The sequence below is a fragment of the Pseudarthrobacter sp. 05T312 genome, assembly GCF_056396685.1.
The window spans coordinates 1-90,529 of sequence record NZ_JBFTLY010000019.1 but is presented as its reverse complement, the minus strand read 5'-3'; the positions used below and the strand labels follow the sequence as shown (position 1 = coordinate 90,529).

The window sequence follows — 90,529 nt, the reverse complement described above, 5'->3', positions numbered from 1 at the left end:
ACCCCCTACCCGGCCAACAGGCACCAAAAGCCCGGAACCACCCAAAATACTTCAACCCCAGAAACCCCAACCCACAAAAGGAAGGGCTGGCCCGACAGCGAACGCCACGGACCAGCCCTACAAAGCACTTAGTTCAGCAGTCTCCTAGGGCGTCAGCCGCCCAGCTTCCAGTTGCGGATCTCCTCCGGGTCCTCGCCGTGGGTGCGGGTGTGCTCCCGGGCGCGGTTCCGCCGGTCCTGCAGGTCCTGGCGCAGGAGCGCCTGCGTCCCGGCGAGCCCGGGCACCCGGTCAATCGCGTCGATGGCCAGGGTGAAGCGGTCGATTCCATTGAGCATGGCCATGTCAAACGGGGTGGTGGTGGTCCCCTCTTCCTTGTAGCCGTGCACGTGCAGGCCCTGCTGGTTGGTGCGCCGGTATGCCAGCCGGTGGATCAGCGCCGGGTAGCCGTGGTACGCGAAGATGACGGGTTTGTCGGCGGTGAAGATTCCGTCGAAGTCATGGGCCGGCAGGCCGTGCGGGTGCTCGCTGTCGTCCTGCAGCCGCATCAGGTCAACCACGTTCACCACGCGCACTTTGAGCCCGGGGGCCCCTTCGCGGAGCAGTTCGGCGGCTGCCACCGTTTCCACCGTGGGGACGTCGCCCGCGCAGGCCAGAACGACGTCGGGCTCCTCGCCGGGGACTTCCGAGCCGGCAAACGTCCAGATCCCCAAGCCGCGGCGGCAGTGGTTGGCGGCATCGGCCGGGCCCAGCCAGGTGGGCGAGGGCTGCTTGCCGCTGACCACGATGTTCACATAGTCCGTCGACGCCAGGCAATGCTCCATGACGGACAGCAGCGTATTGGCATCCGGCGGCAGGTATACCCGGATGACCTCGGCCTTCTTGTTCACCGCATGGTCGATGAACCCCGGGTCCTGGTGCGAGAACCCATTGTGGTCCTGCTGCCACACATGCGAGGACAGCAGGTAGTTCAGCGACGGAACCGGCTGGCGCCACTGCAGTGTGCGGTGCACCTTGAGCCACTTGGCATGCTGGTTGAACATCGAGTCGACAATGTGGACGAACGCCTCGTAGCAGTTGAACACCCCATGCCGGCCCGTGAGGAGGTAGCCCTCAAGCCAGCCCTGGCACAGGTGCTCGCTCAGCACCTCCATCACCCGGCCGGACCGCGCAAGGTGTTCGTCGACGTCGTCAATCCGGTACTGCCACACCTTGTCGGTGACCTCATAGACGTTCTGCAGCCGGTTGGACGCCGTCTCATCGGGGCCGAAGAGCCGGAAATTCTCCATGTTCTGCGCGATAACGTCCCGCATCCAGGAACCAAGCGTGATCATGGGGCTCACGCGGTCGGTGCCCGGGCTGGGCACTTCGACGGCGTGGTCCTGGTACGCGGGCAGTTTGAGTGCGCGCCGCAGCAGTCCGCCGTTGGCGTGCGGTGTTGCGCTCATGCGGAAATCGCCGGGGGGTGCGCCCTTGGCGACGTCGGGCCGGAGCCTTCCCTCGGCGTCGAACAGCTCGTTGGGACGATAGGACTCCAGCCACTCTTCCAGCTGCTTCAGGTGTTCGCCGTTGGTGCGGACCTCGGACAGCGGCACCTGGTGGGCACGCCACGTCCCTTCCACCTGGAGGCCGTCCACGGTGCGCGGCCCGGTCCAGCCCTTCGGCGAACGCAGGACGATCATGGGCCAGCGATGCCCGCCCTCCCCCTCCTCTTCGGCGTCCGGATGCTGCCGGTGGGCGTCCTGGATGGCCCTGATATCGGCCAGGCACCGGTCCAGCACGGCGGCGAAGTCGCGGTGCGCCTGCTCCGTGTTGTCCGGATCCTGCACGGTGACGAAGTAGGGCTCGTGGCCGTAGCCGCGCAGCAGCTGCTCCAGCTGGTCCTGCGGCATCCGGGCCAGGACCGTGGGGTTGGCGATCTTGTAGCCGTTCAGGTGCAGGATGGGCAGCACCGCGCCGTCCGCGGCGGGGTCCAGGAAGTTGTGCGAATGCCAGCTGGCGGCCAGCGGACCAGTCTCCGCCTCGCCGTCACCGATGACGACGGCGGTCACCAACTGGGGGTTGTCAAAGACAGATCCGTAGGCGTGGGCCAGGGAGTACCCCAGCTCACCGCCCTCGCTGATGGAACCGGGGCTTTCCGGAGCCGCGTGACTGGGAATGCCGCCCGGGTAGGAGAACTGCCGGAACAATTCGGCCAGGCCGGCCTCGTCGTTGCCCACGTGGGCATAGATTTCCGAGTAGGTGCCCTCCAGCCAGGCGTTGGCGACGACAGCGGGGCCGCCATGGCCGGGACCGGCAACGAAGAGCATCTCCAGGTTGTCGCGGCGGATGACGCGGTTCAGGTGCGCGTAGACGAAGTTGAGTCCGGGGGTGGTGCCCCAGTGGCCCAGCAGGCGGGATTTGGTGTCCTCAGCCTGCAGGGGTTCGCGCAGCAACGGGTTGGAGCGGAGGTAGATCTGGCCTACCGAGAGGTAGTTGGCGGCACGCCACCAGCGGTCAACGAGCTCCAGTTCCCCCTGCTCGATGCCTTCCTGCTGCACGTCGTCCTGCTGCATGGTGTCCTGCATTCCATCGTGCCCAGCGCTGCCGGCCATAACCATCCTCACCTCGGGTGTGCCGCTGCAGGCGGCTGTTTCCCCATCGCAACAGATGGAGGGGCCGGGTGGCAACCCCCGCCGCCGGACCTTGCCTTTGGCGCCTTGGGCACCTGTAGGGTACTAAGCAAGCTTAGCTTTCGCTGAGGCGGGAGCTGGGACCATCAATTGTGGGGAGATCGAGACATGCCAGCCGAAGACGACGTTGTAATTCCCGGGGTTCCGTCCAGCGAGCCGCCGGCGCTCGAGGAGCCCACCAGCCCGCGGGAGCCGTTGCCGCCCAAACCGGACCAGCGCGGGCCCGAGGCCGTGTCCCCCACGGGCAGCCCAACCGGCGCGCCGGCCACCGCCCGCGCCCAGTCCGGCCAGTACCTGACCACGGCCCAGGGCCTGCGGCTGCAGGATACGGACCATTCCCTGAAGGCCGGTGCGCGCGGCCCCATCCTGCTGCAGGACCACCACCTGCGCGAGAAGATCACCCACTTTGACCACGAACGGATCCCGGAGCGCGTTGTCCACGCACGCGGCGCGGGCGCGCACGGGGTGTTCCGGTCCTACGGCACGGCGTCGAAGGTAACGCGCGCCGGTTTCCTTGCCGCGGACGTCGAAACGCCCGTGTTTGTTCGGTTCTCCACGGTGCTTGGCTCCCGTGGGTCAGCCGACGCCGTCAGGGACACCCGCGGGTTCTCCACCAAGTTCTACACCGACGAGGGCACCTACGACCTGGTGGGCAACAACATTCCGGTGTTCTTCATCCAGGACGGCATCAAGTTCCCGGACGTGGTGCACGCGGCCAAGCCGCACCCGGACCGCGAGATTCCCCAGGCCCAGAGCGCGCACGACACCTTCTGGGACTTCGTGTCGCTCCACACCGAGGCGCAGGCCCACACCCTGTGGAACATGTCGGACCGCGGCATCCCCCGCTCCTACCGGACCATGGAGGGCTTCGGCGTCCACACGTTCAGGCTCATCAACGCGGCCGGCGACACCACCCTGGTCAAGTTCCACTGGAAGCCCAAGCAAGGCGTGCACTCGCTGGTCTGGGAGGAAGCCCAGATCATCAACGGCATGGACCCGGACTTCCACCGGCGGGACCTGGCGGACGCCATCGAGGCCGGCGCCTACCCGGAGTGGGAACTGGGAATCCAGACCTTCCCGGACGCAGAAGACCAGATGTTCGAAGGCATCGACCTCCTGGACCCCACGAAGTTCGTTCCCGAGGAACTCGCGCCGGTCCAGCCCATCGGCCTCATGACCCTCAACGCGAACCCGACGAACTACTTCGCCGAGACCGAGCAGGTGGCCTTCCATCCGGGGCATCTGGTGCCGGGCATCGACGTCACCAATGACCCGCTGCTGCAGGTCCGCCTGTTTTCCTACCTGGACACCCAGATCTCGCGGCTGGGCGGGCCCAATTTCGCGCAGATCCCGATCAACCGGCCGCACGCCCCCGTCAACGACATGCTGCGTGACGGCATGCGCCAGACGGCGGTCCATGGCGGTGCCGCGCCGTACCGGCCCAATTCGCTGGACGGCGGCTGCCCGTTCCTGGCGGGACAGGACATGGGAGCGTTCGTGGACGTGCCCGAGGCGGTGGCGGAATCCATCAAGGAGCGGCGTAACCCGGCCTCCTTCGATGACCACTACAGCCAGGCCCGGCTGTTCTTCCGCAGCCTGAGCTCCGTGGAGCAGGACCACGTGATCCAGGCCTACACGTTCGAGCTCGGCAAGTGCTACGAAAGCGCCGTCCGCGAACGCCAGCTCCAGGCCCTGGCCAACATTGACGCCGCGCTGTGCGCCGCCGTCGCCGCGGGCCTCGGCATGCCGGCCCCGGAGGCCACCGAGCAGGTGCCGGACCGGGATCCCAGCCCTTCCGTGTCCCAGGTGGGTGGGACCTGGCCGGTTGCCGGGCGCGTGGTGGGCATCGTCGCCGACGCTTCCAGCGACCTTGCGGAGGTGGAGGCCGCCCGCAAGGCGCTCGACGCCGAAGGCATGGTCCCGCTGGTCATCGCACCCAACGGGGGCGTGCTTTCCTCCGACGGGTTGTCGGTGACGGTGCAGCGGACCTTCCTCACGGCACGGTCCACCGAGTTTGACGCCCTCATCGTGTCCGGGGGCAAGCAGCCCGCGCCCGATGCGTCCGCGGGGCGTGATGCTAAGGCGGGAGAGCCGGCTGACGGACTGGATCCGCGGGTGGCTCTAATGCTGTCCGAGGCCTACCGCCATGCCAAGGCCATCGCCGCCTGGGGCTCCGGCTCGGCCGTCCTGGAAGCGGCCGGCATCCAGGAAGGGGCGGCAGGTGTCGTGGCCGGCAGCGATGCGGCTTCGGTGACCGCCACGGTTTCCGGGCTCGTCGCCGCGCACCGCGCCTGGGACCGTTTCCCGGCCGCCGGCGCCGCAGCAGTACAGGACGGCTGATCAAGCCGCGTTAACCTGCAGGTCCGTTTGCAGGTCCACCGTTGGGGGTCCGCGTCAACGCGATGCGGACCCGCAGCCGGGCGGGGCCCGGAACCGGGACGGCCGGTACCGGGCAGGCGGTCCGGGCAAAACCACCGGTTTCGCAATTACTACTTCCGGGTAGTGTGGACCCAGAATGTTCACCCTCACCATCAACCAGACGGACAGCCGGCGCGACGGCGACCAGGTGCCGCAGCTGCTCAAGGCGCTGCGGCATATCCCCGCGCGCCTGGATTTCGACCGGTCAGTGGAGGACGAGGTCCAGGGCATTGTCGACTGCCCGCACCAGGCCGTGGAGGCCGCACTGATCGCCCTGCGGAGCGGGCACTGGTTCGTGGGGATCGGCGCAGGGCCGGTGAACGAGCCGTTGCCCAACCAGATCAAGGACGCCTCCGGCCACGGGCTGGTCTATGCCCGCCAAGCGGTGGACCGGCTCCGCAGCAGCAAGGAACGGGTACCGGTTGCCGTGGAGGGTCCGCTGGCGGATGTTGCCCACGACGCCGAAGCGATCCTGCGGCTGCTGGGCCATATCGTGCGGGAGCGGTCCGGCGCGGAATGGCGCGTGCTGGACCTGCTGACCCCGGGAGTCCGCGGCCAGCAGAAGGCCGTGGCGCAGGAACTCGGGATCACCACCCAGGCGGTCAGCAAAGCCGTCGCGCGGGCGCAGTGGAACGAAGAACATGCCGCCCGGCCCGCAGCTGCCCGGTTACTTGCGCTGGTCCTCGCGGTGGACTGACTGCCGGCGGGTTGACCGCCTGGGCCGCGTCCCGCCGTCGTAATGACTGCCAGGGCTCTTCCGGGCCTTAGCTGGCCGTGGCGGCCAGGACCGGCTCGCCGTTGAAGTACTCCAGCTTCCAGCCGTCCACCGCGTGGTGGTGGGCCAGATTGAGGGCCGCGTTGTCCACGCTGGCCAGGGTCTGGCCGATGGCGCGGCTGAGGCTGACGCGCAGCAAGGTGCCGTGGGTGACCACCAGGACGCGCTGGCCGCGGTACTCCTCCGCCAGCGCTTCCAGGGCTGCGAGGCCGCGGTCCGCGGCTTCATCTTCGCTCTCGGCGCCCTTGAACCCGCCGGGTACGCGCAGCGCCTCCAGTTCGGGACCGGCCTGCATTCCCTCGGCCGGCCCGAAGCTGCGTTCGGTGAGCTCAGGGACGCGCCGGGAAACCGTCAGCCCGAGCCCTTCTGCGATCAGGTCCGCGGTCTCGGCGGCGCGGCTCAGCGGCGAGGAGACGATGGCGTCCCATTCGTATGGAGCAAGGATGGCGACGGCGTCCCGCGCCTGGCCGCGTCCGACGTCGTTCAGGGGGATGTCGGTCGCCCCCTGCAGCCGGCGCTCGGCATTCCAGTCGGTCTGGCCATGGCGGACGAGGGCGAACGTCGTAAGGGTCATGCCTCTATTCTGCCTTGGCTCCAGGCCCGCACCGGAATCGCGGCAGCGGACAGTGCCTTCAGCGCCTTAGAGGAGGCTGCGCAGCACGTGGGCGGCACCGTCGTCGTGCACTGAGTGGGTGACTTCGTCCGCCGCAGCGACCACTTCCGCCGGGGCCTGCCCCATGGCAACGCCGCGGCCGGCCCACGTGAGCATTTCGATGTCGTTCCGGCCGTCACCCACCGCAACCGTCAGGTGCTCTTCAAAGCCAAGCCGGAGCCGGAGGTTTTCCAGGGCGCTGGCCTTGGTGACTCCCGCTGCGGCGATGTCCAGCCAGGCCGTCCAGCCCACCGAGTAGGTCACCCCCGCGAGGCCTACGTGGTTGATGGCCTCGTTGAACTCTTCGGGCGTGTTCTCGGTGCTGAACACCACCACGCGGACGGCGGTAGCCTCCAGCATGGTCTGGAAGTCAACGCCCACCGCCTCAACCCCGAAGCTGGCATCCTGGAACCGCTCGGTGGAGAGGAACCTGCCGTCGGCGTCCTCAAGCGCATACTTTGCGGAGGGAAGCCGTTTGCGCAGGGCACGCAAGGCAGGTCCCGGATCAAACGTGGCCTTGTGGATCACCTCGTAGCCGTTTTCCAGTTCGGGGTGCAGCCGAAGGGTCACCCCGCCGTTGCAGCACACGGCGTACCCGCGCTCGATCCCGATCTTTTCGATGATGGGAAGCGTGGCGTTCAGTGACCGGCCGGTGGCGATCATCACCTCGTGCCCGGCGGCCACCACGGCCTGCGCCGCTTCCCGTACGCCAGGGGACATGTGGCCGTCGTGGTTTACCAGCGTGCCGTCCACGTCCAGGGCGACCATGAACTTCTGGTCCACCGCAGCGAAGCCGATGCTGTTGGGGTTGTGCTCTCGATTGTTGTCTCGCCGGTCATCGTTGCCGGCGACTGAGGTTTCAGTCAGCGTTGTCATTCACACAGTGAAGCAGACGCAACTGACACGCGCTAGGACGCGGACCACAGGTTTATTGAACTGTTGGTTAACACGGCGGATTTCCACACTCACGGTGCACCGGCTCACGGTGCACCGGCCAACGGACACTGCACCTCCGCACACGCGGGTGTACCGTCCGCCTCGCGGTGCGAACTCCCGACGCCGGTTATCCACATGCACCCGCCGGGCCCTTCAGCCACCAATCACGCTCCAGCGACGATGAATAGCATGCAGCTGATTTCCGCCCTGGACCTGCGCCGCACCACCGGGGACACCCGGTCACTCAGCAGGCGCTATGCGAAGGGTGAACTTGTCCGTGTTCGCAAGGGTGTTTACGCCGCGAAGGATGAATGGGTGTCGCTGGCTCCTTGGGAAAGGTACCTCCAAACGGTCCGGGCCGTGCACCTGGAACTGCCACAATCCACGTTCTGCCTGAATACGGCCGCCGTCCTGTGGGACTTGGAACTCCTTGCTGTGCCCGGATATGTTCACTTGTCCGGGGCATCCAGGGGCCACACCGGCCGCAGCCAGCCAACAACCTCCGCGGCCCCCGACAGATCCGGGCGAACCGGAATTACCCACCTCACCGCTTACGGCATCCACAGGCATCGCGGGGATGCCGCGTCAGTCCGGCGCGGTGGTCTGCTGGTCACTCCGCTGCCCGATACCGTCATAAGTGTCCTGGCTAGGGAAAGCTTCGCGGCAGGAGTCGTCCTGGCGGACCACGTAATCGGCACCCGCCGCCATTCCGGACCTCCGGTCAGCGAGGACGAACTGTTGCAGGCGGCTTTCGAGCTTCCGTCGGCCGCGCGCCGAAACTGGGTGGCACAGGTGCTTAGCTTCGCCTCGCCCCATTCAGAGTCAGCCGGGGAATCCCTCAGCCGCGCACAGATGCATCTTCTCGGCTTCCCGGCCCCCATGCTCCAGGCAAAGTTCCGGCAGGGAGGTTTGCTGCTCGCCCGGACTGATTTCTACTGGCCGCGGTACCGGTTGATCGGCGAGTTCGACGGCGACTCGAAGTACCTGAGCGACGACTACCTGGGCACCCGGACGGCGCGGCAAGCGGTGTTGGCGGAGAAGAAACGCGAGGACAGGCTCCGGGCGGCGGGTTTCCGGGTTGTCAGGTGGGACTGGGCCACGGCCTCCGACCCTTCCCGCCTTACGGCGTGCCTCCGCCAGGCGGGCCTGCCGAATATCCGCACCAAACCGTCCAGCACCCGCTAACGGAAAGTGCACCCCCGCGCTAGGGGGTGCAATGTCCGTTTGAGGGTGCGTTGTCCAGGTGCGGGTGCACCAGAGGGCAAGAACCCCTAGAGGACCGGGAGGACCTCGAGGCCGCCCAGGTACTTCTGCAGGGCCTTCGGCACGTTCACGGAGCCGTCCGCGTTCTGGTGGTGCTCCAGCAGCGCCACGATCCAGCGGGTGGTGGCCAGGGTGCCGTTCAGGGTGGCCACGGCACGGGTGCCCTTGGCTGCGCCCTCCGAATTCACCACCCGCTCGCGGATGTTCAGGCGCCGGGCCTGGAACGTGGTGCAGTTGGAGGTGGAGGTCAGCTCGCGGTAGGCGTTCTGCGTGGGGACCCAGGCTTCGCAGTCATACTTGCGGGCCGCGGAGGTCCCGAGGTCGCCGGCGGCGGTGTCGATCACCCGGTAGGGAAGCTCGCACTTGGCCAGCATTTCCTCTTCCCAGGCAAGGAGGCGCTGGTGTTCGGCGGCGGCCTCTTCAACGGTGGTGTAGATGAACATCTCCACCTTGTTGAACTGGTGCACGCGGATGATGCCGCGGGTGTCCTTGCCGTGGGATCCGGCCTCGCGGCGGTAGCAGGAGCTCTGGCCCGCGTAGCGGATGGGACCGGCGGAGAAGTCCAGGATCTCGTCAGCGTGGTACCCGGCCAGTGCCACCTCAGAGGTGCCCACCAGGTAAAGGTCGTCTTCGGCAAGACGGTAGATCTCGGCGTCGTGCTTTACATCGAAGCCGGTGCCCTGCATCGTCTCGGGGCGCACCAGGGTGGGGGTGATCATGGGGACGAAGCCGGCCTGGATGGCCTGGTCCATGGCCATCTGCAGCAGTGCCATCTCCAGCCGGGCACCCACGCCGCGCAGGAAGTAGAAGCGCGCGCCGGAGACCTTGGCGCCGCGTTCCATGTCGATGGCGCCGATCAGCTCGCCGATCTCCAGGTGGTCCTTCGGCTCGAAGTCGGGGAATTCGCGCGGGGTGCCAACGGTCTTGACCACCACGTAGTCGTCCTCGCCGCCTTCGGGAACGCCGTCCTCCACCAGGTTGGGGATGGTGCGCAGCAGTTCTTCCTGCTTGGTCTGGGCGGCGTCGGCCTCCGCGGAAGCGGCCTTGACCGAATTGGCCAGTTCCTTGACCTCGGCCAGCAGGGCCTGCTTCTCCTCGCCCTTGGCCTTCGCCACCTTCTTGCCGAACACGTTCTGCTCCGCGCGGAGGTTCTCGAAGCGGAGCAGGGCGGCACGGCGGGCGGAATCCGCGGAGATGATCGCGTCCACCACTGATTCGTCCGCGCCGCGGGCGCGCTGGCTGGCACGGAACTTGTCCGGGTTTTCGCTGAGGTCTTTTACGTCGATCACCAGACAAGGGTATCCAATTCACTGCACGACGGCGGGCGCGCGGCTACGTGCCGCGGCCCGCCTTGCGCCGGGCTACTGTTGAAGCACCATGAGCGACTGGATTCTCTACCTGCTGATTGCGGTGGCGCTTGCCTTCGCCACCTCCAGCTGGTGGGGGGTGCGCCGCCTCAAGGCGCTGCATGTGCGCAGCGCGGTGGCCGGGGAAGCCTACGACTCAGGACTGGCGCGGCAGCGGGTTGCGGTGGTCCTGAACCCCATCAAGGCGCGGGCCGACGAAGCCAGGGGAATGATCCACAGGGCATGCCTGGCGGCGGGGTGGGAGGAGCCCGTCTTTTTTGAGACGACGGCGGAGGATCCCGGATTTTCGCAGATGCAGGCCGCGTTGGCGGGAAAGCCCGACGTCGTCCTGGTGGGCGGCGGCGACGGCACCGTCCGCGTGGTGGCTGAGGCCCTCGCGAACACCGGCGTTGCCATGGGCCTGATTCCGCTGGGCACAGGAAATCTCCTGGCCCGGAACGTGGACCTGGACGTGAACGATCTCCACGCCAATGTCCAGACCGCGCTTTTCGGGCGGCAGCGGTACATTGACACTGCCCGTATGGCCATCGAGAACTCCCGCACAGGCCACTATTCGGAGCACGTCTTCCTGGTGATCGCCGGTATCGGCATGGACGCCGAAGTCCTGGCCGATACCAACGCCGGCCTGAAGAAAGCCGTGGGCTGGCTGGCCTACACGGAGGCGGGGGTGCGCCACCTGCCGGGCCGGCGGAAGAAGGTCTCGATCGCCCTGGATGACAGCCCGGAGCAGGTAAGGAACATCCGCAGCGTGCTGTTCGCCAACTGCGGCCTGGTCCCCGGCGGCATTGACTTCATCCCACAGGCCATGATCGACGACGGGAAGCTGGACGTCGTTGTGATGAGCCCCCGCAGCGCCCTGGGGTGGCTGCTGATGTACGTGAAGATCATGTTCAAGCACAGTGGAAAGTTGCCCATCATGACCGTGTACCGGTCAGTCAAGGTGGTCATTAAGTGCCCCGAACCGATGCCCACGCAGCTCGATGGCGACACCGCGGGGGAAGCCACTCAGCTTACGGTCGGGGTGGAGCCCCGGTCACTCCTGGTCAGGGTCAGGGGGCTGGAGCAGGGCGGCGGCCCGGTGCACGGCAGCACGCGCGTGGCGCGCTAACGGGCATCAGGATCCGGACTTTTTCCCTGTCTCAGCAGCAGCTTTCGCGTCCGCGTGAGCTTGTTTGGCAGCAGCGTGGGCTTCGGATTGCTCGCGGATCATGGCCTGCTCCTCTTCGAAGCGCAGGCGGTCAGCGCGGTCAGCGTCGTCCCCGTCCCAGTCCTGGTTGTCTCCGGTCGGCTTGGGGTTGACGATCATCCCCTGGCCGTCATTGTCAGTGCTGCTGGTCATGACCCGCTCCCTTCGTCAGGGGCCATACCCCGTGTGGATCAAGCAAGCATACGCACAGTCCACAGTCCGCGGAAGTATTTCCATGGGCATTTGCCTACGCTTTGGGCGAAGCCCCGGAACCGCTTTCACCTGCGGCGGATTCCTCGGCGAGGACGGATTCCACCCATGTGCGGGCGGCGGCGAAGGCCGCGTCGGAGGTGTGGGCCGGAACCGGCGTGGCGTGCCGGTCGGCCCTGGCGTAGGAGCCCAGGAAGCGGGTGCCGGGACTGATGCGGTGCAGCCCCGCCAGTGCATCGGCCACCCTGGCCTCGCGGGCATGGCCGTCGGCGTCGATGCTGAAGAAGTAGTGGCCCAGATACTGTCCGGTGGGCCGTGATTCGATCCTGCTGAGGTTGACGCCGCGGCTGGCGAACTGGTCAAGGATCTCCATCAGGGCGCCGGGCCGGTCCTCCGGCAGCGGAACCACAACGGTGGTCTTGTCCGCTCCGGTGCATTCCGGCAGCGGAGCCGGCCGGCTGACCAGGATGAAGCGCGTCACTGCGCCGGGGTTGTCGCCAATGTCTTCCGCCAGGACAGACAACCCTCCATGCTCCCTGGCCACGAGCGGCGCGCAGATGGCCGCATCGTACGGGCAGTCCGCATCCAGCAGCCCCAGGGCAGCAGCGGCCGTCGACGATCCGGGGACGTATTCCGCACCAGGTATGTTCCTGTCCATCCACAACCGGCACTGCGCCCACGCGTGGCCGTGCGTGGAGACACGGCGAACGTCCTCCAGCCGTACGCCGGGGCGGGCAGCCAGGACGAAGCTGATGGGAACCAGGACCTCGCGGATGATCCGCAGTTCCGGGCCGGTGGCAATGGCATCCAGAGTGGCAGTCACGCCTCCCTCCACCGAGTTTTCGATGGGGACCATGGCAGCGTCAGCGGTTCCCCCGCGTACTTTGTCCAGGGCGGCATTGACGTTCGAAGCCGGCATCCGGACCGCCTCGCGGGCGCCGGGAACCTGCAACAGGGCAGCCTCGGTGAAGGTGCCTTCCGGGCCGAGGAAGGTATAGGTATAGGGCACTAAAGCACCAAGGGCTTGAGTCCGTTGTCCGAGACCAGGGGCTTACCGGATTCCAGCCACTGGTCCATGCCGCCGGAAACGTTGATTGCGGTATACCCCTGGCCGGTGAGCCACTGGGCCACGCGGAAGGAGCGGCCACCCGTGCGGCAAATGACGTAGACGTCCTCGTCCGGGTCGAGTTCACCCAGCCGGGCCGGGATCTGGTCCATGGGAATGTGGACTGCACCCTCGGCGTGGCCGGCAACCCACTCGTAGTCCTCCCGGACGTCCAGGATCACGGCGTCGGCGGGGACGTCATGGACGGGGACGGTATCGAAATCGCTCATCGGAGTCCTGTCTTGGCGGATCTGGTGGATCAAAGTCAGGTTTAAGCCTAGCCCTTCCGGCTCCCTGCACCCGGAACACATCCAGAAATAGGGCGGGTTAGGCTGGTCAAGGCCCAGGAGGTTTCCATGTCCCAGCAGTTGACCGCCCTTCCCGCACCACCCGGTGGTGCCCGCGCGAACGCCGGGCCCCAGCCGGCAGGCCGCCGTGCCTGAACTCCACGAACTTTCAGCGCTGGCGCTGCGGGACCTCCTGCACAGTGGAGCCGTGTCCGCCGCCGAGGCCACCACCCACTTCCTGGAACGGATTGGACGGGAAAACCCACTGCTGGGTGCCTTCATCACCGTGACGGCGGACCAAGCCCTGGAGCAGGCCGCGGCGGCGGACACCTGCCGCCTTCATTCCGACGCCGGTGACCTGTCGCTGCTGCACGGCATGCCGCTTGCCTTCAAGGACCTCACGGACGTGGCGGGGGTAGTGACCACGCACGGCAGCGCCGCCCTGGACCACAAACCAGCCCCCGCCGACGCTCCCCTGGTGTCCCTTTTCAAGGACGCCGGCGTGGTTTCGCTGGGCAAGACCCAGGTGCCCGAATTCGGACTGACGGCCTACAGCGAAAACCGCATCGCACCGCCGTCGCGCAATCCGTACGCACCCGGCCGGAGCTCGGGCGGTTCGTCCGGCGGCAGCGCAGCCGCCGTGGCGGCAGGGCTGCTGCCCTTCGGTCCCGGGACCGACGGCGGCGGATCGGTCCGCATCCCGGCCGCCGCGTGCGGGCTGGTGGGGCTCAAGCCGGGCCGGGGCCTGGTGGCGGCGGGGGAAAGCGCCGGTGACCCTGCACGGTTGGTGACACCGGGACCCCTGGCCCGGAGCGCAGAGGATGCCGCACTGATGATGGACGTCCTGGCCCCGGGGAACCAATACCTCGAGGCAGTCCGGCAGGAGCCGCCGCGGCTAAGGATCGGCATCACGCTGGACAGTCCCTGGTCCGGCACCTTTCCGTTCACGCCCGACCCGGAAGCCCTGGACGCGCTCCGGGCCGGCGAATCCCTCCTGGAACATGCCGGCCATACGCTTGGTGACGCGGGCGTCCGCTACGACAACCGGTACCCGGACGCCTTCACCACAGCCTGGACCGCCGGAGTGGGCGCCGCCCGGATCAGCCCATTCCGGGAAGCGCTGCTGGCGCCCCTGACCCGAACCTTCCGCCGGCGCGCGCAGCAGCGCAGCCCCGCCAAACTTGCCGAGGCGCTGGCGTTCCTGCGGCAGTTCCAGCACGACACCGAGGCGCAGTACCTGCAGTGGGACCTGATGTTGATGCCCGCGCTGGCGCAGACGCCCCGGCCGGTGGGCTGGTTCACCGGCACCGCGCACGGCAGCGACCGCTGGCCGTCGGCACATTGGCCCGGGGACGCCGACGGCGACTACCGCAAGCAGTGCGAATACGCACCCTGGTCCTCGATGGTGAATGTGTGCGGGCTGCCGGCCATCACCATCCCCGTGCATTGGACCGGTGGCGCCCACGGGAGCGGACTTCCGATGGGAATCCAGCTGGTGGGCCCCATGGGTTCCGAGGCCCTTCTCCTCCAGGTGGCCCGCCAGGTGGGGTACTGAGGCAGGGCACTTTGCTGTTGACCTTAACCTAACGGCGGCTTAACCCAGCTGTAACCTGGGCTACCCAGACTGGTAAAGCGCCATTCCGTTTCCTCCACCTACCAAAGCTCCACGAGGAGTTGTCCCGCATGAATGCTGAACACAGCGCAACCGACTCCGAAACTTACACAGCGCCCCCCGATGGCCGGCCCGACCTGAGCAACACCAACGTCCGGGAGGACCTCGCCATGGCCGGCCGCTGCGCTCTGGTCCACCTGCCGACGGGCCGGACCTGCCTTCTGCCCCTCCGGCACCAGGGGCCCTGCGAGTTCCACCGTCCGCAGGAGGCACAGGACATCGTAAACGGCGGCTGACACCCCCGCATGGCCTGCCCTGCGGGCTGTAGACCGGGGCCATGGGGCCCATGTTGACTTTCCCTGCGTATCGACTGCCGCGCCATTCAGGAGGACGATTAAAGGACAGTCACCAAGGAGGTCTGTATGTGCTACGCATCGAACAAGGACTTCGGATGGGGCGCCAGGAAAGAACCGACGCGCCGGCCCGAAGCCGAGGCGAAACCGGAAACCCCCGCGGAAACGCCCGGGAAGCCGGCCAAGGAACAGGAATTCACGTTCTGGGCCTTCCCCAACTGGCGCAGGACGCCTGCGCCGCACACGCCCTCCGCCGAGCGGAACAAGGAGAGGGTCTAACGCCCCGGCAGTAATGACCGGGCTGGAGTAGAAGGAGGGGTTCCCGGACGGGTGCCCCTCCGCCGGCAAAACACCCCGGCACCGGCTCTGGCTGCAAGCCTTGGCCGCGCACCCCGTTACACGCGTTGTACTATCGCGACCCCGACGTCTATGGTTGCACAATAAGCATGCTTATTATTCTGCGAAAGGAAACGAGCATGAGCGCAGGACAGTACACGCCAGGACCGGACCGCCTGCCGGAACGCGACGTCACCACGCCGCCATCAAGCCCGGCCCAGCCGTCAGGGGACGGCGCCGCAACCCACGGTGGTGCCCCGTCCTACCCAACGCGGGAGCCCGGAACGCCGGCCGCAGGAACCTCGCCCCCGACAGCCCCGGGCGGCGCCCAGGAGCGAAAAGTCACTCGCGCCGGCGTCATCTGGGCAGCGGTAGTGGCTGCCTTGGTGCTCCTGATCCTGCTGATAGTTTTCATCCTGCAGAACCAAGAACAGGCCTCGGTGAAATTCCTGGGCTTCGAGGGCTCTGTCCCGCTGGGCATGGCACTGTTCATCGCCGCCGTGACGGGCGGAGTGCTCGTAGCCGTCGCCGGCGGCGCGCGGATTCTGCAGCTTCGCTCCAACGCCCACCGGGCACGGGTCCGGCAGCGCAGGTAACCGCGGCTGCCAGGCCGGCGCGGGAGAGGCTGGCATTAATGGGCAAGGTTGTGGTGGCCAACCACGTGACGCTCGACGGCGTGATGCAGGGACCCGGCCGGCCGGACGAGGATACCCGCGGCGGCTTCAGCCGCGGCGGTTGGGCCGTTCCCTACGCAGACCAGGCCACCGTCCACAAGATGGGCGAACGGATGGGCCCCGACCACGCCTTCCTGTTCGGACACCGCAGTTACCGGCAGTTGCTGGAGTCCTGGAACCGGCAGGGCGGCCCCTTCAAGGACGCCCTCCTCAATACGCCCAAGTACGTCGCGTCGAGGAATCCGGAAACCCAGCTCGAGTGGCCCCATTCGACCCTCCTGCACGGTGACGTTGCCGCCGCCGTGCAGGAACTGCGGGCAGGCACCAGCTCAAACCTGGTGGTCATGGGCAGCGGGGAGCTGATCCGCTCCCTCATGGCCGCCGGCCAGATCGACGAGTACCTGCTCATGATCCATCCCGTCGTCCTGGGCACGGGCCACCAACTTTTCGCCGGCGGCAGCCGCACTGCGCTGCGGCTGGTGGAAGCAGAACCTACTGCCACCGGCGTCATCGTGGCCCTCTACACCCCCGACCGCCGGTAAGGAACGGCGCGCGGCCCAAACCGCCGTCGAGCGCTGTTGCCCCACCCCGTACCGCGCCCGTGCCGCGGTGCGCCCCGGCCAGGCGGGACCTGTCAGCGGGCTCCCAGGGTAGCGAACTTGCGGGCCCGTGCGGCCACGAGATCAGGTACCGGAGTGGAGGCCACAGTGCCCAGCTCATACTCAATCGCCTGTGCCATCCGGACGCAGAAGTCGCGCGGCTCCAGGGAAGCATCCCCGCGCTCATCAACGATATGGTCCACCAGCCCGTTCGCGTACAGCGCGGCGACGTTCACACCCTGCGCCTGGGCCATGGCGGGCGCAAATTCGGTGGTCCGGTGGACGATGGCACTGGCCCCTTCCGGCGGCAGCGGCGATAGCCAGCTGTGCTGTGCGGCGATGGTCCTGTCCGCCGGCAGCAGCGCCAGCGCCCCTCCCCCGGCCCCCTGGCCAAGCAGCACGGAAACCGACGGTGAACCCAGTCCAATCAGTTCGTGCAGCGAGCGCGCAATCTCGCCGGCAAGCCCGCCTTCCTCCGCTTCCTGCGAAAGGGCGGCACCGGCGGTGTCGATGACGGTCAGCAGGGGCAGCCGCAGTTCTTCTGCCAGCTTCATCCCCCGCCGCGCTTCCCGCAATGACCCGGGACCCATGCCGGCGGCGTCTTTCCGCAGCGGGCGCGCGTGCCCCAGCACGATGCAGGACTGGGTGCCGAAGCGTGCCAGTGCCAGCAGCAACCCGGGATCCTTCTCCCCCTGCCCGGTTCCGTTGAGGGGCAGCGCGTCCGTGGCGCCGAACTTCAGCAGCTGGCGCAGGTCGGGGCGCCGCGGCCGCCGGGAGAGCTCAATTGACGTCCAGGCGTCCACGGACGATGGCCGGACGTTCACAGTGTCAGGCGCCGCGGGACGCGCCGGCAGCGGGTCCGCCGGAGCGAGGATATCCAGGGCCCGGCCCACCAGATCGGCGAGATCGCCGGGCTCCACCACACCGTCGATCAGCCCCTTGTTGAAGAGGTTTTCCGCAACCTGGACATTCTCCGGGAACGCTTCGCCATACAGGGCCTGGTACACGCGCGGGCCTAGAAATCCCAGCAGCGCCCCGGGTTCGGCCACGTTAATATGCCCCAGAGATCCCCAGGAGGCCATGACGCCGCCGGTGGTGGGGTGGCGCAGGTAGACCAGGTAGGGAAGCCCGGCCTGGCGGTGGGCCCGGACTGCCCCGGTGATTTTCACCATGGAGAGGAACGCGAGCGTCCCCTCCTGCATCCGGGTGCCGCCGGAGGCAGGGCCGGCCAGCAGCGGCAGGCCCTCCGCCGTGGCGCGTTCGATGGCGGCAACAATCCTTTGCGCCGCCGCGTGGCCGATCGATCCGGCGAGGAAGGAAAATTCGCTGACGATGAGTGCGACCCTGCGGCCGCGGATCAGCCCGGCTCCGGTGATCACTGATTCGTCGGCGCCGCTGCGCTCCCGCGCCTTGGCCAGGTCCCGGGCATACTCTTCGGACAGCCCGGGCTGCTCCGGTTCCGTGTCCCAGGAAACGAAGGAACCGGGGTCCACCACGGCTTCCAGCAACTCGGTGGCGTTCAGGTGCCGCATCTTCTCTGCCGTCGCCACGCTACTTGGCACCCGGAGCCGCGGGGGCCAGGCCCAGCCATTCCCGGATGGCGGCGCCGTCCTCATTAAGCAGCGGCGGCGCGTCGTGCTGTGTCGGGGTGGTTTCCGCGGCGTCGCCGGGTGCGAAGAACCGCAGCGGCGGCCCCGGCAGGCTCACCTTTCCCAGCAGGGGATGGTCCACGTCCACCACCAGGCCCTGGGACGCCACCTGCTCCCAGGCGTACACCTCATCCAGTGAGCGGACCTTGCCGGCCGGGATCCCGGCGTCGTTCAGTTTCTGCAGCAGTTCCGCAGCCCCGTACGCCGAGAAGGCGCGTTCGACGGCGGCAATCACGTCGCCACGGTTCCGCACCCTTTCGGCGTTGCTGGCGAAACCTGGGGCGGACGCGTCCAGGCCGAAGGCTGCCGCGAAGGACTGCCACAGCTTCTCACTGCCGACGCTGATCTGGACGCTGCCGTCCTTGCAGTTGAACAGGCCGTAGGGGGCGATGGACGGGTGGTGGTTTCCCTGGGCCTGCGGAACTTCGCCGGCAACGGTGGTCCGGGTACCCTGGAAGGCGTGGACCCCAATCAGGGAGGCGAGCAGCGACGTGCGCACCACCTGGCCCTGGCCGGTCCGGTTCCGCTCCACCAGGGCCGCCAGGACGCCGAACGCCCCGTTCATGCCGGAGAGCAGGTCGGCGATGGGAACGCCCACGCGCTGCGGATCATCAGGGCCTGAGCCGGTGAGGGACATGAGGCCTGCTTCGCCCTGCAGGATCTGGTCGTAGCCGCTGCGCTGGGATTCGGGGCCATCGTGGCCAAAGCCCGTGATGGACAGGATCACCAGGCGCGGGTTGAGATCATGCATCGCGGCCGTCGAGAAACCCAGCCGGTCCATGACGCCGGGCCGGAAGTTCTCGATCACCACATCGGCCCGCTCCAGCAGTCCGCGCAGCACCGCCTGGCCGTCACCGCTTTTCAGGTCCAAACTGATGGATTCCTTGTTGCGGTTGCAGGACATGAAGTAGGTGGACTGCAGGTCGTCTTCGGGTCCCACAAAGGGCGGGCCCCAGCCCCGGGTGTCGTCCCCCGTGCCGGGGTTCTCCACCTTGATGACGCGGGCACCGAGGTCCGCCAGCATCATGCCGGCGTGCGGTCCGGCCAGTGCCCGGCTGAGGTCGACGACGGTGTGCCCGGCCAGGGGCCCTTGGCGGTTCTCGGTGCTCATGTTCTGGTTTCCTTTCTAAAAACAGGCTGGGCGGGGGCGGTGGCCGTCAGAGCCAGCCGGGAACCACCAGTGCCAGCCATGCCAGGATGGGTCCGGCCACGATGACGATGCCGCTGTAGCCGAGGATCCGCTTGTAGAACTGGTCCTTGTCCACGCCCTCCGGGGCGTTGGCGAGCACCAGTGCGCCGTTGGTGGAAAACGGCGAGACGTCCACGATCGTTGCTGAGACGGCGAGGGCGCAGATGACGCCCACGGCGCCGATTTCACCGGTGGACAGGAACGGGACGGCGAGCGGGATGAGCGCTGCGAGGATGGCGGTGGAGGAGGCGAAGGCGGACACCACGGCGCCGATGAAGCAGATGATGAGGGCTGCAAGCAGCGGCATTCCCAGGCCGGCCACGCCGCTGGAGACGAATTTGATGGTGCCGGCTTCCTCCAGCACGCCGACGAAGGTCAGCATGCCGCAAATGAGCAGCACAGTGGACCAGCTGATCTTGTTGATGGCGCCCTTCTGCGCGGCGGGCGAGACCAGCGCCAGCACGATGGCGATGGTGATGGACACAAAGCCGACATCCATCTTGAAGCCGAGGGCCACAACGGCCAGCACGATCAGTCCGGCAATGGTGACCAGCTGGGGGATCCGTTCGGAACGTTCCTTGGTGGCGGCAATGCCGTCGCCTGCGGGGTCGCGGGGGCCGTACATGCCGGAGCCGAAGCCCTTGAAGGGGACGTCGCCGCCGGCTGCCTTGGCGCCGACGCTTACGGACATGCGGGCTTCGGCTGCCTGCTCCACGAAGTGCCCCACCTTGGAGGACAGGAGGGTCTTGCCGCCAAGGACCACGAACAGCACCAGCGCGATGACCAGGTTGAAGATGAAGCTTGAGAGGAACAGCGCCGTCGGGCTGAAGGCGAGGTCGGTCTTGGCCAGGATGCCGTTGACGGTGACGCCGTAGACCGCGATGGGCGAGAAGCCGCCGGCCTGCGCGCCGTGGATCACCATCATGCCCATCAGCAGCGGGCTGATTTTGTACTTGCCGGCGAAGCTCAGGGCGATGGGGGCAATGATGGCGACGGCGGCGGGAGACAGTGCGCCCACGGCCGTGATCACGGCGGTGATGGCGAACATGACCCAGGGGATGAGGGCAACGCGGCTGCCCACGAGTTTGACGGCGCCCCGGACCAGGAGGTCGATGGTGCCGTTGTTTTGCGCGATGGCAAAGAGGTAGGTGACGCCCACTATGGTCAGGAAGAGGCCGCCGGGGAAGTTGGCCAGGATCTCATTGGTGGACATGCCCAGCACCACGGCGCCGAGCAGGAAGGCGCCCACGAAGGCGAGCGCGCCCATATTGAGGGGCAGGACGGTGGCGAGCAGGAACATCGCCGCCAGGATGATGATCGATAAGACAGGAGCGGACATCGTTGGTCCTCCATTGGGGGTGCGAGAGTGTGACGTGAGTTACTGGCTCACTGGACTAGCCTCTTAGACAGTGAGTCTATCTGTCAATAGACGGTGCCGGTATTCTGGACAAGTACACCCAAGGGAGGGTTTTGTGGAGAAGACGGCACGGATGGGCCTGGAACGCGTGACGCGGCCCCGGCTCTATGAGCAGCTGGTGGAGCAGATCCTGGCGTATATAGAGTCCGCGCAGCTCAAGCCGGGCGACCTCCTTCCGGCCGAGCGCGACCTCGCCGAGAGGCTGGGCGTTTCCCGGGCCACCCTGGCCCAGGCGCTGGTTGCCCTCGAGGTACTCGGCGTTATCGACGTGCAGCACGGCACCGGCGCCGTCCTGGCCAGGCGCCCCAGCGTGGCCTCGGTGGTCAAGGGCCTGCGTGAACACCAAAGCCGGCTGCCGGAAATCGTGGAGGCCCGGAGCACCCTTGAAGTGAAGCTGGCGGCCCTTGCTGCCGAACGCCGGACGGACCAGGACCTTGCCGCCATCGACAACGCCCTGGACGTCATGGCTGGCGAGATCGGCGACGGCGACCGCGGAACCCATGGCGACGAATTGTTCCACCAGGCCATCACCGCCGCGGCGCATTCCTCGGTCCTGGCGCAGCTGATGGCTTTCATTGCGGAAATGATCCTGGAGACCCGGATGGAGTCGCTGGGCCAGCCCGGCCGCCCGGAACAGTCCCTGGCATCACACCGGAAGATCGCCGATGCCGTGCGCGCGCAGGACGGGGAGGCAGCAGCGAAGGCGATGCTGGCGCATATCGAGCTTGTCTCGGACGTGGAGCTTCTCCGCTAGCAGCCACGGGCCGGGCCGCCCCACGGCGACACGCCGGGCTGGCTGGGTTCCCGGACAGCCGGCGCGGGATGGCGGTGTCGCGGCGCCCGGAAACCCGATGTGATGGACCCTACGTTTTCATCACTGAGGAGTTTGGCCATGGCCGCAGGCAGTACCGCCGTAGAGGCACGATCAATCGACATGATTCCGCCGGGCGAGCGCCACGGCCACCCGCGGGGCCAGTTCACCCTGTGGTTCGGCGCCAACGCGCAGATCACCGCCATCGTGGACGGCGCCCTCGCCGTGGTGTTCGGGGCGGATGCTTTCTGGGCCATCGTGGGCCTGCTGGTGGGGAACGTGCTGGGCGGCGCCGTCATGGCCCTCCACTCTGCCCAGGGCCCCAAGCTGGGGCTGCCCCAGATGATTTCCAGCCGGGCCCAGTTCGGCGTCTACGGCGCTGTGATCCCGCTGGCACTGGTCATCCTGATGTACGTCGGATTCGCCTCCACCGGCACCGTCCTCTCGGGGCAGGCCATCAACCTCATGCTGGGAGTGGATACGCCCGCCGTCGGAATCCTCATCTTCGGCGCGGCCACCGCGCTGCTGGCCATCCTGGGCTACAAATACATCCACGCGCTGGGCCGCATCGCCACCGTGCTGGGCCTGGCCGGCTTCCTCTACCTGACGGTCGCCGTCGCCACCAAGTTCGACGTCACCCAGGTGATGATGGTCAAGGGCTTCGAGTGGCCCACCTTCCTTACCGCCGTCGCCCTCGGCGCCGGCTGGCAGCTGACGTTCGGCCCGTACGTCGCCGACTACTCCCGCTACCTCCCGGTGCACACCTCGGAGCGCAAGACGTTCTGGTACACCTTCGCCGGCTCGGTGGGCGGCGCCCAGTGGGCCATGACCCTGGGCGCCCTGGCCGGCGGACTGTCAGCCGCCAAGCTGGGCGGGGATTTCCTGAAGAACCAGGTGGGGTACATGGGAGACCTCGCCGGCGGCGGGCTGCTCGCCATCTTTATCTACCTGATGATTGTCACGGGCAAGCTGACGGTGAACTGCCTGAACGCCTACGGCGCCTTCATGTGCGGCGTGACCATCAGCACCGCGATCAACCGGCGGGACACCGTCTCCAAAGCCGTCCGGATCGCCTTCATCGTTGCGGTCATCGGCGCCAGCGTCCTCATCGCGCTGTTCGCCAGCAAGGACTTCCTGAACCTGTTCAAGAACTTCGTGCTCCTGCTGCTGATGGTGTTCACGCCATGGTCCGTGATCAACCTGGTGGACTATTACAAGATCTCCCGGGACCGGCTGGACATCCCCGCCCTGTACAACCCGGACGGACGTTACGGCCGCTGGAACGCCGCCGCCCTGGTCTCCTATGGAATCGGCGTCGTCATCCAGGTCCCGTTCCTGGCGCAGTCGCTGTACACCGGCCCGGTCACCAAGCTGCTGGGCGGCGCGGACATCTCCTGGCTCGTGGGGATCGCGGCCACCCTCGCCGTCTACTACCCGTGGGCCAAGGCCACCAACCGCGCCCCGGCGGAATCGATCTACCCGGCGGGCACGGTTGCGGAGCCGGCGGCCGCCGCAGCGAAGGGGTAGGCAGCCGGGGAAAGCGCGACGGCGGCCTGGGCATCAGGTGCCCGGGCCGCCTTTCGTGCCGGACCGGAGCGCCCGGCACCTGCCGGTTAGAACGTGCCGGTGTTTGACCCGGCAGTGCCGGCGACGGCCACGCCAATGATGAACAACAGCCAGAGCGCCCCGTAGCCCAGCAGGCAGAGGTAGCCCAGCACCAGGCCGGTGATGGACATCCCCTTGCCCGAGGGTTCGCGGCGCAGGGCCAGGTGGCCGGTGATGATGGCGGCGAACTGGGGGAGCAACAGCCAGCCCATGAGTACCGAGGCGATGCCGCAGACCATGCTGGCGATGCTCAGCGTCTTGGGTTCCACCTGCTGGCCGTAGTAGGACGGCTGGCCGAAATACTGAGGCTGGCCATATTGGGCCTGGTTATATGGTCCCTGGCCGTACTGCGGCTGGTTGTACTGCGGCTGGTTGTACTGGGCCTGCCCATGCTGGGACTGGCCGTAGCCGGCTCCCTGCCCGTACTGGGCCGGCGGCTGGTACCCGGGCCACGGCGAGCCGCCGGGCTGGTTTTCGGGACGCTGGTAGTCCGGTCCCTGGGACGGCTGGTTGCTCATGGTTTCTCCCCTGTAAATCTGGCTACAGCCTACTTCAGTGCAGGAGCAGCCGGACGGCCAGGACCACCATCAGGACGCCAATGGCGGCGTCGATCCACCGCCAGGTCCGGGGGCTGGAGAGCACCCGGGCCAGTGCCCTGGCCCCGTAGCCGAGGGCCGTGAACCACAGGACGCTTCCGGCCACGGCGCCGGCGGCAAAGGTCCAGCGCAGCCCGGGGCCCTGCTGGTTGGCGAGGCTGCCCAACAGCACCACGGTGTCCAGATAAACATGTGGGTTGAGGAAGGTCAGGGCGGCCGTGGTGGCGACAACCGAACTCCTGGACCTAGGCGCCTGCTCCGTCAGGGCGGAAGGCCTCGCGGCTGCCAGGAAGGACCGCACCGCGAACCACAGCAAATACGCGGCACCGGCCCAGCGCAGGACTTCAAGGACTCCGGGGAATTGGGTAACCAGCGCTCCGATCCCCGCAGTTCCGCCCACGATCAGCAGGGCATCGCCGGCCATGCAGACAGCCACGACCGCCCCGATATGTTCCCGGCGGATGCCTTGCCGCAGCACGAAAGCGTTCTGGGCGCCGATCGCCACGATCAGAGCCAGCCCGGTCAGCATTCCCGTTATTCCCGCGGTCCACATCCCACGACCATAGGATTGCGCGGCGGCTGTAGACAAATAACGGATTCTTTCCTGTCCTTAGAATGTCTTCATGAACCTTGAGCACCTGAAGGCCCTCGTCGCGGTAGTCGACGAAGGAACGTTTGAGGCCGCGGCAGACCTGCTCCGCGTCACTCCGTCAGCCGTGAGCCAGCGCATCAAGGCGCTGGAAACATCCGTGGGGCAGGTCCTGGTGCGCCGCCGGCTGCCTTGCACCGCCACCGACGCCGGCGCGTTGCTGCTGCGGATGGGCCGCCAGGTGCAGGTCCTGGAGGCCGAGACCGCAGCAGCATTGGGAGCGGGGTCAAGCTCACGGGCCCATCTGCCGGTAGCGGTCAACGCGGATTCCCTGGCCACCTGGTTCCTCCCCGTCCTGCACCGGGCCGCCGCGTGGGAGGACTCCGCCCTCGACCTGCACGTTGAAGACCAGGGCCACAGCAGCCAACTGCTCCGCGACGGCGCGGTGATGGGCGCGGTGACCTCCGACCCCCTGCCGGTGAGCGGGTGCCGCGTGGAACTGCTGGGGTCCATGCGCTACATCCCGGTGGCCACTCCTGGCCTGCGCCGGCGCTTCTCCGGCCCGGACGGCACGGACTGGGCGGCCATGCCGGTCCTGAAATTCAACGCAAAGGACACCCTGCAGCAGCAACTGCTCGCCATGAAGGGCGTGCTGCACGCTCCGCCCACGCATACCGTGCCTTCATCCCAAGGATTCCTCGCAGCCGTCAGGGCCGGCCTGGGCTGGGGAATGATCCCGGAGCTCCAGCTCTCAAACGAACTGGCAGACGGCACCCTGGTCCGGCTGGACGAGCCGGCCCACCAGGACGTTGCCCTCTACTGGCAGGCCTGGTCCCTCGATTCAAACCGGCTCGCGCGGCTCGGCGCGGCGGTCCGCGGGGCAGCCATGGACCAGCTGCGGCCCGGGACCCGGCAGGAGCCTAGCGGGCCAAGTAGGGCAGGAAATAGACGGCAAAAATAACGAAGGCAGCCAGCAGCGCCAGCTTGGCTCCGCTGGTCCCGCCGTGCTGCTGCGCCCTGGTGTTCCGGCCATGGCGCCAATGGCCGCCCGGCGCAGCCGCATGCTGACCGGCCTGGACATCCCGTGGCGGCAGGGCACGGCCGGCGGGGTGCCGGGATACGCTGCGGGCCCTGGCTGCGTCCTTGGCTCCGGCCTTGCCTCCCGGGCTTGCGGCGGGACCGGCCGGGGGCAGGGCTCCCGCCGGGCGCACCACGGTTCCCGGGCGCACGTTGCGCAGGGCGGTGATTCCGGGCTCCTGCTCGTGCGTGAGCTGCCGGCCCAGGTCCTCGTACAGGCCCACCACGGCCTGCTGGTTCAGCACCGCCGGCAGCGACTCGATCGCCGGGACCACCCGCTGCGAACCGGCCACGGCCACGTCCGAGTCGGTGATACCAAAAAGGTCAGGCTGCGCAGCCATGCAGATCAGTGGGCGCACCAGCCTGCGGTGCGGCGGAGCCAGCACCGAGGCGACGGCAGCGCACTGGGCCAAGGCGCCCTCAACGGCCTGGGTACGTGCATAACGGCCCTGCCACAGCACACCGGAAGCCACCTGCACCTCGCCGGTCCAGTTCTTCGAATCCACCACCACCACACCGCCCGGCCCCACCAGGACGTGGTCCAGGGTGGCCTTGGGCCTGCCCGGCCAGTGGACATCGTGGAGCACGTACCAGCCGCGGGGAACCAGCTCGCTGAGCTTGTCGGCAACCGTCCGCTCCCCCACCGCGCCGGTATCCCATGCCCTGGTGGAGTGTTCGGCCTCGTCCAACCGGCGTTTCAGCCGTGCCACGCGCTCGGCAGCAAGCCTGGACTGCTCCGCTGCCCCGTCTCCTGCCCCCATTGGACGTCCCCGTTTCCTTGCCGGAACCGACCAAGGCGGCGGGCCGCCGTCGTCCGTTCCTTCCGCGTGTTTTCGTGGAATTTCCTTGAAATTAGCAGGGCACCGAAGGCCCGGTATATAGGTACTTTTGCGGCCGTGTACTCAGGTTGACTACTTGGTTTGCGTCCGTCACAGCAGGTCACAGCGTCCGGATTCTGGGCGGATCGTTTTGACTCCTGCCAGCTTCTGGCATGCTGGAGCCATGGCTAGCCGCGCGGGTACAGTTGCCCAACCCCAGGACCTTGTTGACATCACTGCGCTCCTTGACGCGTATTACGACATCGCGCCGGACCTCAGTGATCCCGGCCAGCGCGTGGTGTTCGGGACATCCGGGCACCGGGGATCCAGCCTGAAGGCCTCCTTCAACGAGCAGCACATCGTGGCCATCACCCAGGCCATCGTGGAATACCGGGCCGCCCAGGGTGTCACCGGTCCGCTGTTCCTGGCCAAGGACACCCACGCACTGAGCGAGCCGGCACAGAACTCGGCCCTCGAGGTCCTCGCCGCCAACGGCGTCCAGGTACTGGTCGATGCCCGGCACGGCTACACCCCCACCCCGGCCCTGAGCCACGCCATCCTCACGTACAACCGAAAGGCCGCGCCCGGCGCACCGCAGGCTGACGGCATCGTGGTGACGCCCAGCCACAACCCGCCCGCCGACGGCGGCTTCAAGTACAACCCCCCGCACGGCGGCCCGGCCGACTCGGACGCCACAGGCTGGATCGCTAACCGCGCCAATGAGCTGCTGGAAAACGGCCTGCGGGGCGTAAAGCGTATTCCGCTGGCCGACGCGCAAGCCGCGGACACCACCGGCAAGTTCGATTTCCTCTCCAGCTACGTGGACGACCTTCCGTCCGTCCTGAACCTGGACGCCATCCGCGAGGCCGGCGTACGAATCGGTGCCGACCCCATGGGTGGAGCCTCCGTTGACTACTGGGGCGAGATCGCCGAGCGCCACCACCTGGACCTCACCGTGGTGAACCCCACCGTGGACCCGCAGTGGGCGTTCATGACGCTGGACTGGGACGAGAAGATCCGCATGGATTGCTCCTCGCCGTCCGCCATGGCCTCACTGATCCAGCGGATGTCCGCAGGCGGATCCTCCTTCGATATCGCCACGGGCAACGACGCCGATGCAGACCGCCACGGCATCGTCACCCCGGACGGCGGGCTGATGAACCCCAACCACTACCTCGCCGTCGCCATCGATTACCTGTACCGCAACCGCAGCGGCTGGAACCCGGCCTCCGTGGTGGGCAAGACCCTGGTGTCCTCTTCCATCATCGACCGCGTGGCGCAGAGCCTGGGCCGCAAGCTCGTGGAGGTCCCGGTGGGCTTCAAGTGGTTCGTGCCCGGCCTGCTCTCGGGTGAAGGCGCGTTCGGCGGCGAGGAATCCGCCGGCGCCTCCTTCAACAAGCTGGACGGCAGCGTATGGACCACGGACAAGGACGGCATCCTGCTGGCCCTGCTGGCCTCCGAGATCACCGCGGTCACGGGCAAGTCCCCGTCGCAGCTGTACAAGGGCCTGACCGACCAGTTCGGCGCCCCGGTCTACGCCCGGATCGACGCCGCCGCGACGCGTGAGCAGAAGGCCAAGCTAGGCAAGTTGTCCGCCGCTGACGTGACTGCCACGTCGCTGGCGGGCGAGGAAATCACCGCCAAGCTCACCGAGGCCCCCGGTAACGGCGCCGCCATCGGCGGCCTGAAGGTGGTCACCGAGAACGCCTGGTTCGCCGCCCGGCCGTCCGGTACCGAGGACGTGTACAAGATTTACGCCGAGTCCTTCAAGGGCGAGGACCACCTGAAGCAGGTCCAGGCCGAGGCCAAAGCCCTGGTGGACAGCGTCATCGCCTAGCTTTCACCTTCGCGGCTCCACAGCCTGAGGACGCGCCTGATGGCGTGGTCGCCACCGGGAGCCATGTCCACCAGGGCGACGCGGTCAAGCACGACGGCGTCGCCCCGGTGGAGGCGCTTGCCACCGTGGTGTGAGACGTGGGGACGGTACCCGGCGAGGGTGTGGGCGGGCGTGAGTATTCTTCCGTCCATGCTGCCGACGGCGGCAACCAGTTGCGCGTGCAGCCCCTGCAGGTCCTGCTGGGGCTCGATGAGGCTGACCGGCACCGAACCGTTGCGCCCGAACGCGGCGTCCTCCCCCACGGCGAGCGCGGTGCCAAGCGCTGCGGCTGCCGGTGCGTCAGCGAGCCCGGCGATGCGTTCCGCGACGTCCGCGCTTCCTGTCGTGGCGGCGTCGAACCTCACGTCAAACCGCACCAGCGTGATGTGCAGCGGCCAGTCCGTGCGCGGGAAGACCTGGCCTTCGGCCACGGGCTCCACGAAGGCCACAAAGATCAGGTTCCGCACCGCCATGGCCCCAGTCTCCCACCTGGCCCGGTCCAGACGCCCCATCACCTCCCGCCCTTAAAAGCCAAACGCCCCATCAGTAGGTGATAGGGCGTTGGGAAAAAGGGGGCCGGAAGTGATGGCGCGTCGGGAAGTGTTAGACGGTGCGGACGGCGTCGTCGTAGGAGTACTTGGGCTTTGCTTCGCCCCAGGCCTCCTCGCCGGGCTCGCCAATGTTGACCACCAGGAAGCTCTTCTGGTCGCCGGCCGGGAAGAAGGCGGCATCGATAGCGGCGAAGTCGGCGCCGGTCATGGGACCTGCGGCGAAGCCGAGCGAGCGGACGGCCAGTATGAAGTAGCCCGCCTGCAGGTGGGCGTTGTTGTTGCCCGTGGCAGCCGCGAGCGCGGGATCGGCGTCGTACATGGCCTTGGGGGCGTTATAGCCGGGGAGGAAGTTGTCCCACTTGCCGGCCCAGTCGGTGTCGTAGCTGAGGATGGCCACGAGCGGGGCGGAGGCGGTCTTGGCCTGGTTGCCGCGGGACAAAGCGTCCACCAGGGTGGCCCGCGCCTCGGCCGAACGGACGTAAGTGACGCGCAGCGGCTGGGAGTTGAAGGCGGTGGGGCCGAACTTGGTGAGCTCATAGATGGCCTGGGCCTGCTCCTCGGTCACCTCGCCGGTGAAGGAGTTGGCGGTGCGGGCCTGGGCGAAGATGGCGTCCACGGCTGCCGAATCGATAACCGCTTCTTCATGGGCAATGGTCATTGGCGTACCTTTCGCTGCGGGTCATCCGCCTGCCGCGGTGGCCCCTGGTTGCTTTCCATAGTTGCAACTTCAAGTGAACGCTGGCTCTTCCCACATCGGGGGTGACCTTGGCCACAGCGGGTGCGCGCGAAAACTTGGCGGTATTCTGGACCGAGTTGATCTTCGCCCCCTCGCGGCACCCCCTGAAAGGCATTCCTTCCCATGAGCATGCTCGGAATCAAATGGAAGCTGCACGGCACCGGCAAAACCATCAAGCCCGGCCAGGTGGTGGCCCCGGATGAGCGGCTGGCGTGGCCCCTGACCATCGGCGTGGGCATGCAGCACGTGGTGGCCATGTTCGGCGCCACCTTCCTGGTCCCCATCATCACCGGCATGCCGCCCGCCACCACGCTGTTCTTCTCGGGCATCGGCACGCTGCTGTTCCTGGTAATCACCAAGGGGCGGGTACCCAGCTACCTGGGCTCGAGTTTTGCGTTTATCGCCCCCATTACCGCCTCACAGGCCCAGTTCGGGATTCCCGGTGCCCTGGGCGGGGTGGTGCTGGCCGGCGCCACGCTGGCCCTGGTGGGCGCCGTGGTGCAGAAATTCGGCGCTGGCTGGATCAACCGGCTGATGCCTCCCATTGTCACCGGAGCCATCGTGGCGCTGATTGGCCTGAACCTGGCCCCAGCGGCAAAACAGAACTTCGACGCCGCCCCCATCACTGCCCTGGTCACGCTGGTTACCATCATCCTGGTCAGCGTCCTGTTCCGCGGGATCCTGGGCCGGCTCAGCATCCTGGTGGGCGTGGTGGTCGGGTACCTGGTGGCCATGCTCCGCGGCGAAGTGAAGTACGACAAAATGGACGCCGCAGCCTGGGTCGGCCTGCCGCACTTCCAGACTCCCGAGTTCCACATCGGCGTCCTGGGCCTGTTCGTCCCGGTGGTTTTGGTGCTGGTGGCGGAGAACATCGGCCACGTGAAGTCCGTGGCCGCCATGACGGGGCAAAACCTCGACGGCGTCTCCGGACGGGCGCTGATGGCAGACGGTGCCGCCACCGTCCTGGCCGGCTTTGGCGGCGGCTCGGGCACCACCACCTACGCGGAGAACATCGGCGTCATGGCAGCCACCAAGGTGTATTCGACGGCGGCCTACTGGGTGGCGGGGATGTTCGCCATCCTGCTCAGCTTCTCGCCGAAGTTCGGCGAACTGATTGCCACCGTCCCGGCGGGTGTGCTGGGCGGCGCGGCCACCATGCTCTACGGCATGATCGGCATCCTGGGCGTCAAGATCTGGGTGCAGAGCAAGGTGAACTTCTCCAACCCCATCAACCTGACCACCGCCGCCGTCGCCCTGATCATCGGCATCGCTGACTACACCTGGACCATCGGGGACCTGAAGTTCACCGGTATCGCCCTTGGTTCCGCTGCCGCGCTGGTGATCTACCACGGCATGAAAGCCATCGCGAAGGCGCGTGGAACGGTGGCGGAGCCCGAAACGGAACAGGGCATCCTGCCTCCCGCCGTGAAGTCGGCGCTGAACGCAGCCTCCAAGCGGGCACCGAAGAAGCGTTGAGGCTGAATACAGCGGGGCAGCTCTGAGGGCCCGGTGTAGGTTGGAAGGACGTCAAGCACTACGTTCGGGGGATCCATGCTTGAGAGTTTCATGCGGCTGCCGCGGCCAACACCGCCGGCAAACCACCGCCACGTCCAGCAGTCCGACCTTCCGCCGGAGCAGATCCACACCCTGGACCCGGTGCCCAGAGGCCGCCTGGCGGCCTGTGTAACCGCATTCCTTCTGGGCAGCTGGATGCTTGCAGTACCCGTGGCGCTCATTGACCAGCTCAAGGACGCACCCGGGGCCGGGGCGGCCATTGTTTTCGGGATCGTCGTCGCCCTTGGCGTGGCCACAGCCGCCCTCGGGGGCTTCCTGTTCTTCAACGCCAGGGACCGCCGGAGGCCCTGGTCCGTGGCGCTCATCGGCGCCCTGGCCGGATCTTTCATTGCCGCGGTGCTGTCAGTGTTCCAGCCGGGATACGGCCTGCTGTTGGCCGTCCCGGCCATCGTGGCAGGGGTCCCCGCGGTGATCGTGCTCGCCAGGGACGCCCGCAGGTCCTGAAACGGGTTTGCCCGCGGCTAGGCTGCCTGCCCTTCCGGCGCGGTCCCGTCAGGGGCGCCAAGGTTCCCGCCCGCAACCGGGTGGCCCGGCGGGAACGGGCCAGGGAGGCCACGGCCAAACACGGGTCCCGGCTGCGGCCGCTTCGCCGCCAGTCCGTCAGCATGCCGGGGAAGCAACTGCTTCAGTACCCATGGCATGAAGTACTGGCGCGCCCACACCAGGTCCTCGGCCCGGGCCTGCGTCCACCCGTGGGCCGGAAGCGGCCGCGGCTGGAGCGGCTTCAGCGGGTGGGCCACCTTCAGGGCGTTGAGGGTGGCCACGGCCACGGAGTGGTGGCCCAGCGGGGACAGGTGAAGGCGGTCCGGGTCCCACATCACTGCGTGCTGGAGCTCCGGCAGGCACCACAGGTCCACCATGATGGCGTGGTGCCGCGCACCGATCCTGTGCAGGTGCTCGTTGTAGATCGCCACCCGTCCGCGGATCTTGCCAAAGACGGGGGTGTCGCCCCAGTCGGGACCCGCGTACAGGAGGACGGTGGCTCCGGTGGCTGACAGGATGCCGACGGCTTCGTCGATCTTTTCCGCCAGCTTGTCCGGATCCCCATGCCGGAACACAATGTCGTTGCCGCCGCCGGACATGGCGATCAGGTCAGGCTTCAGCGCCAGCGCCGGCTCCAGCTGCACGTCGAGGATCTGCCGCAGGAGCATCCCCCGGATCGCAAGGTTGGCATACGCGAAGTCCGGCTGGCCTTCGGCGAGTTCTTCCGCCACCCGGTCCGCCCATCCCCGGAGGCCGCCCAGGCTGTTCGGTTCGGGGTCGCCGATTCCTTCGGTGTAGGAGTCCCCCAGGGCAACGAACCGGTGCCAGGGGTGCTTCTCCGGTCCGTCCGCGACGGGGCGCAGGTCCTGCTTCTCTATGGTCATGCTGTCCTCCCTTCAGGCCGCGGGCGGGGGTTCCCTCCCCGCCGCAGCATCCTTGCGGGGCGACGTTCCGGTTGGAAAGTCCCGCCCCGCCGACGACGGCCGCGGAAGTTCCGCCACGCCGTCGTACGTTTCCTGCCGCAGCCCCGAAGGCTGCCCGGCCCCGCGGTCCACACCGACGGGGGCCACGACGTTCAGCGCCGCATCCCGCAGGTCCATTTCGTGGTGCAGCGCCTGCGTCTGCAGGAACCGCAGCGCGCCCTCGCGGGTGAGGCCGTATTCGTTCATGAGGCTGCGCACCGCCAGGTCCACCAGGACGAGGGAGCTTTGGACGACGGCGAGACCCGCCGTTGCTTCCGCGCGCTCGGCGGTGCGGACCACCACCCGCAGGGCGCGCGATACCTGGCGGGCATAGCTTTGGCTCAGCACCAGGTCATCGCTGGTGAAGGCGTGCGGGGAGGCTGCGTAAAGGGTGATGGCAGCGCTGGTGGCACCTTCGCTGAGGATGGGGACGGAAAGCAGCGACTGCACGCCATGGACGGCGGCGGCACTGGAGTAGCCGGGCCACCGGCGGTCGCGGCCCAGGTCCGAGAGCAGGACGAACGCCCCGGTACGCAGGGATTCCATGACCGGTCCGTCGGCGAACGAGCACTGTTCCCGGTCAGCCTCGCGCGCCTGCTCGGAACTGGCAGCCAGGGTGCGCGCTTTTCCCAAGCGAAAGAGGGTGGCCGCCCAGCCGATGCTGCGGCGCTCACCTTTGATGCCCGCCATGAAGTCGCGGGTGACTTCCCGGAGGTAGTCTTCGACGTCTTTGCTGTCGAAGACCGGCTCCGGCGTAACTGGAAGCGGTCCCCAGCCAACCTGCCCCGAGGGATCAGCGGCCATGTTCCAGCCCTGCTATCAGCGCTTCGGCCCACTGCAAAACCTTTGCTCTAAGAATACGACCCCTTGGCGCGTTGGTGGGGGAATCCGGCAAAACAATGGGGATTCCCCCATTGGGCAGAGAACCGGCGCGCCGGTGTCCCTCCCGCTGGCTCCGCCGGGCAGTAGCATCGGGAGGGGGAACACCGAATACTCCCTGCTCGCTTGGGTACCTGACCTTGGGCAAGGGGTCTTGGAGCATCCATGCCAGCACGGAAACGAGCAATGGAAAGAGGAGCTTATGCGGGAGCCGGGCACCAGCGAGCGTACTTCGGAAGCGGATGAGGCCGCGCAGGCCAGCGTGGAAGTGGAAGAGGACGCGGCGGAGCCGTCACCGGACCTTGAGGTCACGTTCGACGAGCAGTTCTTCGCGGCCCGCCCCAAGGCACTGCGTCCCATCGCGCGCCGGCGGCAGTTCGTGGGCAGCCGGCCGTCCTTCGAATTCGACGGGCGTAACGCGGCATACGTGGAGTGGCTGCGGAACCAGGCCATGCTCGGGGACGCGAACACGCTGGCACGGCAGCTGTCCGGCCAGGCCAGCATGTGGCAGAACTCGTACGCGCATCCCAACCCGCGGGCCGCCGTCGAACGCGCCTCCGTATGGTTCACCGCCTACCCGCTGTCCTTCATCACCCGGACCGGGCAGTCATTCCTGTCCGCCCTCGGCGACCCCGAAATGTGGAAGGCGTTCCGCGAGATCGGGATCCGCGGAATCCATACCGGACCCGTGAAGCTCGCCGGCGGCATCAGCGGCTGGTCCCACACGCCCAGCGTGGACGGGCACTTCGACCGCATCAGCATGGCGATCGACCCCGTCTTCGGCACCGAAGAAGAGTTCCGCAGCATGTGCGAGGTGGCCGCCGAGCATGACGGCACCGTGATTGACGACATCGTCCCCGGCCACACCGGCAAGGGCGCGGACTTCCGCCTTGCCGAGATGAACTTCCGCGACTACCCGGGGATCTACCACATGGTGGACATTCCGGAAGAGGACTGGAACCTGCTCCCGGACGTCCCGGAAGGCGCAGACTCGGTCAACCTCAGCCCCGACTCGGAGCAGGCGCTGCAAAAGGCCGGCTACATCATCGGCCGGCTGCAGCGGGTCATCTTCTACGAGCCCGGTGTCAAGGAAACCAACTGGAGTGCCACGCGGCCCATCGTGGACACCACCGGCAAGACCCGCCGCTGGGTCTACCTGCACTACTTCAAGGCCGGCCAGCCCTCCATCAACTGGCTTGACCCCACATTCGCGGGCATGCGCCTGGTGGTGGGCGACGCCCTGCACTCGCTGGTGGACCTGGGCACGGGGGCACTCCGCCTCGATGCCAACGGCTTCCTGGGCGTTGAGAAGAGCGCGGAAGAGCAGCCCGGCTGGTCCGAAGGGCACCCGCTGTCCGAAGCCGCCAACCAGCTCATCGGCTCCATGATCCGCAAGGTGGGCGGGTTCTCCTTCCAGGAACTGAACCTGACCATTGACGACATCAAGGCGACCTCGGAGTCCGGCCCCGACCTCTCCTACGACTTCATCACCCGCCCGGCGTACCACTACGCCCTGGTCACCGCCGATACCGAGTTCCTGCGGCTGACCCTCCGGCTATCCATGGAGATCGGGGTGGACCAGGCCTCACTGGTGCACGCTTTGCAGAACCATGACGAACTCACCTACGAGCTGCTGCACTTCGCCGCCGGCCACCGGGACGAGATGTTCGAGCTCAACGGCGAGGAACTCACGGGCGCCCAGCTGGCCGAGAACGTGCAGCAGACCCTGCGGGACCGTCTCACCGGCGAGAATGCGCCCTACAACGCCGTGTTCACCACCAACGGCATTGCCTGCACCACGGTCAGCTTCATCATGGCCGCCCTGGGGATCAAGGACCCGGCCGCCGTCACCCCGGAGCAGGAGGCGCAGATCCGGGACGTGCACCTGCTCCTGGCCATGTACAACGCGCTGCAGCCCGGAGTCTTTGCCCTGTCCGGCTGGGACCTCACCGGTATCCTGGCACTGGACCGCAGCAGCGTCGGCGAGCTCACGTCACAGGGTGATACGCGGTGGATCAACCGCGGTGCCCACGACCTCATGGGGACCAGCCCGGACGCCACCAACTCATCGGCAGGAATGCCGAGGGCCCGCAGCCTGTACGGTTCCCTGCCGGACCAGCTGCAGGACCAGGACTCCTTCGCGCGGCGGCTGCAGCGGATCCTCGCCGTGCGCGAGGAAAACGGGATCGCCACCGGTACCCTCCTGGACGTGCCCGAGGTCTCCAACCGCGCAGCGCTGGTGCTGGTCAACCGGCTGAAGGACGGGGCCCTGCAGGTCACTGCCCTGAACTTCTCCGGCCAGGACATTACCGGCAGCATCCAGTCCAACGAACTGCCGTCCGGCGCCAACGTCCAGGACCTGTTCAGCGGGGAGACCGTGGCGCAGGTGGACGACCTGCACAGCTTCTTCCTGGAGCTGCCCGCCTACGGCGGAACGGCCCTGCTGTTGACCGAGGCGCCGGAACCCGAGGCGGAGGCGTAAGAAGCCGCCGGGTAGCGCCGGAGCACTGCCCGGCGCTACCCGGCGATGGCGCTGGCCAGGGTGGCTTCAATGATGGCCGGCGACAGAATGTACTGGGTGACCAGCTGGCTTGCCCCCAGCACGGCAGCCTGGCTTCCGGCGCGGGAGACGCTGATGCGCAGGTGCGAGGTGGCGAGCGGGGGCGAGCGCCGGTACACCACTTCGCGGATGCCGGCCACCACGTGCTCCCCCGTCTCACCAAAGCTGCCGCCCACCACAATCACGGACGGATTGAGCAGGTTGACCACGGTGGCCAGCACCTCACCGATGTCCCGGCCTGCCTGGCGCAGCGCCTGGATGGCCTGCAGGTTGCCGTCTGCGGCGAGCCGGATCACGTCGGCGCCCCTCCCGACGTCCAGTCCGTGCTCCCGCAGCGAACGGGCGACGGCGGGACCTGACGCGAGTGCCTCCAGGCACCCGAAGTTTCCACAGGCGCAGAGGACATCCGCGCCTCGGGCCACCTGCACGTGCCCCAGGTCGCCCGCCGTGCCGTTGGCGCCACGCTGCAGTTCGCCGTTGCTGATGATGCCGGAGCCGATGCCGGTGGCCACCTTGACGAAGAAAAAGTTGTTGTGCTCCGGCCAGTGGGCGGACTGCTCCCCCAGAGCCATGATGTTCACGTCGTTGTCCACCAGCACGTGGACGGGCAGGGACCGCTGGACGTAGCTGACCACGTCGAACCCGTCCCAGCCCGGCATGATGGGCGGCTTCACCGGCTTGCCGGTGTCATGTTCCACGGGTCCGGGCAATCCAATGCCGATCCCGGCAAGTTCTGCGACGCTGCGTCCCGCCGAGGCCAGCAGCTCCCTGCCCTGGGCCACCACCTGGTCCAGCACGGCCTCCGGACCGTCGGCCACCTGCTGCTCGAGCCGGTGTTCGGCGAGGATTTTGCCCCCGAGGTCGGTAACCGCCACCACCAGGTGCGTGGCACCAACATCCACGGCCAGGACCAGGCGGGCTGCGGGGTTGAAAGCAAAGCGCGACGGCGGCCTGCCGCCGCTGGAGAGGGCTTCCCCTGCCGGGCCCACCAGTCCGGACAGCATGAGCGCATCGATCCGGGAGGCCACCGTGGAGCGGGCCAGCCCGGTGCTCAGGGCAAGTTCGGCGCGGGTGCGGGCCCTACCGTCGCGGAGCAGCTGGAACAGGTCCCCAGCACGCGACAGGCTGCCGACGTCGGAGTCTTTTCCGGCCTGCCTGCCCGTCGTTGAAGTCATGTCTAAGTCATAACACTGTTACTTACTGCTGTCACCACGTCAGAAGAATGACGCGAAACAAACAACTTTTGCTTGACGCGCATCAAAAGTAGTTCTACGTTGTGATTCAGGGCACATTCGCGGTTCCGATGGCAACCATCCGCCGCACTGATCCCTCCGGCACTCCAGAGTCCGCCTTACAAAGAGGTAATAGAACTTGTCCCATATCGAAGCGCCAGCAGAACGGCCCCTGGGCGTCGGCATCCTCGGCGCCGGGCCCGTCACCCAGGCCATCCACCTTCCGGCACTGGCCCGGCTCCAGGACATCCTGGAAGTACGGCACATCATGGACGTGGACCCTGCTGTTGCCTCGTCGGTGGCAGCGCGCGTCGGCGCCACCTCCAGCACCGGCATGGATGCCCTGCTGGGAGACCCTGACGTGGACATCGTGGCCATTTGCAGCCCCCACCAGTTCCATGCGGACCAGGTCATCGCCGCCTGCCGGGCAGGAAAGAAAGCGGTCCTCTGCGAGAAGCCCTTCGCCATGAACGGTGGGGAGGCAGCCAGGATCGCGGACGTCAGCGCCGAAACGGGCGTGCCGATCGTGGTGGGAGCCATGCACACCTTCGATCCCGGCTGGCTGGCGGCGGAACAGAACTGGGGTGACCTTCCGGAGCGCGTGCACACCATTCGTTCCTCCATCGTCCTGCCGCCGAATGCCCGCTTCGAAGACTTCGCCACCGAAATCATCACCCGCCCCGCCGCAGGCAACCCCGATTACTCGGACGTCGAGGTCATCAAGGCGATGATGCAGGGCGGGATCATGGGCCTGGCTATCCACGACCTCCCCCTGGTGCGCCGCTTCACGCCGGACTTCGGCGACATCGAGGTGCTCCAGGCCCGGCACGTGCGGCCCTTCGGCTACGCCGTTTCGCTCCGGACCCCCACCCGCGTGATCGAACTGCGCGCAGTTATGAACAGCACCTGGAAGCCGGAATGGACCTTCGAGGCCATCAGCGACGACTCTGCGCTCCACATCGACTTCACGCCGTCCTACGTCCAGGCCGGATCCGCCGTGGCCACCTTCTCCCGCGGCAGCCAGGTCACCAGTTACGGCCCCTACGGCCACAACGGCTACGAAGGCGAGTGGCGGCACCTGGCCGAACTGGCCCGCGGAACCCGACAGGCACCCTCCGCCCAGGATTTGATCGATGACCTGACGTTTGCCCTGGCCATCTCGGAGGCCACCGTGCAGAACGTTGCCGCCGCCGAAAAGGCAGGAGTGAACGCATGAGCGCCTACACAGTGGCAGCAACGCCCCGGGCCGAGGAAGCAGGGGCCGTAGCTTCGGCGGTTGCGTCCCTGCCGGCAACCTTCGGCCCCGCCGCACAGGACCGGATCGCCGACGTTGCGGTAATCGCCGGCGAAGCAGGCTGGACCACGGAGGCCGCCCGGGCCATCGAATCCGGGTCGCGCGGCATCCTGGTGGTGGATCCCGTCCCGGAGGAGACCACGCAGCTGGCGGACGCTGCCCGGGCCACCGGTGCCGCCGTCGTCCTCGATCTCCACTGGGCCTCCAACCCCGCGCTGATCAACGAAAGCGGCAATCCCGACGGCCGTGACGCCGTACGGGGCGGCCTGGGCACGGCGTCCCTGATGGACAGCGTGGCGACGGCGGCCCCGGGCACTGACGTCCGGCGCCTCCTGGCGCGGCACTTTGCCGCCGTGCTGGCCGTCAGCGGACCGCTGTACAGCGCCGAAGTCCTCCGCAGCGATGCCGGCGGATACACGGTCAGCGCACGCCTGGCCAACGGCGCGCCGTTCACCGCCCAGGGCGTACTCACCGCCGCCCGCCCGGCCGGCGTCGACATCCACCTCTACACGGCCGACGGCGGGGTGGCCGTCCGGGTGCCGGAACCGGACGCCGCGTGGCCCGCCGAAGTCAGGGCCACCGGGGCCCACGGCGAACTTTTGCTTCCAACCCTGTACGAATCCGCCCACCGTGCGGCGTGGCGGCGGCTGAAGAACCATCTCAGCGCCGGCACCCTCCCGGCCGACCTGGCCGGGTTCGCCCGGCTGACCGACCTCTACGCAACCCTCGCTGCAACGTAACCAGCCCACCGATACGCAACCGAACAGCAGTCCAGTCCCACCTCCACTCTCAACGATGAGCAGGACCGCACCAACGGCGCACAGCGCAAGACGGTCCCGAAAGGACACACATCATGAACGCAACTCCCGAACAGCGCCGCTCCTTCTCACGGCGCGGTTTCCTGGGCCTGACGGCTGCTGCAGCCTCCGTACCACTGCTCGCTGCCTGCGGCGGCGGCTCAGCGTCACAGGGCGGCGGAGGCGGTGCGGGCGGGACCGTCAAGTTCTGGGACATGCCGTGGGCCACGCCCGCCTACAACGACGCTGCCAAGGGCATCGCCGAGGGCTTCAGCGGAGCGAACGGCAGCAAGGCGTCCTACCAGATCATCCAGTGGGCCAACTTCTACCAGACCTTCTCCTCCGCCATTGCCTCCAAGACAGGCCCGGCGGTTTCCACGGGCGGCGGCTTCCAGGCCTTCCAGTTCGAGCAGCAGGGCCAGATCGCCTACGCGGACAAGGTGATCGACAAGCTGAAGGCCAATGGCCAGTTCGACGACTTCCTGCCCGGCGTCCTGGACCCGTTCAAGTCCAGCAAGGGCTACGTGGCGGTCCCGTGGCAGCTGGACATGCGCGTCTTCTGGTACCGCAAGTCGCTGTTCGAGAAGGCGAACGTTGCCCTGCCCACCGACTGGCCTTCCCTGCTGGAGGCCGGCAAGGCGCTGAAGAAGATCGGCGCCTTCGGCTTCACCACCGGCGCCGGCACGGGCAACAACTACGCCAACCACTCCATGATCATGATGATGGTCAACAACGGCGGCGGTGTCTGGAACAAGAACGGCGAGCTGGACCTGCTGAACGACCGCAACGTAGAAGCCATGGAGTTCGTCCTCGAACTCGTCTCCAACGGCATCGTCGATCCCGCCGCCGTCAGCTACACCACGGACAACATGTCGGCCCAGTGGAAGGACGGCAAGGCAGGATACGGCCTGTTCCAGGTGAACGTCCCGCAGCGTGTCGGCGACACTTCAGGCGACCTGCTGGTGGCTGACCCCATCAAGGGCCCGCACGGCGACAAGGCCACCATCGTGTTCCCCAACAACATCATGATGTACACCAACACACCGTCGCAGGACGCCTCGGAAGAGTTCCTGGTGTACTACCTGGGCCAGCTCAAGCAGCTGTGGCAGAAGAAGCTCATGTCCGCCCTCCCGGTCTTCAAGTCGATCACCGAAATTCCGGAATTCGCCGACGACCCCAACAACGTCAAGATCGTCAAGGACTGGCAGCCCATCGCCAAGACCTTCGCCGCCCAGGGCAGCACCCTGAATGCCAACCTGGCCGCCCTCGACGGCGGACAGGCGCTGAACCAGTTCAGCCAGACCATCATCACCGGGAAGTCGGACGCCAAAACTGCCCTGCAGGCCTTCCAGTCCGGCCTCGAATCCGTCCTGAAGAAGTAGAACGGCACCGGCCATGTCCAGTACCACCGCACAGTCCGGCCTGTCACGGGCCCGCCGGGGACTCGCCCCCGGCGGGCCCGGGTCCGCCCCCGGCAAACGCAGGAGCAAGCTCTCCGCGCAGGCCACCAAAACGTTCTTCTGGCTCCTGCTTCCCTCCGTGGTCCTGCTTGTCCTGATCCACGGCTACCCGCTGATCTACGCGGCCGTCCAGGCCACGCATGACGGAAACCTGCTCCAGACCGGCAACTTCGTGGGCGTTGAGAACTTCGCCACCGTCCTCAGCTCGCCCGCGTTCTGGAAGGCCGCCCAGTTCACGCTCTGGTTCACCATCGTAGGCGTCTTCGGATCCTGGCTTGTAGGACTGGGCCTCGCCCTGCTCCTGCGGACCAAGATTCCGGGCGGCAACACCTTCAAGGTCCTGCTCCTGCTGCCCTGGGTGGTGCCCATCGTGGTGTCCTCCACTGCCTGGAACTGGCTGGTGGCCACCCCGGACAGCCTGATCCCGTCCCTGTTCCGCAACCTGGGCATGGGCACACCGCTCTTCCTGGCGGATCCCACCCTGGCCTCGGTCACGGTGATGGTGTTCAAGGTCTGGGTCAGCTTCCCCTTCATGATGATGATGATCTCCGCAGCCCTGGCCTCCGTGGACAGCACCGTCTACGAAGCGGCCAGCATGGACGGGGCCAGCCGCTGGCAGCAGTTCAGCCAGATCACCCTGCCGCTGATTGCCCGCTCCACTTACATCAGCTGGATCCTGATGACCATTTTCTGCGTCAACGACTTCCCCACCATCTACCTGCTCACCGGCGGCGGCCCCGTCAGCGCCACCACCTCCCTGGTGGTCCTGGCCTACCGGACCGTGTTCCAGGACTTCGCCACCGGCCCCGGCGTGGCCATCGCCTTCCTCATGACCATGACCCTGGTGGTCATCTCGGTCATCCTGTACCGCCAGATCCGAAAGTCGAGCGTCGAATAATGAGCGCAGTCCTTCACGCCCACGCAGATTCCGGCCCCACGCTTGGCGTCGACACCGGCAAGCGCCGCAGGGTCCTCTCCGAAGCGGGCCAGCGAGGCCGCTGGTGGCGCTTCACCGCGATCCTCATCATCACGGCAGTTGTCCTGGTACCCATCATGGTCACCGTGGTGCTCGCCTTCACCCCCGGGCCCAACAGCAACGCCACCGGACTGACGTTCGAGAACCTCAGCGGCGTCTTCTCCAAGACCCTGGCCGCCACCTGGCTGAAGAACAGCCTGGTCACCACCCTCTCCACCGTGGTGGTCTCCGTGGCCGTGGCCGCCCCGGCCGGCTACGTCCTCTCCCGCGGCCGCAGCAAGGCAGTCTCCGGTTACTCCCTGCTGCTGTTCGTCATGCAGTCCCTGCCCATCATCACCTCCGTGGTGCCGCTGTTCATCCTGTTCGCCGGCATGGGCCTGGTGGACAACCTCCTGGGCCTGACCATCATCTACGTGGGCTCCACGATGACTGTGGCCACCTGGATGATGGCCGCGTACTTCGACTCCATCCCCATCAGCCTCGAGGAGGCGTCCTGGATCGACGGGTGCTCGGTCTTCGGATCCTTCACCAAGGTGGTCCTCCGGAATTCCCTGCCCGGCGTGCTCTCCACCGCCATCTTCGCCTTCCTCCTGGCCTGGAACGACTACCTCGTAGCCATCGTGTTCCTGCGCTCGAACGAAATCTTCACGCTTCCCATGGGCGTGCAGTCCTTCTTCCAGCAGAATGCCACGGACTGGACCTCCGTCATGGCCCTGGCCGTGATCATGATGCTCCCGCCCGTCATCGTCTTCGCCACGCTGAACAAATACTTCAGCGTCGGCGGCATCGGCGGCTCGCTCGCCGGCCGCTGACCCGTCAACTTCGATCCACTACAGAACGCTAAGGAAACCCATGTCCTACTCACTTCAGCTGTACACCCTGCGCAACGCGATCGCGGAGGACCTTCCGGGCACCATCAGGAAGGTTGCCGGGATCGGCTACACCCAGGTTGAGCCCTACAACTTCGTGGCCACCGCAAAGGAGCTCGGCGCCGCACTGAAGGAAAACGGCCTTACCGCGCCGTCCGGCCACGCGCCCCTGCTGAGCCAGGACCAGGACGAAATCTTCGCCGCCGCCAAGGAACTGGGAATCAGCACGGTGATTGATCCGTTCCTGCCCGCCGAGCACTGGCAGAAAGCCGAGGACATCCAGGCCACCGCAGCGAAGCTCAACTCCGCCGCGAAGAAGGGCGCCGAGTACGGGATCCGGGCTGGCTACCACAACCACGCCTGGGAACTGGAGTCCACCATCGAGGGCCGCACCGCCCTGGAGTACTTCGAGTCCCTGCTGGACCCGGCACTGGTCCTTGAAGTGGACACCTACTGGGTGGCCGTTGGCGGCCAGGACCCCATCGATATCCTCACCAAGCTTGGTGACCGCGTGAAGTTCATCCACATCAAGGACGGCCCCCTTAACCGGGACAACAAGGCACAGCAGCCGGCCGGCCAGGGCAAGGTCCCCGTGATGGACGTCATCGCCGCTGCGAAGTCCCTTGAGGTAGGCGTGGTGGAGTTTGACGACTACGACGGCGACATCTTCGAGGGCATCGCCCAGAGCCTGGCCTTCCTGGACAGCAACACCGCAGCCGAAGGAGCCAACGCGTGAGCACCCCGGCAGGCACCCCGGCCCGCAGCGGCCCGGTGGGAGTCGGCGTCATTGGCGCCGGCGTCATCAGCAAGCAGTACCTGGATAACCTCACGGCGTTCCCGGACCTGAAGGTCTATGTCATCGCCGACCTCTTCGAGGACGCCGCCGAGGCCCGCGCCAAGGAGTACGGCATCCCTGAGTGGGGAGGCGTGGACAAGGCCCTGAACCACCCCGACGTCGAGATCATCGTCAACCTCACCATCCCCGCCGCGCACGTGGAAGTGGCCACCGCGGCAGTCAATGCAGGCAAGCACGTCTGGACCGAAAAGCCGTTCTCCCTGGATCGCGAATCCGGGCTGGGGCTGCTCAAGACCGCCGACGCCGCAGGCATCCGCCTGGGCTGCGCGCCGGACACCTTCCTCGGCGCCGGCATCCAGACCGCCCTGCGCCTGATCCAGCGCGGCGACATCGGCACCCCGCTGACCGCCATGACCACGTTCCAGACCCCCGGCCCGGAATCCTGGCACCCCAACCCTGCCTTCCTCTTCCAGCACGGTGCCGGCCCGCTGTTCGACATGGGACCGTACTACCTCACCGCCCTGGTGCAGGCCTTCGGCTCCATCCGCAAGGTGGCCGCCGTCGGCTCCAAAGCCAAGGACGTGCGCGTGATCGGTTCCGGACCCAAGGCCGGCGAGGAGTTCACCGTCGAGGTGCCCACCCACGTCTCCGCCATGGCACAGTTCGAATCCGGCGCCTCCTCGCACAGCGTCTTCTCCTTCGAATCCCCCCGGACCCGGATGGGGTTCGTGGAGATCACCGGAACCGAAGCCACCCTCTCGCTGCCGGACCCCAACTACTTCACCGGCGACATCAAGCTTTGGCGCGCCGGTGATGAGGACTGGACCACCGTTCCCGCTACCGGGCCGGCCAACGGCCGCGGCATGGGCGTCCTGGACATGGCCCGCTCCCTCCGCGCCGGTGTGAGGCATCGGGCCACGGGTGAGCTGGCGTACCACGTCCTGGACACGATGGTCTCCATCAGCGAGTCCGTGGATTCCGGCACGTTCGTCGACGTCGAAAGTTCAGCCCCGGCATCCGCCGCCCTCCCCGAGGACTGGGCACCGGAAACCGCAACCCTCTAATCCGGCAAAACCAGTCCAGCCAGCAGGAAGCACGCAGGAACGCATCATGACCGAACCCGAACACCCGTCCACTCCCCCGGCCTCCCGTCCGGGTTCCCGCCCGTTGGGTGTGGCAGCCATCGGTTACGCCTTCATGGGCAAGGCCCATTCCAACGCGTGGCGGAACGTGGCCAGCTTCTTCGACGTCCCGGCCTTCGAGCAGAAGGTCCTCGTGGGCCGGGACGCCGGCGCCGTGGCGCAGGCCGCTGCCAGGTACGGGTGGGCCGAATCGGCAACGGACTGGCGCACCGTGATCGAACGGGACGACATCGACATCGTGGACATCTGCGCCCCCGGCTGGATGCACGCAGAAATCGCGGTCGCTGCCCTGGCAGCGGGCAAGCACGTCCTGGTGGAAAAGCCCCTGGCCAATACCCTGGCCGAGGCCGAACTCATGACCGCCGCAGCGGCCAAGGCCAGGGCCCGGGGTGTGCAGTCGATGATCGGCTTCAACTACCGCCGGGTCCCTGCCCTGGCCCTGGCAAGGGAGCTCATCGCAGAAGGCCGGCTGGGCACGGTCCGGCATGTCCGCGCGGCGTACCTGCAGGACTGGCTGGCCGATGCCGAGGCACCCATGACGTGGCGGCTGCGGAAGGAAACCGCCGGGTCAGGCGCACTCGGGGACATCGCCTCCCACGCCATCGACCAGGTCCTCTTCCTCCTGGGCGGCGAGGTCAACGAGGTCACCGGCCGGCTCAACACCTTCGTGGACCGCCGCCCAGGCGAGAACGGCTTAGAGGACGTCACGGTCGACGACGCCGCCTGGGCCACGCTGTCCCTGGCCTCGGGCGCCATCGCCTCAGTGGAGGTTTCCCGGGTGGCCACGGGCAGGAAGAACAGCCTCCAGATCGAGGTCTACGGGGACAAGGGCAGCCTGCTCTTCGACCTCGAAAACCTCAACGAGCTGGGCTTCCTGGACGCCACCCTCCCCGTCCGGGAGCAGGGCTTCCGCCGGATCCTGGTCAACGAACCCGAACACCCCTACCTCGAAGCCTGGTGGCCCCAAGGCCACATCATCGGCTGGGAACATACCTTCACCCACCAGGTCCGTGACTTCCTGTTGGCCATCAAGGACGGAACCCAGCCCTCGCCGTCGTTCGAGGAAGGACTGAATGTCCAGCACATCCTCAACGCCGTTGAGGAATCCGCAGCCAACAAGAGCACCCTCACCGTCGTCCGCCGATAAGGCCCCACCAGGCGCCAGCACGCCACCAGCCAAGGAGATCCATGTCCCGCCCGTTCACCCTGTTCACCGGCCAGTGGGCCGATTTGCCCTTCGAGGAAGTCGCGAAACTGGCCTCCGGCTGGGGCTACGACGGCCTCGAAATCGCCGTCTCCGGCGACCACCTGGACGCCTGGCGCTGGGACGAACCCGGCTACGTCGACTCCAAGCTGGAAATCCTGGACAAATACGACCTCAAGGTCTGGGCCATCTCCAACCACCTCAAAGGCCAGGCCGTCTGTGATGACCCCATCGACTTCCGGCACCAGGCCATCGTCGGGTCCAAGGTCTGGGGCGATGGCGACCCCGAAGGCGTCCGCCAGCGCGCCGCCGAGGAAATGAAGCACACCGCCCGGCTCGCCAAAGCCCTCGGCGTGGACACGGTCGTCGGGTTCACCGGCTCCTCCATCTGGCAATACGTCGCCATGTTCCCGCCCGTCCCGGAAAAGGTCATCGACGCCGGCTACCAGGACTTCGCCGACCGCTGGAACCCCATCCTGGACGTCTTCGACGAAAACGGCGTCCGCTTCGCCCACGAGGTCCACCCCTCCGAAATCGCCTACGACTACTGGACCACCGTCCGCACCCTCGAAGCCATCGGCCACCGCGAAGCGTTCGGCCTGAACTGGGACCCCTCCCACATGATGTGGCAGGGCATCGACCCCGTCTCCTTCATCTGGGACTTCAAGGACCGGATCTACCACGTGGACTGCAAGGACACCAAGATCCGCCAAACCGGACGCAACACCGTCCTGGGCTCCCACCTGCCCTGGGGCGACCCTCGGCGGGGCTGGGACTTCGTCTCCGCCGGCCGCGGCGACGTCCCCTGGGAAGCCTCCTTCCGGGCGCTGGCCGCCATCGGCTACAACGGCCCCATCAGCATCGAATGGGAAGACGCCGGGATGGACCGGCTCCACGGCGCCCCCGAAGCCCTAGCCGCGCTCAAGAAATACGACTTCCCCGCGTCCCAAACCAGCTTCGACGCCGCCTTCAGCAGCAAGGACTGAACCGGTGCGCAGGCTGTCGCCGGGCCAGCGCTGCGAGGTGTGGACCGCCGCGGCCACGGGATCCCTGGAACTTGCATACTCCACGGGGAATATGCTCCTGGAGGCACCCAATTGGACGCCTGACGGCCAGGCACTCATCCTCAACGGGGACGGCAAATTATGGCGCCTGGGCCTGGCAGATGGATGCCTCGCCGAGGTCCCCCTGACCGGCGTTCCCGCCTTGAACAACGACCATGTCCTGGCCCCCGACGGGGAAACAATCTACCTATCCGCGAATGACGGGCACATCTACCGTGCACCCCTTGCGGGCGGGCCGGGCACAAGGGTGACGGGCGACGACGGGTCCTTCCATTTCCTGCACGGCGTCAGCCCGGACGGCAGTGAGCTCGCTTATGTCGGGATCGAGGACGGGGACTTCTCGCGCCCGGGGCGCCTCATGACCATGCCGTCCCACGGGGGCGCCGGCGCGGCCGTCGATGTCGGGCCGGGCCACTGCGACGGGCCGGAATACTCGCCCGACGGGAAATGGCTGTACCTGAACACCGAATCCTTCAGCACGGCTCCCGGACACGCCCAGCTGGCCCGCGTCCGGCCGGACGGCAGCCAGTTCGAGCAGCTCCTGGCGAGCGGCACCGTGGACTGGTTCCCGCACCTCTCCCCGGACGGCAGCCTGGCCAGCTACGTCCGCTTTCCTGCCGGAACGGAAGGACACCCAGCGGACCTGGGGGTCGACGTCGTCCTTGTGTCCACGAGTGACTGGGCCACGGCGCTGCAGACCTGGCCGGTGTTCGGCGGCCAGGGCACCCTCAACGTCAACAGCTGGTCGCCGGCCTCCGACCGCTTCGCCTACGTGGCGTACCCGCTGCAGGCGCCGCCAGTACCCGCCACGGGCTGAAGCTCGCCGCCACCCCGGGCCACCAAGGCGCCTGGGCGGCTTCCCGGTCCAGGACAACGTCGTACGCCTCCACCTGCCGGTCCGCAACCGTCGTGGGCGATTCAAGGTGCACTGCCCCGGAGGGCAGGATGCCCGCGCCGCCATAGCGCTCCATCACCTGCCATTGCGCCACCACGTCCTCGCCGGCGTGCCCGGCGGGAAGGCTGCTCCAAAAGCGGAACCCACCGGAGTCAACCAGCAACTGCCTGCGGTACAGGACGCAGCCGCCCAGCCACGCCACGTGGTACGGCACCCACTCGCCCGGCTCCAGGGACAGGTCGGCGCTGAGGTGGCTCAGGTTCGCGGCGCTATGCAGCGGCCATCGGTCGAATCCCGGGCCATCCGGGCGGATCCGCTCGGGAGTCACCGGCCCGTCCCACGCCTCGAAAGGTGCCGTCTCGTCGGGCCTGCGGTCAGCCAAGAAGGACAGCCCCTGCGGTGCCATGCCCACGAAACCGCATCCAAGCTCATTCAGGGCGCGGCTCAGCAGGTCCAGTGCGCCCGGTTCCAGCCAGATGTCATCGTCCAGGAAGAGGCACTGGCCGGCGGTGGAACGGTCCAGGAGGAACTGCCGGTGTTCGGCGAGCCCCCGGCGCGGCAGGTGGCGCAGCAGGGTGACGGGCCGGCCTTGCGCTTCGAGGACCCGCACCATCGCGGCGGCCGCCGGATGTTGCCACGCGGGCTCGCCCGCTGACTGGTCGCTCACCACGACGGCGAACGCGGGGTCCTGCTGGCCGGCAAGTCCGGCGAGGGTCACGGCGAGCTCGGCCGGCCGGTTGCAGGTGGGCACCAGGACATCCACTGCCGCCTCACCCTGCCGGTCCGCGGGCTGCGCCCACTGCCCTGAAGACCTCCTGCCCACGGTCCACCCTCCTGGCGTCGATATCGGTTCCGGCGTCCAGCACGGGCGTCCCCGCTCCCTGCCGGCGTGGTTTCCCGTGTTCCGTACCCAGCCGAACCCGATGTATGCGGTCACGGAAAAGCCCCGGTCCCGCTGCCGGCAGGGCAGCAGGAACCGGGGCCTGCGGGGAAAGCTGGCTTATCCGGCGTCGAAGCTTTCGTCGTCGTCATTGGGCGATTCCTCCTGCGGAAGGTCGTTTCCGCTGCCGTCCGGGATGCCTGTGGCTTCCTGGCCGGGCTCCGAGGAGTTCGGCGCCGACCCCTGGGAATCGTCATTGGACTCATCAATCTCCGCGGCACTGGACGGGAGGTCCATGTCGTGCGGAACCGGGTCCTGGCCCGTCCCGGACTGCGGCTCGTTGGTGTCCGCGCCCGCCGACGAAGCGCCGCCGGACTGCTGGGCGCCGCTGCCGGACTGCTGGCCGCCCTGCGTGCCCGCCGCTTCCTGCTCGGCGGTGGGGGTGCCGTAGCCGCCCGGGGCCGACTCGGGTTCGTCCTGCTGGTTTTCCTGCGTCATGCTTCCTCCTGTTGTGCGTTGCCGATGGTGCACGGGTGATAATCAGCAAACTTATCAAATGTGGGGGCAGGCGCAACGGGCAGCCTCCTTTCTGGGTACGGGAGGAGTAGAAAGAAGACGTAAACCCCCGCCGGAGAGGAAGGAGCGCCGATGTCCGATGTTGAGGACTACACCGGCCGCACGGGCCGGAACGAGACCCGTGAGGAGCAGCTGGACCGCAACTGGGCCGAGCTCCTCCAGGAGCTGCGCGTACTCCAGACCGGCGTGCAGATCCTTGCCGGCTTCCTGCTGACACTGCCGTTCCAGCAGCGGTTCGAAAAGCTGGACGACTGGGAGGTTGGCCTCTACCTCGCCAATGTGGTGATTGCCGCCCTGACCACTGCCTTCATCCTCCTCCCGGTCAGCGTGCACCGGCGGCTCTTCCGGAAGCGGCTCAAGGAAACGCTGGTTTCCAGTGCCGACACCATCACCAAGATCGCCCTGGGCGGCATCGCCCTGCTGAGCGCCGGGACCGCCGCCCTGGTCTTCGATGTCGCGGCAGGAAGGTCTGCCGGCGTCACGGCCGGTGGCGCACTGCTGGGCGTCATGGTGGTGATGCTGGTGTTCGTTCCCCTCCGCCTGAACAAGCGCGCCACCGGGAGGATCCTTCCGCCGGCAGAAAGCAAGGAGTTATGAATGCGCAAGTGGGCTAAAGAGCATGGGCTGCTGGTGGCCAACCTTGGCCTGTTCCTCGTGTTTTTCGTGGGAATGGTCCTGTCCGGCGCAGCGTCCTACAGCGAAGACCAGCAGGCCCACGGCGAACCCGCCGTGTCCGTGCTCCAGTTCCTGGGCACGGGCGCGTTCGTTGAGGCCACCTTCGAGAACTGGGAATCGGAGTTCCTGCAGATGGCCATGTACGTGGTCCTCACGGTGTTCCTGTTCCAGAAGGGCTCATCCGAGTCCAAGCCAATGGGCAGGAGGGCACCCCAGGACCAAGACCCGCGGGATGCGCAGATCAGCAGTGCCACGCCGTGGCCCATCCGGCGCGGCGGGCTAGTGCTCAAATTGTATGAGCACTCTTTGTCGATCCTGTTTTTCGTCCTGTTCCTGGCCTCATTCCTCCTGCACGCCGCCGGCGGCGTGGACGAGTACAACCAGGATCAGCAAAGCCACGGGCAGCCCGACGTCACCTTCCTGCAGTACCTGGGAACCAGCCGCTTCTGGTTCGAATCCTTCCAGAACTGGCAAAGCGAGTTCCTGGCCGTCGGGGTCCTGGTGGGCGCATCGGTGTACCTCCGGGAAAAGGGGTCCCCGGAATCAAAACCGGTTGCCGAACCGAATTATGAAACCGGCGCCTGAGGCTCCACTGCACGCCCGCCGGTCAGGCGCCCTCAAGTACCTGGCTTGTTGCCCAGGCCAGGTACTTGCCGGCGTTTGCCACGGCGTCCTCGGGGCTGGACGCCACGTCCAGCAGCTGCGCCGCGGCGACCACACCGTGCCCGGCCAGGTCCTCGATCGTCACCAGGATCCGCCCGGCCACCACAATGACAGGGATGCCACGCTCCCGTGCCGCGTCCGCGAGCGCGATCGGCGCCTTGCCGGTCAGCGACTGGGAGTCCATGGACCCCTCGCCGGTAATCACCAGGTCCGCCTGGTCCAGCTGGCCGGCCAGGCCGGTCAGCCCGGCCACCAGAGCAAAACCGCCTTCCAGCGAGGCATCGGTGAAGGCAAGGAACGACGCCGGGAAGCCGCCGGCGGCGCCCGCGCCGGGGACGTTCACGTCCCGGCCCGTTGCTTCCCGCAGCACTGACGCCCAGTTGCGCAGCCCGGCGTCGAGCATTTCCACCGCGTCCTGGTCCGCACCCTTTTGCGGGGCGAAGACATGGGCAGCGCCGGATGGCCCGTACAGCGGGTTGCGGACATCGACGGCGATGCGGAACGTGGTGGCGGCCAGGCGCGGGTCCAGTCCCGCCGTGTCCAGCGTTGCAACGTCGCCGAGCGAGCCGCCACCCAGGGGCACCACATTTCCGGCCGCATCCAGGGGTTTCAGGCCCAGGGCGCGGAGGGCGCCGCTGCCGCCGTCCGTCATGGCGGATCCGCCCAGGCCCAGGACGATCTCGGTGGCACCGGCATCGAGGGCCGCTGCGATGAGCTGGCCGCAACCGTAGCTGTGGGCACGCAGGGCATTTGGCGGGGTTGGTTCCATGTCCGCCAGGCCGGATGCCTGGGCAGTCTCGATCACTGCGGTGACCTTGCCGTCACCACCCTTGTGGATGGCCCACGCAGCCCCGAGAGGGGCGAGGATGGGGCCTACCACGGCGTTCAGCCGCTCTTCGTAGCCGGCCGCCACCGCAGCCTCCAGGGTGCCCTCGCCGCCGTCGGCGATGGGGAACTGGGTGGCGACGGCGTCCGGGTACACCCGGAGCGCTCCCTCGGCGATGGACGCGGCCGCCTCGGCCGCCGTCAGGGACCCCTTGAACTTGTCCGGAGCAATCAGAATGCGCATGGGCTCCATCATGCCAGCAAGCTTCGGGAAAGCGTTTGCCAAATCCGGGATGCGGACTTCCCAAGCGCAGGAGGCGCTTACCCTTCGCGCCACTCGTTGCTTGTGAGATGCGAGCCCGCCTGCGGACCCATCTGCAGCATCCCGCCATCGACCACCCAGGCCGCGCCCGTTACATAGCTGGAGGCCGGCGAGGCGAGGAAGGCGATGACGTCGGCGATTTCCCGGGCGTGGCCGGGACGGCCGAGTGGCACCCCCGGGCGCTCCGTCGTCGTCGGATCCTGGTCCTCCTGCCCCGTCATGGGCGTGGCGATCTCGCCGGGGGCCACCGTGTTGGCTGTGATGCCATACTGCCCCAGCTCAAGGGCCAGGGTCTTCATGAGCCCGCCCAGGCCGTGCTTGGACGCATCGTAGGCGGAGGAGCCAACGCGGGGCTGGAACTCGTGGACGCTGGACACGGCCACCAGCCGCCCTCCCCCTCCTGCCTTGACCATGAGGCGCGCCGCGGCCTGCAGGCAGACGAAGGCCCCGTTGAGGTTCGTATCCAGTATCCGCATCCAGTCGTCGATTCCCATGTCCAGGAACCTGGTGCTGGCACCCGTGCCCGCGTTGTTCACAAAGACGTCCAGGCCGCCCAGTTCGCCGGCGAGATCATCAACGACGGCCGCCGCGGCACGGAATTCCGTCGTGTCCAACTGCCGCACCACGGCCTTGCGGCCCAAAAGGCGGACCTCTTCGGCGGTTTCCTCGGCGCCCGCCTTGTCCGTATGCCAGGTGACGCCCACGTCCATCCCGGCGCGGGCCAGCGCCACGGCCGTGGCCTTGCCGATCCCCGAGTCGGAGGCGGTGACGATTGCGGTGGTGGGTGCGAAGTTGCTGGTGTCCGGCATGGCGGGGCCTCTCAGAGGGTCAGGCAGGGCGGCGGAGGTCGGGCTCGTAGGACTCGTGGTCACCGTCAGCGGATGCTCCGGCCTCCCGGGGTGCCGGCGCCAGGTCCGGCCGTTCTTCACGGACTGCCATGAGGGGCACCGCGAAGGTCACCACGGGCCGGCTGTCGGCGTCGTCAGCCGCCCTGATGGTCAGGCTCCTGGTGCCGGGCGGTACCGAGGGGGCGAAAACCTGCAGGTTGCGTGCGCCGACAGTGGCGGATTCCTGCAGCGTGTATTCGGTGCCAAAGTGGTCCTGGAGCACCAGCCGGGGTTCCGGGGAATCCGCTGAGGGAAGGTGGATGTTTACCACCAGGCCCGAGGCCCAGACTTCCACGGACAGGACGGTGAATTCGGTGGCTGGCGTGACGTGCCGCCCGTAGGTGGGAGGCAGCAGCATCCGGCGAAGGTCTCCGGACGGGATGATATTGCTCATGATGGTTCCTGTGGGTCTTGCGTCGGCGGCCGGCCGGGGCACCGGCGGGTTATCCGGCGCCGCCCGAACGCTGGGGCGCGGTTGCGGCTCGGGCGCTTTTCCGGGCTGGGGTCTTCCAGTCCGGAAAAAGTTGGAAAGGCGCCGTCGCTGCGTTGTTCCTGGTCGATGAAGTTCAGTTCCGGGAGCCGAAGGTGTCCAACCATTCCTCCCAGCCGGCGTGGCCATCCTTTCACCTGGGGTAACTAGTAAGTCTACTGACTATGGAGCCTCCGGATCGGGTCCCTGTCAAGGGGAGTGGCGGGATCTTTGCGGCCGGCTGGGGGCATTGCGGCATTTGCGTACCCGACGGCCCAGGGACGTTGGGTGGCCGGGCTACCGGCGGGGGCGGACCACTGCGTAGTACCCCGGCACCCGGTCCTGGCCGGGTACGCCGGTCACGGGGTTGGTTTCGATGGCCGTATGGCCGTCTTCAAGGAGTTCCCAGGCCGACGCCGGAAAGGCACGTTCACGCTCTTCGGGACCGAAGTGCCCGGGCATGGGCAGTCCCCGGATGGCCAGTTCCAGCGGCGCCGGGATGCCGCGGGTGGTAGCCCCGAGGTGGGATACGTACTCCACCGGGTTCCCCTGGAAGTTCGTCTCCGCCATGAAGACGGTGCCACGGCGCCCCGCCAGGAGCCGGAGGTTCTCGACGAGCGCCACCTGGTGGGCTGGAGCCAGGACGTGCAGGACGCCGCGGATGAAGGCGTTGGCGCCGTCACCACCCGCGTTGATGGACTCCGCCAGGGCAGCCCCGGCGCCTTCCGCCGTCATGTCGCGTGCTTCAAAGGCCGTGTTGCCATGTCCAGCCGACTCCGCCCGGGCCTTGGCAACGGCGTGCGGCGAGACGTCCACCCCCACCACGCGCGGAAAGACGTCCGCGAGCGCACGGGTGAAGCTGCCATGGCCGCAGCCGGTGTCCACGACGGGAAGGGCGGGGTCCAGGTACTGCAGGAGACTGTCCTTATAGCCTAGGAACTCATGGTCGCTCCCCGAATCCCACAGGACCTCGCCGCCCCGACCGGTGGCCGTGATGCCTGCCCAGTACGCGTCCCACGCTTTATGCCGGTCCTTCGGCGCACCCCTGGACAGCCTGACCAGCTTGGGGATCATCAGGTACTTCTGCAGTATGGACCGCGGCGACTTCGTTGGGGAGGACACGGATCAAATATATGTTCCCTGCCTGGGAGCCGGCGTTGCTTCGGCCACATTACGGCGCGCCTACTCCACCGCGGCACGGTATGCGGGGTGCAACGCCGGGGCCCGGCGCTCTGGACCGGCGCGGCCCGCGTCCCCCTAGAATGTACTCAACTGGGAGGAAGGGATCACTGTGACGGCTGTGCCGAGTGGCGTGCGCCTGGCCCGTACCGCCGTCGTCGCTGATCCCGACGCCGGCCGGCTGGCCCGCAATGCCAAGGCGCTGCGGGATGCCGGGTTCGGCGTCCTGGAGGCCTCGGACGCCGCCGGCCTGGCCGCCCTGCTGGACGCCGGCCAGCCCTCCGTCGTCGTGGCCGACGCGCTTCTGGCCTCCGTCGAGTCCGCGGCGCCCGTCCTGGTCATGGTGGATCTGGACAATCCGCAGGAGATCGCCGCGGCCACCCCGCCCGGCGTCCACGACTGCATTACCAAACCGCCGGAACCTAAGGAGCTGGTCCACCGGGCGTCCGTCCTCATCGAGCAGGTCTCCCTGCGGCGTTCCTCCCGGCAGGTGGCAGAGGGGCTCCGCGAGCAGCTGCGCGAAGTTTCTGCCGCAGTACGCGCCACCAACGATCCGCAGGAGATCGCCAACCACGTCGTCTCCGGCTTCGGCCGGACCTTCAAGGCCGACCATGTGGTCCTTTCCACTTTCGAGGACCACCGCGTCCCGGTGATCACTGCCAAGTGGCACAAGGAGGGACTGGCGGAGCTGCCCCCAGGCGCACTTCCCGGCGAGGACGAGGCGCGCGCCACGGCGGATGCCTTATGGGCCGGGACAGAGACACCCTCCGCGGACGGAACGGAAACCGAGGCGCGTGCCGAGGAGAAGCCGGCCCGGGCCATTGCAGGAGCGGCCTCGACGCTGGCGGTGCCCATCGGCGAAGGCAACTCCTCCCTGGGCATCATCTGGATCGCCATGATGGACCGGCCACGGACCTGGTCCAGCGCCGAGCTGGGCCTGATCCAGCACGTGGCCGGCAACGCCGCCTACGGGCTCATCCAAAGCCACCTGATCAGCAGCCAGCAGCAGGTGGTGAAGCAGTTGCGGGAACTCGACAAGGCGAAGACGGATTTCCTGGCCACAGTGAACCACGAGCTTCGCACCCCGCTGACCTCGATCATGGCGTACCTGGACATGATCCAGGAGAGCACCGAACACCCGGTGTCCAGGGAAGTCCACCAGATGCTGGACATCGTGGTCCGCAACACCGAACGGCTCCGGACACTCATCGAGGACATGCTCAGCGTCTCCCGCGGCGGCCTGGACACCACCGAAATGCAGCTGGCGCCGGTGCGCCTGGGACGCACCCTGGACCTGGTGGCCGCGGCGCTCCGGCCCCTGGCAACCCTGCAGAACGTCACCATCGACGTGGACCCCGTTCCTGAAGACCCGGAAATCCTGGCCGACGAGGTGCAGCTGCAGCAGGTATTCACCAACCTCGTGTCCAATGCCATTAAATTCACGCCCAGCGGCGGCCGGATCGAGGTGGGCAGCGAATCCCACGCCGCGGCGGACGGCTCCAAGTGGGCCACCGTGCGGATCGCCGATACCGGCATCGGCATCTCGGGTGACGAAATCGACCATGTGTTCACCAGGTTCTACCGGGCTTCGAACGCAATGAACGGCGCCATCCCGGGAACAGGGCTGGGCCTTGCCATCTCCAAGGACATCGTGGACCGCCACGGCGGCCGGATCGACGTCGCCTCCACCCTGGGCACCGGGACCACCGTAACCGTCAGCCTCCCCCTCGGCACTGACCGCGCCCAGGCCAATTAGGCGCCGAAGGAGGACTGGCCATGTTTGCCAATGACGACCCCCGGCTCTCCCATCTGCTGGAAGGCATCGTCAAGCTTGCCTCCGGCGACCTCACGTCCCGGATAGAGGTCTCACCGGCCCGGGACGAGCTCGATGCGATCATCATGGGCACCAACCTGCTGGCCGAGGACCTGCAGGTCATCTACGAGGAACTCGAGCAGCGGGTCCAGGTCCGGACCCAGCTCCTGCACGAGGCGCACCTTGAGATGCAGAAGATGGCCATGCAGGACCCGCTGACCGGACTGGCCAACAGGTCGGCCCTCCTTGAGTCCCTTCGCACCGCCCTCGAAGCCCGGGCGACGGCGAACGCCGAACGGGTGCAGGATGGGCCGGCCATCCTGCTGATGGACCTGGACGCGTTCAAGTCCATCAACGACAGCCTGGGGCACACCGCCGGCGACCAGGTCCTGGTGACCGTGGGCGAAAGGCTCCGGACCGCAGTGCGGGCATCCGACGTCGTCGCCCGCCTGGGCGGTGACGAATTCGCCATCGTCATGCCGTCGGCGTCGGCAGACCAGGCAGCCATCGTGGCGCACCGCATCCTGGCGTCCCTGAACGAACCCATTGAGCTCCCCGGCCGGAGCGTGCGCTGCGGTGCCAGCATCGGCCTCAGCCTCGGCAGCGGGGGCCAAACCCCGGAGGACATGCTGATGGAGGCGGACGTCGCCATGTACGCCTCCAAGGCCGAAGGCCAGAACAAGCTGCACCGGTTCGAGCCGGCGCTGCTGCTGATGCGCAGGCTCCGCAGCCAGCTGGTGGACGACCTGCGGGCCGCCATAAAGAACGATGCCCTGACGCTGTACTACCAGCCTGTGGTGGAGCTTGGCAGCGGCCGGATCGAGGGCGTGGAGGCGCTGGTCCGGTGGAACCACCCCACCCGCGGCTTCATCATGCCGGACGAATTCATCCCCCTCGCCGAGGAGGCGGGGCTGATCTCGGAACTGGGCCTCTGGGTCCTCAAGACCGCCGTGAAGCAGCTGCGGGCCTGGATTGATGCCTCCCTGGTGGACAGCAGGTTCTCCGTGCGCATCAACATCTCCGCCACCGACCTGCAAAGCCTGCAGTTCATCGAGGACGTGCGCAACACACTCCAGGAGACCGGCGTCAGGCCCGAACAGGTTGTCCTGGAGCTGACGGAAGTGGCAATCGTCAAAGGCAACGAGCTGGACCGGTATTCGCTGGGCGGACTCCGCGGCTTGGGCGTGGGCATCGAAATCGACGATTTCGGGACCGGCTACTCCTCCATCAGTTACCTTCGCCGGCTGCCGGTGGACCGGGTCAAGGTGGACCGGTCGCTGATCACCGGGCTGGAAAGCGATCCCAACCAGCCCGCCCTGGTGGCGGCAGTCCTGCAACTGGTGCGGGCGTGCGGGCTGGAAGCGGTGTGGGAGGGCGTGGAAACGGCGGAGCAGGCCGACATATTGCGCGGCCTGGGCTGCCGGAGCGCCCAGGGCTACTACTTCAGCCGCCCCGTTCCCCCGGAACAGATTCCGGAACTGCTGGCTGACCAGCAGGAAAGCGCTAACCAGTAACGCAAAAACTACTGCGCTTTTCCGGCCGCCGTTATACGATCAGCGTGCGGTGTCTGCTTATTCGCCGCCCTGGAAATCAGGTTGACAGCACCGTTCTTTTATAAGGCGTTTGGACATTTGAACATTTTTGGACCATCAGGTCATTACTTCGTCAACTGGGGGCGTTGCTAATGTCGGTTCGGGTACAGGCATGGGGAATTATCGCCGCCGTGCTGGCGGATACGGATCCTGCGGGAGCCGCCGTCCGGCAGCGGCTGAGCAACAGCCTCGATGAGAATCCCGGCGTGCCCGAACGGGCCCTCCTGGAGTATCTCCTCGAGACCCGGCGCAGCGACGCCAATATGGTGGAAACCCTGGAGGCTGCCAGGGAGATGCGACTGACGCCGCCCGCGCTTCCGCCGCAGTTTGCGGAGCAGCTGGATGCAATCCGCAGCACCTCCCGGATCAGTGCGCTGCTCGAAAACCAGATGCTGATGACCGCCTTCCAGCCGATCTACGGGCTGGAAGGGAAAGCGGTGGTGGGCGCCGAAGCGCTCTCCCGCTTCGTCAGCGACGACGGCGCGGCCGCCGAGCTGTGGTTTGCCGAGGCCGCCGCCGTGGGCCTGGGTGCCAACCTTGAGTTCTCTGCCCTGGGATCCGCGGCAGCGGCCGCACGGGACCTGCCCGCGAACCTGTACGTGTCGCTCAACATTTCGCCCACGTCCTGCATGGACCCGCGGCTGCCGGAACTGTTCGACCACATTGAACTTCCCATCCACCGGGTGGTGCTGGAACTGACCGAGGACATTCCGGAAGAGGAATACCTGCAGTTCCTGTCCGCCATCAATCCGCTCCGGGAAAAAGGGCTGCGCATCGCGGTCGATGACACCCACACGGGAGCCGGCGCGCTGTCCCGCATGATCCACCTGCGGCCCGACTTCCTCAAAGTGGGCCGGAACGTGATCGGCGACGTCGACAAGGACGGACTGCAGCGGGCACTGGCTGCCTGCCTGGTGGACTTCACGGACCAGATCGGCATCACCCTGGTGGCCGAGGGCATCGAAACCGTGGGTGAGCTCAAGGTCCTCACCGAGCTCGGCATCAGCGCCGGCCAAGGGTACCTGCTGGGCCGGCCCTCGGTGCGGCCCAAGGACTGGGCCAGCTGGAATACGCGCCTCGACGTGGACGGACTGGAGCGGCAGCTGGCGGGCCAGCCGGAATCACGAGCCGTCCGCCGGCGCGCAGAATCTTCCTGAAACAACGTGGGGGCAGGCCGCGGGGCGGCGCGCTTTATGCCCACCGCGCCGCTGACCGTCCAGGCGCTATTCGGAGTGGCCCTGGTCCCTGCTCATCTGGCCCTCCGCCGGCGGCGTCTCCCCCGGCGGGACTCCCCCGCCAGGCTCCAGGCCGGTGATATTGCCTTCCAGCGGATCCGGGTTCGGTGAGCCGGCAGATTCCCTGCTGCGCTCCTCGGCCAGGCCGGGCTGGGCGGCGCCCGCCTGGTCCTTCCCCGGGCGGTCGGGGTTGGCGGGGTCATTTTCCGGATGGTAAGTGCTCATTGCTTTCCTTCCTCTCCGGCTGCGGTTCGTTTCCCCAGCACTGGACTAATTGTAAGCATGCTGATAATTCTGGAGGAGTAGGGCCGGAACGCCGCGGGGCGGGCGGCACGCAATGTCGGAAGGAGCAGTCACATGGGAATCGGCGACAGCATCGGCAAGGCAGCAGAAAACGCCATGGAGGACCTGGCCGGGACATCCAAACCGACGGAGAAGACGGATGTGCCCGACCCGGCAGACCCGAACGATGACGTGGAAGTCCACTCATCGCTGAGCGAAGGCTCAAATGCGATGGAGGCGGAGAAGCAGAAGGCGCCCGGCCCCGATACGGCAGCCTCCCCGGACCCGGTCTCCAGCAGCCCGCTGGGTGGGGACGCCGAGGAGGCAGGCGGCAGCGCTGCGCACAGTGACGGGGAGCAGGACAGGGCAGCGGACGACGACGGCCTCGCTGGGGACGCCACGGCGCCCACCGAAGAGGACCGCGCCTAGCCGGCGGCACCCGGGGTGCCATCGCCCCCCGGGCCGGTGGGCCACAGGCCGCGGGTGCGCAGCACATCGCGGAGCAGGTCCGCCCGGTCCGTGACGAGGCCGTCCACGCCCAGCTGGAGGAGGCGGTGCATTTCGCCCGCATCGTTGATGGTCCACACGTGCACCACCAGGTCCAGGTCATGCGCGCGCTGGATGAAGCCCGGGGTGACAACGGGAACCCGCCCGTAGCGGACGGGCACCTGCAGGGCATCCACGTCCCTGAGGACCCTGCGCATCAGCAGGCGGAATACCGGCCCGGGAAGGATGGGTCCCAGCAGCGTGAACAAGGCGTTGGAGGCTACCCCGGCCGACGAGGCCACCGGGCGGCTGAGCAGCTTGAGTACAGCCCGCCGCCGCCGGTCCGAGAAACTGGTGACCAGCACGCGGTGATGTACCTGGTGCCGCTCGATCGCGGCAGCAGTGCTGTGGACTGAGCGCCAGTCCTTCACGTCCAGGTTCAGGCGCGCGTCGGGAAGCTGGGCAACCAGTTCGTCGAACGTGGGGATGGGTTCCCGGCCGTTGATCCGGGCTTTTGCCACCTCCGTAGCGGGCAGTTCAGCCACCCTGCCCCTGCCGTCCGTGACGCGGTCCAGGGTTTCGTCATGGAACAGCAGCAGCACGCCGTCCGCGGTGGTGTGCACGTCCGTTTCGAGGTACTGGAAACCGAGCTCGACGCCGGCCCGGAATGCGGCCATGGAGTTTTCCAGGCCCTCAGCCGAGAATCCCCGGTGGGCCATCCCGATGGGAAGCTGCCGCCCGGCGTCGTCAGGGTGCTCAAAGAAAGGCAGGCTCACACTGCGAGCCTACCGCCAGCGTCCGCGGGTGGAACCCGCCGTCAGTCCAGGCAGCCGGTCTCGCCGCAGGGAACGATGTCCACGCCATCGCCGCAGTGCAGCAGGGTGCGCCCGCGGCCGGCGTCCAGGTGGACCCAGACCGCGGTGTGGTCCGCCGTAATGGTGTCCACCACGCCGCCCGCCTCAAACCCGGGCGCGAACTGGACCCGGACCCGGTCCCCCTGGCGCAGCTGCTTCCAGTGCGGAGCGGGCGTTGCTTTGCGCAGCGGCGCGTCGGCCGCGTGCTGCCTGACGTTTCTTGCCATGGTTGCCCCCTTATCGAGCCGGCGGGAGGGTGCCTGCTCTCCACGCTTCACGCTACGGCGGGAAGGTAAACGCCAGGTGAGCGCAAGCTGTGAAGTTGGGGGTGCCGGACCCGCACGGCAGGGTCAGGAGAACTGGACGCCCAGCGCGGCGAGCCGCGCCTCCAGAACCTGAGCGACGCCGTCGTCGTCAAAATGCGGCGCCTGCTGCCCCGCAGCCCGGATGGCATCCGGATGGCCGCTGGCCATCGCGTAGCCGTGGCCGGCCCAGCGGAGCATCTCAATGTCGTTGGGCATGTCGCCGAAGGCCACGACGTCGGCGGCGTCGATGCCCAGTGCGCCCGCGTATTCAGCGAGGGTGACGGCCTTGTTCACGCCGGGCAGGGACAGTTCCAGCATGGCAACGCCCGGTGATGAGTGGGTGGTGGCGGCCAGGTGTTCGACGGCGGGCGCCACCTCGGCGAGGAAGTCGTCCGGGGTGCCCTCGCGGACGATGGCGAGGAATTTGACTACGGCGTCCTCGTCCGTGAGCGTGTCCCGCAGCGGGGCGGGGGTGAACTCGGCGAGGAGTTCGCTGGATTCGTTTTCGATGAAGCCCGGTTCCAGATGGAAGCCGGCGAGCGTTTCGGCGGCAAACAGCGCAGCCGGGCGGAGTGCCTTGATGATGCGGCGGGCTTCCAGGACGGTGTCGATGGCCAGGGTGCGCGCGGAGACCAGGCGGTCCGCCTCGAGGTCCCAGACCACGGCACCGTTGGAGCAGATCACGCGGCCGGTGTGGCCCAACTGCTCTTCGAGCGGGTGCAGCCAGCGGGGCGGGCGGCCGGTCACAAACACCAGTTCGACGCCGGCGTCGCGGCAGGCGTGGAAGGCCCTGATGGTGCGGTCGCTGATTTTTCCGTCGTGTCCGAGGATCGTTCCGTCAATATCGCTTGCCACCAACCGCATCCTGCAAGTCTACGTGGGGGTTGGGCCGGCGTCGTCCGCGCAGCGGCCCAAGGCTGGAGGCGCCCGCCCTGGTTCAGGCGCCTCCGCCTGGGTGCCCGATGTCAGTCGCCGGGGCTACACTGAACCTATCGAACATATATTCGAATAAAGGTGTGTTGTGGGCGTTATTATCGGTCCCCGCGTGGTAGATGCGGGCGCCTCATTGTTTTCGGTGCTGATCTCGCCCGTGGCGGTCGCAGCTGGCTTCCCGTCGCCCGCCCAGGACTATTTCGACGGACGGATCGACCTCAATGCGCACCTGATCAAGGACATCACCAGCACCTTCGTGGTGCGGGTGACCGGGGATTCCATGGAAGGAGCAGGCATCAGCGACGGCGACGAGCTGATCGTCAACCGCGCCCTTGAACCCAAGGACGGGTCCGTGGTGATCGCGGTGCTGGACGGGGAACTGACGGTCAAACGCCTGCGCATCACCGGCACCGGCGTGGTGCTGCAGGCGGAGAACCGAAAGTACCCGGACATCCGCGTACCCGCACTGTCCGAGCTCACCATCTGGGGCGTGGCCACCAGGTGCCTGCATCATGTCTAGGGAGCGCAGTGCCTAAGCCGGTCCCCATGCGGCAGATGCCCCAGATCGCGCACGTGGACGTCAACTGCTTCTATGCCTCCGCCGAACGCGCCTTCGACCCCTCGCTGGAAGGCCGCCCGCTGGTGGTGCTGTCCAACAACGACGGTTGCGCGGTGACCCGCTCCCCCGAGGCGAAGGCCCTTGGCATCGCCACGGGCGAGCCGTGGTTCAAGCTTGCGCCGAGGGCCAAGGAGTGGGGCCTGGTGGCTAAGTCCAGCAACTATGAGCTGTATGGCGACATCAGCTCACGGGTCATGGAGCTGCTGGGCAGGTACTCGGCGTGGCTGGAGGTCTACAGCATCGACGAGGCCTTCCTGGGCGTAAAGGGCAGCCCGGACGACCTCCTGGTGCTGGGCCGCCGGATGAAAGAGGCGGTGCGGCGGCATGTCGGGGTGCCGGTCTGCGTGGGCATCGCCCCCACCAAGACCCTGGCCAAGCTCTGCAACAAGTGGGCCAAGAACAATCCCGCTTTCGGCGGTGTCTGCCTCTGGGAGGCGGTACCGGCTGACGTCCGGGAACTGCTAATGGCCCGGTTGCCTGTGGACGAGATCTGGGGCATTGCCGGCCGGCTCACCAAACGGCTCAACGTGCTGGGAATCTTCACGGTCCAGGACCTGGTCGGCGCGGATCCAGTCGTGATCAGGGACAAGTTCTCGGTGGTGCTGATGCGCACCGTCCTGGAACTGCGGGGCACGCCCTGTATCCCCATGGAGGAAGAGCGCATCGGCCGGGACCAGCTGATTTTTTCCCGCTCCTTTGCCACTCCGGTAACAACAGCCGCCGGACTTCGGGAGGTGTTCAGCGTTTACGGGCAGCAGGCCAGTGCCAGGCTGTCCAAGCACGGGCTGCAGGCCAAGGTCCTGACAGCCTTCGCTGCCACTTCGCCCTTCCGGGACAACGAGCAGGCTTATCCGTCCGTCTGCGTCCCGCTGCCCATGCCCACCGCGGACCCGCTGCTGCTCACCCGGGCCGCGCACGCGCTGCTGCCAAACATCAAAGAAGGATTGAAGTACGCCAAGGCGGGCCTGATGCTCACCGACCTTCGGCCCACGGGCAACCAGCCACCGCTGGCGCCGTTCGAGAACCGGCACGAGGAACGCGGCATCGGCCCCCTGCTGGAGAATGTGAGCCATCGCTTCGGGCGCGGCTCAATAGGGCTGGGACACGCCGGCATCAAATCCGGCCTGGACTGGACCATGAAACGGGGCATGCGCTCGCCCCGGTACACCACGCATTGGGACGAACTCCCCGTGGTCAAGGCGGCCTGAGGCCCCGGTTTCCGCCGCCGGCCGGAGGGCGGGCGGCGGAAACCTGTTGGCGCTAGGCCCGGGACCTGTTTTGGATGAAGTGGAAGATCAGCACCACCACGGCGATCACCAACAGGATGTGGATCAGGCCCCCGCCAATATTTGCGAGCAGTCCGAGGAGCCAGAGAACGGCGATGATAATAGCGATCCAAAGCAACATGAGAATCTCCTACATTGTTTTTTGTTCGAATTGCTGATTGTTCAAACCGGCGCTGCACAAAAAGCCGGCCGTAAGGAATCCACCCCTGCCTCTCGCTCCGGGCCCCCATGCCACATCTGTTATTCACGCCCACGTGACGTGATGGTTATCACCATATTTCAGGAAGTGCCAACTGGAAACGGCCTATCAAATGGAAATAGGAACGTGTCTTATTACCTGGCATCCGCGGGGCCGCGGATAAGACGTTCCGGGACGTTTCTTGACCCTCTGCGACGCCGCGTTGAGCGTTCGCGTCGTCCCGTGAACGCCCGCTACGGGATTGATTGTGGGGCCGCCGGGCCGTCCGTAACCTCGTCTCAGCATCCGCCCCCAGCAGAGGAGTTCCCATGGCCAACCCGCAGGACAAGAATCCGCAGACGCAGCAAGGTTCAACCCGGATCGTTGCCGGGCAGCCCGCTAAATACGCCCGCCCGCGTGGCCTAAAAATCGGAATCGCGGCAGCCGTCCTGGCCCTCATCGGCGGGGGTGCCGCCGTCGCTTCCTCGGTTAACAGCAGCGCCCCTGCGGCCACGCAGGAGGGCGCGCCTGCCGGCAACCCAGCGGCCGAGCTGAAGCTTGGCTACTTTGGGAACGTCACCCACGCGCCGGCCCTCGTGGGCGTCAGCAAAGGCTTCATCAAGGATGAGCTCGGCGGCACCAAGCTCAGCACCCAGGTATTCAACGCCGGTCCCGCAGCCATCGAGGCCCTGAATGCCGGCGCCATCGATGCCACCTACATCGGACCCAACCCGGCGATCAATTCCTTCGTGAAGAGCCAGGGCCAGTCGGTCAACATCATCGCCGGCGCCGCCGCCGGTGGAGCGCAACTGGTGGTCAAGCCGGACATCACCTCCGCCGCCGACCTCAAGGGCAAGACCCTCGCCTCCCCGCAGCTCGGCGGAACCCAGGACGTGGCCCTGCGCGCGTGGCTTTCATCCCAGCGATACAAAACAAACGTGGACGGCAGCGGTGACGTGGCCATCAACCCCACGGAGAACGCCCAGACCCTCAAGCTGTTCCAGGACGGAAAGCTCGACGGCGCGTGGCTGCCTGAGCCGTGGGCGTCACGGCTGGTGCTGAACGCCGGAGCCAGGGTGCTGGTGGATGAAAAGGACCTGTGGGATGGTTCGCTGTCCGGCAAGCCCGGCGAATTCCCCACCACCATCCTGATCGTGAACCGGCAGTTCGCCGCCGACCATCCCGACACCGTGAAGGCGCTCCTGAAGGGCCACGCGAAATCGGTCGAGTGGCTGAACAGCGCATCAGCCTCCGACAAGGCCACCGTGATCAATTCAGCCCTCAAGGAAGCCGCCGGCGCCGAACTGACGGCGGACGTCATTGACCGCTCGTTGAAGAACATTGTGTTCACGGTGGACCCGCTCGCCGGCACCTACCAGAAGCTCCTGGCCGACGGCGTCACCGCTGGCACCACCAAGCAGGCCGACATCAACGGGATCTTCGACCTGCGGGCCCTCAACAGTGTCTCCACCGTGAAGACCTCCGCCGCCGGGCTCGGGCAGGAGTAAAAGCGCATCGATTGCTCCGTCAACGCCCTTTTGAGCCCCCATAACGGCATCTACGGAGCAATCGATGGGGCCGTCGGGTGCGCTTCGGCCCGGAAGCGGCGCGGCCGTCTTTCTTGCTTGAATCCTGCGCCTTTCCCGCGGCAGGACCGGGCAACCCGCCTTTAGGCTGGGAGGGTTGGCCGGCGGCAGGCGGCCGGGACTAGGGGGATGCCGGTGCACGGTTACGGAAATGGCAGGGATTCGCAACAGGACGGGCCGGACGGCTACGCCCCGCCAAACGTCCGGCGTTCCCCCAGCGGACGCATCCCGCAATGGGCCATCGACGAAGCGTACGGCAGGGCGGAGGCTGCTTCACCCTGGCGGGCCCCCACCCCCTCTCAACGGCGCCGGAAGAAGTTCCGGGGACGGCCCGGGACGCGGAGCTGGTCCAGGCGGTCCATCCGGGTGCGGACGGTCCTGGGGATCGCCCTGGTTGCCTGCTTGTACTTTTCACCGGCGCTCTTCGACCGCTTGGTCCTTCCTGCCGTGGCCCCGTACCTGCCGGGGGCGAAAATGCCGCCGCCGGGATATGAAGCCGCTTCCGCGCCCTTGGGCACGCCGCCGGCCAGCACAGGCTCCACCGCCTTTGTGCTGCAGGAGTCGCCGAGGGCAAGCCAGCCGGTCATTGCGTACGACCCGTGCCGCCCGGTCCATTATGTTGTCCGTCCGGACAACGCGCTGCCTGGTGGCGACGTCCTGATCCGGGAGGCTGTGGCAGCAGTCTCCCAGGCCTCCGGGCTCCAGTTTGTCGATGACGGACCGACGACGGAAGCGCCGTCAGATGACCGGTCGGCGTTCCAGCCGGACCGCTACGGAAAGCGGTGGGTGCCGCTTCTCATTGCCTGGTCAACGCCTGTTGAGACCCCCGGCCTTGCAGGGAACGTCGCCAGCCTCGGCGGGAGCGCCTACGTGGAGGTCCCCGGCCAGCCGCTGGTCCTCGAAGCAGGGCAGGTGCGCCTTGATGCCCCCGACCTTGCCGGGATCATCGCCGGCAGGCCGGACGGCGCCGCCGAGGTCCGCGCCATCATCATGCACGAGCTCGGACACGTGCTGGGCCTGGACCACGTCAACGATCCGGCCCAACTGATGTATGCCGAAAACATGGGCGTCCGGGACTTCGCTGCCGGTGACCGCGCCGGGCTGGCCCTGCTGGGCAGCGGCCCCTGCGTCCCGCAGCTCTAGCGCCCCACTAAGCCCCTTCCCCTTCTGCCCCGTGGAGCTCCTCCCGGGTCGGCGGGTTGGCGCCCGGGCGGGACACCGTGACGGCGGCCGCGCGGGCGGCGTGTGCCAGGAGTTCGGAGAGTCCCTCGACGGGAAGGTCGCGCAGGTCCTGCCGGTTCTGGGCGCCGTCCAGCTCCCGGTCCACCAGGCCGGACAGCAGGGCCGCCATGAAAGAATCCCCGGCCCCCACGGTATCCGCCACCTCCACCTGTGGGGCGGGAATGGCGGCTTCGCCGGCCCGGCACACACCCCACGGCCCGTCAGCACCGCGGGTGACCACCACCATCGCCGGGCCTTCCTCCCCGCCGAGTGCCAGCCACTTGCGGGCCGAATCCAGCACGTCCTGTCCCGGGTAAAGCCAGGCCAGGTCCTCGTCCGAGGCCTTGACCACGTCGGACAACGTGACGAACTTTTCGGCCTGGCGCCGGGCAAAGTCCACGTCCGTGATGATGCTGGGCCGGCAGTTGGGATCGAAACTGATGGTGGCGGACGGGTGGGCGTATTCGACGGCGGCCAGCACGTCGGTGGCCCCGGGCGCCAGCATGGTGGCAATGGAGCCGGTGTGCAGCAGGGTGGTTCCCTGCAGCATGAAGCCAAGCCGGTCTGCCAGGTGCGGCAGCTCCCAGGCGAGGTCAAAGGTGTAGGTGGCGGCGCCGTCGTCGTCAATCAGTGCGGTGGCCACGCTGGTGGGCAGCTCGTCCGGGGCCACCGGCAGCATGACGGAGCTGGCGCGCAGGTGCGCCGCCACCGAGTCGCCGTACGCGTCCCGGCCGTAACGGCCAATGAACTGCACCGGGTGGTCCAGCCGGGCCAGGCCCACCGCGACATTCAGGGGGCTTCCGCCCACGTGGGCCTCGATTCCGGAAGCGCGCTGGACAACGTCAACAAGGCCTTCGCCGATCACTGTGAGCATGGTCATACTCTGCCAGAAAGCGGCCGCCGTCAGCAGTTCGTGTCAGCCGAGCAGCTTTCCAACCAGTTCCCGGCACGTCACATAGGCCTCCGCGGCGGGATCGATGAGCGCGAAGTGGTCCCCCGGCACCGTGACCAGCCGCGCCGGGACGGCTCCGGAACGGCTGGCCTCCACGTAGGTTGTGGACATGCCCAGGGGCACATCATCGTCTTCCGTCGCGTGGACGGCGTAGACCGGAACATCCAGCGGCAGCGCTGCCATGGGGTCGGCCACGCGGTGGCGCCCGGGGAAGTCCGACGACGGTCCGCCCAGCAGGTTGCCCACGGCGCCGTTGCTGAGGCCCAGCCTTTCGGCGTCGGCCAGATTCAGCACGCCGGACTGGCTGACCACCCCGGTGAGGCGGACGCCGTCGTTCGTGTTCTCAAGTTGGCGGGCCTCCGGCCCCAGCCCATCCAGCCGGTCCCTGCCTGCCGCCCACACCGCCAGGTGGCCGCCGGCCGAATGTCCCAGCGCCACCACCTTGCCCAGGTCCAGCGAGTGCGGCCCTGCGAGCGCCGTAAGCTTGTCGATGCCCGCGAGGATGTCCCGAAAGGTCTCCGGCCAGCCTCCGCCGTTCCCGGCACGGCGGTACTCCAGGTTCCAGGCGACCATGCCGTGTTCCGCGAGGTCCATGGCCAGCGGCTCCCCCAGTTCGGCGCCGTACGTGGAACGCCAGTAGCCGCCGTGGATCACCACCACAACGCCCCGGTGTATCCCGCCGGCCAGAAGTTCCGGCAGGAAAAGCTCGCCCCACAGGCTGGGATCCTGGCCGTACTGGTATCTATGCCGCTGCACCCTGCCGAGACTACATGCGCCTGCCGGCGGGTGGGTGTCACGGTGGCCCACTTTTGGGGCGGCGTCAGCGGCAACGCCGCGGGCATCCGCCGCCGGGGCCTCGAAAACTGGGCCAGTCTGGGCGTCCTGGCAGGTGTCCGTTTAGGCCGCCATATTTATGGGCACCATTCATGGCATGGAAAAGGCTGAAGCAACAACCCAGGAATCCACCGTCGAGGAGTGGACACGTGCGCTGGCAGAGTCCACGGGCTCACCGGGCGGGGGCGCGGGGACCGGCCTGATGCTGGCGGTGGCAGCATCGCTGACGTCGATGGTGGCCGGCTACAGCGGTGGGGAGGACGACGGCGGGGAGCCGGCGGAGATAAGGACCCGCGCGCAGGCGCTGCGCCGGGAAGCCCTGCAACTGGCTGATGACGATGCGTCCGCCTCCAAAGCCTTCGGTGCTGCCTTCCGGCTGGAACCGGGGCCGGAACGGGACGAGGCAATCCGCCGCGCGTCGCTGGAAGCTGCAGCATCTTCAGCCGTCCTTGGCGAGCGCGCCATCCAGGCGATCGACGACCTCGCCTGGCTGGCCACCAACGGCAACCGGGCACTGGTTGCGGACGTCGTTGTTGCGTTCGGCGCCCTCCGGGCCGCCGTGGCAGGCGCCCGCACGAATATCAGCTTCGACCTTGGCTCCCTCCGCTCCACCGGAGACAGCCTTGATACGGTGCGTCAACAGCAGCCGGACCTGTGGGCAGCGGTCCAGAAACTCAATGGAGCCATGGACCGCATCGACGCCCTCACCGCAGACATCGATCACCGCGCCGCCCCAACCGACTCAGCCTGAGCTGTTGGACTCTGCCGCAGGGCTGTGCTTATGGTGGGCAGCATTGTTTGCAGGTGAGTCCGGGGGGAGGCGTACAACATGGAGCCAAGATTCGCTGCGTGGAGCTTCCTCCGCCCCCTTTTACTCGCCGTGGCGGCAGCAGCGGCATGGATCGCCCTGTCCGCTGCGGGCGCTTCCGCTGATTCCGCCACTCACAACGATCCGCTCCTGGCTGCCGCCCCGCCCGCCATGGGAGCGGTCACCACCACAGTGACCCAGCAGGCCCGGGAAGCCTTGCCGGCCGGAACTGTCAGCAACCCTGCCCCAGCGCCTACAGCAGTGCCTTCGATCCAGGCGGCGGCCAAGGAAGCCACCGCCCTGGCCGACCACGTTGCGGAGACTGTTCCGGTGGTCACCACCGTAGTACCGGAAGGAACCGTCGCCGCAACGGTGGATCCGGCCCTGGGTACCGTGGACCACGTTGTTGGCGGAACGGTACGGACCATTACTCCCGTGGCCGGCGCGGTCCTCGAACCGGTCCTTGACCCTGTCCTCAATGCCGTACCACTGACTGCGCCCGTGGCCTCCGGAGAGCCGAAGGCACCGGCCCTCCCGCCTGTTGCCGACGTGCCGCAGGCCGGAGACGGACCACGCGCGGGGGCAGCCGCACCGGTGGTTGCGCCCACCAGCATTGCGCCGGGTTCCGCCCTGCCCGGCCCAGGACCCCTCCACCTCCACGACCGGCTGTCCTGCAACGGCCTGCCGCACCATCAGCAGACCATGCACGCCACCGGTACTCTCCAGCTCCCGGGGACGGATCCGCACAACACGCCGTTCCAAGGACCCTTTGATGCGCTGCCCGGCACCGCTGCAGGCGGAAGCGGTTCATCCAGCGGCAATGGTTCGGGCATGCCCGCATGGCTCGCGTCCCATAACCTGCGGATCCCCGGGGACTGCCAATCCAGCATCGAAGGCAGTTTGCCCGAGGCTACGCCACCGGTGTCCTTCGACCCCGGATCATCTCCCGACTAGTTGCGGCCCTCCGCGTCCCGGCGCGAATGAGCCAGTCCCGGGCTAAGCAGTAGGCCCGACCCAAACTTTCAGGAGAACCCCAAATGATGCACCGCACTATCCGTGGATGCCTGCTCAGCGCCGTCATCGCAGGCGGCCTGCTTGGCGCCAACGGCGCAGCCGCCAACGCCTCTGCCACCCCGGCGGCAGCACCGATCACCATGTCCATTGGCCACACCTCAACCCCACCGGGCCAGGCGCAGGCCGGTGAGGCAGTTGCTAATGCAGCACCCGGCGCACCGGACCCCGGGACCGCGCCGACCACTGGCGTCAATTCCGGACTCCTGGGCGTGGGCGTGCTGCTTGTGGTCTTCGGCGGTGTGCTGGCCCTGATCCTGGGCCGAAAGCGCGGCTGACCCGGCGCGGGTAGCGTAGGAAACCACCACCTATCAGGAAGGCCCCCGCATGGCACGCGTCTTCATCACCGGTTCCACCGATGGGCTTGGCCTGGCAACGGCGGACACGCTGCTGCGGGACGGACACGAGGTGATCGTGCATGCGCGGTCCCCGCAGCGCGTCCCCGCGGTGCAGCACCTGCTGGACCGCGGGGCACACTGCCTCGTCGGGGACCTCGCGGCGCAGGCCGAGGTCCGGCAGATCGCGGCCGACGCCAACAGAATCGGCCGGCTGGACGCCGTCATCCACAATGCCGGCGTCCTCAGCGGCGCGGCACTGCTGCCGGTGAACGTTGTGGCCCCGTACCTGCTGACAGCGCTGATCCCCGGACCCCGGCGCCTTATCTACCTGAGCAGCGGCATGCACCGCGGCGGCGACACCGGCCTGGACGGCCTGGACTGGGCAGGACGTACGACGACGGCCTCCTACTCCACCACCAAGCTATACGTCACGGCGCTGTCGGCAGCGGTGGCCAGGCTGGTGCCGGGCGTCGCCAGCAACGCCGTGGATCCCGGCTGGGTGCCCACCCGGATGGGCGGCCGGTCAGCACCGGACAGCCTGGAACTGGGCCACCGCACCCAGGAATGGCTCGCCACCAGCGACGACCCGGCCGCCTTGTCCAGCGGCGGCTATTGGTACCACCAGCACCTGCAGGCCCCGCACCCGGCCGCCAGTGATCCGACATTCCAGGACGCCCTGCTGGCCCGGCTCGCCGAACACACAGGTGCCACCCTGGAGGGCCGGTGAGCTCAACGGAGAATGGCGCGGAGGCATCCGAGCGGGAAACAGGGCACCCCACGCTAAAAGCGCCTGACCGGCCGCATCCCGTGACCCTCCGCGAGGTGGCCGAAGCGGCCGGCGTTTCCACGGCCACGGTCTCTCTGGTGGTCAATAAGAAAAAGGATGCCCGGATCGCCGCGGACACCCGCCAGCGCGTCACGGACGCCATCCGTTCCCTGGGCTACCGGCCCAACGCCATGGCCAAAACCCTTGTCAGCGGAACGTCCAAGTTCATTGGGCTGGTAGCCGACGGCGTGGCCACCACGCCATTTGCCGGCCAGATCATCCACGGGGCGCAGGACGAGGCGCGGAAGCACGGGTACGCGCTGCTCATCGCCAACACCGAGGGCAACGGCGAGCTGGAGCAGGACGCCATCGCCATGATGCTGGAGTACAAGGTGCGCGGCATCCTGTATTCCACCTGGTTCCACCGGCAGGCCGACATTCCGTCGCCGCTGCGGGAAGCGGACTTCGTCCTGGTGAACTGCTTCTCCAACGAACAGGGTGCCCGGGCCGTGGTTCCGGACGAGGTCCAGGGCGGCCGCTCCGCGACGGAACTCCTGTTGGCGCACGGCCATCGGCGGATCGCATTCATCAACGCCACCATCCCGGCACCGGCCAAGGATGGGCGGCTGGCCGGTTACCGGCAGGCCTTGGAGAACGCCGGTATTCCGTTCGATCCGGACCTGGTGCTGGAGGCCTGTCCGGACCAGGAGGGCGGCTACCTGGCCACGGCCGGGCTGCTTAAGCGGGGCGCCCCTGCCGTTTTCTGCTACAACGACCGCATGGCCATGGGCCTCTACGACGGCCTGCGCGAACACGGGCTGTCCATCCCCGGGGACGTCGCCGTGGTGGGCTTCGACAACCAGGAAGTCATCGCCGCACACCTCCGGCCGCCGCTGTCCACCGTGGCCTTGCCGCACTATGAACTCGGCGCCGCCGGGGTCCGGGTGCTGCTGGGAATCGACCCGGCCCCCGGCGGCCTGGCAAAGATCCACTGCCCTGCCGTGGAACGCGCGTCGGTGCAGGTCCAGGCCCACGCATAGCCCGTCGATTGCTCCGTAAACGCCGTTTTGACGCACGAAAAGGGCGTTTACGGAGCAATCGATGGGTTTGTAGGGGTCAGGCGGTACCGAGGCGGCGTTCGACGTCGGCCGCTTCCGGATACGCCGCCTGCGTCCCCTTGCGGGTGGTGGCCAGCGCCGCGGCAACGGAGGCGAACGCTGCGGCTTCCGGGAGTGCATCGCCCGCGGCCAGCCGCACCGCCACGGCACCGGTGAAGGCGTCCCCGGCTCCGGTGGTGTCCACGGCGGACACCGTGGTGGGCCGGATCCGGGTCACGCGGGCACCGGGCGCTGCGAGTGAGTCCAGCACCACGGACCCCTGCGAGCCCAGGGTCACCAGGGCCTGCTGGATCCCGTGGCCGGCAAACCGCTCCCGCACCGCGTCCCACTCCTCAGCAGGAGCGTCCGCCCCCGGAACTTCAGAAGCCAGGAACAGCGCGGCCTCGTGCGCGTTGACCAGGAGGACATCTGCCAACCCAGCCAGGGCTGGCGGGATCTCTGCATACGGCGACAGGTTCAGCAACACTGTTGCGCCGGCGTCGTGCCCTGCCTGTGCGGCGGCCAGCACGGTCTCCATGCCGACTTCCAGGCAGAGGCTCACCACGGCGGCCCCCTCCAGGACCTCCGCGGCGCCGGCCACGTCCGCCGGGGACAGGGTGCCGTTGGCGCCGGCCGAGATGATGATGTTGTTCTCGCCGCGGGCGTCCACGGCGATGACGGCGACACCCGTGGGCTCGCTGGAGGTGCGCACACGGCTGACGTCCACGCCTGCGCCGGCCACCGAGGCCTCAAGCATGTTGCCGTTGGCGTCCTCCCCCACGGCGCCGACCAGGCTGACGTGGCCGCCCAGCCGGGCTGCGGCCACGGCCTGGTTGGCGCTCTTGCCGCCGGGGTTCACGGCGAAGCCGTTGCCCTGCACGGTTTCGCCGGGCTGCGGGAGCCGCTCGCAGTAGATGGTGAGGTCCGCGTTCAGGGAGCCGACGACGACGATCCGGCCTGGAGCGGCAGCGGCAGCACTCATGCGGCCACCTCGGCCTCAACCGGCTTGGGGATCAGCAGCGACGCCGCGAACGCTGCCACGGTCAGGGCCAGGCCCACCACCACGACCGTCAGGTACGACGCGGTCGCATCACCGAGGGCGGAGGTGGCCACCAGCACGGCGGGCAGGATGAGGAAGCTCAGGCCCGCGCCCAGGTTGAAGGCGCCGGCGTTCATGCCGGGGAGAAAGCCGGGGTTGCCGGCGGGTGAAAGGACAACGCCGAGTCCGTTGAGCATGATGTTGACCGTACCGGCGTACATGATGCCCAGCAAGACCGTGCCGGCAATCATCATGGGCAGGCTGTGCAGGCCCAGGAAGGCGATGACGGCGAGCGCGGCGATGCTGCCCAGCAGTCCGATCCGCAGCACCCTGGTGTACCCGAGCACCGGCGCGAGGCGTCCGCTGAGCGGGCCCACCAGCCAGCCCAGCAGGGCGTAGGGGGTGAGGATGATCAGCGACATTTCGGTGGGACCCACCCCGAAGCCGGGGTCCGCGGCCTGGACGTAGGCGGGCACGATGCCGTTGATCACCGCGAAGATGCCGGTCATGGTCAGGGTGGTGGTGAGCAGCGGGGCCCAAGTGGCGCGCTGGCGCAGGTGCACCGTTTCCACCATCGGCTGGGCGGCGCGCTGTTCGGTGCGCCAGAAGGCGAAGAACGCGGCGGCGGCGACCAGCACCAGGGCCAGGCTCAGCATGAGCGTGCCGGAGTCGAAGCCGGCCACAAGCTTGGCGGCCTCGTTGAGCGCGGTGAGCAGGGCGCCCACGGCGACGACGATGAAGAACACGCCGCGCCAGTCCATCCGGGTGCCGGCGCCGGGCTTGCTCTCAGTGGCGAGGAACATGATGAGGGCGGTGGCCGCGAGTGCCAGGACCACCATCAGCCAGAAGATGCTGCGGAAGCCGAAGTGCTCGGCGAAGTAGCCGCCCACGAAGGAGTCCACGCCGGCCACGCCGCCGTTGACGGCGGTGATGAGGCCCATGAGGGTGCCGTACTTGCGCGGGTTGCTGACGGCGGAGCGCAGCATGATCAGGCAGAGCGGAACGGTGGGGCCGCTGACGCCCTGGATGATGCGGCCCACGAAGAGCCAGGTGATGTCCGGGGCCAGTGCGGCGATGACGGAGCCCACCGCCATGAGCAGCATCATGCCCACCAGGACCCTTTTGCGGCCGATGATGTCGCTCAGGCGCGGGAGGAACAGGGAGAACAGGGCGGCGGCGGTGAAGAACCAGGTCTGCGAAAGGCCGATCAGGGCCTGGTCCGCCTTGAGTTCCTGGCCCATGGTCACCAGGGCGGGGCTGAGCATGGAGGCATTGAGCTGGAACGCCACGCAGGCGGCCAGCAGGGCGGTCATGAGGGCGGCGATGTTGCCGCGGCCGGTCTTGGTTTCAGTCATGGTTGCGGTGGCCATCTACTTGACGCCTCCGGCGGTGAGCCGGGCATCTTCGTTAAGTTCGACGTCGGACGCACCGGCGGCGGTGCGGTCTGCACCTTGGTGCCTGCCGGCGTCGTCCGCTGTGGCGTTGGCGCCGGGCTCGCCGATGCGGACCAGTGCGTCGGTGACCAAGTCCCAGAACCGTGCGTGGTCCAGGTCCACGGCCACGCTGGTGTGGCAGTCGGCGGGGGCGGGGGCGCGGAAATCGGCGACCGTCATGCCCAGGGTGAGGGTGCCCTGGAGTTCGATGTTGACCGGGACCTTGCGGGTGCTGACGATGCTGGGGTCGATGACGTACGCGACGGCGCAGGGATCGTGGACCGGCGGGTAGTCGAAGCCCTGGGCGTCCTTGTAGGTGTGGGCGAAGAAGTCCATCAGCTCGGTGACGAATTTCGCCGGGCCGGTGCCGATGGCGGCGATCTTCTCCACCACGTCCGGGGTGGCCAGCGCCTGGTGGGTGAGGTCCAGGCCCACCATCACCACGGGCCACTTTTCGTTGAAGACGATATGCGCGGCTTCGGGGTCGATGATGATGTTGAACTCGGCCACGGCGCTCCAGTTGCCCACGTGGTAGCCGCCGCCCATGAGGACCACTTCCTTGACGCGTTCCACGATGCGCGGTTCCTTGCGGGCAGCCAGGGCGATGTTGGTCAGGCCGGCGGTGGGGACCAGGGTGACGGTGCCGGGCTCGTGCGCCATGACGGTGTCGATGATGAGGTCGACGGCGTGGCGCGGGTCCAGCTCGATGGTGGACTCAGGGAGGGCGGGGCCGTCCATGCCGGACTCGCCGTGGATGTCCGGCGCGGTTTCGATGCTGCGGACCAGCGGGCGGGGGCAGCCGGCGGCGAAGGGGACGCCGGTGATGCCGGCGATGGTGCCGACGGCCAGGGCGTTGCGGGTGACTTTTTCGAGGGTCTGGTTGCCCACCACCGTGGTGACGGCCAGCAGTTCGATGTTGGGGTTGCCGTGTGCCAGCAGCAGGGCCACGGCGTCATCGTGGCCGGGGTCGCAGTCCAGGATGATCTTCCGGGGTTCTGTTGAACCCGTCCGGTGCTGGCTGGCTTGGGGATTTGGTTCCACGATGGTGCTCCACGTCATTGGGGCCTGCCTTGGGGGCAGGGGTCTTGAGTATTCCGCGAGTGATCATGGCAGGGTTTTGCGGTCTACGTCAAGCGCTTAACGTGCGGTGGGGCATTGTCGCACGTCAAACGCTTGATGCCATGTGGGACAAGGAACCCTGCCGACCTTGCCGTGGCGGCCTGCAGGGCTCGCAATCCGTGCGCGCCGGGGCCTACTACGATCAAAGTATGGATTCCGGGGAACAGGTACAGCAGCAACGGCCACGGCCGCGGCGGGTGACGGCGGCGATGGTCGCTGCGCGGGCCGGCGTTTCGGTGGCCACGGTGTCGCTGGTGGCCAACGGCAAGACAGCCGGCCGTGTGGCCGAGGACAACATTTCCCGGGTCCGGGAGGCCATTGCGGAGCTGGGATACGTGGTGGACGGGATCGGCAGTTCCCTGGCCAAGGGCGTCAGCTCGATTGTGATCCTGGTGGCGCCTGACATCTCCAACCCGTTCTTCGCCAAGGTGATTGCCGGGGTGCGGGAATCGCTGGGCCCGCAGTACCAGCTGCTGCTGTCCGTCACCGAAGCCGGCGAATTTCCCGAGGCCGACGACGTCCGGCGGCTGATGTCGCTCCGCCCGGCGGGGCTGCTGGTGGACGCACCCAACGCGGGGTTCCTCGAAGACCTCGCGTCGCCGTCGCCCCTTGTCCTGCTTGATGCGCCGGGACTCGAGTCCTACGCGCCCTCCGTGAACCTGGATGTGGCCAGCGGGGCACGCCAGCTGGCGGCGCACCTGGCCGACGCCGGGCACAGGGAAGCTGCCTACGTGGACAGCGTGACCGGCACCGAAACGTTCGCGGTCCGGCGCGCGGCGTTCCTGGAAGAGGCCGCCTCGCGCGGCATCACCGTCAGCCCGGAACGCATTATCAGCACCACCATCGACGTCGGTGCGGCCGCGGGCGCGTTCGCCGAGGCGTGGCCAGACTGGCAGCGCGCGGGGGTGACCGCCGTCGCCTGCGCCACCGACACCCACGCGTACGGCGTGCTGCAGGAAGCACGGGTGGCAGGGATCCGGATCCCGGAGGAGCTGGCCGTGGCCGGGTTCGACGACCTGCCCTACTCGGCCACCAGCAATCCGGGCCTCACCAGCGTGCACCTGCCCGCCACGGCCCTGGGCCAGAAAGCCGGGGAGCAGCTGCGCGGCCTCATGGAGGGGAAGTCGCTGGGGCACGTCGGCGTCACCCTGGAGACCTCGCTGGTGGTGCGCGGGTCCACTACGGCATCGCCGGCCGGTTCCCCTCCCGCAGCCAGTCATTGAAGAACGCGTCAAGCTCCATGCCGGATGCCGCCTCCATCACCTGTTCAAAGTCGTCCGTTGTTGCCGAGGAGTTGCTGTAGCGGTCCAGCCAATCCCTGGCTCCTGCAAAGAACGCCTTGTCCCCCACCTTGGTCCGCAGGGCATGGAGGGCGGCGGCACCCCGGTTGTAAACCTCCGCCGCAAAGAGGTTGTCCCGGCCGGGATCGGCAATGTTCAGCGCCCAAAGGTCCTTGCTGTCCAGTTCCGCCACGGTGTCCGCGAATTGCTGGGCCACGGTTGCCTGGCCCGTGTGCTCGGCCCACAGCCACTCAATGTAGGTTGCCCAGCCCTCGTTTAGCCAGATGTCCTTCCAATCTGCCGGGCTGACGTCGTTGCCGAACCACTGGTGTCCCAGTTCGTGGACGACGGTGGCCTCATCCGCAGCCCCTGAGTAGACCGGCCGGGTTTGGGTTTCCAGGGCGTAATCCACGGAATCATCGTCCACAACCGCGCCGAAAGCCTCGAAGGGGTACCGTCCGAACAGGCCGGACAGGAACGTGATCATCTGGGGCTGCTGTGCGAGGGCGGCGGTGGTTTTCTCCAGGTCGGCTCCGGCCACGCCGTCATCCACCGCATTGATGATCGGAAGGCCGTGGGGTCCTTTGGCGCAGGTGAGGGTGTAGTCACCGACGCTCGCCGTTGCAAGGTAGCTGGCCATTGGATCCGCCGCTTCCCAGGTCCATGTTGTCCAGCCGGCCTTGGTTTTGGGTTTGCCGTCGGGCAGGCCATTGGCCACCGCTGTTTTCCCTTCCGGGACCGTGATGTGGAAGGAGTAGGTGGCTTTGTCTTCCGGGTCATCATTTACGGGAAACCAGGTGGGCGCGCCATCGGGCTCGTTGACCACCATCGCCCCGTCAGCGGTGGTCACCCAGCCGTAGAGAGCCCCCGTGGTGTCTTCCGGACGCCCCGTGGCCCCGCCGTAGTCGACAGTGATGGTGGTTTTCTGGCCTGCCTTCAGTTTTGTCCGGAGGCCCACGGTGAGCTCCCAGGTGCGGTTGGCGTCATCCTGCTCCTGCGTCCAGCCGGAAGGGCCCGCGCCGTGGTTGAGGTCCTTGCCGTCCACCTCCACCGCCGTCACCGCCAGGCCGCGCAGGTCGAAGTTGAGGCTGTCCAGGTCCTGGGTGGCGCGGAGGGTAATGGTTGCCTCCCCTGCGAGCTTCCCGGCCAGTGCGGCCGTATCCGCCGGCGGAGTGTATTGCAGGGCCAGGTCATAGTGCAGGACGTCGTACCCGCCGTTGCCCGCGTAGGGAAAGTAGGGGTCGCCACTCCCCGCGGCACCGTGCCCATACCGGCCCGGGCTGTCCTGGGGTGCTGCCTGCGCCGCGTTGATCCCGGCCGCACCGGCCGCCATAAGTGCCACTGCTGCCGCGCCGATGCGGCGGGTCTTCGTTTGCTTGGTCATGGTTGCAGTCCTGGAAAGTGCGGGCGGCGGGGAGCCCTGCTCACCGCAACGACGCTCACGCCGCCGGAGGGGAATTCTTGTGTGCCTTCGCGGCGACCAGACCGATGCCGGCGGCTCATCGGCCGCTGCCCCCAGTTGGGAAGGAATCTAGGCCCGCCCGCGCGGCGGGTCAACACTTTGGCCTCCCCCCGCCCCCCCTTTCGTATCCCGGGTCCCACCCGGTCGGGAGGCCCGGCGGTAGGGGCATCGCGCGGGGCACCCCCGGGAGACCAGCCGGCTCCGCGCCGCCGTCGTTCTGTCATACCCCGGCCGTAAGCTGGGACGATGCCGAGTAACTGGGAAAGTCTGGACGCACCGCTGCGTGAGTCGGTGCAGCACAACGTGGAAATCTATGAGCGCGTCCGGCCTGCCCTGAAGCTGGTTACCCGTGATGTCCTGCTGGTTTTGCGGGACATGCTGAAGGACAGCGAGGTCACGCCGCTCTTCGTTACCGGCCGCACCAAGACCGTGGAATCCTTCAAGGAAAAGATCTCGCGCACCGAGGAGCCACTGGAGCCGGGTGGGCGGAGGCTCCTGAAGTTCCCGGACCCGTTCCGCACGCTCAATGACATGGTGGGCATCCGGGTGATCACCAAGCTGCCGGCGGAAAACGCCGCGGTGGCCAACATCATCAAGCGCCAGCGGCAGCTTTTCGACTGCCGCGGCGACCGGGAAAAGGACATTGGTTCCATTGAATCCGGCACCTACGGGTATTCCAGCCGGCACCTGATCCTGCGCACCATCCAGAATGAAGCCGTCAAGGAGTACCAGCAGGTCTTCAACCCGGACCTGCAGCCCAACGGCAGCTACTTTTTCGAGTGCCAGATCCGCACCATTTTCGCGCACGCGTGGAGCGAGATTGAGCACGATATCCGATTCAAGGCCGAGGACCCCCGCGCCTGGACGCCGCACTTCGACCGGCAGTTCACTGCCACCGCGGCCATGCTGGAAACCGTGGAAACGGCGTTCTCCGACCTTCACGAAAGCTACGAGGAAGTCCGCGGCTACTGGGACATGGACGGCGAGGGCGCGGCCCCGCTGACGCCCAACCGCATCCGGGACGTCTGGCGGACCCTGCTCCCGCACGTGGACCGCAAGGTGGACGACGACTGGGGCTGGGCGGCCGAGCTCCTCGCAGCGCACGGGCTCAACCAGACCATGCAGCTGGCCGGACTGCTCAGCGCCAACCAGATCACGGAGGTCCGCAAGGCCCTGGACCACCGCTACTCCCCCGGCCCGGACCGGCTCCTGGATGACCTTCTCCTGTGGCAGTACGGCACCAAGCACATCGACCTCACTGCAGAAGATCCCGACGCCGTCCCGCACCCGCGGCGCGACAGCCTCCTGCGGCGGTTGCGACAGATTGAGCGGTACAGGATGACGAAGAAGTAGGGGCGGTTGGTGGAACCCGTGCGGCTGGTCCTGTCCGGCTTCGGTGCCGTGGGCCGCTCTTTTGCCGATGTTGTCCTGGAGCAGGGTTCCGTGTTGCAGATTGCTGCCGTCCGGGGTAATGGGACGGAAGTCTTCCTCACGCCCGGTTCGCCGGTTCCGGATCGCTCCTCTTGGGGGCCGATTCGGTCCATCGAAGAGACACTGGCCCGGGCCGGCTCCTCCGTCCTGGTTCAGGCCCTGCCATCCTCGCCTTCGGCTCACGCACATGTACTGCAGGAGGCGCTTGCCGCCCTGAGGGGTGGAGTCGATGTGGTGACAGCAACCAAAAGCCACATTCTCAGCCACTGGCGGGACCTTGAACGTGCGGCCGAGGAAGGTGGGAGCCGGATCCGCATTTCCGGGGCCACGGGCGCGGCGCTTCCCACGGCGGACATGGCCCGCGTTGCGCTGCGGGGCATGGGCTGCAGCGCCGTCCGGGCCTGCCCCAACGGCACCTCCACGTTCATCCTCGATGAGCTGTCCCGCGATGCCGGGCTGGAGTCCGCGGTCCGGGAGGCGCAGCGCCGCGGCATCGCGGAGGCAGACCCGTCCGCGGACCTGTCCGGGAAGGATGCGGCCACGAAGGTGCGGCTTATCGCCGGGCTTCTCTGGAACTGGGACGTTTCCCGCATTGCGGTGGAGACGGAACCAATTGACTCCTCCACGTCTGCCAGAGCGCTGGAGGCCTCCCGGCAAGGCCTGCGTTTGCGCGCTGTGGCGTCGGCCTCCCTGGAGCGACCCATGGTGGTCACGGTTCGTTTGGAAGCCGTGCCCCCAGGAGACCCGCTTTTCGCTATCGCTGGGCCGGAGAAGGCCATGGTTTTCAGGTGCCCGGACGCCGGGGACGTCACCGTGCAAGGCGGCCGCTCCAGCCCCAAGGGGGCGGCGCTGGCGATGCTGAAGGACGTACTTAACTTGGTCGGACTAAATAACTCGGGTTTTCACTAACGACAGAGCCAGCAACGACCTGTGTCGGTGATGCCTTCGATTGTGCTTCAAACCGAAGCTTCTTCTCATATATGGAAAACATTGTCAGGAGCGGCACTGCCGGGTGCGCAAACAAGACTGCAGGAGGGGCCGCAACCCGACACGGCCGGTTGTCGCAATACCTAGCCTTTGCGTCGTTGAAACAGATGCTGAGCGTTCGTTTGCGCAGCCAGACGATGAATGAGTGTCAGAGTTCTCTTCCTTGCCGATACTGCGCCATCATCCAGCCCAGCAGACGGACGGCCTGGAACGAGAGGTGCCCCAGGCCGCCCGACTCCACTTCGGCGAAGCTCAATCGGCGGCGACGGGTGCCGCCTTGGTCGCACGACTTGCCTTTGTTCCGTCAGAGTCAACTCTGAACACCCGAAGCTGCAAGGCCAAGGTTGAGTAGTAGCCCACCAAGGTCAACAGCTCAAAGACCGTGCGCTGACCGAGCAGTTCCTCTGCCGCATACCAGGCGCAATCATTAAGGTCTCCGTCGAGCAGGGCCAGGACTGTCCGGCCGACCAGTGATTCGACGCCGTCGAAGGGCGTTATATCTTCCCGCCGGATAGCGTCCAGCTCATCCTGGCTGAATCCGAGAGCCCGCGCTATCGCCTCGTGCGACTCACGTTCGAAGGTGGAACGTTGACGGGCGGCGACAGTGAGGATGGCGAGCTCGCGCGCCCGGTCGGGCAGTCCGGTTTCGTAGCGCAGCGCGGCGCCAAGCGCTTGAAGTGCCATCCCGACCGACGGTGACAACAGAAAGTCACCGAACGGCCCATTGAGGCGACCCTGCTCATCCGTCAGGGCGAAATGCTGCGGGCCTTGGGCCCGGGTGCCCTGCGTGATGGCTTCGTACAGCTTCTTCTGGTCCGGCTCCATCTGATCCGGCCGCAGGCTATCCGTGCGTCGCAGCATCTTAGGCATTGACTCCGTGGATGGGGCTTTCCACCCGGTCCTCCGTTTCTGCACCCAGGTTCACGCCTGTACGGTCGCGGACCAGGAGGGTGGCGATGATGGACACCACGACCATCAGTTCCAGGTAAACCGTCACGGCGCCGGTGGACCCCGTGGCTTGCACCAGTGCCTGGGCGATGGTGGGAGCGAACGCGCCGCCAACGATGGCCCCCAATGCGTAGGCGATGGAAACACCGGAAAAGCGCACCGTCGCGGGGAAGATTTCGGTGTAGTGCGCTGACAACGGGCCGATGACCAGGCCCAGGCCAACAGTCACCAAGGTCAGTCCGGCGAAAAGCCCTACGGTGGACGCGGTGTTCACCAGCGGGAAAAGGAAAAGCAGCGCTGCGGCGAGCAGGAGCCATCCGAGGAGCATCGTCTTACGGCGTCCGAGCTTGTCGGAGAGCCCTCCGCCAATGAGGGTGAAAATCAGCCAGGAAACGGCGGACGCCGTCACCACCCAGAGGACCTCCCCCGGGTTCAAACCAACAGGGCCCGCAGGATCGGTGGCATACCGCTGGATGTAGCCGCCGGTAGTCATGTAGCCAGCAGCCTGGCTTGCGGAAGGAATCAAGGCTGCCAGCAGGACCAGGCGCCAGTGCTTCCTGAAGAGCTCGACAATCGGCGCACGAGCCTCCTTCTTGCGTTCGGCCAGTTCGCTGAACACCGGGCTCTCGTCCACCCGACGTCGAATGTAGTAACCGATAACGATCAGCGCCACGGAAAGGATGAACGGTACGCGCCAACCCCACTCCAGGAAAGCCTCACCGGGCGCGATCAGGGTCATCGTGGCCAGCATGCCGGACGCCAGCAGCAGCCCAAGGGGGGTTCCGATCTGCGGTGATGCGCCGAAGATTCCACGCCGGTTCGTTGGGGCATGCTCGACGGCCAGGAGTGCGGCGCCTCCCCACTCGCCTCCCGCCGAAATGCCCTGCAGAATCCTCAGCAGGACCAGCAATATTGGAGCCGTCAACCCGATGGAATCGAAGGTGGGCAACAAGCCGATCAGTGCGGTCGAAGCACCCATCAGGACCAGGGTGGCCATCAAGACGACACGGCGACCGTAGCGGTCACCGAAGTGCCCGGCCAGGAAGGCACCGAGCGGCCGGAACAGGAAGCTGATGCCAACCGTCAGGAATGCCAGAAGCGGTGCCGCGGCCGCTCCCGCAGGTTCGAAGTAGACCTTCGTGAAGATCAGGCCCGCGGCGGTGGCGTAAAGGAAGAAGTCGTACCACTCGATCGTGGTACCGGCAACGGTTGCAAAGACCACGCGTCGGCGATCCCGGGAGCTGCTGCCCAGCTCCGGGCTCCGCGTAGACGTCCGTTCTGTCATGTCATGTCCTTTCCCAAGTCACACCTTTGTAGAGGGGAAATTATAAAGTTTCGCACAGCAGAACACGTTCTGCTTGATGGATTACCACACGCTACTTGAGTGTGAGTTGCCGCACAAGCCCCAAATATTCCAAACTCACCGGGGTTGTCTTCGTCAACCAACAACTGCTAGCGTCCTCACAAGATCTGCATAACAGAACATGTTCTACTGAACGGAACACCAATCAAGTGATTCATCCAGAGATGGGGTACCTAATGTCTTGGGGCGCAATTTCCGAAATGGGGCCGGTATCGATCCGGACCTCCAACCTTGAACAGTCCGTCTTCGACGCCACCCAGATCCTTGGCCTGCGCGAGACCAAGCAAACCGACGGCGTCTCCTACCTGGCTGCCGCCGATGTGCACCACGAGCTGACGTACGTCGAGTCCGACGTCGACGGCCTGGAAGCCTTGGGACTCATCGCCGCTAACGGCGATGCGCTCAGGGATGTACGACGGCGGATCGAGGACGAAGGTTTTCTGGTCGTCTCAGAGAAGCCCACCGGAGAGGGCGTAGAGGACGGCTTCACGTTCATCGGTCCGGAGGGCTTTGCCTTCGAAATTTCCCTGGGCCTGCAAAAGGCCGGCATCGCGTCCAAGGGTTTCGGCCCGAACCGGTACGGCCACTTCAACTTCCATCCGCAGGATCACTACGGAATGGTGCAATTCCTGACCAAGGTCCTCGATTTCCGGATTTCCGATGTGATCGGCACCGGAGGTTCGAGGGGCTACTTCCTGCGCTGCAACACCGAACACCACGGCATCGCCGTCCTGCAAGGGCGGGGCACGTTCCACCACCACGCCTGGGAGGTTCAAGGCGTCAGCGACCTCACCAAAGCCGGAGATCGTCTCCACGCCTTGGGACGGGAGCTGCTTTGGGGTCCGGTCCGGCACGGTGCGGGCAACAACATTGCCTGCTACTACAAGGAACACTCGGGAAACGTGGTGGAGCTGTACACCGACATCGAACAAATTTATGACGACAACCGCGAACCAGTGGTGTGGGAAGACGGCGAAGTGTGGTGGAACCAGTGGAACGACTACCTCCCGGAAGGATTCCGCGCCTTGGGGCTGGCCCCAACCCCTTCCAAGTACCGCCAAAACACCCAGCTGGTGGGAGGACGCTAAGCCATGAAGTTCGTTCGATTCAGCAGTGAAGGCGCACTGCCCCGAATTGGCGTCGTCGTGGACGATTCATATCGGGTCATCGAGGGCCACCATGACCTGCTCGACTTGATCCGACAGGGTGAAGAAGCCCTGCGGAAGGCCGGCGAACAAGCAATCCTGGCAGGCGCCGTCGTCGATCCTTCAACGGTCAGCAACCTCTCCCCGATTGCCACTCCGCCCACCTTCCGCGACTTCTATGCCTTCGAACAGCACGTCAAGGCCGGCCGGGAGTCGCGTGGCCTGGAGATGAACCCACTCTGGTACAAAATCCCGGTCTTCTACTTCTCCAACCCCTACAACTTCAGGGGCGAAGGCGAAATCCCCATGACCCCGGGATCCGAACGCTTCGACTTCGAGGTCGAGGTCGCCGCAGTTGTCGGCAAAGCCGGGCAGGACCTCACGGCCGAGGAAGGCGAAGCCGCCATCATTGGTTACAGCATCCTCTGCGACTGGAGCGGCCGCGACGTCCAGCACGAGGAAATGCTCCTTTCGATGGGGCCCGTGAAAGGCAAGGACACAGCCACGTCGCTCGGCCCCTGGCTGGTCACCAAGGACGAGCTGGAGCCGCACCGGACTGCAACGGGTTTTGACCGGGCCATGTCCCTCACAGTCAATGGCGTCGAATATTCCCGGGCCAACTGGGCTGACGTCCACTACTCGTTCGGCGAGATGGTTTCCTACGCGAGCCGCGGCACCGAGGTTCGCCCCGGTGACGTCTTCGGCTCAGGCACCTGCGGCACGCGCTGCATCCTTGAACTGAGCCGCACGCACGGCGAGGGTGAATTTCCGTGGCTGGAGGCCGGTGACGAGGTGCTCATCGAAATCGAGGGCCTTGGTACCCAGCGCACTACGATCGCCAAGACTCCGGAGCCGGCGTCGTTCCGCCGTCAGGGAGTGGAGTAGGAGATGGAAGCAGACACGAACTATGACGTCGCGATCGTAGGCTATGGCCCTGTAGGCCAGACCCTGGCAACGCTGCTGGGACGGCAGGGGTGGTCGGTCCTGGTTCTGGACAAGCAAGCCGGCCTGTACCCTCTGCCGCGGGCGTGCCACCTGGACCACGAGGCCATGCGGATCCTGCAGGCGATGGGCATCTCAGAGAAGATCAACGCAGCGATCGTTCCTGCCCGCGAGTACCTGCTCCTCCGCGCCGACCTGAGTGTCCTGTCCAACCTGCCACGTGGCTGGGAAACTCCAAGCGGCTGGGAATCCTCCTACCACTTCTATCAGCCGGACATCGAGGACATCTTCGACGCGACGGCCAAGTCGACCCCGGGCGTCACAGTGCGCCAGTCGACTAACGTGCAGACAGTATCCGATCTCGGAGACCGCGTTGCGTTGACGGTCGACGGCGGCGCGGAACCTATCTTTGCCCGTTTCGTTGTGGGGGCGGACGGCGCCAACAGCCTTGTCCGGGAGCAGGCGACGATCGCGAGGGACGACTTTGGGTTCGAAGCGACGTGGGTGGTTATCGACGTGGAAATGAAGGAGGGGGCCACGGCCCCTGATGTTCCAGATACCGGCCAGGTCCTCGATCCCGCGCAGCCTTCGCACATGGCCTGGTTGGGGGGTGACCATTACCGCTGGGAGTTCATGATCGTCGATGGAGCCGATCCTGTGGAAGCGGCAAAGCCGGAAAACGTCTGGCCCAAGCTTCGTCGATGGATTAAGGAGGACACAGCAACCCTTCTACGGTCCACCACTTATACGTTCCATTCCCTGGTGGCCTCCACCTTCAACCAGGGCCGCATCTTGTTGGCAGGAGATGCAGCGCACCTGATGCCGCCTTTCATGGGCCAAGGGATGATCAGCGGAATGCGGGATGCAATGACGCTGTCGTGGATGCTCAACAAGGTGCTTAACGGCACCGCTCCGGTCGATTTCATGGACGCCTACACCGATAGCCGCCGGCCGCACGTCACGGAGTACATCGCCGAATCGGTCCGTGTGGGCCAGATGGTCTGCGAGACGGATCCCGCCAAAGCAGCGGAACGGGACCGCAAGCTGGAAGCCCAAACGGAAGCCAACCCGCCGTTCCAGCCGCAGCTGGGAGCCGGGTTCGTGGACGGCGCCTTGGGTGGCCGGCTGGCCGTTCAGCCGCGCATTGCCTGTCACAAAGGCGCCCTTTTGGACAATGTCCTCGGCTCCTCGTTGACGCTGCTGACGGCCCACCCGGACGTGCTGGATGGCTTGTCCGGATCCGCGAAGCGTCATCTGGAATTGCTGGACGTCTCAGTAGCCACCATCAGCGCGCATTCTACTGAAGCCTCCCCCGGGGCCGGCAGCCTTGTGGAACAAGGGAGCCGCTTCACTGACTGGCTGGGTGCCGCTGACGCCGATTGGGTGGTGGTCAGGCCGGACGCGTACGTGTTCGACGCCGGAAAGGGCACCGGGGCTTTGGAGGAATCCATCGACAAACTTCTGGCTTACGTCACCCGGCGTTCGCCCCTGTTGGGCGGAAATGAAGAGTCCGGCGAGCTTGTGGGAGGCACTGTTCATGCGTAATGCCAGCGGGGTCCGCGGTCTGTCTATGCTGGCTACAGACGACCCACACACGAAGAGGCTAAGTCCCATGAACGTCACCCTCCCCGAGGAGTCCTCCACCGATCCGGCATACCGGTATCCGATCGAGTCGGTCGAGAATGCCGCCCGCACCCTCCTCATGCTGCGTTCGAAGTCCAGCATCCGCATCGTCGACGTCGCTGAGGAACTTGGTGCGGCTCGGTCGACGGCGCACCGGATGGTCTCCACGCTGGCCCAGGCCGGATTGCTGGAACGCCACCCGACGGACAAGTCCTTCGTCGCGGGTCCGGCATTGATGCAACTGGCGCAAGCGCTGACAAACAAGGGCGACATCCGGACCGAGATCGAGCCGACCCTCGCCTGGCTGGCCAGACAGACCGGGGAGACTGCCCACTATCTGATACTCAAGGAAGACCAGGCGTTGTTCCTTGCGTGCGTGGAAAGCCCGCACATTATCCGCGCCGTCTCCAGGGTGGGACATCGCCTTCCGGCCCATATAACTTCGGCTGGAAAGTGCCTTCTGGCAAACCTTCCCCCGGAAGAAGTGGATCGCCTGTTTTCCGGGGAACGGAGCTGGACCACCGGAACCGACCTGGCGATCCACGACCGCGATCACTTGCTTGCCGAACTCGCCCAAATCTCCAACCGCGGTTGGGCCCTGAACAATGAAGAAAGCGAACCGGGCGTCATTGGTGTCAGTGCCGTGGTCCGCGACGACCAAGGGGATGTCCTCGGCGCGGTGACGGTCTCGGGGCCGGCGGAGCGTATGCGGCCCCGCATCACAGAAATCGTTGCAGCAGTCCGCACTGCCACGGACGATTTCCGACTTCACAGGGGCTGACAGGACCCACTTCAGCTCGCGAGTAACCGCGCGGACACCGCGCTAATTCCTGACCAAGACAACGTCGTCACATAAACCGCGCCATAAAGGCGCGCAGGAGGAAACTCATGAATGCCTTGATCACGCCGGCAGCCACCACCGAACGGACCTCGCCCGTCCATAGCGGGGACCTTTACGGCCGGGACGAATACGCACAGGTTACGGAGACCGACCAGGAGCTGTGGGCCTACGTTAAAGGTGCTGAGCTGCCCGTCCTCATGGCCGCGCTTGCCGCAGCACTGAAGGACATGTCACTGCTGGAGCCGGATCTCTCCCCACCTTTGCCGCCCATGGGTGCCACTACACAGCCCTACGGCGGCCTGGACGAGGACCAGATCGCCCGTGGCCGGGACATCGCCTTCGAAGGGCTGCGGCGCCTGCGCGATAACAAAGTTCGGACAGTGGGTGAACTTACCGCGGCTCAGGCGGACCACATCCTGGACTGGTTTACCGGCGGGCGCACCAGCTCTGATCCGAATTGGGCTGGAGAGATGCAGCATGAATTGCTCATTAGCCCCCAGCGGAACGGCTCGCCCAACTGGTCCTTTGACGAGCTTTCCCAGGGACGAACCTTCGAAACACTGATTGTGGGCGCCGGCGTTTCCGGCATCGCTGCAGCGTACAGACTCAAGGAAGCTGGACTCCCCTACACCTGGATTGAATCCTCCCACCGGATGGGAGGAACGTGGTGGAAGAACCACTACCCTGGCGTCCGCCTGGACACCCCGACCTACGGGTACAGCTTTTCCTTCGCCCAGCGCGATGACTGGCCACACCAGTTCGCCAAGGGCGAGGAAGTCCTTGAATACCTGGAAACAGTGGTGGCCCGCGCAGAGCTTGCCGACGAACTCGAACTCCATACGTGGCTGGAGAAAGCCGAGTTCGATGAGGGAACCAGGACCTGGAAAGCCACCACCGGATCCGCGGACGGAACCCGGCAGACCCGCCGGTTCAACGCCATTATCACCTGCGTAGGCCAGCTCGATCATCCCCACATTCCAACTTGGCCCGGGCAGGAGGAATTCACCGGGGCGCAGATGCACTCGCAGGAGTGGGACCACTCCGTGGACCTGCGCGGCAAGAAGGTGGCCGTGATCGGTACCGGTGCCAGCGCCTACCAAATTATCCCGGCAATTGTCGATCAGGTTCAGAGCCTTCACGTCTTCCAGCGCAGCGCGCCATGGATGCTGCCCGCCGAGAGCTATCACGAGCCGATGTCAGGGACCGCTCATTGGTTGCATTCAAAGGTTCCCCATTACGGCAAGTGGTTCCGCCTCTGGGTCACGGCGCTTGGCGTCGAAGGTCGCATCAACGTCGCCACGGTCCAGGAGGGATGGGACAAAGCCCCGTTGAGTGTCAGCCCCAGGAACGAGGACTTCCGCCAAGAGGTCATCCGACGCATGGAGCTCCAGTACGAAGGCCGTCCGGACTTGCTCGAAAAAGCAATCCCCAACTACCCGCCGTCGGCCAAGCGCCTGCTGCGCGACAACGGCGTCTGGGCTGCGGCGCTCATGGCCCCCGCCACCACGGTGGTGTCATCAGGTTTGGAATCGTTCGCCCCCACCGGGCTGGTTACCGGCGCCGGAGAACACATCGATGTGGACGTGGTGATCTACGCGACCGGGTTCCGTCCCTCCGACTACCTTGACCCCATCGAGATCGTTGGGCGTGGCGGCCTGGAAATCCACGACTACTGGCAGGGAGATGCTAAGGGGTTCGCCGGAATTACTGTGCCCAATTTTCCGAACCTGTTCATGATGCTGGGACCCAACACCACCGGCGTGGCCGCGGGGGGTCTGCACATCATGATGGAGCGCGCCGCCGAGTATGCGGTTGAGGCGATCCACCAGCTCCTCCTGCGGGACAAGGCTGCGCTCGACCTGAAGCAGGAAGCACTCGACCGTCATATCGAGTGGGTGGACGCCGAGAACCGCCGCATGACGTGGGGCCAGCCCTACGTCACCAACTGGTACAAGAACCGTTTCAACAGGGTCTCCCAGGTGTGGCCTTTCAAGACCACCGAATACTGGCGGATCACCGAGAAGGTTGAGGCGGACGACTACGAGTTCCTTCCGTAAGGCCGGGAAGGTGTTGGGCAGGGAGGGAACCCCTAGGAGACTGCTGAACTAAGTGCTTTGTAGGGCTGGTCCGTGGCGTTCGCTGTCGGGCCAGCCCTTCCTTTTGTGGGTTGGGGTTTCTGGGGTTGAAGTATTTTGGGTGGTTCCGGGCTTTTGGTGCCTGTGGCCGGGTAGTGGGTGTTGTTTTGGCTGGCTGTGAGAGGCCTGGTCCTGGTTTCCGGGTTCAAGCGATGGCCCAGGATCCCTGTTCCGCGGTGAGTCCGAGCTTCAGGAGGCGGCGGAGGTTCAGTCCCGCGATCCGTAGCTGGAGCCAGGCGTTGTTCCGGTTGATGCCGCGATGGGGAACGCGTCGGTTGCCGCGGGTGAGCCATGCGATGGACCGCTCGACCATGGGCCGGTGGGTGCGGTAGTCGTCCTGGAAGGCCGGGTTCTTGGCGCGTTGGCGGTGTTGCCGTTGCAGCGCGTCATGTTCGTGGAGAACGATTTTGCGTCCTCGCGGTGAGGYGGTGCATCGGTGCCGGAGGGGGCAGCCTGTGCAGGCGGCGCCGAACGTGACCCGTCGTTTGGTGGTGATGTTGCGGGT

88 protein-coding genes are annotated in these 90,529 nt (G+C 66.9%); 49 read left to right on the top strand and 39 right to left on the bottom strand.

Going from position 1 to position 90,529, the window contains the following annotated elements:
• Window positions 1-152: 152 nt before the first annotated feature.
• Entirely contained in the window at window positions 153-2,591 is a 2,439-nt protein-coding gene (locus tag AC1DIP_RS18670) for a phosphoketolase family protein (protein ID WP_477734648.1), read from the bottom strand.
• 186 nt (window positions 2,592-2,777) lie between these two features.
• On the opposite strand from AC1DIP_RS18670, the gene AC1DIP_RS18665 reads away from it, so the two are divergent.
• A complete protein-coding gene (locus tag AC1DIP_RS18665) occupies window positions 2,778-5,009 on the top strand; it encodes a catalase (protein WP_477734647.1) in 2,232 nt (743 codons plus the stop codon).
• Window positions 5,010-5,184: 175 nt separating this feature from the next.
• Window positions 5,185-5,784, top strand: coding sequence for a hypothetical protein (locus AC1DIP_RS18660; RefSeq protein ID WP_476208510.1), 600 nt, complete (start codon window positions 5,185-5,187; stop codon window positions 5,782-5,784).
• 67 nt (window positions 5,785-5,851) lie between these two features.
• Here AC1DIP_RS18660 and AC1DIP_RS18655 read toward each other — a convergent pair whose 3' ends face one another.
• On the bottom strand, window positions 5,852-6,436 hold the full coding sequence (locus AC1DIP_RS18655) for a histidine phosphatase family protein (protein WP_477734646.1): 585 nt from the start codon (window positions 6,434-6,436) through the stop codon (window positions 5,852-5,854).
• A 66-nt stretch (window positions 6,437-6,502) separates the two neighbouring features.
• Window positions 6,503-7,390: an HAD family hydrolase gene (locus tag AC1DIP_RS18650; protein ID WP_477734645.1), complete on the bottom strand. Its 888-nt coding sequence runs from the start codon at window positions 7,388-7,390 to the stop codon at window positions 6,503-6,505.
• Window positions 7,391-7,639: 249 nt separating this feature from the next.
• On the opposite strand from AC1DIP_RS18650, the gene AC1DIP_RS18645 reads away from it, so the two are divergent.
• Complete coding sequence (locus tag AC1DIP_RS18645; protein ID WP_477734644.1) at window positions 7,640-8,635, top strand: hypothetical protein; 996 nt, start codon at window positions 7,640-7,642, stop codon at window positions 8,633-8,635.
• A gap of 86 nt (window positions 8,636-8,721) precedes the next feature.
• On the opposite strand, the gene serS is transcribed toward AC1DIP_RS18645, so the two are convergent.
• Window positions 8,722-10,002, bottom strand: coding sequence for a serine--tRNA ligase (gene serS / locus AC1DIP_RS18640; protein ID WP_476208503.1), 1,281 nt, complete (start codon window positions 10,000-10,002; stop codon window positions 8,722-8,724).
• Window positions 10,003-10,090: 88 nt separating this feature from the next.
• Here serS and AC1DIP_RS18635 point away from each other — a divergent pair, with 88 nt between their 5' ends.
• Window positions 10,091-11,188 (top strand): diacylglycerol/lipid kinase family protein, encoded by a 1,098-nt coding sequence (locus tag AC1DIP_RS18635; RefSeq protein WP_477734643.1) that lies wholly within the window; start codon window positions 10,091-10,093, stop codon window positions 11,186-11,188.
• A gap of 6 nt (window positions 11,189-11,194) precedes the next feature.
• On the opposite strand, the gene AC1DIP_RS18630 is transcribed toward AC1DIP_RS18635, so the two are convergent.
• The 3 genes from AC1DIP_RS18630 to AC1DIP_RS18620 all read right to left on the bottom strand — a co-directional run bounded on the left by AC1DIP_RS18630 (window position 11,195) and on the right by AC1DIP_RS18620 (window position 12,811).
• A complete protein-coding gene (locus AC1DIP_RS18630) occupies window positions 11,195-11,419 on the bottom strand; it encodes a hypothetical protein (protein WP_477734642.1) in 225 nt (74 codons plus the stop codon).
• Between the two features lie 94 nt (window positions 11,420-11,513).
• Window positions 11,514-12,485, bottom strand: a complete 972-nt coding sequence (gene pheA / locus AC1DIP_RS18625) for a prephenate dehydratase (protein ID WP_477734641.1) — start codon at window positions 12,483-12,485, stop codon at window positions 11,514-11,516.
• Window positions 12,485-12,811 (bottom strand): rhodanese-like domain-containing protein, encoded by a 327-nt coding sequence (locus AC1DIP_RS18620; RefSeq protein ID WP_224024197.1) that lies wholly within the window; start codon window positions 12,809-12,811, stop codon window positions 12,485-12,487. Before AC1DIP_RS18620 ends, pheA begins: the two co-directional genes overlap by 1 nt.
• A 205-nt stretch (window positions 12,812-13,016) precedes the next feature.
• Between AC1DIP_RS18620 and AC1DIP_RS18615 the strand changes: the two genes are divergently transcribed.
• The 5 genes from AC1DIP_RS18615 (at window position 13,017) to AC1DIP_RS18595 (ending at window position 16,385) form a co-directional block, all read left to right on the top strand.
• The gene (locus AC1DIP_RS18615) at window positions 13,017-14,423 is read left to right on the top strand and encodes an amidase (RefSeq protein ID WP_477734640.1); all 1,407 of its coding nucleotides are present in this window, start codon (window positions 13,017-13,019) and stop codon (window positions 14,421-14,423) included.
• Between the two features lie 128 nt (window positions 14,424-14,551).
• A complete protein-coding gene (locus tag AC1DIP_RS18610) occupies window positions 14,552-14,776 on the top strand; it encodes a hypothetical protein (protein WP_476208494.1) in 225 nt (74 codons plus the stop codon).
• A gap of 126 nt (window positions 14,777-14,902) precedes the next feature.
• Window positions 14,903-15,112, top strand: coding sequence for a hypothetical protein (locus AC1DIP_RS18605; protein ID WP_476208492.1), 210 nt, complete (start codon window positions 14,903-14,905; stop codon window positions 15,110-15,112).
• 197 nt (window positions 15,113-15,309) lie between these two features.
• Complete coding sequence (locus tag AC1DIP_RS18600; protein WP_476208490.1) at window positions 15,310-15,765, top strand: lipopolysaccharide assembly protein LapA domain-containing protein; 456 nt, start codon at window positions 15,310-15,312, stop codon at window positions 15,763-15,765.
• 38 nt (window positions 15,766-15,803) lie between these two features.
• Window positions 15,804-16,385: a dihydrofolate reductase family protein gene (locus AC1DIP_RS18595; RefSeq protein WP_477734639.1), complete on the top strand. Its 582-nt coding sequence runs from the start codon at window positions 15,804-15,806 to the stop codon at window positions 16,383-16,385.
• Between the two features lie 92 nt (window positions 16,386-16,477).
• Here the strand turns inward: AC1DIP_RS18595 and AC1DIP_RS18590 are convergent, their stop codons facing one another.
• From AC1DIP_RS18590 to AC1DIP_RS18580, 3 genes are read right to left on the bottom strand one after another with little or no spacing between them, the layout of a single operon-like run.
• Window positions 16,478-17,974: a carboxyl transferase domain-containing protein gene (locus AC1DIP_RS18590; RefSeq protein ID WP_477734651.1), complete on the bottom strand. Its 1,497-nt coding sequence runs from the start codon at window positions 17,972-17,974 to the stop codon at window positions 16,478-16,480.
• Between the two features lie 19 nt (window positions 17,975-17,993).
• Window positions 17,994-19,202, bottom strand: coding sequence for a CaiB/BaiF CoA transferase family protein (locus AC1DIP_RS18585; RefSeq protein WP_477734638.1), 1,209 nt, complete (start codon window positions 19,200-19,202; stop codon window positions 17,994-17,996).
• Between the two features lie 46 nt (window positions 19,203-19,248).
• The gene (locus tag AC1DIP_RS18580; RefSeq protein ID WP_476208484.1) at window positions 19,249-20,619 is read right to left on the bottom strand and encodes an SLC13 family permease; all 1,371 of its coding nucleotides are present in this window, start codon (window positions 20,617-20,619) and stop codon (window positions 19,249-19,251) included.
• Window positions 20,620-20,752: 133 nt separating this feature from the next.
• Between AC1DIP_RS18580 and AC1DIP_RS18575 the strand changes: the two genes are divergently transcribed.
• A complete protein-coding gene (locus AC1DIP_RS18575) occupies window positions 20,753-21,451 on the top strand; it encodes a FadR/GntR family transcriptional regulator (RefSeq protein ID WP_477734637.1) in 699 nt (232 codons plus the stop codon).
• 138 nt (window positions 21,452-21,589) lie between these two features.
• Window positions 21,590-23,035: a purine-cytosine permease family protein gene (locus AC1DIP_RS18570; RefSeq protein WP_477734636.1), complete on the top strand. Its 1,446-nt coding sequence runs from the start codon at window positions 21,590-21,592 to the stop codon at window positions 23,033-23,035.
• Between the two features lie 86 nt (window positions 23,036-23,121).
• Here AC1DIP_RS18570 and AC1DIP_RS18565 read toward each other — a convergent pair whose 3' ends face one another.
• Window positions 23,122-23,631: a DUF4190 domain-containing protein gene (locus tag AC1DIP_RS18565; RefSeq protein ID WP_477734635.1), complete on the bottom strand. Its 510-nt coding sequence runs from the start codon at window positions 23,629-23,631 to the stop codon at window positions 23,122-23,124.
• A 34-nt stretch (window positions 23,632-23,665) separates the two neighbouring features.
• A complete protein-coding gene (locus tag AC1DIP_RS18560; protein WP_477734634.1) occupies window positions 23,666-24,262 on the bottom strand; it encodes a LysE/ArgO family amino acid transporter in 597 nt (198 codons plus the stop codon).
• Between the two features lie 70 nt (window positions 24,263-24,332).
• On the opposite strand from AC1DIP_RS18560, the gene AC1DIP_RS18555 reads away from it, so the two are divergent.
• Window positions 24,333-25,259, top strand: a complete 927-nt coding sequence (locus AC1DIP_RS18555; RefSeq protein ID WP_477734633.1) for a LysR family transcriptional regulator ArgP — start codon at window positions 24,333-24,335, stop codon at window positions 25,257-25,259.
• Here the strand turns inward: AC1DIP_RS18555 and AC1DIP_RS18550 are convergent.
• On the bottom strand, window positions 25,219-26,136 hold the full coding sequence (locus AC1DIP_RS18550; protein ID WP_477734632.1) for a nuclease-related domain-containing protein: 918 nt from the start codon (window positions 26,134-26,136) through the stop codon (window positions 25,219-25,221). The genes AC1DIP_RS18555 and AC1DIP_RS18550 overlap by 41 nt on opposite strands.
• Before the next feature lie 241 nt (window positions 26,137-26,377).
• Here AC1DIP_RS18550 and pgm point away from each other — a divergent pair, with 241 nt between their 5' ends.
• Complete coding sequence (pgm, locus tag AC1DIP_RS18545; protein ID WP_477734631.1) at window positions 26,378-28,030, top strand: phosphoglucomutase (alpha-D-glucose-1,6-bisphosphate-dependent); 1,653 nt, start codon at window positions 26,378-26,380, stop codon at window positions 28,028-28,030.
• On the opposite strand, the gene AC1DIP_RS18540 is transcribed toward pgm, so the two are convergent.
• Complete coding sequence (locus AC1DIP_RS18540) at window positions 28,027-28,542, bottom strand: 2'-5' RNA ligase family protein (protein ID WP_477734630.1); 516 nt, start codon at window positions 28,540-28,542, stop codon at window positions 28,027-28,029. The two genes, pgm and AC1DIP_RS18540, sit on opposite strands and share 4 nt — an antisense overlap.
• A 130-nt stretch (window positions 28,543-28,672) precedes the next feature.
• Window positions 28,673-29,278, bottom strand: a complete 606-nt coding sequence (locus AC1DIP_RS18535; RefSeq protein WP_477734629.1) for a malonic semialdehyde reductase — start codon at window positions 29,276-29,278, stop codon at window positions 28,673-28,675.
• Between the two features lie 201 nt (window positions 29,279-29,479).
• On the opposite strand from AC1DIP_RS18535, the gene AC1DIP_RS18530 reads away from it, so the two are divergent.
• Window positions 29,480-30,832: a solute carrier family 23 protein gene (locus tag AC1DIP_RS18530; protein ID WP_476208467.1), complete on the top strand. Its 1,353-nt coding sequence runs from the start codon at window positions 29,480-29,482 to the stop codon at window positions 30,830-30,832.
• Between the two features lie 75 nt (window positions 30,833-30,907).
• Entirely contained in the window at window positions 30,908-31,375 is a 468-nt protein-coding gene (locus AC1DIP_RS18525) for a hypothetical protein (protein WP_476208465.1), read from the top strand.
• Window positions 31,376-31,392: 17 nt separating this feature from the next.
• On the opposite strand, the gene AC1DIP_RS18520 is transcribed toward AC1DIP_RS18525, so the two are convergent.
• Both AC1DIP_RS18520 and AC1DIP_RS18515 read right to left on the bottom strand, forming a co-directional pair.
• Window positions 31,393-32,298 (bottom strand): GDSL-type esterase/lipase family protein, encoded by a 906-nt coding sequence (locus tag AC1DIP_RS18520; protein WP_476208463.1) that lies wholly within the window; start codon window positions 32,296-32,298, stop codon window positions 31,393-31,395.
• 12 nt (window positions 32,299-32,310) lie between these two features.
• On the bottom strand, window positions 32,311-33,180 hold the full coding sequence (locus AC1DIP_RS18515; RefSeq protein WP_477734628.1) for a GAF domain-containing protein: 870 nt from the start codon (window positions 33,178-33,180) through the stop codon (window positions 32,311-32,313).
• A gap of 277 nt (window positions 33,181-33,457) precedes the next feature.
• On the opposite strand from AC1DIP_RS18515, the gene treS reads away from it, so the two are divergent.
• Complete coding sequence (gene treS / locus AC1DIP_RS18510) at window positions 33,458-35,737, top strand: maltose alpha-D-glucosyltransferase (protein WP_477734627.1); 2,280 nt, start codon at window positions 33,458-33,460, stop codon at window positions 35,735-35,737.
• Window positions 35,738-35,772: 35 nt separating this feature from the next.
• Here the strand turns inward: treS and AC1DIP_RS18505 are convergent, their stop codons facing one another.
• Window positions 35,773-36,990: an ROK family transcriptional regulator gene (locus AC1DIP_RS18505; RefSeq protein WP_477734626.1), complete on the bottom strand. Its 1,218-nt coding sequence runs from the start codon at window positions 36,988-36,990 to the stop codon at window positions 35,773-35,775.
• Window positions 36,991-37,186: 196 nt separating this feature from the next.
• Between AC1DIP_RS18505 and AC1DIP_RS18500 the strand changes: the two genes are divergently transcribed.
• The 10 genes from AC1DIP_RS18500 to AC1DIP_RS18455 all read left to right on the top strand — a co-directional run bounded on the left by AC1DIP_RS18500 (window position 37,187) and on the right by AC1DIP_RS18455 (window position 47,466).
• Window positions 37,187-38,263, top strand: coding sequence for a Gfo/Idh/MocA family oxidoreductase (locus tag AC1DIP_RS18500; protein WP_476208455.1), 1,077 nt, complete (start codon window positions 37,187-37,189; stop codon window positions 38,261-38,263).
• Window positions 38,260-39,081: a hypothetical protein gene (locus tag AC1DIP_RS18495; protein WP_477734625.1), complete on the top strand. Its 822-nt coding sequence runs from the start codon at window positions 38,260-38,262 to the stop codon at window positions 39,079-39,081. The genes AC1DIP_RS18500 and AC1DIP_RS18495 overlap by 4 nt, the downstream gene beginning before the upstream one ends.
• A gap of 113 nt (window positions 39,082-39,194) precedes the next feature.
• Window positions 39,195-40,520, top strand: a complete 1,326-nt coding sequence (locus AC1DIP_RS18490; RefSeq protein WP_477734624.1) for an ABC transporter substrate-binding protein — start codon at window positions 39,195-39,197, stop codon at window positions 40,518-40,520.
• Between the two features lie 13 nt (window positions 40,521-40,533).
• Window positions 40,534-41,496 (top strand): carbohydrate ABC transporter permease, encoded by a 963-nt coding sequence (locus AC1DIP_RS18485; protein WP_477734623.1) that lies wholly within the window; start codon window positions 40,534-40,536, stop codon window positions 41,494-41,496.
• Window positions 41,496-42,386: a carbohydrate ABC transporter permease gene (locus AC1DIP_RS18480; protein WP_477734622.1), complete on the top strand. Its 891-nt coding sequence runs from the start codon at window positions 41,496-41,498 to the stop codon at window positions 42,384-42,386. Before AC1DIP_RS18485 ends, AC1DIP_RS18480 begins: the two co-directional genes overlap by 1 nt.
• Before the next feature lie 40 nt (window positions 42,387-42,426).
• Window positions 42,427-43,179, top strand: coding sequence for a sugar phosphate isomerase/epimerase family protein (locus AC1DIP_RS18475; RefSeq protein ID WP_477734621.1), 753 nt, complete (start codon window positions 42,427-42,429; stop codon window positions 43,177-43,179).
• The gene (locus AC1DIP_RS18470; RefSeq protein WP_476208443.1) at window positions 43,176-44,303 is read left to right on the top strand and encodes a Gfo/Idh/MocA family protein; all 1,128 of its coding nucleotides are present in this window, start codon (window positions 43,176-43,178) and stop codon (window positions 44,301-44,303) included. Before AC1DIP_RS18475 ends, AC1DIP_RS18470 begins: the two co-directional genes overlap by 4 nt.
• Window positions 44,304-44,349: 46 nt before the next feature.
• Complete coding sequence (locus AC1DIP_RS18465) at window positions 44,350-45,528, top strand: Gfo/Idh/MocA family protein (RefSeq protein ID WP_476208442.1); 1,179 nt, start codon at window positions 44,350-44,352, stop codon at window positions 45,526-45,528.
• Window positions 45,529-45,569: 41 nt separating this feature from the next.
• Window positions 45,570-46,571, top strand: coding sequence for a TIM barrel protein (locus tag AC1DIP_RS18460; protein ID WP_476208441.1), 1,002 nt, complete (start codon window positions 45,570-45,572; stop codon window positions 46,569-46,571).
• Between the two features lie 4 nt (window positions 46,572-46,575).
• Window positions 46,576-47,466, top strand: coding sequence for a TolB family protein (locus tag AC1DIP_RS18455; protein WP_477734620.1), 891 nt, complete (start codon window positions 46,576-46,578; stop codon window positions 47,464-47,466).
• On the opposite strand, the gene AC1DIP_RS18450 is transcribed toward AC1DIP_RS18455, so the two are convergent.
• Together AC1DIP_RS18450 and AC1DIP_RS18445 are read right to left on the bottom strand one after the other, a co-directional pair.
• Window positions 47,384-48,367, bottom strand: coding sequence for a glycosyltransferase family 2 protein (locus AC1DIP_RS18450; protein WP_477734619.1), 984 nt, complete (start codon window positions 48,365-48,367; stop codon window positions 47,384-47,386). The two genes, AC1DIP_RS18455 and AC1DIP_RS18450, sit on opposite strands and share 83 nt — an antisense overlap.
• A gap of 177 nt (window positions 48,368-48,544) precedes the next feature.
• The gene (locus AC1DIP_RS18445; protein ID WP_477734618.1) at window positions 48,545-48,922 is read right to left on the bottom strand and encodes a hypothetical protein; all 378 of its coding nucleotides are present in this window, start codon (window positions 48,920-48,922) and stop codon (window positions 48,545-48,547) included.
• A 150-nt stretch (window positions 48,923-49,072) separates the two neighbouring features.
• On the opposite strand from AC1DIP_RS18445, the gene AC1DIP_RS18440 reads away from it, so the two are divergent.
• Both AC1DIP_RS18440 and AC1DIP_RS18435 read left to right on the top strand, forming a co-directional pair.
• Window positions 49,073-49,597, top strand: coding sequence for a DUF6328 family protein (locus tag AC1DIP_RS18440; protein WP_477734617.1), 525 nt, complete (start codon window positions 49,073-49,075; stop codon window positions 49,595-49,597).
• The gene (locus AC1DIP_RS18435; protein WP_476208429.1) at window positions 49,598-50,260 is read left to right on the top strand and encodes a DUF6766 family protein; all 663 of its coding nucleotides are present in this window, start codon (window positions 49,598-49,600) and stop codon (window positions 50,258-50,260) included.
• Window positions 50,261-50,282: 22 nt separating this feature from the next.
• Here the strand turns inward: AC1DIP_RS18435 and AC1DIP_RS18430 are convergent, their stop codons facing one another.
• The 4 genes from AC1DIP_RS18430 to AC1DIP_RS18415 form a co-directional block, all read right to left on the bottom strand.
• Window positions 50,283-51,407 carry a glycerate kinase gene (locus AC1DIP_RS18430; RefSeq protein ID WP_477734616.1) on the bottom strand — a complete coding sequence of 375 codons (1,125 nt, stop codon included), beginning with the start codon at window positions 51,405-51,407 and terminating at the stop codon, window positions 50,283-50,285.
• A gap of 77 nt (window positions 51,408-51,484) precedes the next feature.
• Window positions 51,485-52,294, bottom strand: a complete 810-nt coding sequence (locus tag AC1DIP_RS18425) for an SDR family oxidoreductase (protein WP_477734615.1) — start codon at window positions 52,292-52,294, stop codon at window positions 51,485-51,487.
• Window positions 52,295-52,313: 19 nt separating this feature from the next.
• Window positions 52,314-52,766 (bottom strand): hypothetical protein, encoded by a 453-nt coding sequence (locus AC1DIP_RS18420; RefSeq protein WP_476208424.1) that lies wholly within the window; start codon window positions 52,764-52,766, stop codon window positions 52,314-52,316.
• Between the two features lie 372 nt (window positions 52,767-53,138).
• Window positions 53,139-53,915: a methyltransferase domain-containing protein gene (locus AC1DIP_RS18415; RefSeq protein ID WP_476211818.1), complete on the bottom strand. Its 777-nt coding sequence runs from the start codon at window positions 53,913-53,915 to the stop codon at window positions 53,139-53,141.
• Window positions 53,916-54,132: 217 nt separating this feature from the next.
• On the opposite strand from AC1DIP_RS18415, the gene AC1DIP_RS18410 reads away from it, so the two are divergent.
• From AC1DIP_RS18410 to AC1DIP_RS18400, 3 genes are all read left to right on the top strand, one after another.
• Window positions 54,133-55,776 carry an ATP-binding protein gene (locus AC1DIP_RS18410; RefSeq protein WP_477734614.1) on the top strand — a complete coding sequence of 548 codons (1,644 nt, stop codon included), beginning with the start codon at window positions 54,133-54,135 and terminating at the stop codon, window positions 55,774-55,776.
• 20 nt (window positions 55,777-55,796) lie between these two features.
• Window positions 55,797-57,347 (top strand): putative bifunctional diguanylate cyclase/phosphodiesterase, encoded by a 1,551-nt coding sequence (locus tag AC1DIP_RS18405; RefSeq protein ID WP_477734613.1) that lies wholly within the window; start codon window positions 55,797-55,799, stop codon window positions 57,345-57,347.
• A gap of 170 nt (window positions 57,348-57,517) precedes the next feature.
• A complete protein-coding gene (locus AC1DIP_RS18400) occupies window positions 57,518-58,582 on the top strand; it encodes an EAL domain-containing protein (RefSeq protein ID WP_477734612.1) in 1,065 nt (354 codons plus the stop codon).
• A 66-nt stretch (window positions 58,583-58,648) separates the two neighbouring features.
• Here AC1DIP_RS18400 and AC1DIP_RS18395 read toward each other — a convergent pair whose 3' ends face one another.
• Window positions 58,649-58,885 (bottom strand): DUF6480 family protein, encoded by a 237-nt coding sequence (locus AC1DIP_RS18395; RefSeq protein WP_477734611.1) that lies wholly within the window; start codon window positions 58,883-58,885, stop codon window positions 58,649-58,651.
• A gap of 132 nt (window positions 58,886-59,017) precedes the next feature.
• On the opposite strand from AC1DIP_RS18395, the gene AC1DIP_RS18390 reads away from it, so the two are divergent.
• A complete protein-coding gene (locus AC1DIP_RS18390; protein ID WP_477734610.1) occupies window positions 59,018-59,371 on the top strand; it encodes a hypothetical protein in 354 nt (117 codons plus the stop codon).
• On the opposite strand, the gene AC1DIP_RS18385 is transcribed toward AC1DIP_RS18390, so the two are convergent.
• From AC1DIP_RS18385 to AC1DIP_RS18375, 3 genes are all read right to left on the bottom strand, one after another.
• Window positions 59,368-60,204, bottom strand: coding sequence for a glycerophosphodiester phosphodiesterase family protein (locus AC1DIP_RS18385; RefSeq protein ID WP_477734609.1), 837 nt, complete (start codon window positions 60,202-60,204; stop codon window positions 59,368-59,370). The genes AC1DIP_RS18390 and AC1DIP_RS18385 overlap by 4 nt on opposite strands.
• A 41-nt stretch (window positions 60,205-60,245) precedes the next feature.
• On the bottom strand, window positions 60,246-60,509 hold the full coding sequence (locus tag AC1DIP_RS18380) for a hypothetical protein (RefSeq protein ID WP_141182959.1): 264 nt from the start codon (window positions 60,507-60,509) through the stop codon (window positions 60,246-60,248).
• A 123-nt stretch (window positions 60,510-60,632) separates the two neighbouring features.
• Window positions 60,633-61,451 carry a Cof-type HAD-IIB family hydrolase gene (locus AC1DIP_RS18375; protein ID WP_476208411.1) on the bottom strand — a complete coding sequence of 273 codons (819 nt, stop codon included), beginning with the start codon at window positions 61,449-61,451 and terminating at the stop codon, window positions 60,633-60,635.
• Window positions 61,452-61,608: 157 nt separating this feature from the next.
• Here AC1DIP_RS18375 and AC1DIP_RS18370 point away from each other — a divergent pair, with 157 nt between their 5' ends.
• The gene (locus AC1DIP_RS18370) at window positions 61,609-62,040 is read left to right on the top strand and encodes a LexA family protein (protein WP_477734608.1); all 432 of its coding nucleotides are present in this window, start codon (window positions 61,609-61,611) and stop codon (window positions 62,038-62,040) included.
• A gap of 26 nt (window positions 62,041-62,066) precedes the next feature.
• A complete protein-coding gene (locus AC1DIP_RS18365; RefSeq protein WP_477734650.1) occupies window positions 62,067-63,347 on the top strand; it encodes a Y-family DNA polymerase in 1,281 nt (426 codons plus the stop codon).
• A 52-nt stretch (window positions 63,348-63,399) separates the two neighbouring features.
• Here AC1DIP_RS18365 and AC1DIP_RS18360 read toward each other — a convergent pair whose 3' ends face one another.
• A complete protein-coding gene (locus AC1DIP_RS18360) occupies window positions 63,400-63,546 on the bottom strand; it encodes a lmo0937 family membrane protein (RefSeq protein ID WP_141158652.1) in 147 nt (48 codons plus the stop codon).
• Window positions 63,547-63,932: 386 nt separating this feature from the next.
• On the opposite strand from AC1DIP_RS18360, the gene AC1DIP_RS18355 reads away from it, so the two are divergent.
• Window positions 63,933-65,111: an ABC transporter substrate-binding protein gene (locus AC1DIP_RS18355; RefSeq protein ID WP_477734607.1), complete on the top strand. Its 1,179-nt coding sequence runs from the start codon at window positions 63,933-63,935 to the stop codon at window positions 65,109-65,111.
• A 377-nt stretch (window positions 65,112-65,488) separates the two neighbouring features.
• Here AC1DIP_RS18355 and AC1DIP_RS18350 read toward each other — a convergent pair whose 3' ends face one another.
• The gene (locus tag AC1DIP_RS18350) at window positions 65,489-65,776 is read right to left on the bottom strand and encodes a hypothetical protein (RefSeq protein WP_477734606.1); all 288 of its coding nucleotides are present in this window, start codon (window positions 65,774-65,776) and stop codon (window positions 65,489-65,491) included.
• 85 nt (window positions 65,777-65,861) lie between these two features.
• On the opposite strand from AC1DIP_RS18350, the gene AC1DIP_RS18345 reads away from it, so the two are divergent.
• On the top strand, window positions 65,862-66,332 hold the full coding sequence (locus AC1DIP_RS18345) for a matrixin family metalloprotease (RefSeq protein ID WP_477734605.1): 471 nt from the start codon (window positions 65,862-65,864) through the stop codon (window positions 66,330-66,332).
• Window positions 66,333-66,339: 7 nt separating this feature from the next.
• On the opposite strand, the gene AC1DIP_RS18340 is transcribed toward AC1DIP_RS18345, so the two are convergent.
• Both AC1DIP_RS18340 and AC1DIP_RS18335 read right to left on the bottom strand, forming a co-directional pair.
• Window positions 66,340-67,290: a PfkB family carbohydrate kinase gene (locus tag AC1DIP_RS18340; protein ID WP_476208405.1), complete on the bottom strand. Its 951-nt coding sequence runs from the start codon at window positions 67,288-67,290 to the stop codon at window positions 66,340-66,342.
• A gap of 36 nt (window positions 67,291-67,326) precedes the next feature.
• Window positions 67,327-68,118, bottom strand: coding sequence for an alpha/beta hydrolase (locus AC1DIP_RS18335; protein WP_477734604.1), 792 nt, complete (start codon window positions 68,116-68,118; stop codon window positions 67,327-67,329).
• Between the two features lie 175 nt (window positions 68,119-68,293).
• Here AC1DIP_RS18335 and AC1DIP_RS18330 point away from each other — a divergent pair, with 175 nt between their 5' ends.
• The 5 genes from AC1DIP_RS18330 (at window position 68,294) to AC1DIP_RS18310 (ending at window position 72,219) form a co-directional block, all read left to right on the top strand.
• Window positions 68,294-68,947 (top strand): cyclodeaminase/cyclohydrolase family protein, encoded by a 654-nt coding sequence (locus AC1DIP_RS18330; protein WP_477734603.1) that lies wholly within the window; start codon window positions 68,294-68,296, stop codon window positions 68,945-68,947.
• Window positions 68,948-69,025: 78 nt separating this feature from the next.
• A complete protein-coding gene (locus tag AC1DIP_RS18325) occupies window positions 69,026-69,958 on the top strand; it encodes a hypothetical protein (protein WP_477734602.1) in 933 nt (310 codons plus the stop codon).
• A gap of 83 nt (window positions 69,959-70,041) precedes the next feature.
• Complete coding sequence (locus tag AC1DIP_RS18320) at window positions 70,042-70,353, top strand: hypothetical protein (RefSeq protein WP_476208398.1); 312 nt, start codon at window positions 70,042-70,044, stop codon at window positions 70,351-70,353.
• A gap of 49 nt (window positions 70,354-70,402) precedes the next feature.
• Complete coding sequence (locus AC1DIP_RS18315) at window positions 70,403-71,140, top strand: SDR family NAD(P)-dependent oxidoreductase (RefSeq protein ID WP_477734601.1); 738 nt, start codon at window positions 70,403-70,405, stop codon at window positions 71,138-71,140.
• Window positions 71,137-72,219 (top strand): LacI family DNA-binding transcriptional regulator, encoded by a 1,083-nt coding sequence (locus tag AC1DIP_RS18310; RefSeq protein WP_477734600.1) that lies wholly within the window; start codon window positions 71,137-71,139, stop codon window positions 72,217-72,219. The genes AC1DIP_RS18315 and AC1DIP_RS18310 overlap by 4 nt, the downstream gene beginning before the upstream one ends.
• Before the next feature lie 76 nt (window positions 72,220-72,295).
• Here AC1DIP_RS18310 and AC1DIP_RS18305 read toward each other — a convergent pair whose 3' ends face one another.
• Genes AC1DIP_RS18305 through uriH form a run of 3 tightly spaced genes read right to left on the bottom strand, consistent with a single transcriptional unit; the run spans window position 72,296 to window position 75,807 of the window.
• On the bottom strand, window positions 72,296-73,258 hold the full coding sequence (locus AC1DIP_RS18305) for a ribokinase (protein WP_477734599.1): 963 nt from the start codon (window positions 73,256-73,258) through the stop codon (window positions 72,296-72,298).
• Window positions 73,255-74,670 (bottom strand): uridine transporter UriT, encoded by a 1,416-nt coding sequence (gene uriT, locus AC1DIP_RS18300; RefSeq protein ID WP_476208392.1) that lies wholly within the window; start codon window positions 74,668-74,670, stop codon window positions 73,255-73,257. Before uriT ends, AC1DIP_RS18305 begins: the two co-directional genes overlap by 4 nt.
• 15 nt (window positions 74,671-74,685) lie before the next feature.
• On the bottom strand, window positions 74,686-75,807 hold the full coding sequence (gene uriH / locus AC1DIP_RS18295; RefSeq protein ID WP_476208390.1) for a uridine-preferring nucleoside hydrolase UriH: 1,122 nt from the start codon (window positions 75,805-75,807) through the stop codon (window positions 74,686-74,688).
• Between the two features lie 269 nt (window positions 75,808-76,076).
• Between uriH and AC1DIP_RS18290 the strand changes: the two genes are divergently transcribed.
• Window positions 76,077-77,090, top strand: coding sequence for a LacI family DNA-binding transcriptional regulator (locus tag AC1DIP_RS18290; protein ID WP_477734649.1), 1,014 nt, complete (start codon window positions 76,077-76,079; stop codon window positions 77,088-77,090).
• Here the strand turns inward: AC1DIP_RS18290 and AC1DIP_RS18285 are convergent.
• Window positions 77,047-78,531 carry a M1 family metallopeptidase gene (locus AC1DIP_RS18285; RefSeq protein WP_477734598.1) on the bottom strand — a complete coding sequence of 495 codons (1,485 nt, stop codon included), beginning with the start codon at window positions 78,529-78,531 and terminating at the stop codon, window positions 77,047-77,049. The two genes, AC1DIP_RS18290 and AC1DIP_RS18285, sit on opposite strands and share 44 nt — an antisense overlap.
• A 324-nt stretch (window positions 78,532-78,855) precedes the next feature.
• Here AC1DIP_RS18285 and AC1DIP_RS18280 point away from each other — a divergent pair, with 324 nt between their 5' ends.
• Both AC1DIP_RS18280 and AC1DIP_RS18275 read left to right on the top strand, forming a co-directional pair.
• Window positions 78,856-79,962 (top strand): GTP pyrophosphokinase, encoded by a 1,107-nt coding sequence (locus AC1DIP_RS18280; RefSeq protein ID WP_476208386.1) that lies wholly within the window; start codon window positions 78,856-78,858, stop codon window positions 79,960-79,962.
• Window positions 79,963-79,971: 9 nt separating this feature from the next.
• Window positions 79,972-80,949 carry a hypothetical protein gene (locus tag AC1DIP_RS18275; protein WP_477734597.1) on the top strand — a complete coding sequence of 326 codons (978 nt, stop codon included), beginning with the start codon at window positions 79,972-79,974 and terminating at the stop codon, window positions 80,947-80,949.
• A 330-nt stretch (window positions 80,950-81,279) separates the two neighbouring features.
• On the opposite strand, the gene AC1DIP_RS18270 is transcribed toward AC1DIP_RS18275, so the two are convergent.
• On the bottom strand, window positions 81,280-81,897 hold the full coding sequence (locus AC1DIP_RS18270; protein ID WP_476208382.1) for a carboxymuconolactone decarboxylase family protein: 618 nt from the start codon (window positions 81,895-81,897) through the stop codon (window positions 81,280-81,282).
• Window positions 81,890-83,260 (bottom strand): MFS transporter, encoded by a 1,371-nt coding sequence (locus AC1DIP_RS18265; RefSeq protein WP_476208381.1) that lies wholly within the window; start codon window positions 83,258-83,260, stop codon window positions 81,890-81,892. The genes AC1DIP_RS18270 and AC1DIP_RS18265 overlap by 8 nt, the downstream gene beginning before the upstream one ends.
• Window positions 83,261-83,514: 254 nt before the next feature.
• On the opposite strand from AC1DIP_RS18265, the gene AC1DIP_RS18260 reads away from it, so the two are divergent.
• From AC1DIP_RS18260 to AC1DIP_RS18240, 5 genes are all read left to right on the top strand, one after another.
• Complete coding sequence (locus tag AC1DIP_RS18260; RefSeq protein ID WP_476208379.1) at window positions 83,515-84,426, top strand: VOC family protein; 912 nt, start codon at window positions 83,515-83,517, stop codon at window positions 84,424-84,426.
• Between the two features lie 3 nt (window positions 84,427-84,429).
• Window positions 84,430-85,368, top strand: coding sequence for a fumarylacetoacetate hydrolase family protein (locus AC1DIP_RS18255; RefSeq protein WP_477734596.1), 939 nt, complete (start codon window positions 84,430-84,432; stop codon window positions 85,366-85,368).
• A gap of 3 nt (window positions 85,369-85,371) precedes the next feature.
• Window positions 85,372-86,970, top strand: a complete 1,599-nt coding sequence (locus AC1DIP_RS18250) for a bifunctional 3-(3-hydroxy-phenyl)propionate/3-hydroxycinnamic acid hydroxylase (RefSeq protein ID WP_476208376.1) — start codon at window positions 85,372-85,374, stop codon at window positions 86,968-86,970.
• A 67-nt stretch (window positions 86,971-87,037) separates the two neighbouring features.
• Window positions 87,038-87,829, top strand: coding sequence for an IclR family transcriptional regulator (locus AC1DIP_RS18245; protein ID WP_477734595.1), 792 nt, complete (start codon window positions 87,038-87,040; stop codon window positions 87,827-87,829).
• A 107-nt stretch (window positions 87,830-87,936) separates the two neighbouring features.
• Window positions 87,937-89,946 carry an NAD(P)-binding domain-containing protein gene (locus AC1DIP_RS18240; protein ID WP_476208374.1) on the top strand — a complete coding sequence of 670 codons (2,010 nt, stop codon included), beginning with the start codon at window positions 87,937-87,939 and terminating at the stop codon, window positions 89,944-89,946.
• Window positions 89,947-90,169: 223 nt separating this feature from the next.
• Here the strand turns inward: AC1DIP_RS18240 and AC1DIP_RS18235 are convergent.
• Window positions 90,170-90,529 (bottom strand): transposase (locus AC1DIP_RS18235; RefSeq protein ID WP_477734594.1); only part of this gene is annotated, 360 nt, incomplete at its 5' end.

What these genes read in the sequence shown, in the direction of transcription:
- AC1DIP_RS18360 (WP_141158652.1), bottom strand. Translation starts at nt 63,546, where the DNA reads ATGTTGCTTTGGATCGCTATTATCATCGCCGTTCTCTGGCTCCTCGGA.
- AC1DIP_RS18475 (WP_477734621.1), top strand. Translation starts at nt 42,427, where the DNA reads ATGTCCTACTCACTTCAGCTGTACACCCTGCGCAACGCGATCGCGGAG.
- AC1DIP_RS18440 (WP_477734617.1), top strand. Translation starts at nt 49,073, where the DNA reads ATGTCCGATGTTGAGGACTACACCGGCCGCACGGGCCGGAACGAGACC.
- uriT (WP_476208392.1), bottom strand. Translation starts at nt 74,670, where the DNA reads ATGACTGAAACCAAGACCGGCCGCGGCAACATCGCCGCCCTCATGACC.
- AC1DIP_RS18270 (WP_476208382.1), bottom strand. Translation starts at nt 81,897, where the DNA reads ATGCCTAAGATGCTGCGACGCACGGATAGCCTGCGGCCGGATCAGATG.
- AC1DIP_RS18325 (WP_477734602.1), top strand. Translation starts at nt 69,026, where the DNA reads ATGGAGCCAAGATTCGCTGCGTGGAGCTTCCTCCGCCCCCTTTTACTC.
- AC1DIP_RS18485 (WP_477734623.1), top strand. Translation starts at nt 40,534, where the DNA reads ATGTCCAGTACCACCGCACAGTCCGGCCTGTCACGGGCCCGCCGGGGA.
- AC1DIP_RS18305 (WP_477734599.1), bottom strand. Translation starts at nt 73,258, where the DNA reads ATGAGTGCTGCCGCTGCCGCTCCAGGCCGGATCGTCGTCGTCGGCTCC.
- AC1DIP_RS18420 (WP_476208424.1), bottom strand. Translation starts at nt 52,766, where the DNA reads ATGAGCAATATCATCCCGTCCGGAGACCTTCGCCGGATGCTGCTGCCT.
- AC1DIP_RS18650 (WP_477734645.1), bottom strand. Translation starts at nt 7,390, where the DNA reads ATGACAACGCTGACTGAAACCTCAGTCGCCGGCAACGATGACCGGCGA.
- AC1DIP_RS18340 (WP_476208405.1), bottom strand. Translation starts at nt 67,290, where the DNA reads ATGACCATGCTCACAGTGATCGGCGAAGGCCTTGTTGACGTTGTCCAG.
- AC1DIP_RS18550 (WP_477734632.1), bottom strand. Translation starts at nt 26,136, where the DNA reads ATGGGGGCAGGAGACGGGGCAGCGGAGCAGTCCAGGCTTGCTGCCGAG.
- uriH (WP_476208390.1), bottom strand. Translation starts at nt 75,807, where the DNA reads ATGACGTGGAGCACCATCGTGGAACCAAATCCCCAAGCCAGCCAGCAC.
- AC1DIP_RS18435 (WP_476208429.1), top strand. Translation starts at nt 49,598, where the DNA reads ATGCGCAAGTGGGCTAAAGAGCATGGGCTGCTGGTGGCCAACCTTGGC.
- AC1DIP_RS18540 (WP_477734630.1), bottom strand. Translation starts at nt 28,542, where the DNA reads ATGGCGGTGCGGAACCTGATCTTTGTGGCCTTCGTGGAGCCCGTGGCC.
- AC1DIP_RS18365 (WP_477734650.1), top strand. Translation starts at nt 62,067, where the DNA reads ATGCGGCAGATGCCCCAGATCGCGCACGTGGACGTCAACTGCTTCTAT.
- AC1DIP_RS18430 (WP_477734616.1), bottom strand. Translation starts at nt 51,407, where the DNA reads ATGCGCATTCTGATTGCTCCGGACAAGTTCAAGGGGTCCCTGACGGCG.
- AC1DIP_RS18565 (WP_477734635.1), bottom strand. Translation starts at nt 23,631, where the DNA reads ATGAGCAACCAGCCGTCCCAGGGACCGGACTACCAGCGTCCCGAAAAC.
- AC1DIP_RS18240 (WP_476208374.1), top strand. Translation starts at nt 87,937, where the DNA reads ATGAATGCCTTGATCACGCCGGCAGCCACCACCGAACGGACCTCGCCC.
- AC1DIP_RS18635 (WP_477734643.1), top strand. Translation starts at nt 10,091, where the DNA reads ATGAGCGACTGGATTCTCTACCTGCTGATTGCGGTGGCGCTTGCCTTC.
- AC1DIP_RS18320 (WP_476208398.1), top strand. Translation starts at nt 70,042, where the DNA reads ATGATGCACCGCACTATCCGTGGATGCCTGCTCAGCGCCGTCATCGCA.
- AC1DIP_RS18415 (WP_476211818.1), bottom strand. Translation starts at nt 53,915, where the DNA reads ATGATCCCCAAGCTGGTCAGGCTGTCCAGGGGTGCGCCGAAGGACCGG.
- AC1DIP_RS18285 (WP_477734598.1), bottom strand. Translation starts at nt 78,531, where the DNA reads ATGACCAAGCAAACGAAGACCCGCCGCATCGGCGCGGCAGCAGTGGCA.
- AC1DIP_RS18255 (WP_477734596.1), top strand. Translation starts at nt 84,430, where the DNA reads ATGAAGTTCGTTCGATTCAGCAGTGAAGGCGCACTGCCCCGAATTGGC.
- AC1DIP_RS18495 (WP_477734625.1), top strand. Translation starts at nt 38,260, where the DNA reads ATGAGCGCCTACACAGTGGCAGCAACGCCCCGGGCCGAGGAAGCAGGG.
- AC1DIP_RS18315 (WP_477734601.1), top strand. Translation starts at nt 70,403, where the DNA reads ATGGCACGCGTCTTCATCACCGGTTCCACCGATGGGCTTGGCCTGGCA.
- AC1DIP_RS18530 (WP_476208467.1), top strand. Translation starts at nt 29,480, where the DNA reads ATGAGCATGCTCGGAATCAAATGGAAGCTGCACGGCACCGGCAAAACC.
- AC1DIP_RS18590 (WP_477734651.1), bottom strand. Translation starts at nt 17,974, where the DNA reads ATGCGGCACCTGAACGCCACCGAGTTGCTGGAAGCCGTGGTGGACCCC.
- AC1DIP_RS18660 (WP_476208510.1), top strand. Translation starts at nt 5,185, where the DNA reads ATGTTCACCCTCACCATCAACCAGACGGACAGCCGGCGCGACGGCGAC.
- AC1DIP_RS18670 (WP_477734648.1), bottom strand. Translation starts at nt 2,591, where the DNA reads ATGGCCGGCAGCGCTGGGCACGATGGAATGCAGGACACCATGCAGCAG.
- AC1DIP_RS18400 (WP_477734612.1), top strand. Translation starts at nt 57,518, where the DNA reads ATGTCGGTTCGGGTACAGGCATGGGGAATTATCGCCGCCGTGCTGGCG.
- AC1DIP_RS18460 (WP_476208441.1), top strand. Translation starts at nt 45,570, where the DNA reads ATGTCCCGCCCGTTCACCCTGTTCACCGGCCAGTGGGCCGATTTGCCC.
- AC1DIP_RS18520 (WP_476208463.1), bottom strand. Translation starts at nt 32,298, where the DNA reads ATGACCATAGAGAAGCAGGACCTGCGCCCCGTCGCGGACGGACCGGAG.
- AC1DIP_RS18260 (WP_476208379.1), top strand. Translation starts at nt 83,515, where the DNA reads ATGTCTTGGGGCGCAATTTCCGAAATGGGGCCGGTATCGATCCGGACC.
- AC1DIP_RS18610 (WP_476208494.1), top strand. Translation starts at nt 14,552, where the DNA reads ATGAATGCTGAACACAGCGCAACCGACTCCGAAACTTACACAGCGCCC.
- AC1DIP_RS18350 (WP_477734606.1), bottom strand. Translation starts at nt 65,776, where the DNA reads ATGACCGGCTGGCTTGCCCTCGGCGACTCCTGCAGCACAAAGGCGGTG.
- AC1DIP_RS18585 (WP_477734638.1), bottom strand. Translation starts at nt 19,202, where the DNA reads ATGAGCACCGAGAACCGCCAAGGGCCCCTGGCCGGGCACACCGTCGTC.
- AC1DIP_RS18390 (WP_477734610.1), top strand. Translation starts at nt 59,018, where the DNA reads ATGGGAATCGGCGACAGCATCGGCAAGGCAGCAGAAAACGCCATGGAG.
- AC1DIP_RS18535 (WP_477734629.1), bottom strand. Translation starts at nt 29,278, where the DNA reads ATGACCATTGCCCATGAAGAAGCGGTTATCGATTCGGCAGCCGTGGAC.
- AC1DIP_RS18380 (WP_141182959.1), bottom strand. Translation starts at nt 60,509, where the DNA reads ATGGCAAGAAACGTCAGGCAGCACGCGGCCGACGCGCCGCTGCGCAAA.
- AC1DIP_RS18525 (WP_476208465.1), top strand. Translation starts at nt 30,908, where the DNA reads ATGCTTGAGAGTTTCATGCGGCTGCCGCGGCCAACACCGCCGGCAAAC.
- AC1DIP_RS18355 (WP_477734607.1), top strand. Translation starts at nt 63,933, where the DNA reads ATGGCCAACCCGCAGGACAAGAATCCGCAGACGCAGCAAGGTTCAACC.
- AC1DIP_RS18290 (WP_477734649.1), top strand. Translation starts at nt 76,077, where the DNA reads ATGGTCGCTGCGCGGGCCGGCGTTTCGGTGGCCACGGTGTCGCTGGTG.
- AC1DIP_RS18570 (WP_477734636.1), top strand. Translation starts at nt 21,590, where the DNA reads ATGGCCGCAGGCAGTACCGCCGTAGAGGCACGATCAATCGACATGATT.
- AC1DIP_RS18245 (WP_477734595.1), top strand. Translation starts at nt 87,038, where the DNA reads ATGAACGTCACCCTCCCCGAGGAGTCCTCCACCGATCCGGCATACCGG.
- AC1DIP_RS18655 (WP_477734646.1), bottom strand. Translation starts at nt 6,436, where the DNA reads ATGACCCTTACGACGTTCGCCCTCGTCCGCCATGGCCAGACCGACTGG.
- AC1DIP_RS18580 (WP_476208484.1), bottom strand. Translation starts at nt 20,619, where the DNA reads ATGTCCGCTCCTGTCTTATCGATCATCATCCTGGCGGCGATGTTCCTG.
- AC1DIP_RS18265 (WP_476208381.1), bottom strand. Translation starts at nt 83,260, where the DNA reads ATGACAGAACGGACGTCTACGCGGAGCCCGGAGCTGGGCAGCAGCTCC.
- AC1DIP_RS18465 (WP_476208442.1), top strand. Translation starts at nt 44,350, where the DNA reads ATGACCGAACCCGAACACCCGTCCACTCCCCCGGCCTCCCGTCCGGGT.
- AC1DIP_RS18375 (WP_476208411.1), bottom strand. Translation starts at nt 61,451, where the DNA reads ATGCGGTTGGTGGCAAGCGATATTGACGGAACGATCCTCGGACACGAC.
- AC1DIP_RS18595 (WP_477734639.1), top strand. Translation starts at nt 15,804, where the DNA reads ATGGGCAAGGTTGTGGTGGCCAACCACGTGACGCTCGACGGCGTGATG.
- AC1DIP_RS18445 (WP_477734618.1), bottom strand. Translation starts at nt 48,922, where the DNA reads ATGACGCAGGAAAACCAGCAGGACGAACCCGAGTCGGCCCCGGGCGGC.
- AC1DIP_RS18405 (WP_477734613.1), top strand. Translation starts at nt 55,797, where the DNA reads ATGTTTGCCAATGACGACCCCCGGCTCTCCCATCTGCTGGAAGGCATC.
- pgm (WP_477734631.1), top strand. Translation starts at nt 26,378, where the DNA reads ATGGCTAGCCGCGCGGGTACAGTTGCCCAACCCCAGGACCTTGTTGAC.
- AC1DIP_RS18425 (WP_477734615.1), bottom strand. Translation starts at nt 52,294, where the DNA reads ATGCCGGACACCAGCAACTTCGCACCCACCACCGCAATCGTCACCGCC.
- AC1DIP_RS18280 (WP_476208386.1), top strand. Translation starts at nt 78,856, where the DNA reads ATGCCGAGTAACTGGGAAAGTCTGGACGCACCGCTGCGTGAGTCGGTG.
- AC1DIP_RS18395 (WP_477734611.1), bottom strand. Translation starts at nt 58,885, where the DNA reads ATGAGCACTTACCATCCGGAAAATGACCCCGCCAACCCCGACCGCCCG.
- AC1DIP_RS18330 (WP_477734603.1), top strand. Translation starts at nt 68,294, where the DNA reads ATGGAAAAGGCTGAAGCAACAACCCAGGAATCCACCGTCGAGGAGTGG.
- AC1DIP_RS18490 (WP_477734624.1), top strand. Translation starts at nt 39,195, where the DNA reads ATGAACGCAACTCCCGAACAGCGCCGCTCCTTCTCACGGCGCGGTTTC.
- AC1DIP_RS18480 (WP_477734622.1), top strand. Translation starts at nt 41,496, where the DNA reads ATGAGCGCAGTCCTTCACGCCCACGCAGATTCCGGCCCCACGCTTGGC.
- AC1DIP_RS18605 (WP_476208492.1), top strand. Translation starts at nt 14,903, where the DNA reads ATGTGCTACGCATCGAACAAGGACTTCGGATGGGGCGCCAGGAAAGAA.
- treS (WP_477734627.1), top strand. Translation starts at nt 33,458, where the DNA reads ATGCGGGAGCCGGGCACCAGCGAGCGTACTTCGGAAGCGGATGAGGCC.
- AC1DIP_RS18600 (WP_476208490.1), top strand. Translation starts at nt 15,310, where the DNA reads ATGAGCGCAGGACAGTACACGCCAGGACCGGACCGCCTGCCGGAACGC.
- AC1DIP_RS18515 (WP_477734628.1), bottom strand. Translation starts at nt 33,180, where the DNA reads ATGGCCGCTGATCCCTCGGGGCAGGTTGGCTGGGGACCGCTTCCAGTT.
- AC1DIP_RS18560 (WP_477734634.1), bottom strand. Translation starts at nt 24,262, where the DNA reads ATGTGGACCGCGGGAATAACGGGAATGCTGACCGGGCTGGCTCTGATC.
- AC1DIP_RS18665 (WP_477734647.1), top strand. Translation starts at nt 2,778, where the DNA reads ATGCCAGCCGAAGACGACGTTGTAATTCCCGGGGTTCCGTCCAGCGAG.
- AC1DIP_RS18620 (WP_224024197.1), bottom strand. Translation starts at nt 12,811, where the DNA reads ATGAGCGATTTCGATACCGTCCCCGTCCATGACGTCCCCGCCGACGCC.
- AC1DIP_RS18555 (WP_477734633.1), top strand. Translation starts at nt 24,333, where the DNA reads ATGAACCTTGAGCACCTGAAGGCCCTCGTCGCGGTAGTCGACGAAGGA.
- AC1DIP_RS18250 (WP_476208376.1), top strand. Translation starts at nt 85,372, where the DNA reads ATGGAAGCAGACACGAACTATGACGTCGCGATCGTAGGCTATGGCCCT.
- AC1DIP_RS18505 (WP_477734626.1), bottom strand. Translation starts at nt 36,990, where the DNA reads ATGACTTCAACGACGGGCAGGCAGGCCGGAAAAGACTCCGACGTCGGC.
- AC1DIP_RS18645 (WP_477734644.1), top strand. Translation starts at nt 7,640, where the DNA reads ATGCAGCTGATTTCCGCCCTGGACCTGCGCCGCACCACCGGGGACACC.
- AC1DIP_RS18630 (WP_477734642.1), bottom strand. Translation starts at nt 11,419, where the DNA reads ATGACCAGCAGCACTGACAATGACGGCCAGGGGATGATCGTCAACCCC.